Source organism: Sphingopyxis sp. OPL5 (assembly GCF_003797775.2).
Taxonomy (GTDB): Bacteria; Pseudomonadota; Alphaproteobacteria; order Sphingomonadales; family Sphingomonadaceae; genus Sphingopyxis.
This window is the reverse complement of record NZ_CP060725.1, coordinates 115,344-228,374: the sequence shown is the minus strand read 5'-3', so window position 1 is coordinate 228,374 and position 113,031 is coordinate 115,344. Positions and strand designations below refer to the sequence as shown.

At 64.9% G+C, this 113,031-nt stretch carries 107 protein-coding genes, 2 tRNA genes, 1 other RNA gene and 1 pseudogene (2 of these 111 running past the window's edge); 72 read left to right on the top strand and 39 right to left on the bottom strand.

Going from position 1 to position 113,031, the window contains the following annotated elements:
- The 4 genes from EEB18_RS01040 to EEB18_RS01025 form a co-directional block, all read left to right on the top strand.
- Positions 1-450, top strand: partial view of an alpha/beta fold hydrolase gene (locus EEB18_RS01040; RefSeq protein ID WP_187141511.1) — the 3' portion only. Its footprint begins 441 nt before the window's first position; 450 of the gene's 891 nt are visible here — the last part of the coding sequence; its start codon lies beyond the left edge, outside the window; it ends in the stop codon at positions 448-450.
- Between the two features lie 32 nt (positions 451-482).
- Positions 483-1,595 carry a glycosyltransferase gene (locus EEB18_RS01035; RefSeq protein WP_262408056.1) on the top strand — a complete coding sequence of 371 codons (1,113 nt, stop codon included), beginning with the start codon at positions 483-485 and terminating at the stop codon, positions 1,593-1,595.
- A gap of 99 nt (positions 1,596-1,694) precedes the next feature.
- Positions 1,695-3,098: an NAD(P)H-dependent flavin oxidoreductase gene (locus EEB18_RS01030; protein WP_187141488.1), complete on the top strand. Its 1,404-nt coding sequence runs from the start codon at positions 1,695-1,697 to the stop codon at positions 3,096-3,098.
- Between the two features lie 44 nt (positions 3,099-3,142).
- Positions 3,143-3,445, top strand: a complete 303-nt coding sequence (locus EEB18_RS01025; protein ID WP_187141489.1) for a GIY-YIG nuclease family protein — start codon at positions 3,143-3,145, stop codon at positions 3,443-3,445.
- 116 nt (positions 3,446-3,561) lie between these two features.
- Here the strand turns inward: EEB18_RS01025 and EEB18_RS01020 are convergent, their stop codons facing one another.
- Positions 3,562-4,560 (bottom strand): 2-hydroxyacid dehydrogenase, encoded by a 999-nt coding sequence (locus EEB18_RS01020; RefSeq protein ID WP_056350582.1) that lies wholly within the window; start codon positions 4,558-4,560, stop codon positions 3,562-3,564.
- A 125-nt stretch (positions 4,561-4,685) separates the two neighbouring features.
- On the opposite strand from EEB18_RS01020, the gene EEB18_RS01015 reads away from it, so the two are divergent.
- Positions 4,686-5,144: an SH3 domain-containing protein gene (locus EEB18_RS01015; protein WP_056350584.1), complete on the top strand. Its 459-nt coding sequence runs from the start codon at positions 4,686-4,688 to the stop codon at positions 5,142-5,144.
- 92 nt (positions 5,145-5,236) lie between these two features.
- On the opposite strand, the gene EEB18_RS01010 is transcribed toward EEB18_RS01015, so the two are convergent.
- From EEB18_RS01010 to EEB18_RS01000, 3 genes are all read right to left on the bottom strand, one after another.
- Entirely contained in the window at positions 5,237-5,632 is a 396-nt protein-coding gene (locus tag EEB18_RS01010; protein WP_187141490.1) for a hypothetical protein, read from the bottom strand.
- Positions 5,633-5,769: 137 nt separating this feature from the next.
- A complete protein-coding gene (locus EEB18_RS01005; RefSeq protein ID WP_187141491.1) occupies positions 5,770-6,246 on the bottom strand; it encodes a hypothetical protein in 477 nt (158 codons plus the stop codon).
- A 191-nt stretch (positions 6,247-6,437) separates the two neighbouring features.
- Entirely contained in the window at positions 6,438-7,625 is a 1,188-nt protein-coding gene (locus EEB18_RS01000; protein WP_187141492.1) for an acetyl-CoA C-acyltransferase, read from the bottom strand.
- Positions 7,626-7,781: 156 nt separating this feature from the next.
- Between EEB18_RS01000 and EEB18_RS00995 the strand changes: the two genes are divergently transcribed.
- Complete coding sequence (locus EEB18_RS00995) at positions 7,782-9,236, top strand: coniferyl aldehyde dehydrogenase (protein ID WP_187141493.1); 1,455 nt, start codon at positions 7,782-7,784, stop codon at positions 9,234-9,236.
- Positions 9,237-9,368: 132 nt separating this feature from the next.
- On the opposite strand, the gene EEB18_RS00990 is transcribed toward EEB18_RS00995, so the two are convergent.
- Positions 9,369-10,466, bottom strand: coding sequence for an AI-2E family transporter (locus EEB18_RS00990; RefSeq protein WP_187141494.1), 1,098 nt, complete (start codon positions 10,464-10,466; stop codon positions 9,369-9,371).
- Positions 10,467-10,719: 253 nt separating this feature from the next.
- Here EEB18_RS00990 and EEB18_RS00985 point away from each other — a divergent pair, with 253 nt between their 5' ends.
- The 3 genes from EEB18_RS00985 (at position 10,720) to EEB18_RS00975 (ending at position 13,526) form a co-directional block, all read left to right on the top strand.
- Positions 10,720-12,006 (top strand): site-specific integrase, encoded by a 1,287-nt coding sequence (locus EEB18_RS00985; RefSeq protein WP_187141495.1) that lies wholly within the window; start codon positions 10,720-10,722, stop codon positions 12,004-12,006.
- Between the two features lie 61 nt (positions 12,007-12,067).
- Positions 12,068-12,152, top strand: a tRNA-Leu gene (locus EEB18_RS00980).
- Between the two features lie 270 nt (positions 12,153-12,422).
- Positions 12,423-13,526 (top strand): Fic family protein, encoded by a 1,104-nt coding sequence (locus EEB18_RS00975; RefSeq protein ID WP_187141496.1) that lies wholly within the window; start codon positions 12,423-12,425, stop codon positions 13,524-13,526.
- Positions 13,527-13,719: 193 nt separating this feature from the next.
- Here EEB18_RS00975 and EEB18_RS00970 read toward each other — a convergent pair whose 3' ends face one another.
- From EEB18_RS00970 to EEB18_RS00960, 3 genes are read right to left on the bottom strand one after another with little or no spacing between them, the layout of a single operon-like run.
- The gene (locus tag EEB18_RS00970; RefSeq protein WP_187141497.1) at positions 13,720-15,045 is read right to left on the bottom strand and encodes an McrC family protein; all 1,326 of its coding nucleotides are present in this window, start codon (positions 15,043-15,045) and stop codon (positions 13,720-13,722) included.
- Between the two features lie 55 nt (positions 15,046-15,100).
- On the bottom strand, positions 15,101-17,635 hold the full coding sequence (locus EEB18_RS00965) for an AAA family ATPase (protein WP_222943134.1): 2,535 nt from the start codon (positions 17,633-17,635) through the stop codon (positions 15,101-15,103).
- Between the two features lie 15 nt (positions 17,636-17,650).
- On the bottom strand, positions 17,651-21,076 hold the full coding sequence (locus tag EEB18_RS00960) for a type ISP restriction/modification enzyme (protein WP_222943133.1): 3,426 nt from the start codon (positions 21,074-21,076) through the stop codon (positions 17,651-17,653).
- Between the two features lie 634 nt (positions 21,077-21,710).
- On the opposite strand from EEB18_RS00960, the gene EEB18_RS00955 reads away from it, so the two are divergent.
- The 8 genes from EEB18_RS00955 to EEB18_RS00920 all read left to right on the top strand — a co-directional run bounded on the left by EEB18_RS00955 (position 21,711) and on the right by EEB18_RS00920 (position 27,737).
- Entirely contained in the window at positions 21,711-21,899 is a 189-nt protein-coding gene (locus tag EEB18_RS00955) for a hypothetical protein (protein WP_187141499.1), read from the top strand.
- A complete protein-coding gene (locus EEB18_RS00950) occupies positions 21,896-22,309 on the top strand; it encodes a DUF3768 domain-containing protein (RefSeq protein WP_262408055.1) in 414 nt (137 codons plus the stop codon). The genes EEB18_RS00955 and EEB18_RS00950 overlap by 4 nt, the downstream gene beginning before the upstream one ends.
- A 14-nt stretch (positions 22,310-22,323) precedes the next feature.
- Complete coding sequence (locus EEB18_RS00945; protein ID WP_137751595.1) at positions 22,324-22,515, top strand: hypothetical protein; 192 nt, start codon at positions 22,324-22,326, stop codon at positions 22,513-22,515.
- A gap of 36 nt (positions 22,516-22,551) precedes the next feature.
- Positions 22,552-24,414: a ParB/RepB/Spo0J family partition protein gene (locus EEB18_RS00940; protein ID WP_187141500.1), complete on the top strand. Its 1,863-nt coding sequence runs from the start codon at positions 22,552-22,554 to the stop codon at positions 24,412-24,414.
- A 204-nt stretch (positions 24,415-24,618) separates the two neighbouring features.
- A complete protein-coding gene (locus EEB18_RS00935) occupies positions 24,619-24,816 on the top strand; it encodes a DUF1289 domain-containing protein (protein WP_187141501.1) in 198 nt (65 codons plus the stop codon).
- Between the two features lie 514 nt (positions 24,817-25,330).
- Positions 25,331-25,666 (top strand): single-stranded DNA-binding protein, encoded by a 336-nt coding sequence (locus EEB18_RS00930; RefSeq protein WP_088442157.1) that lies wholly within the window; start codon positions 25,331-25,333, stop codon positions 25,664-25,666.
- 578 nt (positions 25,667-26,244) lie between these two features.
- Complete coding sequence (locus EEB18_RS00925) at positions 26,245-26,679, top strand: hypothetical protein (RefSeq protein ID WP_262408214.1); 435 nt, start codon at positions 26,245-26,247, stop codon at positions 26,677-26,679.
- A gap of 17 nt (positions 26,680-26,696) precedes the next feature.
- A complete protein-coding gene (locus tag EEB18_RS00920; protein WP_187141502.1) occupies positions 26,697-27,737 on the top strand; it encodes a relaxase/mobilization nuclease domain-containing protein in 1,041 nt (346 codons plus the stop codon).
- Between the two features lie 186 nt (positions 27,738-27,923).
- On the opposite strand, the gene EEB18_RS00915 is transcribed toward EEB18_RS00920, so the two are convergent.
- Positions 27,924-28,343 (bottom strand): hypothetical protein, encoded by a 420-nt coding sequence (locus EEB18_RS00915; protein ID WP_187141503.1) that lies wholly within the window; start codon positions 28,341-28,343, stop codon positions 27,924-27,926.
- 232 nt (positions 28,344-28,575) lie between these two features.
- On the opposite strand from EEB18_RS00915, the gene EEB18_RS00910 reads away from it, so the two are divergent.
- The 4 genes from EEB18_RS00910 (at position 28,576) to EEB18_RS00895 (ending at position 33,879) form a co-directional block, all read left to right on the top strand.
- Positions 28,576-28,806 carry a hypothetical protein gene (locus EEB18_RS00910; RefSeq protein ID WP_187141517.1) on the top strand — a complete coding sequence of 77 codons (231 nt, stop codon included), beginning with the start codon at positions 28,576-28,578 and terminating at the stop codon, positions 28,804-28,806.
- Between the two features lie 245 nt (positions 28,807-29,051).
- Positions 29,052-31,694, top strand: a complete 2,643-nt coding sequence (locus EEB18_RS00905) for an AAA family ATPase (RefSeq protein WP_262408054.1) — start codon at positions 29,052-29,054, stop codon at positions 31,692-31,694.
- On the top strand, positions 31,691-32,485 hold the full coding sequence (locus tag EEB18_RS00900; RefSeq protein WP_187141504.1) for a hypothetical protein: 795 nt from the start codon (positions 31,691-31,693) through the stop codon (positions 32,483-32,485). The genes EEB18_RS00905 and EEB18_RS00900 overlap by 4 nt, the downstream gene beginning before the upstream one ends.
- A gap of 56 nt (positions 32,486-32,541) precedes the next feature.
- The gene (locus tag EEB18_RS00895) at positions 32,542-33,879 is read left to right on the top strand and encodes a hypothetical protein (RefSeq protein WP_187141505.1); all 1,338 of its coding nucleotides are present in this window, start codon (positions 32,542-32,544) and stop codon (positions 33,877-33,879) included.
- Here the strand turns inward: EEB18_RS00895 and EEB18_RS00890 are convergent.
- From EEB18_RS00890 to EEB18_RS00880, 3 genes are all read right to left on the bottom strand, one after another.
- Positions 33,871-34,461, bottom strand: coding sequence for a GIY-YIG nuclease family protein (locus tag EEB18_RS00890; RefSeq protein WP_187141506.1), 591 nt, complete (start codon positions 34,459-34,461; stop codon positions 33,871-33,873). The two genes, EEB18_RS00895 and EEB18_RS00890, sit on opposite strands and share 9 nt — an antisense overlap.
- Positions 34,462-34,532: 71 nt before the next feature.
- A complete protein-coding gene (locus EEB18_RS00885; RefSeq protein WP_187141507.1) occupies positions 34,533-35,993 on the bottom strand; it encodes an argonaute/piwi family protein in 1,461 nt (486 codons plus the stop codon).
- The gene (locus tag EEB18_RS00880) at positions 35,990-37,324 is read right to left on the bottom strand and encodes a DUF4365 domain-containing protein (RefSeq protein ID WP_187141508.1); all 1,335 of its coding nucleotides are present in this window, start codon (positions 37,322-37,324) and stop codon (positions 35,990-35,992) included. The genes EEB18_RS00885 and EEB18_RS00880 overlap by 4 nt, the downstream gene beginning before the upstream one ends.
- Positions 37,325-38,182: 858 nt before the next feature.
- Between EEB18_RS00880 and EEB18_RS00875 the strand changes: the two genes are divergently transcribed.
- From EEB18_RS00875 to EEB18_RS00770, 22 genes are all read left to right on the top strand, one after another.
- Complete coding sequence (locus EEB18_RS00875) at positions 38,183-38,803, top strand: PilZ domain-containing protein (protein ID WP_187141509.1); 621 nt, start codon at positions 38,183-38,185, stop codon at positions 38,801-38,803.
- 256 nt (positions 38,804-39,059) lie between these two features.
- Complete coding sequence (locus tag EEB18_RS00870) at positions 39,060-40,883, top strand: DUF885 domain-containing protein (protein WP_187142445.1); 1,824 nt, start codon at positions 39,060-39,062, stop codon at positions 40,881-40,883.
- 267 nt (positions 40,884-41,150) lie between these two features.
- Entirely contained in the window at positions 41,151-41,531 is a 381-nt protein-coding gene (locus tag EEB18_RS00865; protein WP_187142446.1) for a hypothetical protein, read from the top strand.
- Positions 41,532-41,585: 54 nt separating this feature from the next.
- Positions 41,586-43,172 (top strand): phage tail sheath family protein, encoded by a 1,587-nt coding sequence (locus EEB18_RS00860; protein ID WP_187142447.1) that lies wholly within the window; start codon positions 41,586-41,588, stop codon positions 43,170-43,172.
- A 19-nt stretch (positions 43,173-43,191) separates the two neighbouring features.
- Positions 43,192-43,725, top strand: coding sequence for a phage tail protein (locus EEB18_RS00855; RefSeq protein WP_056350605.1), 534 nt, complete (start codon positions 43,192-43,194; stop codon positions 43,723-43,725).
- A gap of 3 nt (positions 43,726-43,728) precedes the next feature.
- Positions 43,729-44,412, top strand: coding sequence for a hypothetical protein (locus EEB18_RS00850; RefSeq protein WP_187142448.1), 684 nt, complete (start codon positions 43,729-43,731; stop codon positions 44,410-44,412).
- Complete coding sequence (locus EEB18_RS00845) at positions 44,409-44,657, top strand: hypothetical protein (protein WP_187669056.1); 249 nt, start codon at positions 44,409-44,411, stop codon at positions 44,655-44,657. Before EEB18_RS00850 ends, EEB18_RS00845 begins: the two co-directional genes overlap by 4 nt.
- Positions 44,633-45,325, top strand: a complete 693-nt coding sequence (locus EEB18_RS00840) for a hypothetical protein (RefSeq protein ID WP_187669055.1) — start codon at positions 44,633-44,635, stop codon at positions 45,323-45,325. The genes EEB18_RS00845 and EEB18_RS00840 overlap by 25 nt, the downstream gene beginning before the upstream one ends.
- The gene (locus EEB18_RS00835; RefSeq protein WP_187142189.1) at positions 45,322-46,599 is read left to right on the top strand and encodes a DUF4255 domain-containing protein; all 1,278 of its coding nucleotides are present in this window, start codon (positions 45,322-45,324) and stop codon (positions 46,597-46,599) included. Before EEB18_RS00840 ends, EEB18_RS00835 begins: the two co-directional genes overlap by 4 nt.
- On the top strand, positions 46,596-48,488 hold the full coding sequence (locus EEB18_RS00830) for an ATP-binding protein (RefSeq protein ID WP_187142188.1): 1,893 nt from the start codon (positions 46,596-46,598) through the stop codon (positions 48,486-48,488). Before EEB18_RS00835 ends, EEB18_RS00830 begins: the two co-directional genes overlap by 4 nt.
- A complete protein-coding gene (locus tag EEB18_RS00825; RefSeq protein WP_187142187.1) occupies positions 48,485-48,739 on the top strand; it encodes a hypothetical protein in 255 nt (84 codons plus the stop codon). The genes EEB18_RS00830 and EEB18_RS00825 overlap by 4 nt, the downstream gene beginning before the upstream one ends.
- The gene (locus EEB18_RS00820) at positions 48,736-52,260 is read left to right on the top strand and encodes a DUF4157 domain-containing protein (RefSeq protein ID WP_187142186.1); all 3,525 of its coding nucleotides are present in this window, start codon (positions 48,736-48,738) and stop codon (positions 52,258-52,260) included. Before EEB18_RS00825 ends, EEB18_RS00820 begins: the two co-directional genes overlap by 4 nt.
- Entirely contained in the window at positions 52,257-52,910 is a 654-nt protein-coding gene (locus EEB18_RS00815; protein WP_056350620.1) for a hypothetical protein, read from the top strand. The genes EEB18_RS00820 and EEB18_RS00815 overlap by 4 nt, the downstream gene beginning before the upstream one ends.
- A 13-nt stretch (positions 52,911-52,923) precedes the next feature.
- Positions 52,924-53,229, top strand: coding sequence for a hypothetical protein (locus tag EEB18_RS00810; protein WP_056350622.1), 306 nt, complete (start codon positions 52,924-52,926; stop codon positions 53,227-53,229).
- Complete coding sequence (locus EEB18_RS00805) at positions 53,226-54,383, top strand: hypothetical protein (RefSeq protein ID WP_056350624.1); 1,158 nt, start codon at positions 53,226-53,228, stop codon at positions 54,381-54,383. Before EEB18_RS00810 ends, EEB18_RS00805 begins: the two co-directional genes overlap by 4 nt.
- A complete protein-coding gene (locus tag EEB18_RS00800; RefSeq protein ID WP_187142185.1) occupies positions 54,380-54,898 on the top strand; it encodes a phage baseplate assembly protein V in 519 nt (172 codons plus the stop codon). Before EEB18_RS00805 ends, EEB18_RS00800 begins: the two co-directional genes overlap by 4 nt.
- Positions 54,895-55,233, top strand: coding sequence for a hypothetical protein (locus EEB18_RS00795; RefSeq protein WP_056350627.1), 339 nt, complete (start codon positions 54,895-54,897; stop codon positions 55,231-55,233). The genes EEB18_RS00800 and EEB18_RS00795 overlap by 4 nt, the downstream gene beginning before the upstream one ends.
- Complete coding sequence (locus EEB18_RS00790) at positions 55,230-55,589, top strand: GPW/gp25 family protein (protein ID WP_187142184.1); 360 nt, start codon at positions 55,230-55,232, stop codon at positions 55,587-55,589. Before EEB18_RS00795 ends, EEB18_RS00790 begins: the two co-directional genes overlap by 4 nt.
- Positions 55,586-58,108 (top strand): baseplate J/gp47 family protein, encoded by a 2,523-nt coding sequence (locus tag EEB18_RS00785; RefSeq protein WP_187142183.1) that lies wholly within the window; start codon positions 55,586-55,588, stop codon positions 58,106-58,108. Before EEB18_RS00790 ends, EEB18_RS00785 begins: the two co-directional genes overlap by 4 nt.
- Entirely contained in the window at positions 58,108-61,155 is a 3,048-nt protein-coding gene (locus tag EEB18_RS00780) for a putative baseplate assembly protein (protein ID WP_187142182.1), read from the top strand. Before EEB18_RS00785 ends, EEB18_RS00780 begins: the two co-directional genes overlap by 1 nt.
- Positions 61,148-63,421, top strand: a complete 2,274-nt coding sequence (locus EEB18_RS00775; RefSeq protein WP_187142181.1) for a hypothetical protein — start codon at positions 61,148-61,150, stop codon at positions 63,419-63,421. Before EEB18_RS00780 ends, EEB18_RS00775 begins: the two co-directional genes overlap by 8 nt.
- An 11-nt stretch (positions 63,422-63,432) precedes the next feature.
- The gene (locus tag EEB18_RS00770) at positions 63,433-67,134 is read left to right on the top strand and encodes a DUF6519 domain-containing protein (protein ID WP_187142180.1); all 3,702 of its coding nucleotides are present in this window, start codon (positions 63,433-63,435) and stop codon (positions 67,132-67,134) included.
- 179 nt (positions 67,135-67,313) lie between these two features.
- On the opposite strand, the gene EEB18_RS00765 is transcribed toward EEB18_RS00770, so the two are convergent.
- The 6 genes from EEB18_RS00765 to rpsD all read right to left on the bottom strand — a co-directional run bounded on the left by EEB18_RS00765 (position 67,314) and on the right by rpsD (position 74,352).
- Positions 67,314-67,979: an FABP family protein gene (locus tag EEB18_RS00765; RefSeq protein WP_262408053.1), complete on the bottom strand. Its 666-nt coding sequence runs from the start codon at positions 67,977-67,979 to the stop codon at positions 67,314-67,316.
- A gap of 28 nt (positions 67,980-68,007) precedes the next feature.
- The gene (gene aguB / locus EEB18_RS00760) at positions 68,008-68,859 is read right to left on the bottom strand and encodes an N-carbamoylputrescine amidase (protein WP_187142178.1); all 852 of its coding nucleotides are present in this window, start codon (positions 68,857-68,859) and stop codon (positions 68,008-68,010) included.
- A 58-nt stretch (positions 68,860-68,917) separates the two neighbouring features.
- On the bottom strand, positions 68,918-69,901 hold the full coding sequence (locus EEB18_RS00755; RefSeq protein ID WP_187142191.1) for an agmatine deiminase family protein: 984 nt from the start codon (positions 69,899-69,901) through the stop codon (positions 68,918-68,920).
- A gap of 136 nt (positions 69,902-70,037) precedes the next feature.
- The gene (locus EEB18_RS00750) at positions 70,038-71,726 is read right to left on the bottom strand and encodes a M28 family metallopeptidase (protein WP_187142177.1); all 1,689 of its coding nucleotides are present in this window, start codon (positions 71,724-71,726) and stop codon (positions 70,038-70,040) included.
- 368 nt (positions 71,727-72,094) lie between these two features.
- Positions 72,095-73,066 carry a DUF3800 domain-containing protein gene (locus EEB18_RS00745; protein WP_187142095.1) on the bottom strand — a complete coding sequence of 324 codons (972 nt, stop codon included), beginning with the start codon at positions 73,064-73,066 and terminating at the stop codon, positions 72,095-72,097.
- Positions 73,067-73,740: 674 nt separating this feature from the next.
- On the bottom strand, positions 73,741-74,352 hold the full coding sequence (rpsD, locus tag EEB18_RS00740) for a 30S ribosomal protein S4 (protein WP_056350649.1): 612 nt from the start codon (positions 74,350-74,352) through the stop codon (positions 73,741-73,743).
- Between the two features lie 212 nt (positions 74,353-74,564).
- Here rpsD and EEB18_RS00735 point away from each other — a divergent pair, with 212 nt between their 5' ends.
- The gene (locus EEB18_RS00735; protein ID WP_187142094.1) at positions 74,565-74,882 is read left to right on the top strand and encodes a chorismate mutase; all 318 of its coding nucleotides are present in this window, start codon (positions 74,565-74,567) and stop codon (positions 74,880-74,882) included.
- 10 nt (positions 74,883-74,892) lie between these two features.
- Here the strand turns inward: EEB18_RS00735 and EEB18_RS00730 are convergent, their stop codons facing one another.
- The 7 genes from EEB18_RS00730 to rpiB all read right to left on the bottom strand — a co-directional run bounded on the left by EEB18_RS00730 (position 74,893) and on the right by rpiB (position 78,820).
- Positions 74,893-75,135, bottom strand: coding sequence for a hypothetical protein (locus EEB18_RS00730; protein WP_187142093.1), 243 nt, complete (start codon positions 75,133-75,135; stop codon positions 74,893-74,895).
- A gap of 191 nt (positions 75,136-75,326) precedes the next feature.
- A complete protein-coding gene (locus EEB18_RS00725) occupies positions 75,327-75,590 on the bottom strand; it encodes a hypothetical protein (protein ID WP_187142092.1) in 264 nt (87 codons plus the stop codon).
- 33 nt (positions 75,591-75,623) lie between these two features.
- Entirely contained in the window at positions 75,624-76,271 is a 648-nt protein-coding gene (locus tag EEB18_RS00720) for a TrmH family RNA methyltransferase (RefSeq protein WP_235535800.1), read from the bottom strand.
- A gap of 89 nt (positions 76,272-76,360) precedes the next feature.
- The gene (gene nrdR, locus EEB18_RS00715; RefSeq protein WP_056350659.1) at positions 76,361-76,825 is read right to left on the bottom strand and encodes a transcriptional regulator NrdR; all 465 of its coding nucleotides are present in this window, start codon (positions 76,823-76,825) and stop codon (positions 76,361-76,363) included.
- A 3-nt stretch (positions 76,826-76,828) separates the two neighbouring features.
- Positions 76,829-77,047: a hypothetical protein gene (locus EEB18_RS00710; protein ID WP_056350661.1), complete on the bottom strand. Its 219-nt coding sequence runs from the start codon at positions 77,045-77,047 to the stop codon at positions 76,829-76,831.
- 4 nt (positions 77,048-77,051) lie between these two features.
- Positions 77,052-78,359 (bottom strand): serine hydroxymethyltransferase, encoded by a 1,308-nt coding sequence (glyA, locus tag EEB18_RS00705; RefSeq protein ID WP_187142090.1) that lies wholly within the window; start codon positions 78,357-78,359, stop codon positions 77,052-77,054.
- Complete coding sequence (rpiB, locus tag EEB18_RS00700; RefSeq protein WP_187142089.1) at positions 78,356-78,820, bottom strand: ribose 5-phosphate isomerase B; 465 nt, start codon at positions 78,818-78,820, stop codon at positions 78,356-78,358. The genes glyA and rpiB overlap by 4 nt, the downstream gene beginning before the upstream one ends.
- A 112-nt stretch (positions 78,821-78,932) precedes the next feature.
- Between rpiB and EEB18_RS00695 the strand changes: the two genes are divergently transcribed.
- On the top strand, positions 78,933-79,124 hold the full coding sequence (locus EEB18_RS00695; protein ID WP_187142088.1) for a hypothetical protein: 192 nt from the start codon (positions 78,933-78,935) through the stop codon (positions 79,122-79,124).
- Positions 79,121-79,822 (top strand): DUF3667 domain-containing protein, encoded by a 702-nt coding sequence (locus tag EEB18_RS00690; protein WP_187142087.1) that lies wholly within the window; start codon positions 79,121-79,123, stop codon positions 79,820-79,822. The genes EEB18_RS00695 and EEB18_RS00690 overlap by 4 nt, the downstream gene beginning before the upstream one ends.
- A gap of 4 nt (positions 79,823-79,826) precedes the next feature.
- On the opposite strand, the gene EEB18_RS00685 is transcribed toward EEB18_RS00690, so the two are convergent.
- On the bottom strand, positions 79,827-80,483 hold the full coding sequence (locus EEB18_RS00685) for an alpha/beta hydrolase (RefSeq protein WP_187142086.1): 657 nt from the start codon (positions 80,481-80,483) through the stop codon (positions 79,827-79,829).
- A gap of 251 nt (positions 80,484-80,734) precedes the next feature.
- Here EEB18_RS00685 and EEB18_RS00680 point away from each other — a divergent pair, with 251 nt between their 5' ends.
- The 11 genes from EEB18_RS00680 to EEB18_RS00630 all read left to right on the top strand — a co-directional run bounded on the left by EEB18_RS00680 (position 80,735) and on the right by EEB18_RS00630 (position 90,340).
- Positions 80,735-81,826 carry a cysteine desulfurase family protein gene (locus EEB18_RS00680; RefSeq protein WP_187142098.1) on the top strand — a complete coding sequence of 364 codons (1,092 nt, stop codon included), beginning with the start codon at positions 80,735-80,737 and terminating at the stop codon, positions 81,824-81,826.
- Complete coding sequence (locus tag EEB18_RS00675; RefSeq protein ID WP_187142085.1) at positions 81,823-82,161, top strand: 2Fe-2S iron-sulfur cluster-binding protein; 339 nt, start codon at positions 81,823-81,825, stop codon at positions 82,159-82,161. Before EEB18_RS00680 ends, EEB18_RS00675 begins: the two co-directional genes overlap by 4 nt.
- Before the next feature lie 153 nt (positions 82,162-82,314).
- An RNA gene (gene ffs, locus EEB18_RS00670) (signal recognition particle sRNA small type) lies at positions 82,315-82,412 on the top strand.
- A gap of 44 nt (positions 82,413-82,456) precedes the next feature.
- Positions 82,457-84,169 carry a DNA polymerase III subunit gamma/tau gene (locus EEB18_RS00665; RefSeq protein WP_187142084.1) on the top strand — a complete coding sequence of 571 codons (1,713 nt, stop codon included), beginning with the start codon at positions 82,457-82,459 and terminating at the stop codon, positions 84,167-84,169.
- Entirely contained in the window at positions 84,166-84,501 is a 336-nt protein-coding gene (locus EEB18_RS00660) for a YbaB/EbfC family nucleoid-associated protein (RefSeq protein ID WP_056350676.1), read from the top strand. The genes EEB18_RS00665 and EEB18_RS00660 overlap by 4 nt, the downstream gene beginning before the upstream one ends.
- 213 nt (positions 84,502-84,714) lie before the next feature.
- The gene (gene lon, locus EEB18_RS00655) at positions 84,715-87,111 is read left to right on the top strand and encodes an endopeptidase La (protein WP_056352192.1); all 2,397 of its coding nucleotides are present in this window, start codon (positions 84,715-84,717) and stop codon (positions 87,109-87,111) included.
- Positions 87,112-87,268: 157 nt separating this feature from the next.
- Complete coding sequence (locus EEB18_RS00650; protein WP_037510426.1) at positions 87,269-87,541, top strand: HU family DNA-binding protein; 273 nt, start codon at positions 87,269-87,271, stop codon at positions 87,539-87,541.
- Positions 87,542-87,716: 175 nt separating this feature from the next.
- A tRNA-Val gene (locus tag EEB18_RS00645) sits at positions 87,717-87,791 on the top strand.
- Between the two features lie 75 nt (positions 87,792-87,866).
- Positions 87,867-88,175 carry a hypothetical protein gene (locus tag EEB18_RS00640; RefSeq protein WP_056350678.1) on the top strand — a complete coding sequence of 103 codons (309 nt, stop codon included), beginning with the start codon at positions 87,867-87,869 and terminating at the stop codon, positions 88,173-88,175.
- A gap of 95 nt (positions 88,176-88,270) precedes the next feature.
- Positions 88,271-88,936, top strand: coding sequence for a response regulator transcription factor (locus tag EEB18_RS00635; protein WP_056350680.1), 666 nt, complete (start codon positions 88,271-88,273; stop codon positions 88,934-88,936).
- Positions 88,937-89,035: 99 nt separating this feature from the next.
- Positions 89,036-90,340 carry a sensor histidine kinase gene (locus EEB18_RS00630; protein ID WP_056352194.1) on the top strand — a complete coding sequence of 435 codons (1,305 nt, stop codon included), beginning with the start codon at positions 89,036-89,038 and terminating at the stop codon, positions 90,338-90,340.
- A gap of 346 nt (positions 90,341-90,686) precedes the next feature.
- Here EEB18_RS00630 and EEB18_RS00625 read toward each other — a convergent pair whose 3' ends face one another.
- The gene (locus EEB18_RS00625) at positions 90,687-91,376 is read right to left on the bottom strand and encodes a glutathione S-transferase N-terminal domain-containing protein (protein WP_187142083.1); all 690 of its coding nucleotides are present in this window, start codon (positions 91,374-91,376) and stop codon (positions 90,687-90,689) included.
- Complete coding sequence (locus EEB18_RS00620) at positions 91,373-91,660, bottom strand: chorismate mutase (RefSeq protein WP_187142082.1); 288 nt, start codon at positions 91,658-91,660, stop codon at positions 91,373-91,375. The genes EEB18_RS00625 and EEB18_RS00620 overlap by 4 nt, the downstream gene beginning before the upstream one ends.
- 104 nt (positions 91,661-91,764) lie before the next feature.
- Here EEB18_RS00620 and EEB18_RS00615 point away from each other — a divergent pair, with 104 nt between their 5' ends.
- From EEB18_RS00615 to EEB18_RS00600, 4 genes are all read left to right on the top strand, one after another.
- Positions 91,765-92,778, top strand: a complete 1,014-nt coding sequence (locus EEB18_RS00615; RefSeq protein ID WP_056350689.1) for a polyprenyl synthetase family protein — start codon at positions 91,765-91,767, stop codon at positions 92,776-92,778.
- Positions 92,779-92,787: 9 nt separating this feature from the next.
- Positions 92,788-93,174 carry a DUF1801 domain-containing protein gene (locus EEB18_RS00610; RefSeq protein WP_262408052.1) on the top strand — a complete coding sequence of 129 codons (387 nt, stop codon included), beginning with the start codon at positions 92,788-92,790 and terminating at the stop codon, positions 93,172-93,174.
- Positions 93,171-95,636 carry an ATP-dependent helicase HrpB gene (gene hrpB / locus EEB18_RS00605; protein WP_187142081.1) on the top strand — a complete coding sequence of 822 codons (2,466 nt, stop codon included), beginning with the start codon at positions 93,171-93,173 and terminating at the stop codon, positions 95,634-95,636. The genes EEB18_RS00610 and hrpB overlap by 4 nt, the downstream gene beginning before the upstream one ends.
- Positions 95,637-95,705: 69 nt before the next feature.
- Positions 95,706-95,984: an ETC complex I subunit gene (locus tag EEB18_RS00600; RefSeq protein ID WP_187142080.1), complete on the top strand. Its 279-nt coding sequence runs from the start codon at positions 95,706-95,708 to the stop codon at positions 95,982-95,984.
- Positions 95,985-96,118: 134 nt separating this feature from the next.
- On the opposite strand, the gene EEB18_RS00595 is transcribed toward EEB18_RS00600, so the two are convergent.
- The 5 genes from EEB18_RS00595 to EEB18_RS00575 all read right to left on the bottom strand — a co-directional run bounded on the left by EEB18_RS00595 (position 96,119) and on the right by EEB18_RS00575 (position 98,159).
- A complete protein-coding gene (locus EEB18_RS00595; protein WP_187142079.1) occupies positions 96,119-96,334 on the bottom strand; it encodes a DUF4170 domain-containing protein in 216 nt (71 codons plus the stop codon).
- A 93-nt stretch (positions 96,335-96,427) separates the two neighbouring features.
- Entirely contained in the window at positions 96,428-96,790 is a 363-nt protein-coding gene (locus tag EEB18_RS00590) for a hypothetical protein (protein WP_056350698.1), read from the bottom strand.
- Positions 96,774-97,115, bottom strand: coding sequence for a hypothetical protein (locus tag EEB18_RS00585; RefSeq protein ID WP_262408051.1), 342 nt, complete (start codon positions 97,113-97,115; stop codon positions 96,774-96,776). The genes EEB18_RS00590 and EEB18_RS00585 overlap by 17 nt, the downstream gene beginning before the upstream one ends.
- A gap of 44 nt (positions 97,116-97,159) precedes the next feature.
- The gene (locus EEB18_RS00580) at positions 97,160-97,552 is read right to left on the bottom strand and encodes a hypothetical protein (protein ID WP_156377795.1); all 393 of its coding nucleotides are present in this window, start codon (positions 97,550-97,552) and stop codon (positions 97,160-97,162) included.
- Positions 97,553-97,625: 73 nt separating this feature from the next.
- Positions 97,626-98,159 carry a hypothetical protein gene (locus tag EEB18_RS00575; RefSeq protein WP_187142077.1) on the bottom strand — a complete coding sequence of 178 codons (534 nt, stop codon included), beginning with the start codon at positions 98,157-98,159 and terminating at the stop codon, positions 97,626-97,628.
- A 216-nt stretch (positions 98,160-98,375) separates the two neighbouring features.
- Between EEB18_RS00575 and eno (EEB18_RS00570) the strand changes: the two genes are divergently transcribed.
- Both eno (EEB18_RS00570) and EEB18_RS00565 read left to right on the top strand, forming a co-directional pair.
- A complete protein-coding gene (gene eno, locus EEB18_RS00570) occupies positions 98,376-99,650 on the top strand; it encodes a phosphopyruvate hydratase (RefSeq protein WP_187142076.1) in 1,275 nt (424 codons plus the stop codon).
- 90 nt (positions 99,651-99,740) lie between these two features.
- A complete protein-coding gene (locus tag EEB18_RS00565; protein ID WP_187142075.1) occupies positions 99,741-101,240 on the top strand; it encodes an EF-hand domain-containing protein in 1,500 nt (499 codons plus the stop codon).
- 26 nt (positions 101,241-101,266) lie between these two features.
- On the opposite strand, the gene EEB18_RS22820 is transcribed toward EEB18_RS00565, so the two are convergent.
- On the bottom strand, positions 101,267-101,404 hold the full coding sequence (locus EEB18_RS22820) for a prolyl oligopeptidase family serine peptidase (protein WP_410468144.1): 138 nt from the start codon (positions 101,402-101,404) through the stop codon (positions 101,267-101,269).
- A gap of 27 nt (positions 101,405-101,431) precedes the next feature.
- On the opposite strand from EEB18_RS22820, the pseudogene eno (EEB18_RS00555) reads away from it, so the two are divergent.
- Positions 101,432-101,635 (top strand): annotated as a pseudogene (eno, locus tag EEB18_RS00555) (phosphopyruvate hydratase); the annotation flags it as partial.
- A gap of 77 nt (positions 101,636-101,712) precedes the next feature.
- Here the strand turns inward: eno (EEB18_RS00555) and EEB18_RS00550 are convergent.
- Positions 101,713-102,177: a hypothetical protein gene (locus tag EEB18_RS00550; protein WP_187142074.1), complete on the bottom strand. Its 465-nt coding sequence runs from the start codon at positions 102,175-102,177 to the stop codon at positions 101,713-101,715.
- Between the two features lie 88 nt (positions 102,178-102,265).
- Positions 102,266-104,197 (bottom strand): alpha/beta hydrolase family protein, encoded by a 1,932-nt coding sequence (locus EEB18_RS00545; RefSeq protein ID WP_187142073.1) that lies wholly within the window; start codon positions 104,195-104,197, stop codon positions 102,266-102,268.
- 126 nt (positions 104,198-104,323) lie between these two features.
- Between EEB18_RS00545 and EEB18_RS00540 the strand changes: the two genes are divergently transcribed.
- The 7 genes from EEB18_RS00540 to EEB18_RS00510 all read left to right on the top strand — a co-directional run bounded on the left by EEB18_RS00540 (position 104,324) and on the right by EEB18_RS00510 (position 109,829).
- Positions 104,324-104,620 (top strand): FtsB family cell division protein, encoded by a 297-nt coding sequence (locus EEB18_RS00540; protein ID WP_235535747.1) that lies wholly within the window; start codon positions 104,324-104,326, stop codon positions 104,618-104,620.
- 247 nt (positions 104,621-104,867) lie between these two features.
- The gene (gene pdhA, locus EEB18_RS00535; RefSeq protein WP_056350712.1) at positions 104,868-105,950 is read left to right on the top strand and encodes a pyruvate dehydrogenase (acetyl-transferring) E1 component subunit alpha; all 1,083 of its coding nucleotides are present in this window, start codon (positions 104,868-104,870) and stop codon (positions 105,948-105,950) included.
- Positions 105,950-106,558 (top strand): hypothetical protein, encoded by a 609-nt coding sequence (locus tag EEB18_RS00530; RefSeq protein ID WP_187142072.1) that lies wholly within the window; start codon positions 105,950-105,952, stop codon positions 106,556-106,558. The genes pdhA and EEB18_RS00530 overlap by 1 nt, the downstream gene beginning before the upstream one ends.
- Complete coding sequence (locus EEB18_RS00525; RefSeq protein ID WP_187142071.1) at positions 106,548-107,927, top strand: pyruvate dehydrogenase complex E1 component subunit beta; 1,380 nt, start codon at positions 106,548-106,550, stop codon at positions 107,925-107,927. Before EEB18_RS00530 ends, EEB18_RS00525 begins: the two co-directional genes overlap by 11 nt.
- A 134-nt stretch (positions 107,928-108,061) precedes the next feature.
- A complete protein-coding gene (locus EEB18_RS00520; RefSeq protein WP_187669054.1) occupies positions 108,062-108,697 on the top strand; it encodes a hypothetical protein in 636 nt (211 codons plus the stop codon).
- Positions 108,698-108,780: 83 nt separating this feature from the next.
- A complete protein-coding gene (gene cysE / locus EEB18_RS00515) occupies positions 108,781-109,485 on the top strand; it encodes a serine O-acetyltransferase (protein ID WP_056350717.1) in 705 nt (234 codons plus the stop codon).
- Complete coding sequence (locus tag EEB18_RS00510) at positions 109,485-109,829, top strand: DUF2794 domain-containing protein (RefSeq protein WP_187142334.1); 345 nt, start codon at positions 109,485-109,487, stop codon at positions 109,827-109,829. Before cysE ends, EEB18_RS00510 begins: the two co-directional genes overlap by 1 nt.
- On the opposite strand, the gene EEB18_RS00505 is transcribed toward EEB18_RS00510, so the two are convergent.
- The 3 genes from EEB18_RS00505 to EEB18_RS00495 form a co-directional block, all read right to left on the bottom strand.
- Positions 109,807-110,880, bottom strand: a complete 1,074-nt coding sequence (locus tag EEB18_RS00505; RefSeq protein ID WP_187142333.1) for a hypothetical protein — start codon at positions 110,878-110,880, stop codon at positions 109,807-109,809. The genes EEB18_RS00510 and EEB18_RS00505 overlap by 23 nt on opposite strands.
- Positions 110,881-110,957: 77 nt before the next feature.
- Complete coding sequence (locus tag EEB18_RS00500; RefSeq protein ID WP_187142332.1) at positions 110,958-111,614, bottom strand: DUF4328 domain-containing protein; 657 nt, start codon at positions 111,612-111,614, stop codon at positions 110,958-110,960.
- 58 nt (positions 111,615-111,672) lie between these two features.
- Positions 111,673-112,575, bottom strand: a complete 903-nt coding sequence (locus tag EEB18_RS00495) for an SDR family NAD(P)-dependent oxidoreductase (protein ID WP_056350726.1) — start codon at positions 112,573-112,575, stop codon at positions 111,673-111,675.
- Positions 112,576-112,774: 199 nt separating this feature from the next.
- Here EEB18_RS00495 and EEB18_RS00490 point away from each other — a divergent pair, with 199 nt between their 5' ends.
- Positions 112,775-113,031, top strand: the beginning of a protein-coding gene (locus tag EEB18_RS00490) for a porin (protein ID WP_187142331.1). The gene runs 964 nt beyond the window's last position; 257 of the gene's 1,221 nt are visible here — the first part of the coding sequence; its start codon is at positions 112,775-112,777; its stop codon lies beyond the right edge, outside the window.

Here is a 113,031-nt window from a genome sequence, read left to right as displayed (position 1 = left end):
CGCATTCGCGACTATATCGGGTCCGGCGGCAGCCAGCCGACGTGGATCCACGCGGCGCGGGCGGTGAGCGAACTCAACGGCGCGGTTTACCCCGGTTACGAAATCCACGACTGGTTGCGGCTGACCAAGCGCACCCACCGGCTGACCGCCGAGGGCCGGATCGTCACCGATTACGACAAGCAGATCGCGGCGCCGCTGCGCGTGCCGAACGGCGGCGATGCCGGGATCGACCTGTGGCCCGCCTATCGCGCGCTCGACGGGATTCCGCTGCTCGTGCTGCGCGGCGAACTGTCCGATATCCTCGCGCGCGGCGCGGCCGAGAAGATGGCGGCCGAACTGCCGCGGGCGCGGCTGGCCGAGGTGCCGGGGGTCGGCCATGCGCCGACGATGGACGAGGCCGAGGCGGTCGCCGCGATCGACGGCTGGCTGGCGGAATTGTCCGCGACGTGATCGGCGACGGGCGTCCAGTTCGCATCCTGCATTTGCATTCGAGCTTTTCGCTCGGCGGCAAGGAGGCGCGCGCGACGCGGTTGATGAATGTGATGGGCGACCGGGCGCGGCACAGCATATTGTCGGCGGTGCCCGACGCGCTCGGCGCGCGCGCGGCGATCGATCCGGACATCACCGTCGAATTTCCCGGCGACGCCGCACCGGCGCTGCACGGCAAACCCGGTCTGGCGCGCTATCGGGCGCTGGCACGCTATATGGCGGGGTTCGACCTGCTGCTCAGTTACAATTGGGGCGCGATGGACGGGGTGATGGCGCACCGATTGTTCGCATCGCGTCGCCGACTGCCGCCGTTGATCCATCACGAGGATGGCTTCAACGAGGATGAGACCGCCCGGCGCAACTGGAAGCGCAACGCCTTCCGCCGCCTCGCGCTGCCGACGGCGGAGGCGCTCGTCGTGCCGTCGCGGCTGCTCGAACGGATCGCTGCCGCCGAATGGGGCGCCGCGCGGTGCACCCAGTTGATCCGCAACGGCATCGACGTCGCCGCCTATGCCGGCGGGCCGGACGTTCCGATCCCCGGCTTCGAACGCCGCCCCGACGAGGTGGTGATCGGCACCGTCGCGGGGTTGCGCAAGGTCAAGGACCTGCCGCGCCTCGTTCGCGCGGTCGCGCCGCTGCCCGCGAACGTCCGCCTCGTCATCGTCGGCGAGGGGCCCGAGCGCAATGCGATCCGCGCCGAAGCCGCGGCGTGCGGCATGGCCGACCGGTTGGTCATGCCGGGGTTCATGGCGCAGCCGGCGCGTTGGATCGGCCATTTCGACCTGCTCGCGCTGTCGTCGCTCAGCGAACAGGCGCCGATCGCGGTGATCGAGGCGATGGCGGCGGGTCTGCCGGTCGCCAGTCTGGCTGTCGGCGACGTGGTCGAAATGGTTTCCGCCGAAAATTGTCGCTTCATCGCCGATGACGAAACGGGATTCCGCGCGGCGCTTGCCGATTTGGCTGACGACCCGGCGCTGCGCGCGATGGTTGGGGCCGCAAACCGCCGTGTCGCGGTCGAACGCTTCGATGAAACTATCATGGTCGCCGCCTATGAAAACCTCTATGGTCGTGCGCTGGAAGGCCGCCGCCTCTTCTCCGGGGATTAAGGGCAGCGTCCATTGACTTTCATCGCCGCCTTCCGCTTACGGAAGCGGCAAAGGAGGCCTGGTCGCGACGCGCAGCCGGGCGGAGAGAAAGAGGTTCTTGTGTTCAAAGGTTTGAAGCCCATCCTTTATGGTGGCCGCGAAGTCTGGCCGCTGGTCGAGGGCGGCAAGGGCGTGTCGGCGACCAACCATATGTCGAGCGGCGCCTGGGCCGCGGCGGGCGGCATCGGCACCGTGTCGGCGGTCAACGCCGACAGCTATGACGCCGAGGGCAAGATCGTCCCGCAAGTCTATAACGCCCTGACCCGCAGGGAGCGCCACGAAGAGCTGATCCAGTACGGCATCGAAGGCGCCGTCGCACAGGTCGAACGCGCTTATGAAGTGTCGGGCGGCAAGGGCGCGATCAACATCAACGTGCTCTGGGAAATGGGCGGCGCGCAGCAGATCCTCGAAGGCGTGCTGGCACGCACCAAGGGCATGATCGCCGGTGTCACCTGCGGCGCGGGCATGCCGTACAAGCTCAGCGAAATCGCCGAGCGCCACAATGTCATGTACCTCCCGATCATCAGTTCGGCGCGCGCCTTTCGCGCGCTGTGGAAGCGCGCCTATCACAAGGTCCCGCACCTGCTCGGCGCGGTGGTCTATGAAGATCCCTGGCTCGCCGGCGGCCACAACGGCCTGTCGAACGCCGAAGACCCGCTGGTGCCGCAGGATCCCTATCCGCGCGTCGCCGCGGTGCGCGAAACGATGCGCGCCGAGGGCATCGCCGACAGCGTGCCGATCGTGATGGCCGGCGGCGTCTGGTACCTGCGCGATTGGGAGGATTGGATCGACAATCCCGAGCTTGGCCAGATCGTCTTCCAATATGGCACCCGCCCGCTGCTGACCGAGGAAAGCCCGATCCCGCAGGCGTGGAAGGATCGCCTGCGCACGCTCGACGACGGCGACGTGCTGCTTCACCGCTTCTCGCCGACCGGCTTTTATTCCAGCGCGGTGCGCACGCCCTTTTTGCGCGACCTCGAGGCGCGTTCGGAACGCCAGATCCCTTACTCGAAGCAGGAAGCGGGCGACCATATCGTCCAGCTCGACGTCGGGGTGAAGGGCAAGAATTTCTGGGTCACCCCGCACGACCGCGCCCGCGCGCGCGACTGGGCCGCCGAAGGCTATACCGATGCGTTGAAAACCCCCGACAACACCGTGGTGTTCGTGACGCCCGAGGACAAGGCGACCATCCGCAAGGACCAGACCGACTGCATGGGATGCCTGTCGCATTGCGGCTTTTCGTCGTGGAAGGACCATGACGACTACACCACCGGCTACCTCGCCGACCCGCGCAGCTTTTGCATCCAGAAAACGCTGCAGGACATCGCGCATGGCGGCGATCCCGAACAGAATCTGATGTTCGCGGGCCACGCCGCGTTCAACTTCAAGACCGATCCCTTTTATTCGAACAACTTCACCCCGACGGTGAAGCAGCTCGTCGATCGGATTTTGACGGGGGACTAAGACACTTCGTCATTGCGAGCGGAGCGAAGCAATCCAGAGCGGCTATGCGCGAACGTCTGCCAGCGGTTTATATGATGGCAAACCGGCGCAACGGGACGGTTTATGTCGGCGTGACGTCCAATCTGGTGCGCCGCGTCTGGCAGCATCGCGAGGGGATCGCCGGCTTCTCGCAACGCCATGATTGCAAGCTGCTCGTCTGGTTCGAAATGCACGCGACGATGGTGAACGCCATCGCGCGCGAGAAGCAGATCAAGGGCGGCAGCCGGTTGAAGAAGCTGGCCTTGATCGAGGCGGACAATCCGCTTTGGCGCGATCTGTGGTCCACTATTCTCGACGGCAGCGAATGACACTCTGGATTGCTTCGTCGCTGCGCTCCTCGCAATGACGAGGCTTTATAACACTCCGTCATTGCGAGCGAAGCGAAGCAATCCAGAGCGTTAGCGAACCGAGCTTGGCGATCCCGCTAAGCCCACCCCTCCAGCACCTGATCGGGCGGGCGATGCCCGTCGCTCCACGCGCGGATATTCGCGATGACCTTTTCGCCCGACGCCTCGCGTCCCTCGATCGTCGCCGAGCCGAGGTGCGGCAGCAGCACGACATTGTCGAGCGTGAGCAGCGCCGGGTCGACCGCGGGTTCGTGCGTATAGACGTCGAGTCCCGCACCTGCGATGCGCCCGGTCTTCAGCGCCGCGACCAGCGCGCTCTCGTCGACGATCTCGCCGCGCGCGGTGTTGATCAGATAGGCGGTCGGTTTCATCGATGCGATGCGCGCGGCGTTGACCAGTTCGTGCGTCTCGGTCGTGTGCGGGCAATGGACCGTCACCACGTCGCTGATCCGCAGCAGCGTGTCGACGCTGGCATGGTAGCTCGCGCCCAATTCCTCTTCGATCGCTTCGGGCAGGCGGCGGCGGTTGTGATAATGGATCGACAGGCCGAAGGCGCGGGCGCGGCGCGCGACGGCGAGGCCGATCCGCCCCATGCCGATGATTCCGAGCAATTTGCCGCCGACGCGGTGGCCGAGCATGCCGCTCGGCGCCCAGCCCTGCCACAGTCCCGATCGCATCAGCTTTTCGCCCTCGGCCAGCCGGCGCGGGACGCTGAGGATCAGCGCCATCGTCATGTCGGCGGTGTCCTCGGTGAACACCCCCGGCGTGTTCGACACCATGATGCCCTTGGCGCGCGCCGCCGACAGGTCGATATGGTCGACCCCGGCGCCGAAATTGGCGATCAGTTTCAGCCGTTCGCCCGCCGCCGCGATCACCTCGGCATCGATTTCGTCGGTCACCGTCGGCACCAGCACGTCGCAATCGGCGACCGCAGCCTTCAATTCGTCCTTGGTAAAGGCCTGATCCCGCGCCGACAGCGCAACGTCGAACAGTTCGGCCATGCGCGCCTCGACATGCGGCATCAACTGGCGGGTGACGATGACGCGCGGGCGCCGGGGACGGGAAGAATCGGGCATGGCGCCGATAGAGCGCGCGGCGCGGGAACGGTCAAGGCCCGCGCGCGTCTTGCCCCTGTGGGAAAGGCGCGTGCGGGCGGACGCCAGCGGTTGAAAAAACGCGCCGATTGCAACAAGGGTTGAAGATGACCAGCCAAAAAGTCCTGATGCTTGCACTCTGTTTTGCCGTGATCGCCCCGGCCGCGGCACAATCGGACCCCGAACTTCCCTATTGGGCCTCGATCAGCGTCGATGAAGCGCGGATGCGCAAGGGGCCATCGCCCGACGTCCCCGTCATCTGGGAATATCGGCGCAAGGATTTGCCGGTCCGGGTCGTCGCCCGGTTCGAAACCTGGCGCAAGATCGAGGATCCCGACGGGACGCAGGGCTGGATGGCGGCGCGGCTGCTCAGCCGCACGCGTACCGCAATCGTCACCGGCGAGGTCCGCCCGATGCGCGAAGCGGCGAGCGTGTCGGCGGCGATCGTCTATCGCGCCGAACCGGGCGTCGTCGGCCGGATCACCGACTGCGCCAATGGCTGGTGCCAGTTCGACGTCAAGGGCCGCCGCGGCTGGATCGAAACCGATCATATCTGGGGCGATTGACGGCGGGTCGAGGGGTATCCGGAACGTTCGCTCGACACGAACGGAGATGGGATGGTCTCATGACCATCCCAAAGTCCGATCCGATACGCCGCTCAGCTCTTCTTCGGCGTCACCGTCACGACCGTGCCATCGTCGGCGGTCGCGGTGAAGCTGCCGTCGGCGCCGGGCTTGGTCACCGCCCAGCACATGCCCGGCGCGTCGCCTTCGGGGTCGAAGCAATCCTTGCCGTCGTGCGTGGCATACAGGCCCTTGACCTGCTTGCCCTTGGCATCGGTGTCGACATAGGTGCCGTCGGCGTTGATCGTGGTCGTCGCCGTCGTGCCGTCGGCCATTTTGACGTCATAGGTTCCGGGCGCGGTTCCCGAGTCGGTCGCGGGCGCGGGCGCCGCGGTTTCGGTCGGCGCGGCCGGGGTTTCCTTTTTCTCTTCAGTCTTTTGCGAACAGGCCGACAGCGCGGCGAGCGCGGCGAGCAGGACAAGCTTCTTCATGACATATTCTCCCCGTGTTGCGGGGCGCAGGCTATGCCTTTCCGCCCAGTGCAACAACGGGAATCGCGAGCGGCGTCGCGCCCGTGAAAAAGGGCCGGACGGTTTCCCGTCCGGCCCTCTTCAGCGATCAAGGTCGCTTAGCGCCACTTGAAGTGGTTGCGATAGACCTTCACGACCCGGCCATTGCGCTCGTTGACGAGCAACAGGTCGTTGTAATGGCGGACATAGGTCAGGTTGCGACCGGCCCGCGGCACGCCCCAGCGGCTATCCCAGCTCGGACGATAGCTCGGCGCATAATAGTTCGAGCGCAGCGTCGAACCGACGCGAAACTGCTGATATTTGAACGGCGCGCGATAGTTGGAATAGCGGTTGTCCTGACGCCAGTCGCGCTTGCTGTTGCGCAGGTCCTGCTTGGCGCCGCGATAGTCCCGGCGTTCCTCGCGGACGTCGTGGCGATTGCCATGACGCTGGGCGTCGCGCAGTTCCTGGCGTTCTTCGCGAACGTCGCGGCGATCATTGCGGATTTCGCGGGTCTGCGCCTGTGCGGCGACCGGCATGGTGGCGGGAACCATCATCGCGGCGATCAGGCCGGCGGTGAGAAATTTGCTCTTCATTGTGCCATTCCTTTTTCCGTCAGGGGGAGGGGATCTGCCCGATGACTGATGCTGGAATAGGCGAGTCGATTTGAACGGACGCGGAATGCGGCGTTTATTTTCAGGACATTAGTGTCGCAGTTTGTCGCATCGGAACGATGAAAGGGCGCCGTCTTGCGACGACGCCCCGGAACTTTCGTCGAAAAGCCGGTTCAGACCAGTTCGATCGCCACCGCGGTCGCTTCGCCGCCGCCGATGCACAGGCTCGCGATGCCGCGCGTCTTGCCGTGGCGCTGCAGCGCCGCGATCAGCGTGGTGATGATGCGCGTGCCGCTGGCGCCGATCGGGTGGCCGAGCGCGGTCGCGCCGCCATGGACGTTGATCTTCTCATGCGGGATGCCCAGGTCGTGCATCGCGAACATCGCGACACAGGCAAAGGCTTCATTGACCTCGAACAGGTCGACGTCGCCGATGCTCCAGCCGGTCTTGGCCAGCAATTTGTTGATCGCACCGACCGGGGCGACGGTGAAATCCTTGGGCTCCTGCGCGTGCGCGGCGTGCGCCACCAGGCGCGCGACGGGCTTGGCGCCCTTGGCGTCGGCGACCGACTGGCGCGTCAGCACCACTGCGGCGGCGCCGTCCGAGATCGACGAACTGGTCGCGGCGGTGATTGTGCCGTCCTTGGCAAAGGCGGGTTTCAACGTCGGGATCTTGTCGGGCATCGCCTTGCCCGGCGCTTCATCGGTGTCGACGACCACGTCGCCCTTGCGGGTCGCGATCGTCACCGGCGCGATTTCGCTCGCGAAGGCGCCGTCGGCGATCGCGGCCTTGGCGCGGCTCAGCGATTCCAGCGTATACTCGTCCTGCGCCTGACGGCTGAGCTGATAGGCGTCGGCGGTGTCCTGCGCAAAGGTGCCCATCGCGCGGCCGGCCTCATAGGCGTCTTCCAGCCCGTCGAGGAACATATGGTCATAGGCGGTGTCATGCCCGATGCGCGCGCCCGAGCGATGCTTTTTGAGGAGGTACGGCGCGTTGGTCATCGATTCCATACCGCCCGCGACGACGAGGTCGATGCTGCCCGCGGCCAGCGCTTCGGCGCCCATGATCACCGTCTGCATGCCCGAGCCGCAGACCTTGTTGACGGTGGTCGCCTGCACCGACTTGGGCAGGCCGGCTTTGATCGCGGCCTGCCGCGCCGGCGCCTGACCGAGCCCGGCGGGCAGCACGCAGCCCATATAGATGCGCTCGATATCGTCGCCACTGACGCCGGCGCGCTCGACCGCCGCCTTGACCGCAGTCGCGCCAAGGTCGGTCGCGCTCGCGTCCGACAGCGCGCCCTGCATGCCGCCCATCGGGGTGCGGGCATAGGAGAGGAAAACGACGGGATCGGTGGCGGTCATGGCGAGAGACTCCGTAGGGGAAATTGATGTCGGCCGGTCGATTAGCGCCTTTGCTGCAATTGCGAAAGGGGCAGGTCCCACATAGGAGGCCGGTTTCAACTTGCAACCGGCCGCGCGTCATGGTGAACTCGCGCAAATCAATCAGGGAGACGGGTCATGGCCACCGCCATCAAGCAGGATATCGCCGGCGAAACGCAGCGGATGCACGACGTATTGGCCGCGCAAAAGGCGAGCTTCACCGCCGCTATGCCCGAAAGCCTCGCGGTGCGGACCGATCGCATCGACCGTGCGATCGCGTTGCTCGTCGACAATGCCGAGGAGTTCGCCAAGGCGGTAAGCGAGGATTTCGGTCACCGCAGCCGCGAACAGACGCTGATGACCGACATCATGCCCTCGGTCAGCGCGCTGAAACATGCGAAAAAGCATATGGCCGCCTGGTCGAAGGGCGAAAAGCGCAAGCCCACCTTTCCGCTCGGGCTGCTCGGCGCGAAGGCCGAGGTCGTCTATCAGCCCAAGGGCGTCGTCGGCATCGTCGCGCCGTGGAATTTTCCGGTCGGCATGGTGTTCGTGCCGATGGCGGGCGTGCTCGCGGCGGGCAATCGCGCGATGATCAAGCCGTCCGAATATACCGAAAATGTCTCGGCGCTCATCGCGCGGCTGGTCCCCGACTATTTCGACGAGAGCGAGATGGCGGTGTTCACCGGCGACGCCGACGTCGGGGTCGCTTTCTCGAAACTTGCCTTCGACCATATGATCTTCACCGGCGCGACCAGCGTCGGCAAGCATATCATGCGCGCCGCCGCCGATAACCTCGTCCCCGTGACGCTCGAACTCGGCGGCAAGTCGCCGACCTTCATCGGGCGCAGCGCCAACAAGGAGCAAGCGGGGCAGCGTGTCGCGCTCGGCAAGCTGATGAACGCGGGGCAGATCTGCCTCGCCCCCGACTATCTGCTCGTTGCCGAAGATCAGGAGGGCGAGGTGATCGACAGCATCACGAAGGGCGCCGCGGCACTCTATCCGACGATGCTCGCCAACGACGATTACACCTCGGTGGTGAATGTCCGCAACTATGACCGGCTGCAGGGTTACCTCGCCGACGCGCGCGAAAAGGGCGCCGAGGTGATCGAGGTCAATCCGGGCGGTGAGGATTTCGCCAGCGCCAACGGCCATAAGATGCCGCTCCACATCGTGCGCAACCCCACCGACGACATGAAGGTGATGCAGGAGGAAATCTTCGGCCCGATCCTGCCGGTGAAGACCTACAAGAGCATCGACGAGGCGATCGATTATGTGAACGCCAACGACCGCCCGCTCGGCCTCTATTATTTCGGGCAGGACAAGAGCGAGGAGGACCGCGTCCTCACCCGCACCATCTCGGGCGGCGTCACCGTCAACGACGTGTTGTTCCACAATGCGATGGAGGATCTGCCGTTCGGCGGCGTCGGTCCGTCGGGCATGGGCAATTATCACGGCCTCGACGGCTTCCGGACCTTCAGCCACGCTCGCGCGGTGTACCGCCAACCGAAGCTCGATGTCGCGGGGCTGGCGGGTTTTAAGCCGCCCTATGGCAAGGCGACTGCGAAGACTTTGGCGAAGGAATTGAAGAAATAGGGCGCACTATCATTCCTCGTCATTGCGAGGAGCGAAGCGACGCGGCAATCCCCAGCCATCAGAACTTGTCTAGTTTGGTATAGCTGGAGATTGCTTCGCTTCGCTCGCAATGACGGGTGAAGGAGAGGTCGCTCAATCCTGCCCGGCGATCTTGATATCCTTGCCCAGCAACGTCTTCACATAGACCCGCTGCACCATCACATAGACCACCACGGTCAGCGGCGCCGCGAGCAGCACGCCGAGGAAGCCGAACAATATGCCCGCCGCGACCACCGCGAACAGCAGCACCGCGGGCGGCACGTCGACCGCCTGTTTCTGGATCATCGGCTGCAGGAAATTGCCCTGCAGTTGCTGGATCACGAGGAACAGGACAAGCGTCCACAGCGCGGTCATCGGCGACACGGTGAACGCCAGCAGCACCGCGGGGATGCCCGCGATGATCGGCCCGACCATCGGGATGACGTCGAGCAGGCCGGCGATCAGCCCGAGCCCGCCCGCTGCCGGCACGCCGAGCAGCGCCAGCCCCGCCCATGTCAGCGCGGCGACGACCAGCGACGACACCGCCTGGCCGACCATCCAGCCTTTCAGTCCGCGCGCGGCGTCGCCGAGCGCGAGCGATGCGGTCTCCTCGGCGCTGGCGGGCATCAGCAGCAACAGCCCGCGGCGATAGGTCGCGGGATCGCCGGCAAGGAAGATCGCCGCGACGAGCACCAGCACGAAGTCGGCGATGCCGCTCCCCGCCGCCAGCGCATAGCCCCCGGCCTGCGAGGCGAGGCGCGAGATGTCGTCGCTGCCCACCGCGGCCAGCTCGCGCACCCGCTGCCCCAGCCCGTACCGGTCGAGAAACGCCTCGACGCCGCGCAGCGCCTGCGGAATCTGTTCGCGGATCGTATCGACCTCGCGGGCGAGCTGCGATCCGAACAGCATGAAGGCCCCGGCAAAGATCGCGACGATCCCCGCGACCGACAGCGCGAGCGCGAAGCCGCGCTTCATCCCGGTGCGGCGGACGATCCAACTGGCGATCGCATCGAAGATCGCGCCGAGCACGACCGCCGCAAAGACGAGCATGAAGAATCGCGTCAGGCTGATCATCAGCCACGCGACCGCGATCAGCGCGAGGACGATCAGCGCCGCGCCGGCGATCCGGCCGGGGCCGAAAGGCGCCGCCGCTTCGCTCTTGGCGCGGGGTTTGGCGGAGGACGCGCGGACGGGCGGGGGCTTGTCGGTCATCGCGGCACCTTATCGGCAGCATTCGAGCGCGCAACCGTCCGCTTGTCATCTTTCGCGCTGGACGCGGACGGTCCTTTTGTGGCAACGGCTCCGCGTCCACGGGCCCCTGTGGTGAAATTGGTAGACGCGCTCGACTCAAAATTGCGTTTAGCCTAAAAAAGTAAGCCAAAAACCACGCAAAACCAATAGTTTGAGCAAGGACGAGACCTCCAAAAAGACTTACACATGTCTTACACATTTTGGAGTTCTCGCAATGCCGACAGAAAGCCATCTGCTGATGGATGGGGCGCTGCACGTCTATCGGCGTGAGAACAGCCGCTACTGGCAATGCTCGACATATCTTGGCAGCCGCAACTACCGGCAGACGACCAAGGAGGTCAGCCTTGCTGCCGCCAAGGATTTCGCGCGCGACTGGTATATGGAGCGTTGCGTCGAGGATCGCCAACGCCGACGTGGTGGTGTTGCCTTGCTGGACGGCACCGTCCAGCCCCCGATCGCCGGAACCGGCGCGCCGACCGATGGTCGGCGTCGGCGAACGCCTACTGGCCCCAGCTTCAAGGATGCCGCAGATGCTTTCACCAGCGAGTTCGAGCTAATCACGCTGGGCGAACGCAACGCGGAATATGTGGCATCGAAGTCAGATCACATCCGCGTTCACCTGTTACCCTTCTTTGGCGATACCGCGCTTGAGGACATAACGGCCGGCAAAGTGCAGGAGTATCGGGCGCACCGTCAGACATCGAGGGTCGATCCCAAAACCGGCAAGCCGAAGAAGCCAGCACGCGCGACCTTGCACGGCGAGATCGTCACGCTTCGGCAGGTTTTGAAAACCGCCAACCGCAAGGGCTGGATTGCGGCAATCCCGGATATGTCAGCTCCCTACAAGACGTCCGGCAAGGTGGAGCACCGCGCGTGGTTTTCGCCCGAGGAATACAAGATGCTTTATGAGGCCACGCGCGAGCGGGCGAAGAATCCGCCCAAGCCACGCTGGCGTGAGGTCTGCGAGAACTTCCACGATTATGTTCTTTTCATGGGTAACACGGGGCTTCGGCCCGATGAGTCCGCACGACTTGAACTGCGCGACGTCAAGATTGTTGACGACGAATCGACCGGCGAACGCATCCTCGAGATCGAGGTGCGCGGCAAGCGCGGTGTTGGTTTTTGCAAGTCGATGCCAGGTGCGATCCTGCCCTTCGAGCGCGTCCGCAAGCGCAAGCAGCTCAAACCGACCGACCGTATATTCGGAAAGTCGCCACGCGAGTTGATGAACACGGTCCTCGACGAGCTGAATCTGAAGTTCGACCGCGATGGTCACATCCGCACCTGCTACAGCCTGCGGCACACCTATATCTGTCTGCGATTGCTCGAAGGCGCGGACATTTATCAGGTCGCCAAGAACTGCCGCACCAGTGTCGAGATGATCGAGAAGTTTTACGGGCGGCATTTGAAAAACAACATCGACGCATCCGCCGTCAATGTTCGCAAGACTAAACCGCCGAAAGTCGCTGCCCGAAAGAAGGCCTCGATGCCAGCAACCTAAGCCAAATAGCTGATGTTTGCCGTTGCGTGTTTTGATGGCGGCGCTATAGGCGTCTCGCAACGCGGGCGTGGTGGAATTGGTAGACGCGCGGGATTCAAAATCCCGTTCCGCAAGGAGTGTGGGTTCGATTCCCACCGCCCGCACCATCCAAGATTGCAGGCTCTGAAAAGTCCACCGCACGGGGGACAGGAGCCTGCATCAGCGGACGCCCCAGGGTCGCACGGCCCGCGCTCCGCTGCGCGAAATGACAATCGAACGCTATTGTCATGCTGGCACTTGGTAGCCCGTCCGGGATGCGGCCATCGCCACAGATTGATCCCGCGAAGTGACAACGTGCCTTTGGTGATTGATTGGGTATGGCTTTATCAATCATAATTGGGCTATGTTGTGATGGATAGAAAGGTGACCTATCGATCATGCGCTGGAATTGGCAACTTCCCGATTGGCCTGATTTCCGCTTCGATGCGGAACGCATCCGCGCGTCCGAGGAGCAGTTCCTGAAAGGCTCCGGCGTCGTCATTGGTGCGCTCCACCACTTGGACGCCGATGAGCGCGATGTCCTGACAATCGAAGTCATCTCCCAGGAGGTTGTCGATAGCTCGGCTATTGAGGGCGAGATCCTTGACCGCGCCAGCGTTCAGTCATCGCTCGCACGGCATTTGGGATTTGCTGCCGACCAGCGCCGTGCAAGCGCGGCGGAAACCGGTGCCGCCGAACTCATGGCCGATGTCTATCGCAGCCATGCTGCGCCGCTCGATGATCGGACACTGTTCGCATGGCACGCCATGCTAATGAACGGGCGTCGAGACATTGCCGATGTCGGGCGCTACCGGACGCACGAAGATGCCATGCAGATCGTTTCGGGCGCACTTCATGCGCCGCGTGTGCATTTCGAGGCTCCGCCCTCGGAGACCATCCCGATGGAAATGTCTCGATTCATAGCATGGTTCAACGACAGCGCACCGTGGTCACCAAACCCATTCCCCGCAATCACCCGTGCGGCCATTTCGCACCTGTGGTTCGAGAGCATCCATCCCTTTGAAGACGGCAATGGCCGGATCGGGCGCGCCATTGCCGAAAAGGCATTGGCCCAAAGCCTCGCCGCCCCGACACTGACGGCGCTCTCGGAAACGATCCATCGCCACCGTAAAGCCTATTACGCCGCGCTCCAGCTTGGCAGCCAGAGCAACGACATCAATGCTTGGCTGACGTGGTTTGCCGATATTGTCATCGAGGCACAGGGGCGGACGATCACCCGCATCCGCTTCCTGATCGATAAGACGAGGCTGCTTGATCGCTTGCGCAGCGAGATTAACGAACGGCAGGAAAAGGCGCTTCTTCGCATGTTCCGCGAAGGGCCGGATGGGTTCGCGGGCGGTTTGAGTGCCGGAAATTACCGGACAATCACTGGGGCCGGTCTTGCCACCGCGACACGCGATTTGAACGACCTGATCGAGAAAGGTGCGCTCATCCGCACCGGCGAGCGTCGCTATGCGCGCTATTTTCTGAAGAGCAGCTAGGATGCGAGGAATGGCGCCGAAGGCTCGGAACTCGGTCACATTCGCGTCGTCGTCCTCTAGTACTCAACATTCTCTGGGCGATACTTTGCCGGCCTATATACTACGATGTGCCGCAGTCGCCTTCGCGCCGGTCAATCCGCGTGCGGATCATCGATTAGTGCGAAGTGAAAGACCGCCAGCCCGGCTCCCACGATCACGCCGCGGCAAACAAACCCACCTTGGCGGGCGACAGCAAGCTCGCCAGTCGCTGCACGACCGCCGCCTCGCCCGGCAAAAGATCGACGCTCGCTATCCGCAGTCGTTCATCGCCCTCCATCATCCCGTAACCTGCTTCCAATGCCTCAACGCCAAGGCCTGCATGATGAGGATAGAGCAACATCACGTCTCGGCACTGGTATAGCCGGGCGTAAGCCATCATCTGATAGACATCCGACTGCGATACGCCGCGCTTTTTGTCTTCGGGATTTCGGCCAATCAGCTTCCATTTGGTGTCAATGACCATCACGGCTTGGCCATCGCGTTTGATGAGTATGTCGGGCGTTGTCTGGAAGCGTTCCCTTCCGCCGTCGCCCTCTTCCATCAAGCAATAGCGCAATCCCCCCTGCGAGTGGACCGTCAAATCGCTTCCCCGCACCGCCCGTCGGGCGAGAGCAGCGACATAGGCCTCGAACAGATCATTCATGGCGAACAGCAAAGTGATTCCTTGGCCCGCCTTCGCATCATGGTTGGTTCGTTGCCATTCGCGCTTCAGGAATAGCTTTGCCAGCCCGTACAGCGTCTCCCAGCGACGATTGGTCCGGTCTATGCGTACCTGCGCCCATGGCAGAGCACTGACTGGAACGTCGCTCACCTCGGCCAGTGGAAATCGCAACTCATCGAGACGGCGCTGCGTCTCCAGCACGCGGGCGTGGCGGCGCAACATCAGGACGCAGGCCTTCATGACGCGCAGCAACGGCGTGTCCGGCATCAATGTATCGAACCGGCAGGCTAGCCGGTCAGGCCGCACCGCATTGTGAGTGAACTGGCGGATGACATCGAGCCGCCCGCGCAACGCGGCAAGATTCTCCTCTTGCGTCAGATAGGCGCGGGGTAGACCGCGCCTAGCTTCGGCCAGTAGGCGGTCTGCGAACAGGCGGATCAAGATGTCGAGCAACGTCTCCTTCTGACGCGCCATCGCCAGCGCCTGTCCGTCACCGAGTTTAAGTCCAAGGGCGACATCAAGCATGGTGACGAGGCGCGCGCGGATCGTTTCATCGTTCTCATTCGCCGTAGCATCGATCTTGGGCAATATCTCGAGACTGGAGCCGGGCGCGGCAATCACGCCGACAACCTGCTGCGCCCACATGTCGCTGTAACGGTCTACAAGGATATTGGTCCCGGACCGGTTGGCCAGTGGGTGCGACCGAGCGGCCAGAAAGAGGGCGTTCGCCTGGCTGCGGGCAAAGGTTTTTTCAGGCCCCGGGCCGCTACCATTGTGCACGCCGACGCTGCCCCATTCATGGACGGTCAGATGCGTCATGGGTGAACCCGGTCTACAGGTAAATCAGGGGGCAGTTGACTCGCCAGGGACTCGATCACTCGCCGGTGTCCACCGAAACGCTAGCACTCTTGCCGATCAACAGAGCATACGCGTCGTCTGGAAAGCCGCTGCGGCCATCAGGCTGGTTTTCCAATCGCACGGACCAGCTCTTGCGATCTTCACCCTCGCCAAGTGGGCATTTAAGAGTAACGGAGCCGATGAACCCGTCGCCAAGGACCCCATGGATGCGGCTCCAGTCCTCGAAGAAATATTCCTGCAAAAGCGGAATAACCTTGTCGCGCATGGCGGCGTGAACCTGTTCAGCCGCATTGCAACCAATGAAAAACGCATGACCGATGCGGTGCTCGCGGTCGATCAGATACTCGATGCGCTGGTTGATGGTGGTGAGCACGGCCTTTAGGTCAATCCCATCGACCACGCCTAGCAAACCCGGCTCCGGTGCCATTTCCCGGAAATTGAACCGCCTCCGCAACGCTGTGTCCAGCAACGCGATAGATCGATCAGCAGTGTTCATCGTGCCGATGATGTGCAGGTTGGCCGGGACACCAAAATCCCGCTTTTTCGAATATGGAAGCGTCAACGTCAGCTCATTGGTCATACCGAGCCGCTTGTCAGGTTCGATGAGCGTGATGAGTTCGCCGAAAACCTTCGAAATATTGGCGCGGTTGATTTCATCTATAATGAGAACGAACTGGTCAGGAATGCCGTCACTCACTGCCTCTCCGCCGCTATTTTTATCAATGTCGCCAGCAATCAACCGGCCAAGGGCGGGCAGATTTACGCGCTTAGATTGCAACGAGTACAGCGTCCGCATGGTGAAATTGCCATCGACGATCGTGTCTAGCGGCAACGGTTCGTCTAAGGTCAACAGCCAGCGAACATCGCGGCGATGCGAGTAGTAACCCTCAGTCGAAGGTTCAAAACGATAGTCTCCAGTAACCTCGGCAATCGCGCGGAAGGCGGTGTTGCCATAGGGCACTATGACAATGTCACCGATCTGCATTTCGCAGCGGAACGGCCAAGTCTGCGTCCAATTGCTGGGCGTCGTATCATCGGGGTTTCGTGCAAGCCATTCGGCCTTAATCGCATCAAAGGTGGAGAACCGTTCATCGCTCCAATCGATAGCGCCACCCCAACCAAGAGTTATGTAACTGTTGGCCACGGCTGAGTCATAGACGTCATCCTCGGTGCCGATTGCACCTTGTCCCATCTTCCAAAAGCGGCGACCGGAGAAATCATAGCCACTTTCGGCAGCCGAAGGTGCTGTCCGGGTTCGGGCCTGGTCGGCCAGGGCGCAGATTTCGCGAAAGATTCCAGCGCGAGCTTCAAGCCGGAAACCTGCAGAACCGCCTTCGTTCTCGCCAGTTTCCGGGCGCAGACCTTCGACGAAGGTTTCATAGTCGTAGTTCTGGTGAAACGTCACAAAGGCGATTCGCTTTTCCGCGACCAGTTCATTGTATCTCGTCATCAAGGCCTCTCGGCCTTCCTTCGTTTCCGGATAGTCCGCAGTGCCATCGCAAAGCGCCACTGCCTCCAGCGTCGTGCGATAGGTTTTGCCGGTGCCCGGAGGACCATAAAGGATGAGATTGGTTGGAGAATTCATTGCGACAGCCTTTGAGTCCGAACTAGCCGTAAGGGCGAAGCGATAGGTCATATTACCGCCACGCCCGCTATCCGGTCCTGATATGATTTCCGGCTTGGACAGTCCGGTCATGTCCCGCAGCTTCTTGCCCTCAATCGCCTGACATACGTTCGGCAACTGGTTGGAAAGCCCGAGCTCTTTGTGAATATCGCCAGCCCGAATTGTAACGGTCGCATCGTTGCGCCGTTTTGCTGGTTCGATATGATTGGCGATCAGATATTTGCGGATGCGATCAGCCTGCACCTCATCGCCGCCTGGCCGTCGCCTACTTTCAATCTCATAACCCGATCGGACAAATTCCGAATGGATTGGACCGCCCTCCGCATCGCCGAAGGTGTCGCGCTGGCCCTTCACGGTGATGTCTGGGTTGCCGGAAATTGAGCTATAGGCAACAAGGAAGATTGCCTTTGCCGGATAGCGTGCCTCTTCACCGGGGCGGAAAACAACATAGTCGAAATTGGTCGCAAATCCGTATTTCTTCATGAAATCACTGGCGCTCAGGTCATACGCCTTCATCGCCGCCTCAACGGATTCTCGGGTCAGTTCCAGTGCGTCTTCGCCATCGGCTGGCTCATTGTTAGCACCGTAGTTAGGGTCGCGGCCTTCGAGAAAATAGCCATATTGTTTCAGGGCAGCGATCATGTTTGAGAGCTGCCCACTCGGCTCGTCTGCTTGTGGAACTACCGATCTTATGACTGAAAGATCGGCAGATTGATCGTTTTTCAGTTCGGACAATCGAGCGATCAGCGATTCCCAAAGGCCGTCTTCAAAAACCAATTCCAGCGTGGCTTGCTCGAAACCTAGCCCCTTCAAGCCACGCTCTGCACGCATGCTGCGGCGAACGCGATTGTCCTTGGCTTTCTTCGTCAGCGGGATTCCCTTCCAGAGCCGCTTGCCCAACCATTCTCGAAATTCAGGCTCGCGCATTCTTGTCCTTCTCCGTCACTCTTCGCAGACAATTTCGCCGGGCTTTCCGTCTATCCAAGGCACGGCGCAATCACGCGCCTTGGCGTGGGCGGCGTCGAGGGCTGGCCCCATGCACAGGATTTCGGTGATCCGTCGCGCGGTTTTGGCGAAGTGGAGGGCTTCTTCGCCAGTCAATGGGCGACCCAGCACGGCGGCCTCGCGGTAAGACAGCCATTTTTTGAGCACCTGATAGCCGCCAAGCGCATAGGCCCAGACTTTTGCCGGAACCCCCTCCCACTTCGCATCGGCGTTGATGTGCACATCCACCGCCTGTTCGCCTATCAGGGCGAGCAGCGCAGGGCGATCAAGCCCATGTCGCGCAGCGAGTACGTCCAGCGCGTCGCGCTCCGCATCGGTCCAAGCGCGGATCGTGGCATTACCGTCGCCGGGCATCACTATGCGGCTGCCATTCTTATTGATTTGCACACTGCCCCAGTCCATAGCCAGCTGGAAATCCTTGCCCTTGGGCAACGCGATGACAGCAAGGCCACCTTTCAATGAGCCGCTGCTGACCCCGGCAACATCGCATTCGGCATCGAGTAGCGCCGCGACCTTTTCACCAAGTTGCGCCGACGCCGTGAGCACATCCGGTTTTCCAGCCAGCGGCACGCGCGGCCAATCCATGCGAAGAGCACCAGCATTGGCCTTGCCGTAGCTTGGCGCGTGCAGGGTGGCGACAATGTGGTTGAACAATTCATCTGCCGAATGACCCTGTTCCTTGAGCCATGTCAGCATTGTAGGGACAAAATTGTAGCGCAGTTCGCCTGTCGAGGCATCAACAGTGCGCCGCGGGAAATTGGTCGATCCACGATCAATCAGATCGAGGCAAGCATAAGCCGAATTAACCTGAGAGGATTGCCAGTCGCCTCTAGGCTTCTGTTGCGCTGATAGTGCCGGTTCATCGTCTGCGACTTGAGAGAGATAATCTGCCCGCTCACGATCCAGCAGCTTTTCATCAGGGTCCCAATACAGCCATCGCACATCAAACGGACGATATGCATAACGAGTTACACGTCCCGCTCTAACCGGTGGCTCATTGTCTTTCGTGGCTCGCGCATCTTCGTTGGCATGGCGCGCGACCAATGCTGCCCGAACTTTTGGTCCATTGAATCCACCTTGCGATTTCGCAACAGTGGGATGGGCCTTCGCCAGATCGGCATCACTGACCTTCGGATCGAAGTAGCGCGCAAGGCGCTTTTCGAGTGCATCGCGATCAATATCCACGAGGAACTCATCGCGGCTCGTTTTGACTCCGGGAAATCCGACTGGCAGCAATTCTGGGAGAAGAGGCCACCTGAGATACCCTTTGTCAAAGACAACCGGCTCGAACGGTAAGCGAAGCTTCAGTTCTGGCCGGATTTGACTGTAGATGGTGGAAGCGTCAGTCTCCGCAGTTGCAGCCAGCGTTTCACGCTTTGCAGTCCCCCATAAGTGCCGGAAAGCGATTGTCTCGGAACGCTTGTGAACCTTTTTGCGTACCAAAGTTGCTATTGCAGTGCCGACCTGAATGCCAGCCGGATTGGCAGGTGTCGAAAAGATCGACGGATCGGGCAGCCCCTCGGGCGTGGTCTTACCGGTCTTGTATTTGTCGCCGTTTAGACAATCAATCGCGATGCTGTCGAACATCTCCAGATAGCGTTCGCGCATGCCGGGAAAGCTCAGGCTGTCCAACCAGCTGTAGTTGGAAATGAAGGAGATTACGCCTTCGCCGGTCTTTTCCGCAATCCGCCGTTCGGCCATTCGGAAGAAGCGAACATAGAGTTCGTTCAGGCCCTGCCCTTGCGGGCCTGCGACCTTTTTGACCTTGCGATATTCGCTAGTCAGTGCGCGTTCTTCGGCATTGTCCGCAATACCGGCATAGCCATCATAAGGTGGGTTGCCGAGGATCACTAAGATGGGCGTTGCCTGCTTGACCGCATCGGCAGAGGCGCGTTCCGCTTCAAGTTCCGGGAAGGGCAGCGGCTTGTTGGTGTGCGGTTCCCACCCGGTCAGCGCGTTGGTCAAATAAATGGCGGGCCGCGTGTTTTCCGCAAGTGGCGCATCCATGTTCGCCAATGCCATCCCCGCTTGCATATGCGCTACGACAAAAGGTGCTGGCATGATCTCAAACCCGAACACGCGGTTGCGCGCAGCGTCCCGTAGACGGTCTGCCAAGGCATCTCCCAGGCCGTGGCTTTCTAGATTGGCGCGGATGCGGCGAAGCACGGAATTGATGAAGCCGCCCGTACCGCAACACGGATCAAGCACATAGACCCGCTCGTCGGCCAGCCCATCAGTAATCTCGAGTTCGTCCTTCAATGCGCGATCCACCCGCGCAACCATGTAATCGACGATTTCCGCGGGCGTGTACCAAACGCCGAACTGTTTGCGCAGCTTGGGGTCGAAGGCTTCGAGGAAGGGTTCGTAGAAATACTGGACCGCCTCGCCTTGATCGAAGCGCTTCAGAAATTCCGCTGCGTCGATGCGGTTGAGGGTGTTGCCGGTCCAGTCGAGCACTTCGACCAGATCGAGTTGTTTGATGTGTTGCGGAGCAGTGAGTTGCTGGAACAGCGTTTGGATGAACGGGACGTGCAGGCTCCAGCCCGCCGACCGCCAGTCGAAACGGGGCGGGTTACGCGGCGTTGCGCGCGCCCAGATCACCCAGGCCGAAAACAGCCCGTAAAACAGCGTTTGGACAAGCGTGGAGCGGAAGAAATGATCGCCCTTTTCCTCGTCGAAGGTGATCCCAAGGGCATCTTCGAGCGCGGTGCGCACCGTCTTGAGCGCCGGAAGATCGCCGGCCGCATCGACCCGCGCGAGTGCGTCGCGGGCGTAGGAAGCAAGGAACCACGCGACATCCTTGGGCTGCACCAGTGCAACATTCTGCGTGAGCGCGCGCCGGAGATATTCAACGAAGGCAAGGCCGATGGTTTTGGCGGAATTTCCCGGCGTCTGGACGAGCGACCAGAAATCGGCGGTGGTGTCAGCAAGCACGAAGGCTTCGAGCCGCGTGGCAGTGCCGTTGACGTCCGGCCCGACGAGCTGAAAGGCCCGCATATTCGTGACAAGCACAAGACTGTAAGCATCGTAATACTTCGCCAATTGCGCAGGCGTTGACTTAAACATGCTGTCATCGGCAACCGGCTTGACCTCGACCACGCCGCGTTCGGGCATCTGCCCTTTGCGCGGTTCGCCCTTCTGAACTTGGTTCGCCGCGAACAAGCCGAAGTCGGGGCTGCCCGCACCTATGTTACCTAGCTGCGAAAGCGCCAGAACCTTGGGAGACAATGAGCTGCCGACCCGCTCGAACAGCGTATGAAGCGCGGGATAGTAGGCAGTTTCCGGCGTCCCTGCGCCCAAAGCACGAACCCGACGAACGGACTCAAAGAATTCCTCAGCGATTTGAACCGGATCGTAAACCACACGCCCCCCTTTTCGCTGTGTTATATGAGGGGCAAAGGTGGAACAAGATTTACCTTGAGCCGAACCGTTTTGCATTCGCTGCCCTTCGGGCAACCCGCTCTATACGCTGGCGCGAACCAAGCCTGTAGTCTTGGCCCTTCGGGTGACGATCGGGAGCGTGGGAAAATGAGCGGGATTTTATAAGTCGCACTCTTTCCCGCGCTGCGCGCTCCTTGAGGGTGCGGAGTCTTTGGGCTGACCCGCAGGCGCTCTTGCCTCTCTCCTTGTCGTGCGAGCGCCGTCCGCGCCTTCGCTTCGACTGGCGGCGCTGCGCCGATGGCGCAACGTCCTTGTCTTCGCTCTGCTTGCCGTCACATCGCCCGTCGGCGTCGCGCCGTGCAAGGGTGCCGTTGCCTGTGCCGCGCTGCGGCCGAGGGAGGCTGATCGCCTCCGTTCATTTATGGTGCGGGAACGCCAAGGGCTTTGCCCTCTCGTTCCCAAAGCAGAATAGCCGCCCCCGAGTGGCGGTCGCTGCGCGCCCGCTGGCCCGCGCCAGGGCGTCGATTCAGCTTTCCCTCCCCCTCCCATCCTCGCCGGAAGGCAGAGCCGCATGTCGCAGCCAGTGCGGCATTCTGCCGAGGAAGGAAGGTTTCAGATGACCGATTTGCTCTTGAACTATCGTGCTTGCGGCGCGGAGTGCCGCGACGATTATTTGCGCAGTATCGCCAACGAAAATGGCTTGCCGCTCGCTTGCGTCCAGAAGATCGCCGACCGGCTTGGCGAACGCGAGGACTTCGGGGCGTTGGTCCTGATTTGTGAAGAGCGTCGGGGGCGGGTTCAGTGAGCGCCGCCGCCCCAAGGCCGATCGCCATAGCGCGCGAGCAGACCGTTCGCATCGCCCGTTTGAACGACCTTGCGCGTAGCGCGATGGGGGTTGCTTGCACTGCCGTCGCGACGGTCGGGTTCCGGTCGCTGCCCGAGGCGGACCAGTCCCGCGTCCGCGAGTTGATCGAGACCTTCGACGCCTTCGACGAGGACAATGACCCGCACGGCGAGCGCGATTTCGGGACGATCTACCAGCTTGCCGATGGGCGCTGGACGACCGAGCGCCCGCGACTGCGCGACAATGAGCGCGAACGGGTGTTCTGGAAACTCGATTATTACGACTGTGCGATGCGGTTCGCCAGCGACGACGCGGCAAACCCAGCGATCACGCGGCGCGTCCTGACCATCATGCTGTCCGATGAATATTGAGCGGAGGCAGGGCCATGAAACGCAAAGACCTTGCCAGCGTCACACCGCCCGACCCCGATCAGATCATGATGGCGGGCATCGCGCCCGTCAGCATGGGCGAACGGCTTGGCTGGCTTGCCGCGCAACCGATGCAGCCCCGCCGTGAACAGCGCCCGCTCGACATCGGGTTTTGGAACCCGATGCGCGACCAGCTTGAGATGTTCTGACTTCCCCGTTTCTAACCAATTTCAGGAGTGTTTCCGATGACCCTACAGACCGTCAAACTTTCGCAGCTTCGTTTGTCGCCGCTCAACGTGCGTCGGGTGAAGCCCAAGGCCATCGACCAGCTTGCCGCCGATATGCTGGCGCATGGTCAGTTGCAGAACCTTGTCGTTTACGCCGAAGGCAATCGTTTCGAGGTTGCCGCCGGAGGCCGACGTTACCGCGCCTTCAAGCAGCTTGAGAAGGCCAAGGCGATTTCTGCCAGCCATCCGGTCAGTGTGGACGTGCGCGACAAGGCCGAGGCAGTCGAACTGTCGCTGGCGGAAAATGTGAGCCGCGAGGATATGCACGTTGCCGATGCGGTGATCGCTTATGGCGACCTCCGTGCCGAGGGCAAATCGCCCCAGGATATTGCCGCGCGGTTCGGCGTGGCCCTGTCCTACGTCAAGAAGGTGTTGCGGCTGTCGGCATTACACCCCGATGCGCTTGCCTATCTGGCACGCGATCAGATCGGCATGGAGGCTGCACAGGCACTGACCCTGACCGATAACCACGGCCGCCAGCTTGAGGCGTTGAAGCGGTTCGGCAACAGCGCCCACCAAATCCGGCGGGTGCTGACCGAGGAGAAGATCGGCACGGGCCATGCCCTGTTCCTGTTCATCGGGCATGATGCCTATGGCGCAGCGGGCGGGACGATCACCGCCGACCTGTTTGCCGCGAATGGCGATGGGTATGCCGACAACCCCGAACTGGTCGCTACGCTGGCGACTGCGAAGATGGCCGATGTAGAAGCGGGCTATCGTGGGGAAGGCTGGAGCGATGTTCGGGCATCGCTCGAACGACCGGACGACTATTACAACCTTGTCACTGTCCATGCCGACGGGAAGCGCGAGCCGACCGAAGCCGAACAGGCCGAGCGCGCCCGTATTCAGGTAGCAGCCGACGCGCGGCTTGCCGAACTCGGTAAGGGCAACCAGTGGGGCGACAGTGTGCTCAACGGTTTGGAACGCGAAGCCCGCATCCTCGAAAACCGCCTATGCGTGTTCACCGACGCGCAGAAGGCCGACAGCGCGATGGTGCTGTTCGTCGGCAATGGCGGCAAGGTCGAGGCCAAGGCTATCCGCACCAAGCGCATTGCCAAAGGAGGCAACGGCGATGCGCCAGCGATCAAACCCGATTATTCGGGGGCGATGATCGAGACACTATCGAAGATCAAGACGTTGGCCGTGCAGGAAGCGGTTGCCACCAACCCCGCGCTTGCACTCGACATCTTGCTCGATTGTCTTGTCGGGCAGGGCATCCACGGCGAACCGTCCTATTACTCCCCGCTGTCATTGCGGCTCGAAGGGTTCAACGCTGGCGTTCCCGACGACATGATGACCTTGACCGAGATTGCATCGGTCGATGAGATCGGCGGTAGCGACTTCGCCGCACTGCCGGAGGTCAATCGGTTCGCGGCCATTCAGGCGATGGACCCTGACGTCAAGGGGCGGTTGCTGGCGTTGCTTGTTGCGCGCCAGATCAACGGCGGCGAAACGTCCGGCTCGCGCCGTGACCGTCGCCATGAGCGGTTCGATCAGATCGCGTTCGCCAGCGGCGTCGATATGGTCGCCAAGTGGCAAGCGCCGGTCGCTTTTTACGACCGGCTCAAAAAGCCTGTGATCGCCAAGATCATGACCGAGGTGCTGGGCAAGCCCGCTGCCGACAATTGCGCCAAGATGAAGAAGGGCGACCTTGCCGCTGCCGCCGCCGAGCGAATGGCAGGGCGTGGATGGCTGCCGCCAGCGCTTGTGATCGTTGAGCCGCCCGTCGAGGTAGCGCAGGAGCGCCCCGTGTTCGACGATGAAGATGATGGCGATGAGGAAGGCGAAGCCCCCGAGTTCGAGGAAGAAGACGCGGCTTGACGATCGAGAGGGCGGACCAAGTGGCCCGCCCTCATTGTCTTGTTACCGAATTTGCCTGTGCAGGAGTTCGCGCGGCCCGTCCCTGCTCGACGGGCAAAGGCCGGATGTTCCGACCGGCCTCAAATCGGCACGGCAGCTTATAGCGGCCGTGCCGATTGCGCGCGAAGGATAGCGAGCGAGCCGCTTCGCGACTAGGGGAAGGGCATGATCGACCGTCCTCAATCGCCCTGTGTTGCGGTCTGCGCGCTCGATGCGCGCGCAGAGTTTTGCACCGGCTGCGGTCGCACCATAGCCGAGATCGGCGAATGGGGCGGCGCGACTGCCGAACGGCAGTGCGCGATACTGGCCTTGTTGCCGGAGCGGATGGCGCGGCAAGCCGCTGATCAGCCGGTAGTGCTATGAGCGTAATGTCACCGCCGTCGTCGTCTCGATTATGCCCCGCCGAAAGCAATCGCCGCTGTCGATGACACCGCTGCCGTGGTGGTGACGGATCGACGGGATGCGTTGAAGGTCGCGGCTTAGCGCGCAGCGCGTGCGCGCTGGAGGATGGCGAGACTGTTCGGATGAGCGCGGACTGGTGGTGCGTCGGTGGCGGGTGAGCTCGCACCGGCTGTGACATTGCAGACCTCGGTGTCGATACGGCCAGAACTGATCGAGCGAAGGATCGGCAGCTTCTCTTGTCCGGGGTTGGCAGGACGATTTCCTTTTTTGCCGGTTTCGTGGCTGCGCGCGTCGCCTAATACGATCAAGCAAAAAAGCGGACGCCCAGATGCCCGCCAAGACGGGCGAGGCGTCCTACGGTTTCCACCCCATTGCATGGGACGGAGCCTCCGTTTTTTGGCTGGATCGCGGCTCCTTCGCGGCCCCCTTGAAGACCGTCAGGAAATTACCCTGCAATCCAGACGGAGTAAGACCCATGCAGAACATCGCAGAATTTCGGATCATCGGCCGCATCGGCAAGGTCGAGGTCAAGGAGAAGGTCACTTATCTTTCGGTGGCCTCGAACTACAACCGCAAGGACGGCGACGACTGGAAAACCGACGTGCACTGGAACAGCGTTACGCTGTTTGACAAGCTCGCCAAGCGTCTGACCGCCAGCAAGGGCGACCTCGTTCACATCACCGGTCGCGTCCGCCAGAACCAATATGAGGCAGGCGGCAGCACCCACTACGGCGTCGATCTGATCGCCGACGGCATCGCCATCCTCGCCAAGAAGGACGGCGGCCCTGCCGATGACGAAAAGCCGGACTGACCACCCAGCGGGGCGGCGACAAGCCGCCCCGCTTCTTCACTGCGTCCGATGCTTCCGATAAGGCAGGCCGAGGCGGCGCGCGGCACCAACGGGGTTGGTGTCGCGCGCCGCCGTTTTTTTGCGCGTTGATGTCGGCAGGAATGGGGCGGTCGGTTGGTCGCTCTGTCGGAATAGTGTGGCCAATGCGGCTCGCCCCGGCAGTAGTATCCGGGGGAGGCCTATACGCTGTCGGCTTCTTCACACGGCCAGCGACGCGACCGGAGGAATGGGCGCAGGCTGATTACTATGGGCGCTATTGCTCGTGTCGAGCTGCCGAGGATCGGCGCGATGATTGGGCGATTCTGCCTTCGTTAGTTTAGGAATTTGTCGGTTATTGTCTTGATTGCAGGATATGCCTAGCGGCGCGTGTTGTCTTACATTGCCCTATGATTTCAGCTTTGCTTCACCGGGCATGATTGATGGCGACAAATTCTGGGTCAACCACTGCGATGCTAAGCGTCCGCGTCGATGCGCAGGCGCTTACGGCGTTCGATAGCTTCGCGGTCGGTCGTGGCGGTCGGAGCGCTCTGGTGCGTCAGATGATCGAACGGACGCTGCAAGAGAACAGCGACCGACCCCATATCGACCGCCTGGAGGGTGCCGCGCGCAACCGGATCTCGCTGCGGTTTACTGAGGTCGAAATTGCCGTGATCGCTCATCGCGCATCACAGCGTTCGACCGATCGCGCCGGCTGGATCAAGGCATTGGTGCGCCGCCACCTTGCCCTGAAATCACGGGTCGATGACGGCCTGCTTGCCGAACTCGCACCGATCAGAATGCAGTTGCTTCGCATCGGTCGCAATCTCAATCAGGCGATGAAGGCCGCCAATGCAGCCATGCTCGAAACCGGCGACAGGAAGATCGAACCCGAGCTGCGACGGATCGCCGATATGCGGATGGAGATTTCCGAGCAGGTCGCAGCCGTCGGCGATGCCATGCGCGGCGATGCGAGCTATTGGACGGTGGCCGACTGATGGCGATGGGATCAAGCTTGGAATCAGCCGTGTGGGAAGCGAGCCGTCCGCCATATCGTGTGCGCTATATCCACGATCCGGGCGCTCAGCCAAGCGTGCCGCTTTACGCCAGCTACGGTGTCGCCAATCCGAAGACGGCACGCGCCAAGCTGGCGCGGATCGTGCGCGGCGCGCCCGAGGTGGTGGTCAAGGTCACGGGCCGCCAGCGGGGCGGCAGCCATGTCAAAGCCCATCTCGACTATATCGGGCGGAAAGGGGCGGTCGATATCGAAACCCGCGATGGTGAGATCCTGACCAGCAAGGACGACATCGCCGAGCGTGCGGCCGAATGGAGCGATACGCTAGAATGGCGGTCGCGGCCAACGGTGTCGTCGGTGTCGCTGATCTTCTCGATGCCCGAAGGCACCGACCCCGACAAGGTGGTGGGAGCCGTTCGCGCGCTGGCCCATGCCGAACTCAGCGACAATTATGATTATGTCTTGGCGCTGCATACCGACACGCCGCGCCCCCATGTCCATCTGATGGTTCAGGCCGAAGGGTTGGACCGCAACCGGTTCAATCCCAGACCGGTTCAGCTTCACCGCTTTCGCGAGCGGTTCGCCCGCGAACTGCGTGAGCGCGGTGTCGCGGCGGAAGCCACGCCGCGGCGGGCGCGGGGCAGGGGAGTCGTCGGATCGAGCATTGCGCTGGTCAAACTTCGCGCCCGCCTGGCGAGCGGGGCCAGCGGCGTGATGACCAACGCTGACAGGCGAACTAACGAGCAGGCCATCGCCGTTGCGCGCGGTCAGGCCAATCTTCCATCCTTTATCGCCAAAGGCAAAACCCGCTGGCAGGCGATACGCCAAGCCTATCGCCAGGCGGCCGCCGCGCTGGATGCAAGTGGTCAACCGGATGATCGGGCGCTCGCAAGGGACGTTCGGATATTTCTCGACAAGCAACCCGACGTACACGCCACGCCCGAGATCTTTGCCGCGCGTCATGCTCAGGCCCTGTCGGCAGCACGCGCTAAACATGATCCGCCAGGTCCCAAGCCGCCACTGCATGATCGAGGGCGCTAAGCTACGGCTTTGTTCCGCCTTAATTGGGGGCGAGTGGGGCATTGGACCAAGCGGCACGATCGGGGGCGAAAAGACCCGGTAGGACGATACGAACTAGCTAGGTTCGGCATTGAGCGACGGCCCGACCCGTGGCCACCATCCTACAGGTCTCGGATCGTGCGCGCGAAGCGGGCGGCCATGTTGTCCTCAGCCAAGAGCCTTCCTCCGCCTAGGGCGAGAGTGTCCGGTTATGCCACGCACATGATCCAGCAGTTCTCTGAGTAAGAGTGGAATGTCCGGCAGCGATGCGGGGACCGGGGGGCGCGAACCGTGGATGTCCGGATTTCGCCAGACGTTATAGGGCGACAGCACCGTGGTCAGCCGCTCTAGTTCCGGGGATTGATAATTGAGGCCGGTCGCATTGGCATATGCCAGTGCCGTGCTGATGTGCAGGCCGATGTTCCGGGCGCACCATCGATCATCAAAGCCAACATCCAGCAGATGCGAGCTTAACGCCATCTGGGTCACGATGCCGGTCTGGTAGAGAAGGTCGCCAGTATCGGGGAAACGCAATTCTTCAATCGCGAGGGCGAAACTCTCGCCGTTCCGATAGCGAGCTTCGCTCAAGATCCGGCCCCCGCGTGATCTCACCAGGACGGGGAATGCGGGGCGCCGCTCCTCCAAGGCAGGCGACGCCGGAACGGGCGCCGCTTTGACTATCCTCATCGACTTCGATCGGGCGCTAGGAGCTTCGTGGGTCATGTCGCCTCCGTCGCTGGCGTGATTCGGCCTCAGCTCATCTTCCGCTGAATGCCTTGGTCTGTTTACGCTATCGTTTATAGCATAAACGGTAGCGTATATGCAAATACACGATGTCATTAACGCGATTCTCTTTGAGATTGAGCGCGACGCCGATAGCGACGACGGCATGGGACGCCCGCCGCTCGGAATGAAAGCCACGACCATTCGGCTATCGGTGGAAACGATCCGCCGAATCGAAGCGCAGGTCGGAAACCGCCAGCTTGCGAAGTTTATTCGCGAGGCGGTCGAGCTCGAGCTGCGACGGCGAGAAGAAGAGCTGAAGCTTTAAGCGCCACAGCGTTGATCGACTGCATTTCGCCTCGCTGTCGCATCGGTCGGCCGTGGCGATACCGTCTCTTATGCATATTCTCTCGGCCGCGCGGGGATCCCGGCGAAGCTACTTTCGCGTCGCGCCTCACCCCGCCTTCGCTATAGTGGGTCACAAAGATCGGGGTTTTCGTCCCGGCGGAAATGAGGGTGACGACAGACCGGATCAACCGAGCCAGTCATGATGCAAAAGACCCGGGGGGAATGATGGCGAGTGAACCGATTGACGATGTTGTTGCTTGGTCGAACACACAGGTGCCTTGGCGGCAGGATTGCCTCCGCCGCCTCGCTATCGCCAATGATCTAAGCGAGAGCGACGAGGCTGAACTGCTTGGCATGATCAAGCATGCGGCAGGATTCACACTGGCCGAAACGCCGCCCACCGCGGATCCATTCACCAAAGGACATTTCAGCGGCGGCAGTCATACTCCTATCGTCCTGAAAGGCATCGCCAACATTGCCGGCGTCAATCGCCTTGTCGCGAACGCATCACTCGACTTTTGCCCCAAGGCGCTGACCGTCGTCTATGGTCGCAATGGCAGCGGCAAGAGCGGCTTCGTTCGAATTCTGCGGACTGCATGTCGAACCCGCATCGAGAGCGCCGCGACGCTGAAGGTGCTAGCCGATGTGTATGGCGACGGCAAAGGCGCGCTGTCCGCCGACATAATGATCGACGCCGGCACCGGCGACGTTCCAATAGCCTGGTCGCCGGGAATGACAGCGGCGCCTCAGCTCGGCCAGGTGGCGGTGTTCGATACTGCGTCCGCGCAGCTCTACGTCGATGGCGGCAACAAGATCCGATACCTGCCCTTCGGCCTCGCACTTCCTCACCGGTTGAACGGGGTTTGCCTGTCCTTCAAGGCGATTCTGGAGGCGGAACAACAAACCGCTGTCGGCACGAAGATATCTTTGGCGACGGTCACATTCCTAACGGTACGTGAAACGGCCGCGCAGAAGTTCAATAGCACGATCACCAAGGCGACCACCGACGCGGCGATCGAAAAGGCATCGTCCTTCAGTGAAGCCGACGAAGCCCGGCTCAACGAGGTGACCTGCATTTTGTCGGCCGGATCGACCGCTGCCGCCGACATGGCCAACCTTGTGTCATGGGTCGACTCGCTCGCGGTCGAGTGCGCGACGGCCGAGACGGGGCTGAGCGACGAAGCCTTGGCGGCGGCCGCAGCACTCAAAAGCACCGCCGTAATTGCACGCGAAGCGGCAAGGCTCGCCGCCGGCGCGCTGTTCGACGACGAACCATTGCCCGGCGTGAGCAGCGAGAGCTGGCGCAAGCTGTGGCGCGCGGCGCGGGAGTATTCGGTCACCGAAGCTTATCCGGAGAAGGCGTTTCCCGTCCTGCCGGCCGATTCCGTTGTCGCGGACTGCGTCCTGTGCCAGCAACCCCTGCTGCCCGATGGCGCAGCAAGGATGCAGCGCTTCCAGGCCTATATGGACGACACCCTTGACACAGCAGCGACCACGGCCGAGCAGGCCGTCATCGACACTATCGCGGCACTCCCTGCGTTCAAGCAGCTTACCGCTGTAGACTTCGCAGAGCGCATCGAACAAATCCGCTCGCGCGACACCGGACTGGCAGATGCCCTCACGACTTTTCAGGCATCGGTGACCGCTCGTCATGCCGAAGCAGAGGGCCGGCTAGCGGGTGGTGCCGAAAACGACATGCCAGTCCTGGCGTCCTCCACCGAGGCGGTGAAGGCATTGGCTACCAAGCTTGCTGATGAAAAGGCGGAACTGATCAGGGCCAGCGACGCCGACCAGCGGCTCAAGTTCGAGTCCGAAAAGGGCGAACTGGAAGATCGCAAGATTTTGAACGCCAACGCCGTGAAACTGATCACGCGCCGCGACCTGATGGTGACCGACGCAGCCTACGCAAAGGCGCTGGCGCTGGTAGCAACGACCGGCATCACCAAGCGGGCAAACGAGTTGCTCGACACCCATCTGACCTCGGCTGTGGTGTCGCAGTTCGATGCCGAGCGCGAGCGCTTCGAGATCAAGCATCTGAAAATCGGCCTGGCGCGGAAAAGCGGGCAAACCAAAGCAGAGTTCGAGGTGAACCCGCAGACAACGCTGACCAAGATCACCTCGCAAATCCTGAGCGAAGGCGAGCAGCGGGCGCTCGCGCTGGCCGGCTTCCTGACCGAAGTCGCTTTGACCGATGGTTCGGGTCCCATTATCGTTGACGATCCGGTCTCTTCCCTCGATCGGGAGCGCAGCGCCAAGGTCGCGGACCGCATCGCAGAGGAAGCAGGGAAGCGACAGGTGGTCGTGTTCACGCACGATATGGTGTTTTTCAACGAGCTCTGCCGCGCGGCCGACGAAGCCGGGATAGAACCTGTGACCGTTGCCCTGTTCAGCGACCTCGAAGCTGCCGGTAAGGTCGATCCTGCGGGGATGGGCTGGAAGGGCCTCAACGTCGCCAAGCGCATCAGCAACATCAAGAACCGTTTCGCGCCGATGCCCAAACTCCATGCGGCGAGCCCGGCAAACTATGAGTACGAGATCAAGGGTCTCTATGGCCGCTTGCGCGACACGTACGAGCGTGTCGTCGAGGAGGTGATCTTCTGCGATATCGTACGTCGCGGCTCAGATGTCGTCCAGACCCAGATGCTCCGTTATGTCACTTTGCCCGATACTCTCGCAATCCGGTTCCATGAAGGCATGTCCCGCGCCAACACTCACAGCCACGACAATCCGGCATCAGATACAGTACCGGTACCCAAGCCGGAGGAGTTTCAGGCGCACCTTGCTGAGCTTGAGCAACTTGTCGCCGACTTCAAGGCGGCTAAGGATCTGGCGGAAGCCGCCCGTCCGCAGATGAAGCCAAAGAAGTGATTGGTCGCCGGACCAAACCAGCAGCGCCGTCATACGTTGCGATCGCCTGCTGGCTCGACCTTCTCGGTTATGGTGAGGCGATCGACAAAGCCGGATTCGATCCGGCACACCCGTTGGCGCAGCCGCCGTTGCGCCGTCTGCGCGCATTCCACAGGATCGTCTCAAAGCAAAGCAGTACCGGCTTCCCGACGCTCGTGATGAACGACGGCGCGGTCGCCTACAGTAACGTCGAACTGGTGCGCAGCGACAAGGTCTGGCGCTTCGTCGAGCGTTGCTGGGCATTATACGAGGAAGCGACCGCGACAGATCGAGCGAGTGGCGGTCCGGGTTTGCGCGGTGTCATCGCGGTCGGATTGCGGGCAAAGGGCAGCAACAGGGGAATCGTTGCGCAAGACAAGGAACTGACGGCGATCATTGAGAATCTCGCGGCAGGGCGGATCGACGAACAAAAGGCGCTGGCCGATGCCCGTAAGGTAAGGCGCGTCTTTGATATCATACCGCAGCTTCAAGCGAATTTTGCATTCACCCGTGCTTATGAGGCCGAGCAGGCGGGTAGCGCCGCCGGCTTTCCCGGCCCCAACCTGTTTCTCGATACCGCGGTTTTCGCAGCAGGTGTGCCCGAATGGATTTCAGCGGGAGACCCCATCGCCTGGGCTCCCAAGAAGGCTTCGCTTGCAACATCCTTCATCGCAGTGCGGGCAATCAATACTGTGAACGACGAGACCGCGCACGCTGCGCTGCGGACCGGCCAGCAGCTCCTTGATCTACTCAGCCATAATTCTCGGCAATGACGCGCTTCCCTGACGTTCGAGCCGCCAAGCGGCTCCCCTTACGAAGTGGATTTTAGTTGACCGAACTGCTTTTCAAGGACCGCGTCCGCGAGCGCGATCTCGACAATTTCCTCGTTGAGGAGCTTCACGCGTCGGCCTATTTTCGCGACTGGTTTGTCTCGTGCCTGGGGGACAAGTTCGAAGCGCCACTCGGCTGTGAGATTCACTTGCAGAAGTCGCCGCCCCGCCTTCAGGACGCCCGGCAGACGGACATCCAGATTGGCTGGTTCGACGATGCCGGAGCCATCCGCGCCTGTGTTCTGATCGAAAGTAAGGTGACCGCGGACTTTCAGCCGGGGCAGGTCGATGCGTATGTCGCCGAACTCACGGCGGCCAGGGCCAGTCTCGGGCCACGCCGTGCCGCAATCGTTCTCGTGGCACCGGCGGCGCGGATTGCGACGTTGCTGGACGCAGCCGTATTCGACGCGAGTATTTCGATCGAGGAGATGGCGGAGAAGCTGGACGGCCGACGAGGCGTCGACATTACCGCGGAACTGGACGCGCGGCTCGCGATGCGGGTGCAGTTGCTGGAAGCACTATGCGGAAAGCGCGCTTCGAGCGGCTGGGTCGCTATGACGTTGCCTGAAAAGCGCGACTTTGCGGAAGCCTACGCCGCCCTGGCGCTTGAACATCTGCCGACCCTGCGTGTCCGTCCCTCAACGGACGGTCCGAAGGCGATCACCCGAATATTTGAAGGCCTGACGCTTTCGGGTCTGCCGACCCCAGCCTTGCGCCATGAATTCGGCAATGGGGTACCCTGGAAGTGGGTCAACGCTCAGTTCGCGGGCTTCGCCTCGCAGGTTGACCGTCTCGTCGCTTCGGGTATCCTCGCTGGGACGACCTTTACCGCCGAGGCGGCGGGCAAATCGCTCGCGATCCGCGCGAGCACTCCAGGAATTGACCCGCAAGCGCCCTTCGAAGGTCAGCGCGACGCAGTCCTCGCAGGACTGCAGGCAATGGGATCTCTTGTTGAATGGCTTGCTACCCACGGAGACCGCCTCGCAGAAATCATCGTCCACAACCCCGCCACGCCAGCGGACAGTGCGGCTTCTGCCGTTTCCAAAAAGCGGGATCCAAAGGCTCTCGAACGCGAGTTTAGCGCTGCCCTGCGCGACATCTACGCGCAGTGCGACGCATTAGGATACCGTCCGACCGGCATGCTTCAGATGATGGAACGGCTTGGCGGCATCGATACGGCACGTCGGCTGCTGAGTTTGCCACCATCGGACGGTTTCGGACGGCTGGCACTCATGGGTCGTCTTGATCTCACGGTGGAAACGCTCATCCTTCAACCGCGCTGGAGCGACGTTTTTACCGACGATGAGCGCCGCGCGGCAAAGCGGCGGTTACGGTGACCGACGTCGCGGTTTGGACGCACGCGCGGCTTTCAAGCGCTCGTCTTGTTCCTTCCAAGCAAGATAGTCTTCTTCGTTGTCAATATCGGGACCCGAGAAGTCGGTAAGCTCGTCGCAGCTCAAACAGTGAAACATCTGCGATGCATCTTGAAAATGCATGCCGCAAAAGCATCCACAAAACGGGCAGCACTCTTCGAGCTCGAGGCTGGTCCAGTCCCAGACACCCATATATTCGGGTACACCGTCACGATCGTGACCGACTACCTCAAAGGCGTCCGCATTCTTTTCAACGAAGCCGTCAATGCCGGCTCGCTGCAGGTCCTCGAGAATGTCGGCGGGCTGTAGGTGGAACCACTCCCTGGCCGTGCTTCCGCCATGCCGGCTGATGTTGTGAGCTGCATATTTCGCATGGAGCCGCTTCTCCGTATCAGCCTCATTCTCCGCCTCGATCCATCCCACGACCTTGAGCGGGCGCGAGTTGCCGGTCTGCAGGGCACCCCGGCGGCCCCTGAGGTTGGTCGCGCGCCCGATCTTCATCCGCCAATCAGCGTCGTTCTCCTCTAGGATGAAGTAGACGGGCATCGTCGTTTTCTCGACCTTCAGGGCTTATACGCTGCTCTCAAGGCAGCTGACGAACAGGACGGCAATGAGCCTCAGATGTACTTGCGGTAGTCGGCGCTCTCGACCTGACCTTCCTTCATGTACTTCAGAACCTCGCCGACGGCGCGCGCCGCCCTTATCGGTATTGGAAGGCGCTGGTTCATCTGGGTCGAATTCCAGTTGATCTTGGTGAGGGAGAGGACCTCCTCCGCCAGCTGGGTCACGGTGCTGTCGCAGCTGCGGTGCGGAGCGAGGAGCAGTGGCCGTGGATCATATTGTCCCGGGTATGTGCCGTAGTACGGCATGCTCCCGTTGGTGTAGAGCAGGCCGTTGCCCCCAAGGTCGACGAAGGTGCCGCGCAGCACGGGATAGTTGCCGTCGCGCAGCAGTTTCACGGAGTAGGACTCCTGCACCCAGACGAGGTCGCGCATCTCGGTCCCGGCTTCATCCAGCGCCTCCAGTATACCGTCGGCCTCCTCGTCCTTGAAGCGCGACGTCTTCAGCACGATCACCCTCGCGGGCAGCGTCTTGTGGTGCGTCTTGTATGCGGCGAGCACGTTTCCGATGATCTCGCGTGCGTCCTCGCGGGTCATGTAGGGGTGACGACCACGGCTCTCGGTGTGCGCGCGCTTGCCTTTGAGGACGAAGCCTCGCCCGCGCTCGTCGAACATCTGGGCGGCGCTCGTGAACAGCTGCTGTCCTCCAGCCTCGCGATAGAAGCTGATGCCGACATAGCAGGCGGTGTACTCGCCTTCGCGCGGCATGCGACGCCACGGGATCCGGCCGCTGCCCTTGTAGTAAAGCGTGGTCATCAGGTTCCAGCTGCGGCCGGCGAGATCCTGGATCTTGCGGGCGCTGCTCTCCTTGATTTTCTGCGGTATCGACGCCTTCTCGTCGATGACGTCCTCCCAGACGATCTGGATTGGGAAGCTGAGCGGCATCGCTCGCGCCTTCAGCATGCCCCGGAAGTTAGGGGCGTCGGAACCGCTGCTGTCGTCCTTCTCGACGGACCCGCCGGCATCGACCTTGGCGTTCCAGACCCGCTCTAGCAGCCGGACGGGGAGCGCGATGATTGCGACGTCAGGCCGGTGCCCTCCGTCCTCCATGGCCTGGAGTTCCGAGACGATCTGGTCGACGGCCATCTCCACCGCCTTCTGGTGGTCCGGCTCCTTGGCGATCCTGTCGAGCTTCCCTTGTGAAAGCGTCGCGGTGGCGCCGTCCTCGACCTCGAACCTGCACCTGAATGGGCTCTGATTCCCCAGCCCGGGAAACGACGGGTGCATGTTCGGGTGCTTTTCCGACTTGCCCTCCACCCCGGCGGAGACGGTCTCCAAAAACCTGCGCGTATCCTCGACCGTCTTGGCGCTGCCGACCACGCCAATCCTGATCACGTCGCCGACGAAGGGCTGCAGGGGGCCAGCGTCGAAAAGACCGAGCCGGGGGTCGGGATGATGGTGTCGATCTCCGAACTCAAGCTCGGGCTCGTCGAAGATGCGGGTATCGAAGGTGCTCATGCGAACAGCCCCTCCTGGTTGTCAACCACGTCGGCCTTCTTCTTGCCGCCACCCCAGCCATCCTCGGGGACCTTGGTGGCGAGCTGAACGGTAGGCGGCGGCCCGAACATGAGCCGTGGCTCCATCGCCTCGGGCTCGGCGAAGAGGTTGGCGAGGTCGCTTTCGGCCTGGCGCTCCGCCTGGGTCAGGAACCTATGCCACATGATCACCTGGCCGCGCAGCGCCGCGCTCTTGTCCATGCGCTTCTTCCCGGCGAGCAGCGCCGACGGATGGGGATGCGCGGTGAAGCCGTTGGTGGTGAAATGGTAGGTGGGCGTGATGATCAGGTACCACTGGCCTGGGAGACGCTCGAAGCGCGGCGCGAAGGCATGGTGCCTTACGAAAGAGACGCGTCCCTCCTCCCGGTCGCTCATGGTGACGGCGACGACGTCCGCGCCGGTCCACTTCTTCGACGACAGGTACGCGAAGTTCCGCTGTGTCGCAGCCTCCTCGGCTCGGAAGTAGAGGTACTTCCCGCTCTTGCTGAAGTTAAGGTCCGTCCGCGTCTGATGCCTCAGTGTTTCGCGCAGAAGGTGGATGAACTTGTTCTGCTCGTCCACGTCGTCGTGGAAGGCCAGATCCTCGGTGTCGATCGCCACCACTTGGTCGAGATCGACGATGTCGCGGCATGAAGACGTGCGCGGATCATGGAAGGACCAGAAAATCCCGCCGCGGATGATCCAGTCGAACCGGGCGGGCTCATCACCGTCGAGGATAATCGCGATGGCTTTGCGGACATCGTAGGGGGTTGACGCGGTGAAGATCTCGGAGGGCAGGGTAATAGGGAGGATGTTGACGATCGCCTCCTCGCCTCCGCCGAGCGGCGGGACGTAGTAGCCGAACCCGGCCTTGGGCACTGTCAGCGCCGCAAGCCGGTTTACCGAACTCGTGTCGAGGACGTCGGCGGTTTTGTCGAACTGGATCCGACGCTCGGCTTCATCCGTGCCGCGTGGCACCTCCTGCCAGTAGAAGCTATTGTCGGAACGGCGGTATAGGACAACGATCACCGGCAGGTTGGATCCTTTCCAGTAGTCGAGGTCCTCGCGGCGAAGGAGGTATGCAAAGCCGTCATCGGTCTCCGACGAATACCGGCCGTTCTCAGTGGCCTTCACCTGCACCGCGATCATTCGTGCCAATGGCTGGCCATTATCCATGACTTCGGCGATGCCGTCGATGCCGGCCTCCAGCCTCGATCGCCCGTCGAATTGGAATCCCAGGTTGAGGAAGCGGCCCTTCACGGCATTCTCGCCGATCTCGCCGAGGATTTGATTGGCGGTGAGCTTTTTTGACATCACCTCACACTAGAACATTAGATGAACTGACCCAATCGGAATTTATTGTGTGGTATCCGTGCTCGTGCCGACTTGGAGACGCATCGAGGCCGTCGTTGATGCCGCTTATCTTTCCGGCATCTGATCAAGCATGGGGCGCTGCCCCAAGCGCCACCTAGTTGTTCTGGTATACTCGGTCTTGAGCGCATCGCCGCGGATCCTATGGGCGGATTAAGAGCGCAAAGCGGCTGCAGCCAATTAGGTTAATGAACGGCGCAAAATATGATCTGGCGCCTCAAAGCGGCCGTTCCGCTTTTTACCCAGATATGTTCATCGACGCCACCTCAACGAACGGCAGCATTCCGAATCGACCACCGATCCGGTGAACGGCCGAGATCAGGCGCATAGCAACCAATCTAAGGATCCAAACTTACACAAATCCTTACACAGTTTTCGGTTGCAGTCCAAAACAGGTAATGTTATCAACGATATAAGGAAGTCTCGCCGCACTCAAAATCGAGTTCCGCAAGGAGTGCTGGTTCGAGTCCGGCCAGGGGCACCATAATCGTTTCGTGCGAACCGTATCTTTGGTTCTGACGGTTCGGACTTCGCCCGATTGGGCCCCGATCCGCCGTTTCGGCGCCGATGCTTCAATATTGGCGATAATTAACGCGCGATCGTTGGAAATTATTCATAATCTAAGGGCATTCTATGGCCAGGCCCCGATGGGCGCGTTTCGTTGTCCTTAACGATGACCGGTGGACCAGCCGGGTTGAGGAGCGGCCGCGTTGGCGGGGAAGGGTGGGGTAATAAGCTAAGTGAATGAATTTTAGCAGCTTGAATGTCTCTTCTGGGCGCTGTTGGAATCAGGAGGAAGGCATGAACGAACCCCGCTTCTCTGCCCCCGGAGAAGATCAAGATGGCGACACCGACGCCGATCGCCGTGGCGGCGACCGGTTCCGGACCGTGTGGCGCATCGCGAAGGTCACCCGCGACGGCGACGCCGGGCTGTGGCGCGTGCGCAACATGTCCGACGGCGGCATGATGCTCGCGGTCGAGGTACCGGTGTCGGTCGGCGAGCGGCTCGAAATCGCGCTGTCCGAAACCATCGTCATCCAGGGCCGCGTCGCCTGGTGCGAAGAGGGGCGCTGCGGCGTCGCCTTCGACGCGGCGGTCGATGGTAACGAAGTGCTCCGGCAACTCGCCGCCGAACAGCAGTCGGGCGACTATCGCGCCCCGCGCCTGCCGGTGCACACCCGCGCGCAACTGATAACCGACGGCGCGGTCAGCGACATCGAACTCGCCGACCTGTCGCAAAGCGGCGCCGGTTTCCTGCACGATGTCCCTATGGAGGTCGGCAAGGCGCTCGAACTCGTGTTGCCCGGCGACATCCGCCGTCAGGCGATCGTCCGCTGGTCGCGCGGCGGCCGCGGCGGGCTGTGGCTCACTGAACCGCTGGGGCGGGCGGATTTGGAGAGTATCCGGCATTTCAAGGCGTGAGGGTGGGACGGCGATAGCGGGCGGGAGCGCGATATAAATCCTCCCTGTGGCGAAGCCATGGGGAGGGGGACCGCGCCCGGAGGGCGTGGTGGAGGGGCCGCAACGATCGCGTCATAGCCCCTCCGTCAGCGCTTCGCGCTGCCACCTCCCCATCGCTGCGCGACAGGGAGGAGCGGCATCGCCGTTTCCCACTTCGAACCCGCACTTTGCCTCTCCCTGCATCCCCCCTATAACCCTTTCAAACGAAAGGGTCCCCATGCAGCTTTCCCGACGCGAATTCTCGCTGGCCATCGGCGCCAGCATCCTCGCCGCCCCGACGGTGCGCGCGGCGACGCCCGCTGGCAGCGCCGACGCGGCGCTCACCGCCTTCCTCGATGCGGCGTTTGAGGCCGAAATCGCGCTCGATCCCGAGCAGCTGACCCAGCTTGGCCGCAAGGAACAGCAGGATCGCTTCACCGACCCCAGCGACGCGGCGGCGGCGGCGCGGCTCGCATGGCGACGCGGCAGCGTGGCTGCGATGAAGAAGCAGTTCGACCGCGCCACACTCGGCGAGGATGCGCGCGTGTCCTACGACATGTGGGCGCTCGAACTCGAACGCGCCGAGGCGTCGACCAAATGGCGCGACCATGGCTATATCTTCGACCGCAACGGTCCGCACACCGGCTTGCCCAATTTCCTGATCAACCAGCACCGGGTCGACACGCCTGCGGACATGGAGGCCTATGTGGCGCGCGTCACCGCGCTCGGCCCGACGCTCGACATCTATCTGGGCCGCGCGCAGGCGGCGGCGGCGAAGGGCATTCGCATGCCCGGCTTCGCCTATGACCAGTCGATCGAACTGATCGGGCGGCTCACCACCGGCGCGCCCTTCGGAAAGGGCGAAGACGCTGCGCTGTTTGCCGATGCCAAAGAAAAGGCGGCGGGCCTTGTCACCGCCGGGAAGATCGACACGGCCGCTGCCGACGCCTTCACCGCGCGCATCGCCCAGGCGATGACCGGCTCGCTAAAACCCGCCTATGATCGGATCGCCGGCTGGCTTGCCGAAGACCGCGTCAAGGCCGGCACCGAACCGCGCGGCGCCGGCGCGCTGCCCGACGGCGCGGCCTTTTATAACGCGATGCTGCGGCTCCAGACCACGACCGGCATGACCGCCGACGAAATTCACGACCTTGGCCTGTCCGAAGTCGCGCGCATCCGCGCCGAGATGGAGGCGCTGAAGGCGAAGATCGGCTACGAGGGCAAGCTCGAGGATTTCTTCGTCTTCCTGCGCAGCGACGATCGTTTCTACGTCGCCAACGACGATGCCGGCCGCGCCGCCTATCTCAAGCTGGCGGGCGACTATCTCGACGGCATGCGCGCGCGCCTGCCCGAACAGTTCGGGCGGCTGCCCAAGGCCGACCTGATCGTCAAGCGCGTCGAGGCGTTTCGCGAGGAACCGGGCGGGGCGGCGCATTATTCGCCCGCCGCGCTCGATGGCTCGCGCCCGGGCATCTATTATGTCCACCTCGCCGACACGCGCGCGACCCCGATCTACGAGATCGAGGGCACGACCTATCATGAAGGCCTGCCCGGCCATCATATGCAGATCGCGCTTGCGCAGGAAATGACCGGCACGCCGCAGTTCCGGAACAATTATTTCTACGGCGCCTATGGCGAGGGGTGGGCCCTTTACGTCGAGCGGCTGGCGAAGGAGATGGGGTTCTACACCGATCCCTACAGCGACTTCGGGCGGCTGGGGCGCGAGATCTGGCGCGCGATCCGCCTGGTGGTCGACACCGGCATCCATGCCAAGGGGTGGAGCGAGGAACAGGCGTTCGCCTATTACAGCGCCAATTCGCCGCAGCCTACGGCCAAGATCCGCTCCGAAATCCGCCGCTATTTCGTGATGCCGGGGCAGGCGACCTCGTACAAGGTCGGCATGCAGCGCATCCTCGCGCTGCGCGAAAAGGCGCGCGCCGCGCTCGGCGACCGCTATGACCAGAAGCTGTTCCACGAGATCGTGCTGGGCCGCGGATCGGTGCCGTTGCCGGTCCTCGAGGCGCAGGTCGACCGCTGGATCGCGAGTCCCGCCAAAGCATAGAGCATCTTCGGTTAACTATATGCGGTCAGCTTTGTTTAAGATCCGGGGCACAGTGTCCCCGGGTCGACATATGATTGCCTGACTGCCCAAAATACTGATGACGCGCCTTATTTGCCGAACCGTCGCTCCACGCGAACGGTTCATCGCTCTTGGCGTATTCGTCCAATAGAGTCCGGGCCGACCCATGGTAGCCTGAGGCTCAATCAAAAAAGCTTTGGTCGCACAAACTTCGTCGCTTGCGTTTCGGCAAAGGGAGGTTGTGCAGTTATGTCCCAGAAATTCTCATGGTCGTTCAGCGGGGGCGCGCCCTCCGGTGCCGGCGTCAACAACAGCGGCAGCGCCGAGATCGACGCGATCACCAGCGCCGCGGTGACCCTCGTCAAGGCGATGCCCGCCGACCGCGATCTCGCGCTGCAGATCGACGATGTCGAAAAACTCGCCTTCTTCATCATGACCTCGTCGCTCAACGACGGCTCGGTCGATGTGAAGGCCGACGGCGCGACGCGTACCAAACTCACCGGCCCGCTGATCCTTTATGGCGAGGCGATCGCGCTGTTCGCGGGCGATCTCCAGACGCTCAGCCTCCGCAACAGTTCGGCGACCGACGCCGCCGAGATCACCATCCTGATGGGCTTCAAGCTCGACTGACTAGTTCGGTCCCGTGAGGGGCCGTCATCCGACTGGCGAAAAGGGAGTGCTGCCATGCCCGTGTCCGTGACCTATCCTGGTGTCTATATCCAGGAACTGCCATCGGGAGTGCGCACCGTCAGCGGCGTCGCGACCTCGATCGCGGCCTTTGTCGGGCGCGCGCTGCGCGGTCCGGTGAACCAGCCGCTGACTTGTTTCAACTATGGCGACTTCACGCGCCGCTTCGGCGGCCTGTGGGCGAGCGGCCCGATGTCCTATGCGGTCGACGATTTCTACGGAAACGGCGGCGGACAGGCCGAGATCGTGCGCCTGTTCAAGCCCAACGCCCCTGATGACGACGGCATCGCATTGCTCGAAATCGGCGCGCTGGCGCTGCGCGCCGCAAGCCCGGGAAGCTGGGGCAATGCGCTGGCGGGCACCGCGACCCACCCCGACATCGCCGACCCGGTCGGTGCGGCGGCCGCCGCCGTCAAATATGGCCTCGACGTCGCCGACCTGTTCGACATCCGCATCGAGGACAAGACGACCGGCGCGGTGGAAATCTTCCGCAACCTCACCGTCAAGGCCAGCGGCGGCGCACGCCGTTTCGACCGCGTGCTCGCCGCCGAATCGAGCCTCGTCCAGTGCCAGCTCAACATCGACGGTACCCCGAAGCTCGGCAACCGGCCGTCGAACAATGCGACCGGCGCCGGCGCCGACGGCAACGACGGCGCGGCGTTGCTCGACACCGACTATATCGGTGACGCCGCGACCAAGACCGGCATCTATGCGCTGAAAAAAGCCGACATCTTCAACCTGCTCTGCATCCCGCCCGACGAGCGCGACGGCACCTTGCCGCGCACGGTGAACGAGAAAGCGGCGCAATTTTGCAAGGACGAGCGCGCGGTCCTCATCGTCGATCCCCCCGCCGACTGGGACGACAAGCCCGACGAGGCGGCGGGGCTGGTCAAGACGAAGCAACTCGACGGCGCGACCTCGGTGCTCTCGCTCTCCTTCGCCGACAATGCCGCGCTCTATTTTCCGCGCATCCTGCGCCGCGATCCCAAGCGTGGCGGCCAGATCGACAGCTTCGTCCCGTGCGGCGCGGTGGCGGGAATCATCGCCCGCACGGATACCAACCGCGGCGTCTGGAAATCGCCCGCCGGCATGTCGGCGACGCTGGCGGGGGTCGAGGGGCTGTCGGTCAAGCTGACCGACGAAGAGAACGGCCTGCTCAACCCGATCGGGGTCAATTGCCTGCGCAGCTTTCCCGGCACCGGGCTGACGGTGTGGGGCGCGCGCACGCTACGCGGGTCCGACCAGCTCTCCGACGACTATAAATATCTCGCGGTCCGGCGCCTCGCGCTGTTCATCGAGGAAAGCCTGTATCGCGGCACCCAATGGGTGGTGTTCGAGGGCAATGACGAACCTTTGTGGGCGCAGATCCGCCTGTCGGTCGGCACCTTCATGCAGCGATTGTTCAAGCAGGGCGCCTTTCAGGGGACCAGTCCGCGCGACGCCTATTTCGTCAAATGCGACGGCAGCACGACGACGCAGGACGATCGCAACCAGGGCATCGTCAACATCGTCGTCGGCTTCGCGCCGCTGCTGCCGGCCGAATTCGTCGTCATTTCCATCCAGCAGATCCGCAACGCGGCCTGACCCATAGGGGAGAGCGATCATGGCACCACCTTTCAGCGTCAACGCCGAGCGGCGCGACCCGTACAAGACGTACAAGTTCCGCCTCCGCCTGCCCGACGGCGCCTATCTCGCGGGGCTCAGCAAGATGAGCGCGCTCAAGCGCAGCACCGAAGTCGTCAAGTTCCGCGAAGGCGGCGACCCGTCGACCTCGCGCAAGTCGCCGGGCCAGACCGAATATGAAGCGGTGACGCTCGAACGCGGGGTCACCCACGACACGACGTTCGAGCAATGGGCGAACAAGGTGTGGAACTTCGGCTCGGGGCTCGGCGCCGAGGTCTCGCTCAAGGATTTCCGCAAGGACCTCGTCCTCGAAATCTACAACGAGGCGGGGCAACTCGCGCTCGCCTACCGGCTGTTCCGCTGCTGGCCCTCGGAATTCGTCGCCTTTCCCGACCTCGACGCCTCGGCGAGCGCGGTCGCGATCCAGACGCTCAAGCTGGAGAATGAGGGCTGGGAACGCGACTATGACGTCGCCGAGCCTGCCGAGCCGAGCTTCACCGAACCGACGTTGTAACCGATGCGCCGGTTCACCGCCCTGGAGCTGATCGAGATCAGCGAAAGCGGCGCGTCGCTGGGACCCGCCGGCCGCGGGCTGTTGTTGCTCGCCGCCGGAGGCTGGCCCCGCGATGCGGCCGAAGCGCTGCCCGTCGGTGCCCGCGACCGCGCCTTGTTCGCGGTGCGCGCGGCGCAGTTCGGGCCGCGCATGGAGGTCGCGCAGGCCTGCACCCATTGCGCTGAGACGATGGAGTTCGCGCTCACCGCCGCCGATCTCGGGCGTGACGCCGCGGCTGACGCGGGCGCCCTTGTCGCGACGGTCGATGGTGTCGCGGTCCGCGCGATCAACGCCGGCGACCTCGCGGCGTGCGAGCAGGCCGGCGAAGCGGAATCAGCGCGGCAAATCCTGCGCAGCCGCGTCGCACCCGATGGCGACAAGATCGACGACGACCGCCTCGACGCCATTCTTGCCAATCTCGACCCCGATACCGAACTCGACATCGCGGCGGCCTGCCCGGCGTGCGGCGGCGAACAGGCGCTGGCCTTCGATATCGCCGCCTTTTTCTGGGACGAACTGTTGCTGCGCGTGCCGCGGCTGCTCGACGATGTCGCCGACCTCGCGCACGCCTTCCACTGGTCCGAACGCGACATTCTGGCGCTGACCGCGTCGCGGCGCAGCTTTTACCTGTCGCGGGTGCGCGCATGACCGGCCTGCTCGCCCGCATGGCGGCGCGCGCCACTGGCGAAATGCCCGTCGCGGCGCCGCGCATCCCGACGCGTTTCGAACCGCTGCCCGAGGATAGGGGCCTGCCGCAACCCGCGTCCGCGCCGGATGAGGCGCCCGGGCCGCCGACGCTGCCATCCCCCGCCGCCATCCGGCCGATCCCCCGTGGCCGCGCCCGCGCCGGCGTCTGTCCCCCGCAGCGATGGCTGCCGAATCCGTGCCGCTGACGCCCGCTGCGATGCCCGCCGCCGCGTCGCCAGCCACCATTCCGGCGGCGCCGATCGCCACGCCGGCCCCTGCGGCAGCGTTGCAGCGCCGCGCCGCGCCCGCGCCCCATGCATCCGGCCCGCCGCCCGCGCCCGCCGATGCACCGCGCCCGGTCGCGGGTGAGGCCCTCCCGGCGGTCGAAACCGCGCCGTTGCCCGATGAGCACGCGCGTCCGCGTGCTGCGGTGCGGATAGGGAGCACCACGATGACGCCTTCCGCAAGCCCGGAAATGCAGCCATCTCCGGTCGACGCGGCCTCCTCTGCCGATCCGATTTACGCCGAAAACCGTCTGGCCCCGCCCGCCGCTGCCTTGTCGGACGCGGTGCCGCCGCCGCCCGTCGCCCCGGCGGAGCAAACCGCGACCTCGCTCCATGACGCGCCCGGGCCCGCCAACCGCATCGTGCCGATCGAGGCGACGTCCCCCACCGATCGCGCCCCGGCGTTGCCCACACATCCCGCCGTTCCGCGCGCCGCTTCGCCGGCGCCCGTCGCCGCCCCGCCGGTGGTCGAAATCCATATCGGCAGCGTCGAGGTTCGCGCCGCGCCGCTTGCCGCCGCGCCCGCCGCGCCATCGGCACCGACATCGACCTCGCTCGACGCCTTCCTTGCGCAGGGGAGGGGACGATGAGCAATTTTCGCGCCCTCGCCGTGGTCACCGCGACGCTCGAACATGTGCTGCAGGATGCGGCAAACCAGGCGGTCGGGCAGGCCGATGTGCGCGTCGGCGCCCCGACCGCGAAGCTCGCCGAGGACGGCAGCCCGCTGATCAACCTCTTCCTCTTCCGCGTCCTGCCCAACACCCAGCATCGCAACGACCATTTCCCGTCGCGCGACGGCGGCGGCAATCAGCGCACCCGCGCGCGCATCCATCTCGACCTTCATTATGTGCTCAGCTTCTATGGCGATGCCGCCAAGTTCGAACCCGAGCGGCTGTACGGCGCCGCCGCGCTCGCGCTGGACCATGCGCCCGGCCTGTCGGTCGCCGCGATGGAGGCGGCGAGCGCCGATGCCGCGAACCAGACGATATTGGCCGCCGCCGATCTCGCCGCCGAGGGGCGGGCGATCGGTCTCGAACCCGAACAACCCTCGCTCGAGGACTGGTCGAAGCTGTGGTCGGTCTTCTTTCAGGTGCCCTATGCGCTGTCGGCGACCTATGTCGTGCGCAACGTCGCGATCGAGACGCAGGACGATCCCGGCCCGCCGACCCCGGTCGCGACCCCCGAAATCTTCGCGGCGCCGATGGGGCCGCTGCAAATCCGCAGCATCGGACCATCAGAGGGCCAGACCGGCCCCGCGCCATGGGGCGGCACGCTGCACCTCACCGGCACCGGCATCGCCCGCTTCGGCAACAGCCTGCGCATCGACGGCCAGCCGTTGACGCTCGATGAGGATGCGATCTCGGGCGACGCGCTCGCGCTGCCGCTCGACGCCGCATTGTTCGGCGGCGTGGTGCCCAGGGCGGGCGCGCATCAGCTTGAGGTGGTCGCCGCGCCGGTCGATCCCGCGATGCCCGAGCGGCTGCGGCGCGGCTCGAACGTCGTCGCCTTCGCGATCCTGCCGGTTATGACCCAAGTCGCCGCGGCGACCGGGCCGGGCAGCGCCGCCGGACTGCGCTCGGGGACCGTTACCGTCGACATCGATCCGCCGCTGCGCGCCGGCCAGTCGGCGACCCTGCTGCTCAACGCCTTCGGCCCCGGCCAGCTCGGCAACGCCGCGATCGAGGTGGTCGCACCCGCGGCCTTCCCGGTGAGCCAGCTAGACTTCGCCTTCACCGACCTCGTCGCCGGGGATTATCTCGCCCGCGTCGATGTCGACGGTTTCGCCTCGCAGCCCGAGGTCGGTATCGATCCCCAGCAACCCAACTTCGGCCGGATCATCGGCCCGCTGGTCGACCTGTCGTGACGGCAACGGCGAAATTGCGGCCGCTCGCCGATGCCTTTGCCGCTGTGGCGGGCTGGCTCGACGGCGGCAAGGCGGCGCCGCCGCGCACCCGCGCCGATGTGATCGCCGAACGCTTCGGACTCGACGCCTTCGGGCGCAACCTGTTGCTGCTCGGGGCCTGGGCCGCGCTCGATCCGGTCGCGGGCGACAGGATCGCGGCGCTGCACGGCGACCCGGGCCGCACCGTGCCGTCGCTCGGGCTGGCGCTGGTCAAACTGCCCGGCGCGAACTGGTCGGCGCTCGGCGCCGACGCGCCGCTGCGCGGTTTCGGCCTGATTCGCATCGACAGCCGCGAAGGACTTGGCGCGACACCCTTTTCGCTCGCCGAGGCGCTGCTGCTCGCGCTCGTCGACGCGCCGTCGCTGACCGAGGAACTGGCGCTGCAGGCGCGCCGCGTCGATCCGCCCGCAACCCTGTCGCCATCGCGCCAGCGCCTCGCCGATGCCGTCGCGCTGCGCATCGTCGGCGAACCCGACATGACGCTGCAACTCTGCGGCGCCGACCCGCTCGGCAAGGAACAGGCCGCCGCCGCGGCGCTCAAGGCGGCGAAGCGGCCGCTCTACGCCATCGGCGCCGCGGTCCTGCCCGGCGCGCCCGCCGATATCGCGCGGCTCGCGCAATTGTGGCGCCGCGACCTGATGCTGACCGGCGGCGCGCTGTTCGTCGATGCCGACCGGCTGAGCGATCCCGCGCCGCTCGCGCTCTTCGCCTCGCTGCTCCGGCAGCCGCTGATTGTCGGGGCGCCCGATGCGCTGGCCTTGGGTCAGGCGCCGACGGTGCGGCTCGACATGCCGCGGCTGACCGCGCAGGAACAGGTGCCGCTGTGGCGCGATCGACTTGGTCCCTATGCGAAGAAGCTCAACGGGACCATCGAGCGGCTCGCCGGCCATTTCCCGGTGTCGCCCGAACTCGCCGAGAGCGTCGCCGCCGAACTCGCGGTGCTCGCGCCCAACCCGGCGGCGAAGCCAAAGAAGGGGGCGCCCAAGATCGAGGATATCGCCTGGGATGCCGCGCGGCGGTTCGCGCGCCCGCGTATGGAGGACCTCGCGCGCCGCATCGACAGCGAGGCGAAGTGGAACGACCTCGTCCTGCCACCGGCGCAAAAGGACGTACTGAAGGCGATCATCGCGCAGGTCCGCAACCGCCCGACCGTTTACGAAAGCTGGGGTTTCGCCAAACGCAGCGCCGGGCGCGGGCTGGGGATCAGCGTGCTCTTCTCCGGGCCGTCGGGCGCCGGCAAGACGCTCGCGGGCGAAATCCTCGGCGCCGAACTCGGGCTCGACGTCTATCGTATCGACCTGTCGTCGATGATGTCGAAATGGATCGGCGAGACCGAGAAGAACCTCCGCCGCCTGTTCGACGCCGCCGAGGAGGGGGCGGCGATCCTCCAGTTCGACGAGGCCGACGCATTGTTCGGCAAGCGCGGTGAGATCAACGAAAGCCGCGACCGTCACGCCAATATCGAGGTCAGCTACCTGCTCCAGCGGATCGAGGAATATCGCGGGCTGTCGATCCTGACGACGAACTTTCGTTCGAACATCGACAGCGCCTTCCTGCGCCGGCTGCGTTTCATCATCGATTTCGATTTTCCGGGGCAGACCGAGCGCGCCGAAATCTGGCAGCGCATCTTTCCCCAATCGACCCCGCGCGCCGCGCTCGATTTCGACCGCCTGTCACAGCTCAACCTGTCGGGCGGCTCGATCCGCAACGTCGCGATGGGCGCCGCCTTCGCCGCCGCCGATCGCGGCCACGACGTCGGCATGGCGCATATCCTGTCCGCCGCGCGGCTCGAATATGAAAAGAGCGGGCGCTCGCTGACCAGCGCCGAGCTCAAGGGATGGCTGTTGTGACCGCGCCCGCGCGCATCCGCCTGACGATCGACCGGCTGACGCTGGTCGGCGTCGCGCCCGGCGATGCGGCGGCGGTGCGCCGCGCGCTCGTCGCCGCGGTCGAGGCGCGGCTCGCCGGCGCCGATCTGGCGACGCTGACCGGCGACCGTTCGCGCCTGTCGCTGACGATCGCGCCGGTTCACGGTCCCGCCGCGCTCGGCCATGCGGCGGGACGCGCGATCGGCGGCCAATTGGCGGGGGCAGGGCGATGAGCACCGCCCACGCCGTCGCCGCGAAGACCCATGCTGCGCCGAAGACGGCCCCCCCGGTGATGCGCGCCGCGGCGCCCCAAGCCCGCTACGCACCGCCGCCGATCGCCTCGCTTGCTGCCATTCCCGCCGTCCAGCGCGAATGCGACAGCTGCGAGGCCGAGGACAAGGAACCCGGCCTTCAGCGCCGCACCAACGCAGCGGCGGCCGCGGCCTCGGTCCAGCGCAAATGCGCCGCCTGCGACAGCGAAGAGCAGGAAAGCGGCGTCCAGCCGCGGCTCGAAGTCGGGCCCGTCGGCGACCGCTACGAACAGGAAGCCGACGGCATCGCCGCGCAGGTGATGGCGATGCGCGATCCCGACACCGCGCCGGTGGATGCCTCGACGACCGGCGGCGCGGTGCAGCGGGCGTGCGGCGCCTGTTCCTCCTCGTCCGAAGAACCCCGCGCCCGCCGCTTCGCCGATCCGGAGGAGGAAAAGGCGGACAAGGTCCGGGCCCGCCGCGACGGCGGCGACGAAACCATCGCGGCGTCGGATACCCAATTGACCAGCGGCGGCAGCGAACTGCCCGCCGCGACGCGGAGCTTTTTCGAAAGCCGCATGGGCCGCGATCTCGGCGACGTGCGCGTCCACAGCGGCGGCGACGCGTCGGCGAAAAACGCCAGCATCTCGGCGCGCGCCTTCACCTACAAGAACCATGTGTGGCTCGGCGCCGGCGAAAGCGCCGCGCCCAGCTTCACGATGGCGCATGAACTCGCGCATGTGATGCAACAGACCGCGCCGGGGCCGGTCGGACCGGGCGTGGCCCGCCGTCCCGCCAGCGCGGCGCACCCGCGCGTCCGCCGCGCCAGCGTGCCCTTCTGGCTCCCCGCCGAATTCACGCTGCCGGGCGCGGCAGAGCCGGTGTCGGCGCTGATGACCAACACCGGCAAGCATAATGCCGCGGTCACCGCGCTCGCCAAGGCCAACAGCGGCTCGAATATCCTGACCGAGGTCATGATGCCCAACGCCAAGGCCGATGGCGCGGGTTGCGGACTCTGCGGCTTTGCCGACCTGTATCGCTCCGATCAGGGCACCGTCCCCGGCGTCGAACTCGATTGCGGCAAGACCGAACCGCCGACCGCACCGAAAGCGGCGGCGGGCCTGAAAGTCTTCGATGCCACCACAACGTCGAGCTGCGCCTTCGCCGCGAAGGGAGCGGCGGTCGCGGGGGCCTCGACGGGCAGCGGGCGGGCGCCGACGCTGGCCGCCGGCGCGCCGGTCGGCAGCATCTCGGGCATCCAGCTTGCCGACATGAAGCCCGGTCACAATGAATCGGCGCGCGCCAAGGGCGTCGAGCAGATCAACAGCTATTTCGACGGCATGACGCTGGTGCGCGACAAGGCGCGCGCGGGCGGCGGCGCCAGCATCTATCAGTTCGGCAATCCGAAATTGATGCCGCAGACGCTGATGCCGAACATCCCGGGCAAATGGGATCCCAACCAGACGGGCGGCGACTGGCCGGTCAACAATATCCGGCTGCACATGGGGCCGCTCAACGATTTTTCGCCGCCGGGAATCAAGGGCCGCTGGTCGATCGCCAAGGACCCGATCAACAGCGGCATCTGGACCTATTTCCTCGCCCCCGAACCCGCCAGCCTCGCCGCCGCGATGAAGACGCCCGAGGCGAAGAAACATGGCGTGAAATCGGCCAAGGCCAAGATCGACAAGATCATCGGCTGCCTGACCGCCCCGCCGTCGAGCCGCAAGGCGGCGTGCAAGCGGCCGCTGCCGAAGGCCCATCGCCGCCCGCTCGCCCGCTCGGCCGCGCCCGTTCGCGTCCAGCGCAAGACCCCGGTCCCCAAGACCGACCATTTCAACCTCGAAAACTGGAACAATCTGCGCCGCGGCACGGCGGGGAGCGGCAAGGGCGTCAGCCTCAAGACGCAACTCGACAAGGATTTCAAAAAGGACGTCCGCGAAAAGATCCGCTTCCAGGGGCGCGCCATCGAATCGATCGACTGGATGAAAAAGTCGCTCGGCGTCGAACGCCCCAAACCCAAGGATTCGGACGCCATGGTCGCGGGCCGCGACCTGCTCGAAAAGATGATGTTCTGGGCCGGCGAAACCCCGGTGGGCGACGTCGCGCGGATCTTCGGCATCCTGCGCAAGACCCTCGGCGGCGTGTTCATCAAGGCGGCGCAGGCCTATGAAAAGGTCAAGGCGAAGTTCCACGCGACCTTCAAGGGCGCGCCGTTCAAGACGTCGAACAGCTCGCCCGCCGCGCAGGCCGCGATGCGGGTCGCCAAGGCGGTCTTCATGACGATCGGCAAGATCGTGATCGCCAAGACCACCTCCGCCGTCGTCAAATGCATCGAAAGCGGTTTCGTCAATTTCATCAAGTCCAAGGTCGAGGGCGGGCTCGAGGATCTTCTGGCTCAGGCCGCCGAAGCAGAAAAATTCATCACCCAGATCAAGGACGATATCTTCGCGACGATCGAGACCGAGTTCGGCGCGATCATCAAGCCGTTCAAGGACGAACTCGACGAGATCGTCAGCGGTGCCAAGATGATCGCCAGCATCACCGGCGCGGTGGTCGAGGCGATCAAGGTCGTCCGCCTCGGATTCTGCCTCGCCGGGCTGGGGGCCGCAGGGGTCGGCGCGATAGTGACCTGCATCCTGTCGCTGGCCGACTATGTCGCGTCGAAATTCGGCTATTCGCCGCTCGACTGGCTCGTTCAGCGGATGATGAAGAGCTGCCCCGCACGCCAGGTCATGGCCAAGGCGATCCTCGCGGTCGACACGGTGCGCAAGCTGCCGACCGTGCTGGCGCAGAAGATCCTGACAAAACTCAAGGAGATCTTGCCGGCGCCGATCCAGCCGATGCTGTGCGACATCGACAAGATGGTGGCCGAGGACGTCGAACTGAAGGACTATCAGTGCAAGACGGGCGCCGGCGACGAGTCCGACGGCGAAGGCGAAGGCGAAGGCGGCGGCAGCGGCGACGGCGGCGGACCGGCGGCGCAGGAGGGCGATGCCGCCGATGGCGGCGGCAGCAAGGGCGAAGAGCAGGGCGGCGAGACGCCGGCCAAGGACAGCGGGCAAAGCGGATCGACCGGCACCCCGGGCATCGCGGGCGGCGGCGGCGAAGCCGAGAGCAAGGGCGGCGCGTCGCCACCCGCGGGCACCAGTTCGGTCAAGGGCGGCACCGTCGTCACTGGCGATCCCAAGGTCGGCTCGGGCTTCATCGAATCGGGGATCAACTGGCAGCGCGCCTACAACAATGAAAATGTGAAGGTCCGCATCACGATCAACCTCGGCGATCGCATCATCCGCGACCAGCCCTGTACGATCCGTGTCGTCAACCTCGGCCCCGCCGAAGGCGGCGGCAAGCTTGCCTATTTCTACTTCCCCGACGATGCCGAACTGAAAAAGACCGAAGGCACGTTCGTCATCACCTTGCCGGGCCAGGATCCCTATAACTGGAGCCCCAATCGCGGGCCCAAGCACAGCGCGGCTTTCCCGATCCGGGGGAGCGGGAAATGACCAACTTCCCCGGCTCCCCCAAAACGATCAAAGGCGCCATCGTCGGGCTCGACCTGTTCAACCCGCTCGCCTCGGTCGCGATCTTCCAATATAATCCCGAACAGATTTCACGCAGCCTGACGCCGCAATATTCGGAGGCCGGGGGCGGGCGTGCCGAGGCGCTGCGGCTCGCCGGGCCGCCGACCGAAACGATCAGCGCCAACCTCAGCCTCGACCTGATCGACCAGATGGAACGCGGCGACGCCGGGCCGCTCGGCGCCGGCATCACCGGCTATCTCGCGGCGATGGAAATGCTGGTCTATCCCAAATCGCTGCTCGTCGCGGCGAACCAGATATTGCTGCAGGTCGGCACGATGGAGGTGATCCCGCCGGTCGCCCCGCTCACCCTGTTCATCTACGGCTGGAAACGCGTCGTGCCGGTGAAGATCGAAAGCCTGTCGATCACCGAGACGATGCACGATCCCGACCTCAATCCGATCCGCGCCGACGTCGCCGTGTCGATGAAGGTGCTCACCTACAATGATCTCGCGGTCACCCACCCCGGCTTCTGGGCGTTCATGGCGCACCAGGTGGTCAAGGAGGTGCTCGCGACCGTCGCCAGCGTCGACAATGTCGGCGCGATGCTCGGCGGCGATGTGAAACTGTTCTGAAAGGCCACACCGCATGTTCACGCTCACCAGCCGTTATGCCCATCAGCCGGTGCTCGCCGCCGACCGCGGCGACGGGGTGACGGTGCGTTACGTGCTGCCGCGCATCCTGCCCGACCCCGCTGACACGCTGATCGCGACGCGCCACCGCGCCGTCGACGGGGACCGCATCGACCTGCTCGCCTGGCGCAACCTCGCCAGCCCGACCGCCTGGTGGATGATCGCCGATGCCAACCGGGTGACCCATCCCGCGGCGCTGCCCGGTCAGCCGGGCGACATCACGCTGATCCCCGTGCCGGGGACGGGAAGGGTAGCCGGATGAGCCTGCTCGGCAACATCCTCGGTATCCGCCTCAACCTGTTGATCGGGCCCAGCCCGGTCGCGCTGCCGGCGCCCGCCGACGTGATGAATGCGATCGCCGACCTCGAGGTCAAGCTGACCGACACCACCGAATCGGGCTTCAAGCTGTCGATCAACACCGGGCGCACCGGTCCGACCGATTTCCTCGAATCGCCGCTGATCATGCACCCGCAACTCCAGCGCGGCTGCCGCGCGATCGTCACCATGATCTTCGACGTCATTCCCTATGTGATCTTCGACGGGCTGGTGACCAAGCGCGAATATACGCCGGGCAACAGTTCGCGGTCGGGGGTGCTGACGCTGTTCGGCCGCGATCTCAGCATGGAACTCGACAAGGAGGTCAAGCAGACCGAGCATCCGGCGATGGACGAAACGATGATCGCGACGCTGATCGCCGTGTCCTATCCGCAGTTCGGCATGCTGCCGATGGTGCTGCCGCCCAAATTCATCGACCCGCCGATCCCGATCGACCGGGTGCCGCAACAAAGCTGTTCGGACTGGGCCTATCTGCACCAGATGGCGCGCCGCCATGGCTATGAAACCTATATCGACCCCGGCCCGGTGCCGGGGATCAACACCCTCTATTGGGGGCCGCCGGTCAAGCCGGGGGTGCCGCAACGCACGCTGACGGTCGACATGGGGCCGGGGTCCGACGCCTATGACGTCACGACGTCGGAGGACGACACCGTGCTGACCTCGGTCGAGACCAAGGTGCTCGACCGGATCACCGGGGTCGAAATGCCGGTGATCGCGCTCGTCGGCAGCAATCCGCCGCTCGGCGCAATCCCCGAAACCGTCGCGCGGTTCGGTTCGACGCGCAGCGAGCCGATCACCACCACCGGGCTCAACATCGGCCAGGCGATGGGGCAAGCGCAGGCCAAGATCGACGAAGGCGCGAAAAAGGCCTTCACCGTGTCGGGCACCCTCGATTCGACGCGCTACAACGCCGCGCTCAAGGCACGCGACCTGGTGTTCCTGCGCGGCGCCGGGCTCAGCTATGGCGGGCTCTACAAGGTGTCGGAGGTCCGCCACCTGATCAGGCCGGGCAGCTATGAGCAGCAGTTCATGCTGACCCGTGGCGACCGCCTGCCGATGGCGCCGATGGTGCTGCCATGAACCCCGCCGACGCCTGCCCGACCTTTTACGGCAAATATCGCGGCACGGTCGAAAACCCCGCCGACCTGCAGGGCATCGGCCGTATCCAGGTCAGCGTGCCGGGGGTGCTCGGCGACGGCACGCTCGCCTGGGCGATGCCGTGCCTGCCCGGTGCCGGCCCCGGCGTCGGCCTCTACGCGATCCCGCCCAAGGGCGCGAAAGTGTGGGTCGAGTTCGAGGGCGGCAATCCCGACTATCCGATCTGGTCGGGCGGCTTCTGGGACCTTGGCGACACCCCCGCGCCGCCGGGACCGGTCGGTTTCCTGACCAAGGCGTGGAAGGGGGAGAATTTCAGCCTCGAAATCTTCGACATCCCCGGCGCCCCGACGCTGGCGCTCGAACTCACCACCGCGATGGGGCCCGCCAAGATCGAGGCCGATCCCACCGGCCTCACCATCACCCACGGCGCCAGCACGGTGAAGCTCGCGATCGACGGCGTGTCGATCAACGGCGCCAATTTGAAGATATTGCCATGACGATCCCGCTCGTCACCATGGCCTCGGTCGCCCAATGCCCGCACGCCATCCCCGGCACCTTGTTGTCGTCGGCGTCGAAGGTGCTGGTCGTTGGCGCGCCGCCGCTGGTGATGGGCGACAAGGGCATGGTCGCGGGCTGCCCGTTTCAGCTTCCCGCGGGTCCGACGCCGTCACCCTGCGTCACGCTGCAACTGCTCGGCGCGTCGAGCAAGGTGATGGTCGAGGGCAAGCCCGCGCTCAAGATGAACCCCGGCGACCTCGGCATCGCCGCGACCCAGGCGCCGCAGGGTCCGGTCGTGTGGGCGAGCGTCCAGACGAAGGTGCTCGCGCTATGACCCACTTCGGCTTTCCCTATCGCATCGACGCCAATGGCGGCACCGCGGGCGCGGCGCATGAGGCGCATATCCGCGAGATGATCGAGCTGTTGCTGTTCACGCGGCGCGGCGAACGCGTCAACCGCCCCGATTTCGGTGCCGGGGTCAACGACCTTATCTTCTCCGAAAACGCGCCCGAACTCGCGGCGGCGGCGCAGCATATGGTGATGGCGGCGCTGCAACAATGGCTGTCGGGCGCGATCGAGGTACGCGGGGTCGAAACCGCCGCCGAGGACAGCCGCCTCGCGATCACCGTCCGCTACCGTCCGCTCGACGAGGCGCGCGAGCGCGTCGTCACCGTGGAGCAGGTGTTTTGACCGCCGCCTTCCAATATTGCGGCACCGAGCGCCGCCGCCAGCGCGTCGCCGAGGCGAATGTCGACACCGGCGGCGGGGTGCTGCTGAACGGAATCGACTATCTCGAGGTCGTCGACCGCGACGCGCCGACTCCTGAGCTGCGCCAGCGGCTGCTGACGCTCGTCTTCCTGCGCGACGACGGCGTTCTCGCGGCGGGGGTGCCGTTGCTCGACGCCGACAATTTTCGCATCGACGGCGGCACCCGCGTCACCGGCATCCGCGTCACCGATGTCGCGGCGGGGCCGGTGGCGCACAGCCTGACGCTGACGCTCGACGCCGCGGGCGATTATTCGCCCTATCGGCTGTCGGTGCGGCTCGGGGCGGTCAATGACACGGTGCCGCCCTTCCTCGACCCGATGCTCGCCGCGCTCGATTTCAGCTTCAAGGCCGAATGCCCCTCGGCCTTCGACTGCGCCGCGCCCGATGGGCCCGGCGCGCCGCGCGCCTTCGGCCCGCCGATCGACTATCTCGCCAAGGATTATGACAGTTTCCGCCAGCTGATGCTCGACCGCATGGCGGTCAGCCTGCCGGGCTGGACCGAACGCAGCCCCGCCGACCTCGGCGTGACGCTGGTCGAGGCGCTGGCCTATGCCGCCGACCAGACGAGCTGGTTCCAGGACGCGGTGGGGACCGAGGCGTTTTTTGGTCGCGCCCGGCTGCGCCAGTCGATCCTCCGCCACGCCCGGCTGCTCGGCTACAGCGCGTCCGAAGGCTGCAATGCGCGGGTGCCGGTGATGGTCACCGCGCGGTCGAATGTCACGCGCGCCGCGGGGCAGCCGCCGATCCTGCCCGTCGGCACCCGCCTGCTGACCAGCCCGACCGATCTTCCCGCGACCTTCGCGCCGGTCCAGCCGCGCGATCCCGAGATTTTCGAGGAACTGGTCGGCGGCGGCGCGCTGGTCTTCGAAACGCTGCAGGACCTGCGCTCGCTGCGTGTCGCGCGCAACGCGATGCGGCTCCACGACTGGGGCGATGCCGCCTGCTGCCTGCCCGCCGGGTCGACCACCGCCTTCCTCGTCGGCACCCGCGCAGCGCTCGGCCTCGCGCGCGGCGACCTGATCCTGTTCAAGGAACGCATCCCGTTCGGCGGCGGCGAGGCCGACCCGCCCGATCCGGCGCACCGCCAGCTCGTGCGGCTGTCCGCCGACCCGGTCGATGTCGTCGATCCGGTGATGGCCAAGGCGCTGGTCCGCATCGACTGGTTCGCCGACGACGCGCTGACCTTCCCGCTCAACCTCACCCCCAATGGCGCGCTGGCGCACGGCAACATCATCCTCGCCGACGAGGGCCGCACGATCGACTATGGGCTGACCCCGGCCCAGGCGCGCGAGGACGGTATCGCGGTCGGTGGCCCCGACCGCTCGGGGCTCGCGCCCGACGACGGCCCGGGCGCGCTGCTCCGCTACCGTCTCGCCGCCGACGCGATCGTCCATGGCGTCGGCTACGATGGCGAGGCCGCGCGGGGCCAGTCCGCGCGCGTGGCGCTTGCGCCCGCCGGCCAGCCGCTCGCCGCGGTCGAACTTGCCGGCGACGGCGAAAGCTGGCGCGCGGTGTCCGACCTGCTCGCCTCCGATCCCTTCGCCCCCGAATTCGTCATCGAGGCCACCGACGCCGCCCATTATGCGCGCTTCGGCGACGGCTCGGCGGGGCGGCGCCCGACCGACGGCGCGGCGATGACCGCGCGCATCCGCCACGGCGGCGGCCGCCGCGGCAACATCGGGATCAACGCGATCGCGCATGTCGTGACCGACGACGGCGGCGCAATCGCGGGCGTTCGCAATCCCTTGGCGGGTATCGGCGGCCGCGACCGCGAACCCGCCGCCGCGATCCGCATCGCCGCTCCGCAGCACTTTCGCAAACAACGCCGCGCCGTCACCCCCGCCGACTATGTCGCCGCCGCCGAGACGCACGCGCAAGTGCAGCGTGCCTATGGCGAACGGCGCTGGACCGGCAGCTGGAACACCATCTTCCTCGCGATCGACCGCCGCGGCGGCGGCGCGGTCGACGAGGCGTTCGAAGGCGCGCTGCGCGATCATCTCGCCAGCTATCGCCTCGCGGGTCACGACCTCGAAATCGTGCCGCCGCGCTTCGTGCCGCTCGACATCAGGCTTTTCGTCTGCGTCTGCTCGGATCATTATGCCGGCGATGTGGAGCGCGACCTGCTCGACATCTTCTCCGCGCGGCTGATGCGCGATGGCCGGCCCGGCTTCTTCCATCCCGACAATTTCAGCTTCGGCGACAATATCCTGCTCTCACCGATCATTGCGCGCGCGATGCAGGTGACCGGGGTGCAATGGATCGGCACGCGCGACGGGGCAGGGGCGGTCAAGGGCCGCTTCGGGCGGCTCGACCAGCCCGCGATCGATTTTGCCGACGACGCCGAAATTCCGATCGCACCCAACGAGGTCGCGCGGCTCGACAATGACCCGACCTTCCCCGATTTCGGGCGCATCGCCTTTCTGATGGCGGGAGGACGCTGATGGCGCACAAGCCCCCCGCCAATATCTGCGGCGCGACCGATCGCGACGAAAAGCGCCCCGACAACCGCCCGGGGCTGGCCTCGATCGCCTATCGCATCGGCACCTATCCCGAATTCATCGACCGTATGTTGTGGCAATTGCCGCGCCAGACCGTGATCGACCCCGACAGCAAGGCCGCGCTCCAGCCGCTGGCGGATTTGCGCACGCGCGCGACCGACGATCCGACGATCGCGTTGTTCGACGGTTTCGCGGCGACGCTTGACGTGCTCAGTTTCTACAGCGAGCGCGTCGCCAACGAAGCCTATGTCGGCACCGCGACGCAGCGCCGCTCGCTCGTCGAAATGGCGCGGATGATCGGCTACGAGCCTGCTCCCGGGGTCGCGGCGTCGGTCGCCTTGTCCTTCACCGTCGAGGCCTCGGACGACCCCTATCGCGCCGTCGAGATCCCGATCGGGGTGCAGGCGATGTCGGTTCCGACGCGCAAGGGCGAATTGCCGCAGGTGTTCGAAACCGTCGCCCCGATCACCGCACGCGCCGAATGGAATGCGATGCCGGCGCGCACGCTGTACCAGCAGCCGCTGGCGCTGTTCCACGATAGCGGCAATCCCGCTCATGCCGACAACGGCAGTATCTTCCTCTTCGACCTCGACAATAGTTTCAAGCTGCCGGTGCCGGGCGAGCCGCTGGAACCCGGGCAGGTGGCGCCGCGCCTGTTCAGCGACGTCGCGGCGCTGGCGCCCTATCATCCGATCGACGGCGACACCGACCTTGCCGGCGAACTCGCCGAACGGATCGCCGCCCATGCGCTGAATCCCGAGGTCGAACCGGTGCTGCGCGCGCTGCCGGTCGACGAGATATATTTGCGCGGCACCGGGCTGGGTCTGCGGCCTGGTCAGCGGATCGTCGTCGTCGGGGTCATCGTCGCCGCCGACGACACCCGGCAGGTCGCGGCTTCGACGCTGCGCGTGGTCAGCGCGGCCGACGATCGCGACTTTGGCGTCACCCGGCTCATCGCGACGCGCGGCGGCGAAACGCCCGACGCGGTGAAACGATCGCCCGCGCGCCGCTCGCCGCGCTTCAAACGGCTGGCGATGCCGACCGTGCGGCTCGCGTTCACCAGCGACACGGTGAAGACTGTCGTGCGTCAGGCGGTGTGGACCGGTCCCGCGCTCACCGCGCTGGTCAAGAGCCAGTCCTGGTCGCGCGTCAAGCTGATGCATCTCGTTCGCCGCCAGAAACAGGTCGACGCGCCGCAAACCTCCGAAGCGCGGCCGGGCCTCTATGTGCTGCGCGACGATTGCAGTTTCTTCGGCTCAGCCGCGCCCAAATATGCCTCGCTCCCCGCCGGTCATGGCCATGGCGCCAGCTGGGATTCGGGCGACGTGGCGATCTGGACCGACAGCCAAGGCAACCTGCTGACCGGCGCCCATGTCTTCCTCGAACGCGAGGTGAAGGAGATCGTGCCCGACGGCTGGGCGGCGATCGAGACGCCCGAGGGCGAGGCGATGGTGTTCCGCGTCGCGGCGGTGGCGACGCAATCGCGCGCCGACTTCGCGCTCACCGGCAAGAGCAGCGGGGTCAGCTTCCGCCAGCCCGACGGCAGCGCGCTTACGATCCCCGCGCCGGGCGACGCGTCGCCGCTCAACGACTTCCTGTTCCGCACCGCGCATCTCTTCGGCGCCAGCGCGCCGCTCGCCCTCGCCGGTACCCCGATCCGCGACGACGTTGCCGCGGGCGCCGACGCGATCGACCTTGACGCTCTTTATCTGGACCTCGTCGATGGCCAGACGATCTCGATCGCCGGCGATCGCAGCGACGCCGACGGCCTCGCGGAAAGCGAGACGCTGACGGTCAGCGACGTCGTCCATATCGGCGGCTTCACCCGCCTGCTGCTCAAGAGCGGACCCGAATACAGCTATCGCCGCCCGACCGTTACCGTGAACGCCAACATGGCCGCCGCGACCCACGGCGAGACCTATGAAGAGCAGTTGGGTTCGGGCGATGCCGCGCAGATCTTCCAGCGCTTCAAGCTGACCAAGGCGCCGCTGACCTATGTCAGCGCCGAGACGCCGACCGGCCGCGCCTCGTCGCTCGCCATCCGCGTCGACGGGCTGCTGTGGCACGAGGTCGCGACGCTCTACGACGCCGGCCCCGACGACCGCGTCTATGCGGTACGCGGCGAGGATGACGGCAATACATGGGTCCAATTCGGCGACGGCCTGCGCGGCAGCCGGCTGCCGACCGGACAACTCAACATCATCGCCAGCTATCGCGCCGGCATCGGCCTCGCGGGCGAGGTCGCCGACGAGGCGATCATCCAGTTGAAGACCCGCCCGCTCGGTATCCGCTCGGTGGTCAATCCGAGCCGCGCGAGCGGCAGCGCCGCGCCCGAAAGCCTCGCCGACATTCGCCAGGGGGCTCCGCGCGATGTCAAGACGCTGGGGCGCATCGTCTCGTTGATCGACTATCGCGATTTCGCCGCGAACTTCGCCGGGGTCGGCAAGGCTTTGGCCGCGCAGCTCTGGTCGGGCAGCCGCCAGCTCGTCCTCGTCAGCATCACCGGCACCAGCGACGTCATTCTCGACGACGATGCGCCGGTCATCGCCAACCTCCAGGCCGCCGCCGACGCCGCGCGCGACCGGTCGCACCGGCTCGTCGTCATGCCCGCCGCGCGGCGCTTCTTCCAGCTGGCGGCGCGATTGTTCCACCACGCCGACCATCGCGCCGAGGATGTCGAACTCGCGGCTAGGGCGCTGCTGCTCGACACCTTCGGCTTCGCGCGCCGCAATATCGGACAGGTCGTCAGCGCCGCCGAAGTCATCGCGGCGTTGCAGGCGGTGCCCGGCGTCGTCGGGGTCGATCTCGACCAGCTCGCGCTGATCTCCGACGGCGGTGCGCCGGTTGGCGCGGCGAACCTCGCGACCGTGCTCCCGGCACAGGGCGCGCGGCCCTTGTCCGCGACCGAAAACGCCGATTTCGCCGCCGCCGAACTCGTCACCCTGCTCGAAGCCGGCATTACGCTGACCGTGGAGGCCGCCCGTGCATAATCGTCCGCCCGTGCCGCTGATCGAACTGCTGCCGCAGCATCTGCGCAACCGCGACGCGGGCGAGGGCCGGGCGCTCGAAGCGCTGATGGGGCTGCTCGCCGGCGAGCTCGCGGTGGTCGAGCGCGACCTCGACCAGCTCTACGACAATTGGTTCATCGAAAGCTGCGAGCCGTGGGTCATCCCCTATCTCGGCGCGCTGATCGGCGCGCGGCCGATGCGCAGCTTCGGCGCCGGCGAGGTGGGGCTGCGCAGCTATATCGCCAACACGCTCGGCTATCGCCAGGCGAAGGGCACCGCCGCCGCGATCGAACAGATCGCGCGCGATGTCACCGGCTGGCCGGTCGTCGCGGTCGAATTTTTCCAGAAGCTGATCTGGAGCCAGCACGTCAACCATGTCCGCCCCGGTGCGCTCGGCACCGCGTCGATCCGCGATGCCGAGGCCGCGCGGCTGAGCGAGGGGGCGTTCGGCACCGCATGTCACAGCGCCGCCGCCGGACCCGCCGACAGCCTGTCGGGGCGCCACGCGATCCCGCACGTCGGGCTGTTCATCTGGCGGCTCGACGCCTTTCCGCTCGGCTTCCTCTCGAACGCGGCGGCGGGCTATGTCGGCGGGCTGGTGCCGTGCGCTTCCGCCATCGGTCCGGGCTTCCGCCATTTCGACCCGCTCGGCGCCGACCGCGGCTTGTTCAACCGGCCCAAGGCCGACCGCTCGATCGCCGGGCGCGTCGATATGCGCATGGTTCCCGCACCGCTCGACCGGCGGCTGCTCCACCGCGACCTCAACCGGCTCCGCGACGGTGGACGGAGTGGCTGGTTCGACGAGGCGCCGGTGCTGCGCATCCGGCTCGGCGGCGCCGAGGTGCCGCCCGAGCGGCTGCACAGCTGCAACCTCGAAACGCGCGACGATGGCGGCGGCAACCCGACCTGGCGGCGGCCCGAACAGGCCGGGCACGTCCTGTTCGACCCCGAACTCGGCCGCCTCGCGCTCCACGCCAGCGACGAGGGCAAGGCGGTCGAGACGAGCTGCGCCTTCGCCGCGCCCTTCGCCATCGGCGGCGGCCCTTACGACCGCAGCGCGAGCTTTGCCGCCTGGCGCGAGGAGCTTTTCGTCGAGGGCGGGCCGCCGCCATGGGTGATCGGCGTGTCGGCGCGCGCCGAGGACCAGACCGACAATCTGCTGCAGGGCGGGGTGGTCGTCGCGTCGCTCGCCGAAGCGATCACTCGCTGGAATGCGGCGTCGGGCGCGGGCACGCGCGGGCTGATCCTGATGCTCGACAATGCGAGTTATGCCGAGGACCTCAGCGATGCCGCGCATATCCTGAAGATTCCGGCGGGCGCACGGCTGGCGATCGCGGCGATGGCCTGGCCGACGGTCGAACGGGCGGGCGGGGTGATCGAACGCGACCTCACGGCGCTCGCGCCGATGTATCGCCGCCCGCATATCCGCGGTGACCTGCGCGTGCGCGGCATCGCGCCGGGGGCGGGGCAGGAGGCCGGACGGCTCATTCTCGACGGTCTGCTGGTCGAGGGCGAGGTGGCGATCATGGCGGGCGTGCTCGGCTCGCTCGATCTGCGCCACTGCACCATCGGCGCCTCGGCGGCGGGGCTGGCCAAGGGGCTGCGCGTCCTTTCGCAAAATGGCGAGCTGGCGATCGCTGTCGACCATAGCATCACCGGCCCGCTCGCGCTCGGCCCGGCGGGCGGCGGGCTTCGCGTGGCAGACTCTATCGTCGGCGAGGATCGCGACCTGCAGGCCGATCCCGACCTGCTCGCTCTTGTGATCGATGCGCCTGCCGCGGACGTCGACATCGCGCGCAGCACGATCTTCGGGCGGACCATAGTCCGCTCGATCGAGGCCGAGAACAGCCTGTTCCTCGGCACCGCGCGCGCCGCGCAGCGCCAGCGCGGCTGCGTGCGCTTCTGCTACGCGCCGCTCACCTCGCGCGTCCCGCGCCGCTACCGGTGCCAGCCCGACATGGTCATCGCCGACGCCGAGCAGGGCGCCCCGGCGCCCTTGCCCGAAACCGAGAAGCGGCGCCTCGCGCGCAGCGTGACGCCGATCTTCGCGGCCAGCGCTTTTCCCGCCAGCGCTTTCGGACAGCTCGCGCTCGCCTGTCCCGATGCGGTCGTGGCCGGCGCCTTCGGCGGCGCCGAAATGGGCGCCGGTTTCAGCGCCGGCGTGCCGTTCCGGCGCGCCAATCTTGACGACATGCTCGACGAATATCTGCCGTTCGGACTGGTGGCGGCACCCCTGTTCCAGACCTGAGGACAAAGACGATGACTGGCGATTTCACCCGCGACACCTTCCGCCCCGCCAAGGGGTACAGCAGCGTGCGGATGCAGCAGGGGCGGCTGTTCACCGACGCCGACTGGAACGAAGGGGGCGACATCCACCGAGGCGCGCTGCGCACCACCGCGCGCTCGGTGATCGGCGCCAGCGGTTTCCCGGAGGACGCGCCCGGCTTCGCCATCCTCGCCGGGGCGGGCGCGCAAACCCTGCTGATCGGTGGCGGGCAGGCCTATGTCGACGGCATCGGCCTGTCGTACGCCGCGCCGGTCCGGCTGGCGCTGACGCGGCAGTCGGGGGCGGGCGCGGCGACGCGCTGGCGGGTCGATGGCGGCGCTCGGGTGGCGGTCGGCGACTATCTGGTGCTCGCGGGCAGCACGCTCGCGCAGGCGGTGCGCGTCGCGACCCTGCTCGACGATGTCGACGGTCTCCAGACCTTCAACGCCGCGGCGGCGCTGTCGGCGGCGAACGGCATCGCCGCCGACCTGTATCGCAGCGCCGAAAGCCAGCCCTTCTGGCCCGCCAATGCGCTGCCTCAGGCCCAGGGCGACTATCTCGCCTATCTCGACGTCTGGGAACGGCCGGTCACCGCCGCCGACGATCCGCTGATCCGCGAGAGCGCCTTCGGCGGCCCCGACACCGCGATCCGCGACCAGATCGTCTGGCAGGTCAAATTCGCGAGCTTCGCCGATCTGATCGCGGCGAATGCGGCGACCGCGCCGATCAGTTGCACCAGCTTCGCCCCCGGCTGGTCGCCCTTCGGCCCCGCGGCGGCGGGGCGGATGGCGGCGCGCGCCCGCGCCGCGGCGGCGGTCGCCGATCCGTGCGCGCTCCCCGCGACCGGCGGCTATCGCAGCCTCGAAAACCATCTTTACCGCATCGAGGTTCACAATGGCGGCGCGGCCGGCGGGCGCTGGAAATGGTCGCGCGACAATGGCATTCACGAGGCGCGCTATGCCGAGATCGACAATGGTGCGCTGATCCTCGACAGCCTCGGCCCCGACGAGCCGAGCGCCCTGAAGCGCGACGATTGGGTCGAGATCGTCGACGAGGCCCGGCTGCTCAGCGGCCAGCCGGGCTTCTTCGCACGCCTTTCGGATATCAACGGCACCCGTGCCAGCCTGGGCGAAATACGCCACCCCGACACGCTCGTCGCGCTCACCGACGGATCGGGCGCCCCCGACCTTGGCGGACTGCCCGCGCGCGGCATCGTTCGGCGCTGGGAGGGCGGCCTGCCGATCAACATCGTGCCCGGCGGCTGGGTCGCGGTCGAGCAGGGGGTCGAAGTCTTCTTCGCCGCCGGACGGCTCGCGACCGGCGACCATTGGCAGGTCCCGGCGCGTTCGCTCGCCGCGACGATCGAATGGCCGACCGACGAGGCGACGGGGGCGGAGGCACTGCTGCCGCCGAAGGGGATCGTCCACCATTATGCCGCGCTCGCGCTGGTCAACCGCGCGGCGAACGGCACATGGTCGGTCGGCAGCGACTGCCGCAACATCTTCCCGCCGCTCACCGCGCTGCGCAGCTTCCTCTACCTCGGCGGCGACGGGCAGGAGGCGATGCCGAACCCGCTCGCGCCGGCGACGCGCCTGCCGCTCGCCGCACCGCTCCGCGTCGGGGTGATCCGGGGCAAGACGCCGTTGCCGGGGCTCGACGTCGAGTTCGAGATCACCGACGGCGATGGCCGCCTCGGCCCCGAGGCCGACAATCTGAAGGTCCGCAAGGCGACCACCGGTCCCGACGGCGTCGCGACGATCGACTGGTTGCTCGACGCCGTAATGCCGAACCAGCGCGTCGTCGCGCGCCTGCTCGACGCCGCGGGCAATCCGACCCACCTGCCGATCCACTTCGACGCCAATCTCAGCACCGCCGCGGCGACCTCGTTCGATCCGGTGAATACCCCGGCGCTCGCGGGCGAGAATACGGTGCAGAAGGCGATCGAAAAGCTCGCGACGCTGACGCAGGTCGGCTGCTCGACCTATGTCATCACCGAAGGCAGCGACTGGGTCGCGATACTGAACTCGATCAAGGATGAAGAGGACGCCGCCATCTGCTTCCAGCGCGGCACCTATGAAACCGACGTGCGGGTCGAACTGACGGGGAAGGGGCATCTCACCATCCATGGCGCCGGTGCGGGGACGCGGATCGTCGCGCGGCGCGTCGAATGCGCGCTCCATTTCGAAGGGTGCAAGAGCGTGACGCTGCGCGACCTCGACGTCGCGGCGCCCGACGGATCGGGCGCGATCGGCAAGATCCAGTTCCGCCAGGGTGTGGTGACGATCCTCGATACACCGACGGTCGAGGTTTCGGGGCTGTCGCTGCGCTGCGGCGGCGGGGCGGAGACCGAGCGCACGGGCCTCGCAATCCGCGGATCGGACGAAAAGCCGCTCGATTCGGTGCATGTGACCAACAACCGGCTCGCGATCGGACTGGCGCAGGACGGCATTCTCGTCACCAATGCGGTCAGCACCGTCATCGCCGACAACGAACTGGCGGTGGTCGCCGGCAAGGCGGGGCTGACACCGGGCCAGCAGCTCGAAAATGCGCGTTGGCGCAAGCATGTGATCAACCTGCTCGTCGCCGATGCCGCCGAGGTCGAGGCCGAGGGCCGCGGGGACAAGCGCTTTTTCCGCGTCGGGACGCTCGTCGCCGAATTCGAATCGCCGATGCCGCAGGCCGAATGGGAAGCACTCTATACCGCCGAGCCGCCGCGCTCCGATGAAAGCCGGACGATCGCCGGGGTCCAGTCCTATATCAAGCGGCTCAGCGATGTCGTCATCGCCGACGCCGACCGGGCACCGACCTTTCGGCGCGCGATCCGCACGCTCGGGACACGCATCGGCGACACGCGCATGGCGGCCCTCGACAACGAGGTGAAGCGCTCGCTGGTGCTAATCGGCGAGCCAGCGGCGCGTACCGAACGCGCGCGCGGCGAGGCGGCGAGCGGCGGCAAGGTGACCGTGCAGGTCGGGTCGGTCGCGGTCAGCTTCGATTCGCCGATCAGCCAGGGCGACTGGAACAAGGCGCTGGATTTGCGGCCCCCGCCCGAAAATGTCGATACTGGCAGGGCGTTGATCCGATATCTTCAGCGTCTCGCTTCGCTGATGGCGTCCAATGACCGCTTCCGCGAAACGCTGCCGACCGCGGTCGCCTGGTTCGGCCGCTTCACCAGCGATATGCCCAGCTATGCGCGGCAGGCGATCACCTGCGGCGGCACGACGCTCACCACCGTGACGATTCGCGGCAACAAGGTTTTCGGTTTCCTGCGGGGTGTCCATGTCGGGGTCAGCCGGAACGATCCGAAGATGATCCGAGCCGGCACGGTCTCGATCGCCGACAATCACCTGTCGCTGCGCAAGCCCGGCGACGACGTCTATGTGTCGATGGGACTGTTCGTCGGCAATGTCGATACGCTGCGGATCCAGCGCAACACGCTCGATTGGGCGGGGCGCGGCGCCAGGACGCCAATCCAGCACGGCATCCGGGTGTGGGGCGACATCGGCGCCTATCTCAAGATCGCCGACAATCGCATTTCGGTCGGCCGGATCGGCATCGCGGTGCAGCCGATTCTCGAATTCGAAAGTACCAGCCATTTCCTGTGGGTCGCGTCGGACAATCTGGTCGAGAATGTGTCCTCGAACAATGTGATCCGGGCACCGGAGTTTCTGTTGCGCCGCGACAATCGACCCTGAAATTCTCGCCGGATTTCACGAATTTTCTTGAAATTTCGGCGAGAATCGGCCATGTTCCACTTGGCCTTGATTGATAAATCGGCAGTGTGATTTGGTGCCGTTAAGGGTTCGAGTCCCTTTTGGGGTCATGGGGCGAGTCCACAGGGGCTCGCCCTTACTCGTTGGGCCTCTTTCGCTCGCTATTCTGTCTTCTCGACCGACGGCGCCAGCCCGCGCGCGATCTTCGCCCAGGGATTGAGGTCGGGTTCGCCGACCTTGGTCAGCCGGTTGCGGTCGCGATGCAGGAAGGGCTCGTCGCGACCCTTTACCAGCAGGGTCGTGTCGATGACATAGCTCCATGTCCCATCTTTATGGAACTCCACGGAAATCTCATAGGATTCGGTGGTGAAGGCCAGGTCGAGGAAAGTCGTCGAGCAAATGCCATATTCGGTTTGCCCGCGGGTCGCCTTGAGGACCAGCTTCGTCGCATCGGGCGCCGCATGCCCCGCCGCGATCGCGATCTGCCCGCGCGGGATCGCCAGCGTCTGCAGGATCAGCCCGGTCGCCGGTTCGTACAGCCAATAACCGACCTGGTCGTGAAAGCTGATATCCTCCTCGCGCGTGTTGACGTGGAGGTGATAGCGCAGGCCATAGAAAAGCTGCGGGCCGTTCGCTTGCGGGTCGATCGGCTGCATCTCGATCCGCTCATAATAGTCCCGTGTTTCAGGGCCATCGGCCTTGGGATTGATATCGACCCCGCGCTGGCCCTCCCAGATCCCGGCGAGCCGGCGCAGCGGGCCGAGATTGGCGAGGGTCTCGGGATCGACATCCGCGGGTTCGGTAAAAATATCGTCCGGTAATTCCACTGCTTGGCCCCCAAAACTAATATAGAAACTAGATATCCTCGACCAGCCGACCATAGAGATGTGGGCGACGATCGCGAAAGAACCCCATCCCCGCCCGATGCTTCGCCGCGCGGTCGAGGTCGATCGTCTCGACCAGCACGCCGGTTTCGGCGGCGCCAAATTCCTGCGTCAGATCGCCCCATTCGTCGCTGATGAAGCTGTGTCCATAGAAGTTCGCGTCGCCCTCGGTCCCGATACGGTTCGCGGCGATGACTGGCATGCAGTTCGACACCGCATGGCCCTGCATCGCGCGGCGCCACATGCGGCTGGTGTCGAGGTCGGCGTCATACGGCTCGCTGCCGATCGCGGTCGGATAGAAGAGCAGTTCCGCGCCCATCAGCGCCATCGCGCGCGCGCATTCGGGATACCATTGGTCCCAGCACACCCCGACGCCGATCCGCGCGCCAAAGACGTCCCACACCTTGAACCCCGTGTTGCCGGGGCGGAAATAATATTTCTCTTCATAGCCGGGACCGTCGGGGATGTGGCTCTTGCGATAGGTGCCCATGATCGCCCCATCGGGACCGATCATCGCGAGCGTGTTGTAGTAATGATGGCCGTCGCGCTCGAAAAAGCTCGTCGGGATCGCGACCTTCAGCTTTGCCGCCAGCGCCTGCATCGCAAGCACGCTCGGGTGCTCGGCGGTCGGCCGCGCGGTTGCGAACAGCGCTTCGTCCTCGATCTGGCAGAAATAGGGGCCCTCGAACAATTCGGGGGGCAGGATGACCTGCGCGCCCTTGGCCGCGGCTTCCTCGACCAGCGCGGTGACCGCATCGATATTGGGCTGCACGGGGCCGGGCAAGGCAAGCTGGAGCGCGGCGACGGTGAGGGAGCGGGTCATTCGGGGTTCCGTGATGGAGCTTAAATCGAGCCGAATATAAGCGGCTTCGCGCGCGATGCTAGGCCGGAAGCTGCTGGCTGGAGCAGTGGAAGCTGCCGCCGCCGGCGATGATACCGAGTGCCGGCACCCCGACCGCGCGGCGATCGGGGAAGAGCGCAGCCAGTGCCTCGACCGCTGCCGCATCGTTCGCGACGCCATAGGTCGGCACCACCACTGTGCTGTTGCCGATGTAGAAATTCATATAGCTCGCCGCCGCGATCTCGCCGTCCAATTCGACCCGGCCCGGCGAGGGGAGGTCGACGATCTCGATCCCGCCGAACGCCGCGGCGCGGGCGCGCGCGTCGGCGTAGATATGCGCGTTGGGATCGTCATCGCCCTCGGCGACTGGGATCGCCAGCCGCCCTTCGCCGACGAAGCGCGCGAGATTGTCGACATGCCCGTCGGTATGATCGCCGACCAGCCCGTTGCCGAGCCACAGCAGCCGCTCGATGCCGAGCGACTGGTGCAGGCGCACCGATATGTCTTCGCGGGTCAGCGACGGGTTGCGGTTGCGGTTGAGCAGGCATTCCTCGGTGGTCACACAAAGTCCGCTACCGTCGACGTCGATGCCGCCGCCTTCGAGCACCCAGTCGAGGTGCTGCGTCGGCAGGTCCGCGTGCGCGGCCAGGATCGCCCCGATCTCACGGTCGCCGGGCATCACGAACTTGTTGCCCCACCAGTTGAAGTCGAAATTGCGCGCCTCGCGCTGGGTGCCGGTGCCGACGATGATTGGGCCGGTGTCGCGCAGCCAGATATCGCCGAAGGGGGCGACGAACAACTGCACGCCTTCATCGACGAGCGCCTCGGCGATATCGGCATTGTCATGGTCGCGGACGAGAAGATGCACTTTTTCGCCGCGCCCGCCGTCATGGACGGCGTTGGCGAAAGCGGCGACATCGCGCCGCGCCGCGTCGATCTGCCCTGCCCATTCCTCGGCCATATGGGGAAAGCCGATCCAGACGGCGTCGTGGGGCGCCCATTCGGCGGGCATGCGCAATGTCATCGCGTGAAGGTCCTCTGCCTCGATGCCGATGGCATCGACCGTGTCATCCAGAACGCAGCAATCCAGAACGGCCTCTGCCATTCTGGATTGCCGGAACTTGAAGCCCCCCGCAACCGCGGAGGAGCGGTTGTCGTCGTTACTTGCCGGCGCGCGACTTGTCGCGGGCGGCGCGGAATTCGTCGCCCTCGACCCAATTCGGCCAGGCGTCGGTCATCGCGAGCATCCGCCCTGCGGCATAATAGAGGCGCAGGTCCGACATCATGCCGTCCCAGTTGGTGATCGCCTCATATTCGTCGCCCGGCGCGTGATAGCGGTTCTTTTCATAGTCTTCGGAGGCCTTCTTGCCCGCCTCGACCCCGCCGACGACCAGGTCGTCGCCGCTGCCGAAGTTGAACATCGGGACGCCGAGCTTGGCGAAGCTGAAATGGTCCGACCGGTAATAGAAACCCTTTTCGGGGGTCGGTTCGGCCTTGATCACGCGATTGCTCATCTTGGCGAGCTTTTCGACATAGGCGTCGAGTTCGGACTTGCCGCCACCGACGACGACGATGTCCTTCGTCGGGCCGACCGCGTTGAGCGCGTCCATATTCACCCCGCCGACGGTCTGGGCGAGCGGGAAGATCGGGTTTTCGGCGTAGAATTTCGAGCCGAGCAGGCCCGATTCCTCGGCCGTGACGGCGAGGAACACGATGCTCCGGTCGGGCGCGCCGGCGGTCTTGAACGCCTGCGCCAGCGTCACCAGGCCGGCGATGCCGCTCGCATTGTCGACGGCGCCGTTGCAGATGTCGTCGCCCGCGACCGGGGTACAGCGACCCAGATGGTCCCAATGGCCAGTGTAGAGCACATATTCGTCAGGTCGCTTGGCGCCCGGCAGCACGCCGATGACGTTGCGCGACATCTTCTTGGCGATCTGGTTGTCGAACGAGAAGTTCGCCTTCACGCCGGTCAGCGCGACGGACTTGAAGCCCTTGACCTTCGCCGCGTCGCGCAGCTTGTCGAAATCCTGGCCGGCGCTCGCAAAGAGTTCCTTGGCCTTGGCAAGCTGGATCCAGCCGTTGGCGACGGTCTGGCTGGCACCGCCGTCCTTGCTCTCGGCGAGATATTGGGTGCCGGTGTTGCTCGATTCGACAACGTTCCAGCCATAGGCGGCGGGTTCGGTATCGTGGACGATCAGCACCGCCGCGGCGCCCTGCCGCGCGGCTTCCTCATATTTATACGACCAGCGGCCATAATAGGTCATCGCGCGGCCGTTGAATTCGCCCTTGGCTTCCTTGGTCTGCCAGTCGGGATCGTTGACGAGGACGACGACGGTCTTCCCCTTCACATCGAGCCCGGCATAGTCGTTCCAACCCTTTTCGGGGGCGTTGATGCCGTAACCGACGAAGACGACATCGCTGTCCTTGATCGCGGTCTTGGGCGTCACGCGATAGCTGAACGCGACATAGTCTTTTGCATATTGCGCGGTCACCGGGGTCTTGCCGCCGGTGAAGGTGAGCGGCGTCGCGTTCTGCGCGGTGATCTCGACCAGCGGCACGTCCTGCGTCCATTGGCCGTTGTTGCCGGGCTTCAGGCCCGCTTCCTCATATTTCTTGATGATATAGGCGACGGTCTTTTCCTCGCCCGGCGTCCCCGGCGCGCGACCTTCATAGGCGTCGGACGACAATTCCTTGGTCACGTCCTGAAGCGTCTTCAGCGACAGTTCGGGGATCTGGACGTCGGGGATGGCGGTGGCGGCGGTATCGGTCGCCGTCTTGTCGCCGCCGCCGCACGCGGCAAGCGACAGAAGGGCCGCGAAGGCCGCGGCGGATCGGGGGGAACGCAGCATGGAATGTCCTTGAATGGTTTCGTTTGCGACGACCGGGCTTGTGCCAGCCGGGGCAGGGGGATGCAAGGGCGGGGGGGAATGCCCTATGTTACGCGGGTTTTGGGGCCTTGCCCGCGTTTTTGGATGCTGAATCAAATCAGCGGCCTTAAGAGGACTGCTTGGTAGGCGGTGCTCTATCGGCTTCTGACGCACTTGAAGAGGCAAAAAAGAATTCAGTTCAAGAGGCGATATGACGGAGAAAATAGACGAGTCGATCACTATCTTGGCTCCGCGCTTCCGTCCGGAACCGGGCACCGCCTATGCTGGTGTGGCATGCAAAAGCTGTGGATCGCCGATCATGATCGCCGACCTCAGCAGCGAGCCGTCCATCATTCCGCCGTCGTCTGTTCGATACACGAACTATCAGATCGTCTGTGCAGATGGGGAATGCCGACAAGTTCACAATTACGAACTAGCTGATATCGTGATGTTCCGCTGGCCGGGAGTGGCATCAACTCGACGGGTAGCCTCTTTGAAGGCTCCGTCATCTTGATGTAATTTTCGCACGTTGTCATTATGGCGACCGTCTGCCTCACATACTCTTCGACATGCGGCGCAAATCGGTTTGCGCCGAAAAACTTCTTGTGAATGGACTCGCGGAGCACGGTCAGCGCGGCGGCGTCGTATAACTGATCGCTGCGGCTCATTTCAGCCAGCAAAGCCCCAACCTCGCCGACTTTTGCCAAATCCTTATGCCCATCGGCATAAGCTCGCCGGATATGCCAAGCGAGCATATCTGCCGCTTGTAATCCCGGGGCCTGTTCGTCCGCGAGAAACGCTGGTTTCCTCTCAAAACGTGCGGCAAAATGCGCGTCGAGCGTCGGATGGTAGACGTCCCAATGCGCATTGAGCAGTGGCTCCTTGTCTATCTGCCTGTCAAAATAAAAGTCGATCGGGCCATCGTAATCGAGTGCGGTGGCCAATTTATCGGCTCGAGCAAGGATGCCGTCAAAAGAGAAAATATAAGGATCGTCGACGTCCCCGGAGATGCGTCCCTTGATGATTTCATTGAAGGCGTCGTGCAGTGTGACGACCGAAAGCCGACCCGTACAATGCGCCCGGATGATCCGCGCCAGACGCTCGCACTTGGCCTGCCGCTCCACCTGACCGATGCCGCGAAAATCGCCGTTACCGCGATACGCGTCCTTCATCTTGAAAACCGAGATGGCGGGAGGGGAATTAAGCTCGGCCATCCACGCCGCATCGAATGCGCGCCACGCAGCAGCGCTAGCGATGAGTCCGGCCATCACATAGACGGGTGGGTCGTTACGGCCGCTCTCATCGGCAAAAACGATCGCCAAACTGCCCTCCGCACGGGAACTTTCGATATGCCGCCTTGTGGCGAGCGAGGGCGCGAACCGCAAGCGGAGAACGGTGCCGCAGCCGTCGATCGGTCTCGGACGAAATAATGCTTTCCTAATATATCTCTCCATGCTTCAAACTGGCGGATGAAGCTCCTCCATTTCTCCGGTCCATCTTTTCCGTTCGCTCGGGTAACCGGCTCGCGCGAAGCGGCGCGTCGTCCGACAGCGCCGCCGCGTGATTGGGGTCCGACTTCCGCCCGAAAAGCGATATTCGCGAATGAAGTTGCGCAGTTTTGCGCCGGTTTCTCGCCGAGGCCATTGCGCGCGTTCGGCAAGGTCGTCGGCCGGGCGCGAGACGTTGGCCGACCTGCCCGCTTGTGCTGCCGGAAATGCGATTTCAGTGTGAAGTTAGGCCGTTTTCCACCATTTTTGGGGATCGCCTTCCCCGCGCGCTTTCGCCTTGAACCGAACGCTTGGGATCGCGTGCCTTTGCGCCGGGGGTATCGGCCGCGTCGGCGGGCTGGATACGGCCGGTATCGCTTCCAGTGTGAAGTTCGGCAATTTTCTGCGGCTTTCCGCGAGCAGCCCTCGCGCCGACACGCCGATGCGGCCAAGAAAAAGGGCGGCCCGTTGCCGGACCGCCCCTTTGTTTCCTGCGATGAACCGCCGGATCAGCGCGAATAGAATTCGACGACCAGATTCGGTTCCATCTTCACCGGATAAGGCACTTCGTCGAGCGTGGGCACGCGGACGTAGGTCGCCTTGGTGCCGTCGATGGCGAGATATTCGGGCAGGTCGCGCTCGGGCAGGCTCTGCGCTTCGGCGACCAGCGCCATTTCCTGCGCCTTCTTGCCGAGGGTGATTTCGTCACCCGGCTTCACGAGGCGGCTCGCGATGTTGCACTTCACGCCGTTCACATAGACGTGGCCGTGGCTGACGAGCTGGCGCGCCGAGAAGATCGTCGGGGTGAACTTCGAGCGATAGACGACCGCGTCGAGGCGGCGCTCGAGCAGGCCGATCAGGTTCTGGCCGGTATCACCCTTCATGCGCGACGCTTCGAAATAGTTCTTCTTGAACTGCTTTTCGGTGATGTCACCGTAATAGCCCTTGAGCTTCTGCTTCGCGCGGAGCTGGATGCCGAAATCGGACACCTTGCCCTTGCGGCGCTGACCGTGCTGGCCGGGGCCATATTCGCGGCGGTTGACCGGGCTCTTCGGACGACCCCAGATGTTTTCGCCCATCCGGCGGTCGAGTTTATACTTGGCGCTCTGGCGCTTCGACATATGTCGTCTCCAATATGCTGTGTGCCGAAGGATTTCGGCGGTTCCCGGGTCGCACCATATGGGCAGATGCCATATGCGACCGCCGCTTCACCGGGGTGCGGGGTCCATTGCGAAGGCGCGCGGTTAGACGGGGCAGTAGGGAAAGTCAAGCGTTGGGGCAGCCTCGGACGCCCGGGTCGACAGCGCGAAAAAAGCCGCTAAAGCCTCCGCGCATGACCGCTGCCAAATCTCCCGAACATTGCGAAACGATGATCGACGTCCGTGCCGGGGTCGATGAGGTCGACCGGGCGCTGGTGACGCTGCTCGTTCGCCGCTTCGGCTATATGGACGCGGCGGCGCGCATCAAGCCCGACCGCAATGTCGTTCGCGACGAGGCGCGCAAGGCGCAGGTGCTCGACAATGTCGCGCGCGAAGCCGAAGCCGCCGGGCTGGAACCCGACCGCCTGCGCGCGGTATGGGACGAACTGGTCGAGCAGTCTATCGCGTATGAAATGGTCCGTTGGGACCGGATTCGTACCGATCCGGCCTGACCCGCCGCGATCAGTTGGTGCTGTTGCCCGCGGGCTTTTCCGGAACCGTGTTGGCGGCGTCGATCGCGGCCTTCGGCGCCTGCACGGTGCGGCAGACCTTCTTGGGTACGCTGCTGCCGGTCGATTCGATCCGTTCGCAGACCTTCTTGGGTTTGGCCGGCTTGGCGGCCTGTCCGCCTGCGGGGCGTTCGGCGGCATCCGGGCCGGTCGTCCCGGCGGCGGCCAAAGCGAGAGAGAGAAACAACGTCATCATGGATAGTCAACTCCTGGTGAATATGGCCGACCGACCTCTCCATATGCCGGCCAATTCCCCGAGCCGATTTCTATGGTCGATACATGCTTGAGCGAAGGGCCGGCTGTCCAGCCAAAGTTGAGCGCACCACCGAGCGACAGCCCCCGCGACGCGCGGGTGGTTTCGTCGTTACCTGCGGTCGTGCGTGGTGTTCAGTTGACGGCGCCGTTGCCGGTATTGGTCTTATAGCCCTGGTCGACCAGGTCGAGCGACTGGGCGCCATCGCGCGCTATATTGTCCCACTGTTCCTGGGTCTTGCAGACGCGGCGGCCGATCGAGCTGCCGGTCATCTTGGTGGCCTTGCAGATCTTTTTCGGCTTTTCGGGCTTCGCGGGCTGGGCGGTCGTCGCTCCGTCGGCGGGCGGGGTTTCGGCGGCCGCGGCGGCGAGGGCAAGCGACAGGATGAGGGTCATCATGGGAAAGTAACTCCTGAAACGATTTGGCGCTCCTTAACGGTTTTTCGGCGTTCGGCCAAGAGCCGTTATGATGCCGTGCATCATCCTGATATCATTGTACGACCAGCCCGTCTTGGTGAGCGTGGTGCGTAATGTTCGGAGCGTCGCCGCGCGACGGTTTTCGGGAAAGAAATAGCCTGCTGCGTCGAGATCGCGCACGAAATGCTGGATCAGTTCTTCATATTCGGCATGCTCGGCGGTCGGCGCGAGTTCCGCGACGGGCGGCTGCGCCAGATCCTGACCCTTCGACCATTCATAGGCGAGCAGGATCACCGCCTGTGCCAGGTTGAGCGATCCGAATTCGGGATTGATCGGCACGGTGACGATGCTGTGCGCCAGCGCGACATCGTCGGTCTCCAGCCCCGACCGCTCGGCGCCGAAAACGAAGGCCGAGCGTCCGGCCGTCGCATGAACCTGCCGCGCCGCGGCTTCGGGGGTCAGCACGGGTTTGATCACGCCGCGCTTGCGGACGGTGGTCGCATAGATGTGCGTGCAGTCGGCGGTCGCCTCGGCGAGGCTGGCGAACACCTGCGCCTCGGCGAGCACGATGTCGGCGCCCGACGCGGCGGGGCCGGCGTCGGGGTTGGGCCAGCCGTCGCGCGGGGTCACCAGCCGCAACTCGGTCAGCCCGAAGTTGAGCATCGCGCGCGCCGCCTTGCCGATATTCTCGCCAAGCTGCGGGCGGACGAGGACGATGACGGGAGGCGGGGCGTCGGGGGCGGTTTGCTTGTTCACCCCTTGTGCGCCGCCTCGTTGATCGTCGAGGCGAATTCTTCGAAATCCTTCGCCTCGGTGAATTCGCGATAGACGCTGGCGAAGCGGATATAGGCGACGCTGTCGAAGCCCTTGAGCGCTTCCATCACCATGCCGCCGATCTGCGATGCCTTGACCTCGTTGTCGCCAGAAGTTTCGAGCTGGCGCTGGATGCCCGACACCAGCCGCTCGATGCGCGCGGCGTCGATTGGGCGCTTGCGGCAGGCGATCTGGACGCTGCGCATCAATTTCTCGCGGTCGAACGGCTCGCGGCCGCCGTCGGCCTTGAGCACCGCGACTTCGCGCAGCTGGATACGCTCGAAGGTGGTGAAGCGCGCGCCGCAATCCTCGCATTGCCGCCGCCGCCGGATCGCCGCGCCATCCTCGGTCGGACGGCTGTCCTTCACCTGGCTGTCTTCATGGCCGCAATAAGGACAACGCATCGGTCAGCGTTTCACCCGGCTGTAAAGCGCGATCGCGGCGCCCGCGAACAGGCCGACCGGCCAGCTGATGACGGGCAGCACGATCCCCGCGACGGCGCCGATCGCGCCGCCGGTCAGCACGGGCTTCGTCGAAGGATGCTGCATCCCCTGCTTGCCCATCGCCTTGACCTCTTCGATCGCGACTTCGACCAGCGTCGGTTCTTCGGGATTGGGACGGGCCATGGGTTCAGCCTTCGTAGATCGGGAAGCGTTCGCACAAAGCGCGGACGCGCTTGCGGACATCGGCCTCGACATCGGCGTCGCCATGCTCGCCCTTGTCGCGCAGCGCTTCGAGCACGTCGGCGACCATGTCGCCAATGTCCTCGAACTCGGCGATGCCGAAACCGCGCGTCGTGCCCGCGGGGGAGCCGACGCGGATGCCGCTGGTCTTGACCGGGGGCAGCGGGTCGAAGGGCACGCCATTCTTGTTACAGGTGATCGCCGAGCGCTCGAGCGCCTCGTCGGCGTCGCGGCCGGTGATGCCGAGCGGGCGCAGGTCGATCAACGCCAGATGCGTGTCGGTGCCGCCCGCCACGACATCGGCGCCGCGCGCCTTCAGCCGGTTCGCGAGCGCCTGTGCGTTGGCGATCGTCGCCTTCGCATAATCCTTGAACTCGGGGCGCAGCGCCTCGCCGAACGCCACCGCCTTGGCGGCGATGACGTGCATCAGCGGGCCGCCCTGCAGCCCCGGGAAGACCGCCGAATTGATGCGCTTGGCGATCGCTTCGTCGTTGGTCAGGATCATCCCGCCGCGCGGGCCGCGCAGCGTCTTGTGCGTCGTCGTCGTGACGACATGCGCATGCTCCATCGGAGAGGGGTGGGCGCCGCCGGCGACGAGGCCCGCGAAATGCGCCATGTCGACCATCAGCAGCGCGCCGACGTCATCGGCGATGGCGCGGAAGCGCGCGAAGTCGAGCGTGCGCGGATAGGCCGAGCCGCCCGCGATGATGAGGGCGGGGCGATGTTCCTTCGCCAGCGCCTCGACCTGGTCGAAGTCGACGAGATGGTCGTCGGGGCGCACGCCGTACTGCACCGCGTTGAACCATTTGCCCGACATGGCGGGCGGCGCGCCGTGGGTCAGGTGGCCGCCGGCGTCGAGGCTCATGCCGAGGATCGTCGCGCCGGGCTTGGTCAGCGCCAGCATCACCGCGCCATTCGCCTGCGCGCCCGAGTGCGGCTGGACGTTGGCGAAATTGCAGTCGAACAATTTCTTGGCGCGGTCGATCGCCAGCGTCTCGACCTCGTCCGACGGCGCGCAGCCCTGATAATAGCGGCGGCCCGGATAGCCCTCGGCATATTTGTTGGTGAACACCGACCCCTGCGCTTCGAGTACCGCCTTGGAGACGATGTTTTCCGAGGCGATCAGCTCGATCTGATAGCGTTCGCGCTCCATCTCATGTTTCATCGCCGCTGCGACCGCAGGGTCGACCGTGTCGACGCCGTCGGTGAAATATCCGGCCGATTTGATGGGCTTGGCGAGCGTGTCTGTGGTCATCGGCTGGTCTCCAGTTGGGCCAAATTGAAGGGAGGCTTGGAAAGCTTGTCGACGCGGCGCGCGTGGCGGTCGCCGGCGAAATCGGTAGTCAGGAACGCGTCGAGACACGCCTTCGCCATGTCGATACCGGTCAGCCGTGCACCCATCGCGATGACGTTCGCGTCATTGTGCTGGCGCGACAGGCTGGCCGACAGCGGTTCGCTGACCAGCGCGCAGCGGCACGCCGGGTTGCGGTTGACCGAGATCGAGATGCCGATGCCCGAACCGCAGAGCGCGACGCCCTTTTCGACGCGACCGCTCGCGACCGCTTCCGCGAGAGCGTAGCCATAATCGGGATAATCGACGCTGTCGGGGCCGTTGGTGCCCAGGTCCTCGACCTCGTGGCCCTGCTCGCGCAGCCAGTCCGCAAGCTGGGCTTTCAGCTCATAAGCGGCGTGATCGGAGGCAATGGCGATGCGCATGATGCGGCTCCCGCAAGGCTGGAGGGAATCGATGAGCGGCCTTTAGGCGAAGGCGCTGCATATGGCCATAAGCGAGGTGGCAAATTTGTGACGCAGCCGATAAAGCCTCGCCATGTCCGACACGATCATGTCCGTGCTGATGCTCACCGGGGCCGTTTTGACGGGGGGCGCCATCTATATTTTCCGCAAGGGCGATCGGCGCCGTGCGCTGCTGATGCTCGTCGCGGCGCTCGTGATGTTCGCCAATGTCGCGGTCTGGCTGGTGCCGGTCAAGGACACCCCCGCGAGCACCGCCACCGAATGAGCGACGACTGCGTCCACCGCGGCGATGGGCGCTTTTGTCCCGACTGCGGCAAGGATTTGCGCCCCGAACCGATCAACCGCCACACGGTCGTGAACGAGCTCGTCGAAAATTGGTGGGAAAAGGGCGTTTTGCACACGCTGATCGGGCTGTTTCGCCGGCCGGGCGTGTTGATCCGCCGTTATATCGAGAGCGACCGCGATATCCTCGTCAAGGCGGTGCCCTATATCGCGGTGGCGCTCACCCTGAACATCGCCCTGCGCGCGCGTTTCCTGCCGGGGAGCACCAAGACCGATCTCTCGGTGATCGAGATGCTGCAGAACGAACCGCTGATCATGCCGCTGTTATCGGCCTTGATTTCCGCGCTCGTGCTCCATTTCATCTTTTATCGCGGCGCGTCCGCCGGACTGTTCGGCACGATGGTGATGCGGCTCTACGTCTTGGCGCAGGCAACCCTGCTGGTCGTGGCCGCCGACCTGACGATGCAATTGTTCCTCGCCGACCGCAGCATCGGGCGCAATCTGGTGCGTCTCACATTCGGCCTCGGTTTCACGATCTTTGCCGTGCGCCAATTTTACGCCGGCGAAGGACGCGGCGGGTGGATTCGCGCGATCGCCGCCGTCATCTGCGGCGAACTCGCGCTGATCCTGCTCGTCTATATGCCCGCCGCGATGATCGAGCAGGCAGGCCTGCTCGATTGACGCCTCAGCGGATTGGCGAATCGGGGGCGAGCCGCATATCCAGATAGTTGTCGAGCGACTTCATCAACTGGTCGAGCTCATGCTCGAAAAAATGGTTGGCGCGCGGAATCTCGTCGTGATGGATGGTGATGCCCTTTTGCGTGCGCAGCTTGTCGACCAGCTTCTGCACCGCTGACGGCGGCACGATCTCGTCCTGGCCGCCCGCGACGATGATGCCCGAGGAGGGGCAGGGGGCGAGGAAGCTGAAGTCGTACATGTTCGCCGGCGGCGCGACCGACAGGAAACCGCGGATTTCGGGGCGGCGCATCAGCAATTGCATGCCGATCCACGCGCCGAAGCTGAAGCCGGCGATCCAGGTCGTCTGCGCCTCGGGATGGATCGACTGGACCCAGTCGAGCGCCGACGCCGCATCGCTCAACTCGCCGATGCCATTGTCGAACGTCCCCTGGCTGCGGCCGACGCCGCGGAAGTTGAAGCGCAGCACCGCGAAACCGCGTGCGACGAAGCTCTTGTACATTGCTTGGGTGATGCGGTCGTTCATCGTGCCGCCGCCCTGCGGATGCGGATGCAGGATCAGCGCGACCGGCGCGCGGGCACGCGGCGGGGGCGAGAAACGGCCTTCGATACGGCCTTCGGGGCCGGGGAAAATCACGTCGGGCATGGGCGCACCTCTTATGTTTTGGGCTCGGAGCCGAATCGCCGGAGCGGCGGGGTGGCGGAGCGAAGGCGCGGCCTATATAGAAATTGGGTGGCAAGTTGCAACTTTTGCGAATTACTCGCAATAAGTGGTGATTTGGCGCCTCCCATTTTTCCGTTTGTGTCGAGCGAAGTCGAGACACGCGAAGGCGTGCGCGACCTCAAGGTGTCTCGACTTCGCTCGACACAAACGGGATTAGAGGGCAGATGCGCCCGATGATCTACCTCGACTATCAAGCGACCACCCCGCTCGCTCCCGAGGCGCGCGAGGCGATGCTGCATTGGCTGGCGGGCCCCGGTGACGGCGATGGTTTCGCCAATCCGTCGAGCACGCACAAGGGCGGTCGCGCCGCCGCCGCCGCAGTCGAGGTCGCGCGCGATCAGGTCGCGGCGCTGCTCCCCAAGGGCGGGCGCGTCTTCTTCACCTCGGGCGCGACCGAGGCGCTCAACTGGGCGCTGCTGCGCGGCGCGGAGGTTATGCCCGGCGGCGTGGCGGGGCTGAGCATCGAACATGCCGCGTCGCTGCAATGCCTCGAACGGTTGAACGCCGCGATCCTGCCGGTCGATGGCGAGGGTGTCGCGCTGGCGCCCGACGCCGCGTTGATTCCCGAAAACGGCATCGTCGCGGCGATGCTGGTGAACAACGAAGTCGGCACCATCCAGCCGGTCGGTGATTTCGCTGCCGCCGCCCATGCGAAGAACAGCCTGCTGCTCTGCGACGCGGTGCAGGGACTTGGCCGCGTCGCCATCCCTGAGGGGCCCGACCTGATCGCGATTTCGGCGCACAAGATCCATGGCCCCAAGGGCATCGGTGCGCTGTGGGTCAAGGACGGAGTCGACCTGCCGCCGCTGATGTTCGGCGGCGCGCAGGAACAGGGCATGCGCTCGGGCACCGTCTCGCCCGCGCTCTGCGCCGGTTTTGGCGCCGCGGCGGCGCTTGCGGCCGAGCGGTTCGATGCAGACGCAGCGCATATCGAACACCTCTGGTCGATCGCGCGCGACATGCTCCCCGAATGGGCGATCAACGGGTCGGTGGCGCATCGCTACCACGGTAATCTCAATGTCCGCCGCGAGGGCGTCAACGGTCTTCGCCTGATGTCCGACGCGCGCAACATCGCCTTTTCGCTCGGCAGCGCGTGCGGCAGCGGGTCGGGCAAGGTCAGCCATGTGCTGCGCGCGATGGGCGTGAGCGAAGCCGCCGCGCGCGCTTCGATCCGTCTCGGCTGGGGCCGCTACACGACCGAGGCTGAGTTGCGCGACGGACTCGACGCGATCAAACAGGCCGCACGACTGCAGGGGGGCAATTGATGCGCGTCACCTTCATCCACGCCGACGGCAAGGGACGGACCGAGGTCGAGGCCGCGCCGGGTTCGATCCTGCTCGACGTCGCGCAAGCGCATCTGATGCCGCTCGAAGGGACTTGCGAGGGTCAGATGGCCTGCTCGACCTGCCATGTCATCGTCGCCAAAGAAGATTTCGACCGTTTGCCCGAAGCGACGGAGATGGAAGAGGATATGCTCGACCTCGCCGCCGGCGCGCGGCGCACCAGCCGCCTTGCGTGCCAGATTGTGCTGACCGAAGCGATGGACGGGCTGACCGTCCATATTCCGTCCGAAAGCCGCAACATGCAGGGGCCGCGCTAACCGCAAATCGACCGTCATCCCGGCGAAGGCCGGGATCTCGACCTCTCTTCCCGACGCAACGCTGAGATCCCAGCCTTCGCCGGGATGACGATGTGAGAAAGGGGTGAAGGGTCGACGCAACTTGCATTTCTCCGCTGTCCCCGCCATATGCGCGCCGGGAGTCGGGCGGACGTGGTCTTCGCCAACCCGGTCAGGTCCGGAAGGAAGCAGCCGCAACGAATTCGCCGCGGGTCGTTCCGGCTCCCACCCATTTCCCCCTTCGACAAGCGCGCCGACCGTCCCTAATACGGATCGCATGAGCGATTCCGCCGACGACGAACCACCGATGCTGGGCATGGATTTGCCGACCACCGCGGCGCCCGCTTCGAGCGGCCCCTACCGCGTCCTCGCGCGCAAATATCGCCCGCAAACCTTTGCCGAACTGATCGGTCAGGACGCGATGGTGCGCACGCTCGGCAATGCGATCGCGCGCGACCGGCTGGCGCACGCCTTCCTGATGACCGGGGTGCGCGGGGTCGGCAAGACCTCGACCGCGCGGCTGATCGCCAAGGCGCTGAACTGCATCGGCCCGGACGGGCAGGGCGGGCCGACGATCGACCCCTGCGGCATCTGCGAACCATGCCGCGCGATCACCGAGGGGCGCCATATCGACGTGATCGAGATGGACGCCGCGTCGAACACCGGCGTCGACGACGTGCGCGAGATCATCGAGGCGGTGCGCTACGCCGCGGTGTCGGCGCGCTACAAGATCTACATCATCGACGAAGTGCACATGCTGTCGCGCAACGCGTTCAACGCGCTGCTGAAAACGCTCGAAGAACCGCCGCCACACGTCAAATTCCTGTTCGCGACGACCGAAGTCAACAAGGTGCCGGTGACGGTGCTGTCGCGCTGCCAGCGCTTCGACCTCCGCCGCATCACCCCCGACATGCTGTTCAGCCATTTCAGCTCGATCCTCCAGAAAGAAGGCGTCGAGGCCGAAGCGCCCGCGATCTGGCTGATCGCCAACGCCGCTGAAGGCTCGGTGCGCGACGGTCTGTCGATCCTCGACCAGGCGATCGCGCACGCCGATCTGGATGGGGGCGGGATGATCGGCGCGGCGCAGGTGCGGGTCATGCTCGGCCTGTCGGACCGCTCGTCGATCGCGAATTTGATGGCGACGATCCTCGAGGGCGATGCCGGCGGGGCGATCGACCTGGCGCGCGGCCAATATGCGCTGGGCATCGAACCCGTCGCGATGGTGCGCGGGCTGATGGACCTGACCCACGCGATCACGCTGGCCAAGGTGTCGCGCCATGACGATCCCGCGCTCGCCGAGGCTGACCGCGAACGGATCGGCGACTGGGCGCAGAAACTTGGCTTCGCGCCGCTCAACCGGCTGTGGCAATTGCTGCTCAAGGGCCATGACGAGGTGCTGCGCGCCAACAATCCGCTCGAGCATCTGGAAATGCTGCTGCTGCGGGTGATCTATGCTGCCGCGATGCCCGATCCGGGCGAGCTCGCGAAGCTGCTCGAAACCGGCCATTTCCCCGCGACGCCGCTGCCCGCGCTCGCCGCGCCGGCGCAGGATGCGACCGCGCAGGCGCCCGAACCGGTCGCCGCTGAAACCGTGCCGCCCGCCGAGACACCCGCTTCGGCGCTCACCGTGGCGCAAATCCACCAATTGCTCGAAAGCACCGGCAATCATCGCCTCGCGGTCGACGTGCACGATCATCTGCGGATCATCACCCTCGAACCCGGCGCGATCGTCTTTGTCCCCGTCGCAGCGCTCGACGGCGGCTTCGCGCGCGACCTTGGCGACGCCTTGCTTTCGGCCACCGGCAGCCGCTGGCAGGTGCGGACCGGCGAGGGCGAGGGGCGGCCGAGCCTGGGGCAGGTGCGCGCCGCGACGCTCGCCGACAACGACCAGCGCATCCGCGAACTGCCCGTCGTCAAGGCCGCATTGGCGGCTTTTCCCGACGCGAGGCTTGTCGAGGGCGACGAGACGCGGCATAGGTCCGCTCCATGAAATCGATGGAAGAAATGCTCAAGGCGGCGCAGCAAGCCGCCGAAACCGTACAGGCGCAGATGGCGGAGGCGCAGGCGAAGCTCGACAGCGTCGAGGTCGAAGGCATCTCGGGTGGCGGACTCGTCCGCATCACCGCGAGCGCCAAGGGCCGTATCAAGGCGATCTCGATCGACGACAGCCTGATGGTTCCTTCGGACAAACAGATGCTCGAAGACCTGCTCGCCGCCGCGTTCAACGACGCGCGCGAAAAGGCCGATCAGGCGAGCAATGCCGAAATGGGCAAGATGACGAGCGGCCTGCAACTGCCGCCGGGCTTCAAACTGCCGTTTTGATCTCTCGTCGCCCCCGCGAAGGCGGGGGCCGCTATCGTTTTGCGCAGCGAGGCTGGCCGGGCTGCCAACGGCCCCCGCCTTCGCGGGGGCGACGGCAAAACCTCCCGTTCAGCGCAGCGACATTGAATGCGCGGCAAGTTACGCCATATTAGCGGTTGAAGACCCTATAAGAAGGACGGCGTGCCGGTCGCGGGCGCTTGTCCAGGAGCCATGATGAGCCAGACTTTCCCCCTGTTGCCGCTGCGCGACATTGTTGTTTTCCCGCATATGATCGTGCCACTGTTCGTCGGCCGCGATCGCTCGGTCGCCGCGCTCGAAGTCGCGATGGAAGCCGATAAGGAAATTTTCCTCGTCGCCCAGCTCGATCCGGGCGAGGATGATCCGCAGCGCGACGACCTCTATGACGTCGGCGTCATCGCCACCGTGCTCCAGCTGCTGAAGCTGCCCGACGGCACCGTCCGCGTGCTCGTCGAGGGCAAGGAGCGCGCCAAGCTCGTCGCGCTCGAGAATGACGACAAGGCGGTGGTCGCGCGCGTGACGCCGATCGCCGATGCCGAGGACGACAGCGTCGATACGGCGGCGCTGATGCGCTCGGTCGTCGACCAGTTCGAAAATTACGCCAAGCTCAACAAGAAGATGCCCGCCGAAACCGCGGTCCAGCTGTCGCAGATCGAGGACGCCTCGCGCCTTGCCGACTCGGTCGCGGGCAATCTCAACATCAAGGTTTCCGACAAGCAGGCGCTGCTCGTCGAGGGCCAGCCCGCCAAGCGCCTCGAAATGGTCTTCGCCTTCATGGAGGGCGAACTCGGCGTGCTGCAGGTCGAAAAGAAGATCCGCGGCCGCGTCAAGCGCCAGATGGAAAAGAGCCAGCGCGAATATTATCTCAACGAGCAGTTGAAGGCGATCCAGCGCGAACTCGGCAACGACAATGGCGAGGGCGGGGACGACCTCGCCGAACTGGCGGCCAAGATCGAGGGCATGAAAATGTCCAAGGAAGCCAAGGCCAAGGCGCAGGCCGAAATGAAGAAGCTGCGCGGCATGGCGCCGATGTCGGCCGAGGCGACCGTCGTGCGCAACTACCTCGATACGCTGATCGGTCTGCCCTGGGGCAAGAAGTCGAAGCTGAAAAAGGATATCGCGGCTGCGCAGGCGGTGCTCGACAACGACCATTATGCGCTCGAAAAGGTCAAGGACCGGATCGTCGAATATCTGGCGGTCCAGGCGCGCACCAACAAGCTGAAGGGGCCGATCCTCTGCCTCGTCGGCCCGCCGGGCGTCGGCAAGACCAGCCTCGGTAAGAGCATCGCGAAAGCGACCGGGCGTGAATTCATCCGCCAGTCGCTCGGCGGCGTGCGCGACGAGGCCGAAATCCGCGGCCACCGCCGCACCTATATCGGCTCGCTGCCGGGCAAGATCGTGACGAACCTCAAAAAGGCCGGCACGATGAACCCGCTGTTCCTGCTCGACGAGATCGACAAGCTGGGCCAGGATTTCCGCGGCGATCCGGCTTCGGCGCTGCTCGAAGTGCTCGACCCCGAACAGAATGGCAAGTTCCAGGACCATTATCTGGAGATCGACGTCGACCTGAGCGACATCATGTTCGTGACGACGGCGAACTCGCTCAACCTGCCGCAGGCGCTGCTCGACCGCATGGAGATCATCCGGCTCGAAGGCTATACCGAGGACGAGAAGGTTGAGATCGCCAAGCTCCACCTGATCGCCAAGCAGATCGAGGCGCATGGCCTGAAGGCCGGCGAGTTCGAGCTGACCGACGAAGGCCTGCGCGACCTCATTCGCTATTACACCCGCGAAGCGGGCGTCCGCACCCTCGAACGCGAGATCGCCAAGCTCGCGCGCAAGGCGCTGCGCCGCATCCTCGAAGGCAAGATGGAGAGCGTCGTCGTGACGCCCGACAATCTCGCCGATTATTCGGGCGTGCGGAAATACAAGCATGGCATGGGCGACCTCGAGGACCAGATCGGCGCCGTCACCGGCCTCGCCTGGACCGAGGTCGGCGGCGAATTGCTGACGATCGAGGCGGTCACCGTGACCGGCAAGGGGCAGGTCCGCACCACCGGCAAGCTCGGCGAAGTTATGACCGAATCGGTGCAGGCGGCGCTGTCGTTCGTGAAGGCGCGCGCGCCGAGCTATGGCATCAAGCCGAGCCTGTTCGCGCGCAAGGACATCCACATCCATCTGCCCGAAGGCGCGGTGCCGAAGGATGGTCCGTCGGCGGGCGTCGGCATGGTCACCGCGATGGTCTCGACGCTGACCGGCATCGCGGTGCGCCGCGACGTCGCGATGACCGGCGAAGTCACGCTGCGCGGCCGCGTGCTGGCGATCGGCGGGCTCAAGGAAAAGCTGCTCGCGGCGCTTCGCGGCGGCATCACGACGGTGCTGATTCCCGAGGAAAATGAGAAGGATCTGGTCGAGATTCCCGCCAACATTACCGGCGGACTCAACATCATACCCGTCAGTCATGTCGACCAGGTGCTTGCCGAAGCGTTGGTCAGCCCGGTCGAACCGATCGAATGGACCGAGGCCGACGAACTGGCGACATCGCCCCCCGTCGCCACGGCAACCGACCCGGAGACAGCGATTCGCCATTGACCGCGGTTGAGCGCGACCGCTTTTCGTCGCAAAAACGTCATTTTGACGCGTTTTTGCCCCTTTTTTGCTTTGACAACGGGGGGGCAAAGCGCGTTAGTGACGCGCCATGGCACCGCCATGAATCATTCAACCAACAAATCACAGGGGTTCCTTAGGCATGAACAAACAAGACCTGATCGCCGCCGTCGCTGACTCGAGCGGCCTGACCAAGGGTGACGCGAGCAAGGCGGTCGAAGCTGTTTTCGACGCGATCACGGGTTCGCTGAAGAAGGGTGGCGAAGTCCGCCTCGTCGGTTTCGGCACGTTCGCCGTCAGCAAGCGCAAGGCCTCGACCGGCCGCAACCCGCGCACCGGCGAAACGATGACCATCGCGGCATCGAACCAGCCGAAGTTCAAGGCCGGCAAGGCCCTCAAGGATGCCGTCAACTGATCGGCAGCACCTTTTGCTGAAAACATTTCGGGTCGCGGCGAAAGCTGCGGCCCGTTTTGCATCGGCTCCGTTCTGCATCGGGCAGGCCAATGCTGTCGAAAGCCCGTTGCATTCACCGCCGCAGCGGCTATGGACGTCCGGCTTTCGGACGCGGCATCGCCGCTTCGGTCCGGAAGGGCGCGTAGCTCAGTGGTAGAGCACACCCTTCACACGGGTGGGGTCGCAAGTTCAATCCTTGCCGCGCCCACCATGACCCCGGAGGCGGACTCCTTGCTGACCGGGTCATTCATCGCCTATTCAATGCGTTCGCATTAGGAATCCGGCCATGTTCCGCACTCTCACATTTTCGCTGGCCTCGGCCGTCCTGCTTGCTTCCGCGGCGCCCGCCGTCGCGCGCGGCGATCGCGACCAGGATCAACTGCGCGACGCTGCGGCGCAGGGACAGGTGGTGCCGCTGGGCAAGCTGATCGCCGACGTCCGTTCGCGGCCGCCCTATCGCGACATGACCTATCTCGGCGGCCCGCAGTTCGACCAGCAGCGCATGATATATGCGCTCAAATTCATGGACGGCAGCCAGGTGGTCGTCGTCTATGTCGATGCCCGCACCGGCCGGATCGTCGGCCGCAAGCCCTGAAATCTTCCCGAACGACATTTGCGATGACCGCCGCGAGTGGTACACAGCAGCAAAGCGGCCGGGGATAACCGGCTCGCGCTAGGAAAGGCGTTTGAATGCGGATTTTGATTGTCGAAGACGAACCCACGCTCGGCCCGCAGTTGAAGGCGACGCTGGAGGGTGCGGGCTATGCCGTCGACCTCGCCACCGACGGCGAGGACGGCCATTTCCTCGGCTCGACCGAAAGCTATGACGCCGCGATCCTCGACCTTGGCTTGCCCGAAATCGACGGGCTCACCGTGCTCGACCGCTGGCGCAAGGAAAAGCGCAATTTTCCCGTGCTCGTGCTGACCGCGCGCGACAGCTGGTCGGACAAGGTCGCGGGCCTCGACGCCGGCGCCGACGATTATCTCGCCAAGCCGTTCCAGACCGAGGAACTGATCGCCCGCCTGCGCGCGTTGATCCGCCGCGCGGCCGGCAACGCGTCGAGCGAGCTGATCGCGGGCAAGGTGCGGCTCGATACGCGTTCGGGCCGCGTGACGCTCGACGGCGAGCCGGTCAAGCTGACCGCGCAGGAGTATAAGCTGCTGTCGTACCTGCTCCATCACAAGGGCAAGGTCGTGTCGCGCACCGAGTTGATCGAACATATCTATGATCAGGATTTCGATCGCGATTCGAACACGATCGAAGTGTTCGTGACGCGCATCCGCAAAAAGCTCGGCGCCGACATCATCACGACGATCCGCGGCCTGGGTTACCAGCTCGACGATCCGCAGGGCTAAGCCGTGGCCGAGGCCGATGTTCCGGCCATCGTAGCCGACACCGACGCCGCGAAGCCGCAGGCGCTGACGAGCCGGATCACCGGCTCGCTCGCGCGGCGCATGATCGCGATCGCCGCGATCTGGATTTCGGTGCTGTTGATCGGCGGCGGGTTCGCGCTCGACCGGGTGCTGACCGGTGCGATCACGCGCAACTTCGATTCGAACCTCGAATATGTGCTGCTCAGCATGATCCGCTCGTCGGAAATCGGCCCCGACGGTGAGGTCCGGATGATTGAGCCGCTCGGCGACCCGCGCTTCCTCGAACCCTATAGCGGCCTCTATTGGCAGATCAGCGGCGGGCGGCAGGAACCCTATCCCTCGCGCTCGCTGTGGGAACGACGGCTCGATACGTCGGACAAGCACGACGACCAGCAATTGCATGTCTATGACAGCAACCAGTTTCCCGACGAGGAATTGCGCGTCGCCGAGCGCGACGTCATGCTGCCCGGCAGCAAAACCAAATGGCGGTTCCAGATCGCCCAGTCGCGCGAAGTGCTGCAGGTGCAAACGCGGGCGGTGCGGGCGACGCTGATCCCGAGCCTCGGCCTGCTGGGGCTCGGGCTCATCATCCTCGCGGCGCTCCAGACCTTCTATGGCCTCTGGCCCCTGCGGCACATCCGCCGGGCGATCGCCGCGATGCGCGGCGGCCAGCAACGCCGCGTCGTGGCGCCGCTGCCGCTCGAGGTGCAACCGATCGTCGATGAATTGAACGCGCTGCTCGCGCATAACGAGAAACAGGCCGAAGAGGCGAGGCTCCACGCCGGCAACCTCGCCCATGCGCTGAAGACTCCGCTGACCGTGCTCGTCAACAGCGCGACCGGCAACAAATCGGATCTTGCCGATACGGTCCGGCGCGAGGCGGCGACGATGCAGCGCCAGGTCGAACACCACCTCGCGCGCGCACGCGCGGTCGGGCGGCGCGGTGCGGCGCAGGCGCGCGCCAACGTCCGTGACAGCGTCGACAGCGTGTCGCGCGCCGTGGCCTTGCTCTATCCCGATGCACGGCTCGACGCATCGGGCGACAAGGAACTGATCGCGCGGGTCGAGCGGCAGGATCTCGACGAACTGATCGGAAACCTGCTCGAAAATGCCGCAAAATACGGCGGCGGCAGCGTGTTCGTCACCGTCCAGCGCGAGGGTGGCATGGTGGAAATTCTTATCGAGGATGACGGTGCGGGCATCTCGCCCGCCGACCGCGACCGGGTCATCGACCGCGGCGTGCGGCTCGACAGTGGCAAGCCGGGAACGGGCCTCGGCCTCGCGATCGTGCGCGACGTGGCGGAGATTTACGGCGGCAGCATCGCGCTCGAAGAGAGCGAGGATTTAGGGGGGCTGCTGGTACGGCTCAGGCTGCCGGCGGGGTAGGCAAGGGGCCGTTTTGGGGTGGCAAGCGGACGCTTATGTCATCGTCATCCCGGGCTTGACCCGGGACCCGCCTTCCTTCTTTCGCTGCCGGTTCAAAGACAAGGCAGGCCCCGGGTCAAGCTCGGGGTGACGTCAATGGAACGACAGCATTTGGTCGTTTCCTGCCCTTCGCGAAATAGGACCCGCAGCGGAAATTGCCGCTTTCCTAAATTATTTCACTGTGTCAGCCTTCGACCCGCTCTTTGACTTGTCGATCACAGCGCCCCGCTTCGCGATGCGCCTGGATCCAAGCCTTAAAGCGACAAAGGAGACAGTTTCCCCCTCAACGTCCGTCGCTTTTGTCGCTTTAAGCCGCCGTAACCTCCAACCCGCGCTGCACGCCCGGCCGTGCCAGTCCCGCATCGAGCCAGCGCTGGACATGCTCGAATCGCGCGAAGCCGACGATTTCGGCGGCGTCATAGAAGCCGATCAGATTACGTACCCAGCCGAGCAGCGACATGTCAGCGATGCTGTAGCCTTCATCGATAATCCACTCGCGATCCGCGAGCCGGTCGTTGAGCACCCCGAGCAGCCGCGCCGATTCCGCCGCGTAGCGGTCGCGCGGGCGTTTGTCCTCAAAGTCCTTGCCGGCGAATTTGTGGAAGAAGCCGAGCTGGCCGAAGATCGGTCCGGCGCCGCCCATCTGCCACATCAGCCATTGGATCGTTTCATAGCGCGTCGCCGGGTCGGGCGAGAGGAACTGGCCCGACTTGTCTGCCAGATAGATCAGGATCGCGCCCGATTCGAACAGCGCCAGCGGCTCGCCGCCGGGGCCGTCGGGATCGTAGATCGCGGGAATCTTGCCATTGGGATTGAGCGCGAGGAACGCCGGGTCGTGGCTTTCGTTCGCCATGATGTCGATGCGGTGCGGCTCATAGGGAAGGCCGCTTTCCTCGAGCATGATCCCGACCTTTACGCCATTCGGCGTCGGAGCTGAGAAAAGCTGGAGCCGGTCGGGATGCTGCGCGGGCCATTTGGCGAAGATCGGGTGGGTCATGCGTCCTGCTCGCGCTTCGCCTGCTGGTGATGGCGGATCACCTCCTCGATGATGAAGCGCAGGAATTTTTCGGTGAAATCGGGATCGAGATCGGCATCGCGCGCCAGTTCGCGCAGCCGGCCGATCTGGCGTTCCTCGCGCGCCGGGTCGGCGGGGGGCAGGCCGCCCTTCGCCTTGAGTTCGCCGACCGCCTTGGTCACCTTGAACCGCTCGGCAAGCATATAGACGAGCGCCGCGTCGATATTGTCGATGCTCTGGCGATAGCGGCTGAGTTGGTCGTCCATGCGCGGCTCCTCTGATGCCCGGCACGCTTGGCACCGCGCAGGGGCGCAAGGCAAGCCGAAAGTCGTTGCAAATTCACCCCCGCACGGCCAAGGCTCGCCGCGTCATGAGTGCTGAAATCCACCGTCTTCACGGCGAAAAGCCCCCCTCGCTCGACCCGATGATGGCGCTCGTCGCCGCCGACATGAACGAGGTCAATGCGGTCATTCTCGACCGCATGCAGTCCGAAGTGCCGCTGATCCCCGAACTCGCCGGCCATCTGATCGCCGGCGGCGGCAAACGGATGCGCCCGATGCTGACGCTCGCGTGCGGCAAGTTGCTCGACTATCCGGGCCGCCGCCACTGCAAGCTCGCCGCGGCGGTCGAATTCATCCACACCGCGACCCTGCTCCACGACGATGTCGTCGACGGATCGGACCTGCGCCGCGGCCGCAAGACCGCGAACCTCATCTGGGGCAACAGCGCGTCCGTCCTCGTCGGCGACTTCCTGTTCAGCCGCGCCTTCGAGGTGATGGTCGAAGACGGCTCGCTCAAGGTCCTCAAGATATTGTCGCGCGCTTCCGCGGTGATCGCGGAGGGCGAGGTCAACCAGCTCTCGGCGCAGCGCCGCATCGAAACGAGCGAGGACCAATATCTCGCGATCATCAACGCCAAGACCGCCGAGTTGTTCGCGGCGGCGTGCAAGATCGCCGCGGTCGTCGCCGAACGCGACGATACGACCGAGGCGGCGCTCGACAGCTATGGCCGCAACCTCGGCGTCGCCTTCCAGCTCGTCGATGACGCGATCGACTATGTCTCCGACGCCGAGACGATGGGCAAGGGCGTCGGCGACGACTTTCGCGATGGCAAGGTGACATTGCCGGTGATCCTTGCCTATGCGCGTGGCAATGCCGAAGAGCGCGACTTCTGGAAACAGGCGATCGTCGGCCACCGCAGCTCGGACGAGGACCTCGCTTATGCGACCTCGCTGCTCCACAAGCACGACACGATCGCCGACACGCTGGCGCGCGCGCGCCATTATGGCCAGCGCGCGGTCGACGCGATCGGCGGCTTCCGCGCGAGCCAGGCCAAGGCGGCGCTGACCGAGGCGGTCGCCTTTGCGGTCGCCCGCGCTTATTGAGGAGCGGTCATGGCGATGATGGGTCCCGCGGCCGAAAGCCCCGACGCCTATATCGCCGCCTTGTCGGGCTGGCAGCGCGAGCTTTGCACGATGCTCCGCGCCGCCGTGATGCGGGCTGCCGCTTTCGAAGAGACGATCAAATGGACCAATCTCGTCTTCCTGGCGAATGGTTCCTGCATCCTGATCCGTGCCGAGGAGAAACGCGTGCTGCTCGGCTTCTGGCGCGGCAAGAGGCTGTGCGAGATCGAGCCGCGCATCAAGGCGAGCGGCAAATATGAGCTTGGCAATCTCATCATGACCGAAGAGACGGTCATCGATGTCGCGGTCGTCGAACGGCTCGCGGCGGAGGCCTATCGGCTTAACTTCGATCTCGGCAATCCGTCGACAAGGACATGAGCCTGACCCTGCCGATCGACGCGGTGCTGCCCGACATCATGGCGGCGCTGACGCTGAAGCCCAATGCCGTCGTCGTCGCCCCACCCGGCGCGGGCAAGACGACGCGCGTCGCGCCCGAAATCCTCAAACAGCCCTGGTGCAAGGGCGCCGTGTGGTTGCTCTCGCCCCGCCGCCTCGCCGCGCGCGCCGCCGCCGAGCGCATCGCCGAGGAAACGGGGACGAAGGTGGGCGGTCTCGTCGGCTATGCGACGCGCCTCGACAGCAAGCAGTCGAAGGACACGCGGCTGCTGGTGATGACGCCGGGGCTGTTCCGTAACCGCATCCTTGCCGACCCCGAGCTGACCGGGGTCACCGCGGTGCTGTTCGACGAGGTCCATGAACGCAGCCTCGACGGCGATTTCGCGCTCGCGCTGGCGATCGATGCGCAGCAGGGATTGCGCGACGATTTGCGGCTCGTCGCGATGTCGGCGACGCTCGACGGTGCGCGTTTCGGCGCGCTGCTCGGCAATGCGCCGGTCGTGAAGAGCGAGGGCAAGATCTGGCCGCTCGATCTGCGCCACATCGGCCGCCGCGCCGAGGATCGACTGGAGGTCAGCGTCCTCGCGGCCGTGCGCAAGGCGCTTGCCGACGAGCCCGAGGGCGACATGCTGACCTTCCTGCCCGGTGCCGGCGACATCGAGCGTGCGGCGACCGCGGTCGAGGAGGCGCGGCTACCGCTCGTGGTCCACCGGCTGCATGGCCAGATCGACCCGGCGCTGCAACGCGCCGCGCTGGTTCGCGACGCGAACGGCAAGCGCAAGCTGATCCTCGCAACAAGCATCGCCGAGACGAGCCTGACGATCGAGGGGGTGCGCATCGTCATCGACGCCGGCCTGTCGCGCCGCCCGCGCTTCGACAAGGCGGCGGGCATCGCGCGGCTCGTCACCGAACGCGCCAGCCAGGCCTCGGCGACCCAGCGCGCGGGCCGCGCGGCGCGGCAGGGGCCGGGGGTCGCTTATCGTCTGTGGGAAGCCGCGGCGACCGCGGGTATGCCGCCGTTCGACCCGCCAGAGATCCACGAGAACGACCTGATGCCCGTCGTGCTCGATTGCGCCAGCTGGGGCATCGTCGATCCGCGTCAGCTCGGTTGGCTCGACCCGCCGTCGCCAGCCGCCATTGCCGAAGCGAAGGCGCGGTTGCAGGCGATCGGCGCGCTCGCCGCCGACGGGCGGATTACCCCGCACGGCCATGCGCTCGCGGCGATCCCGCTGCCGGTGCCGCTCGCGCATATGATGCTCTACGCGGTAGCGGCGGGCGAGGCCGAACTCGCCGCGCGGCTCGCGGTACTGCTCACCGAACCGGGGCTCGGCGGGCGCGGCGTGGATGTCGAGGCGCGGCTCCAGCGCTGGAAGGGCGCAAAAGGCGACCGCGCCGAAGGGGCCTGGCGGCTGGGGCGCCGGCTCGCCGCGCTGGCGGAAAAACGCGTCGAGGACAGCGCGCCGCTGACCTCGCGCTCGGTCGGCGGCTGGATCGCGACCGCCTGGCCCGACCGCGTGGCGCGCCAGCGCGCCGGCCAGCGCGGCGAATATCTCAGCGTCGGTGGCCGCGCCTACAAGCTTGATCCGATCGATCCGCTCGCGGGTAGCGAATGGCTGGCGATCGCCGATGCGCAGGGCCATGCGGCGGGCGTGCGCATCCTCGCCGCCGCACCGATCGCGCAGATCGAGGTCGAGGCGATCTTCGCCGATCGCATCGTCGCCCATTCGGCGAGCAGCTATGACGCATCCAACGACCGCGTCGATCATCGCCGCGAACGCCGGCTCGGCGCCATCGCGCTGGCCAGCGGCAAGACCGGGCGCGACGAGAGCGCCGGGGACGACGCGGCGCTGCGTCTGGCGGCGGTGCGTGACAAGGGGCTCGGGCTGATCGGCTGGGGCCCTGCATCGCAGGCGCTGCGGCTGCGCGCCTCCTTCGCGGGCATCGACGCGCTGTCGACCGCCGCCCTCGCCGACAGCCTCGACATCTGGCTCGCGCCGCTGCTGCCCGGATGCCGGGGCCTGCGCGATATCGGCGACCGAAGGCTGACCGACGCGCTGATGGCGTTGCTCGACTGGCCGGCGCGGCAATTGCTCGAAAAGCGCGCGCCCGACGACTATGTGACCCCAGCGGGCAGCCACCACAAGATCGACTATGGCGCCGACGGCGGGCCGCAGGTGTCGGTGCGGGTGCAGGAGATGTTCGGGCTGGCGCGCCACCCGACGGTCGGCGAACCGCCGGTGCCGCTCGTGCTCGCGCTGACCTCGCCTGCGCACCGCCCGATCCAGACCACCCGCGACATCGCGAGCTTCTGGAGCGGCAGCTGGCACGAGGTGGCGCGTGAGATGCGCGGCCGCTATCCCAAGCACAGCTGGCCCGACGCCCCGGCGACCGCGCGGCCGACCTTGCTGACCAAGGCGGCACAGGCACGGCGCGACGGGGCGTGACGTTGGGCCTTTTCGTCGGCGCACCGAGCCGCTAAGGCGGCGTCATCGCCACCAACGCAGGACGACCCGATGAAAGCGCGCATTTTCCAGAAGCCCAAGAACGCCATGCAGTCGGGCCGCGCGGGCACGCAGCGCTGGGTGCTGGAATTCGCCCCCGCCGAGGCGCGCAAGGCCGATCCGCTGATGGGCTGGGCCGGCAGCGGCGACACCCAACGCCAGCTCAAGCTGGGCTTTGCGAGCTGCGACGAGGCGGTGGCCTATGCGACGCGCGAAGGCATCGACGCGGAGGTGATCGCGACCCCCGTTCGCACGCTCAAGATCCAGGCTTACGCCGACAATTTCCGCTGAGGGCGACTGAACACCTAACCCCGTTCGTGCTGAGCTTGTCGAAGCACCGTCCTTCCCTTTGCGACGTTGCAAAGAAAGAACGGCCCTTCGACAAGCTCAGGGCGAACGGGGTTCTTGATCGCGGTGGTTCGCGACTACTCCGCGTCCGGCTGCAGCAGCTTGTGCAGGTGGACGACGACATATTTCATTTCGGCATCGTCGACGGTGCGCTGGGCGGCGCTGCGCCAGGCCTTTTCGGCGGCCTTATAGTCGGGATAAAGGCCGACAACGTCGAGATTGTGGAGGTCGACGAAGTCGAGGCCCTGCGGGTCGCTGACGCGGCCGCCGAAGACCAGGTGCAATTTGCTCATCTTGGTTTCCTAGCGCTGGTAGACTGGGGAGGGGATGCGGGCGCCCCTATTCCGCTACGCGCCAATAGGCAAGCAAGCTGTCCGCTTCCTGTCTTATGCGTCCTTGTCGCCGCCGCCGCTCTTGGGCAGCAGCGCGCCGAGCAGCGCGCCGATCGCCACCGCGCCCGCGACGAGCGCGATCGGCTGCTTTTCGGCAACATCCTTGAGCTTCGAATTGGCGCGCTTCGCCTGCGCCTTGCCCTTGGCGAGCGCTTCGCCGGCGGCTTCGCGCGCGACGCCGGCCTGTTCGGCGCCCTTCGCGGCCAGCTCGTTCGTCGCGGCGCGGGCGCGGCCATAACCGTCCTGGATGCGCGCCTTCGCCGCCTCGGCGGTCAGCTTGGCGCTTTCGGCGGTCTTCTGCGCAACTTCACTCACTTTGGCGGTGGTTTCGCGGGCGGTTTCACTGAGCGGCTTCATTCTGGTCCTCCGTAATTTCACGATCTTCACCCACATCGCCTTGATCGGGGCGTAGCTTGTCGAGGCCCGCTTCGGCGAGATCGCGCAGGCGGCGGCCGAGGCGGGGGGCATGCTCCCGGATCGGGTCGCGGAGCAGCCAGGCGATCCCCGCCGCCGCCGCAAGAGCGATCGGCAAGCGATTGTTCCTGAACTGTTTTTGTACCGCATGCGCGGTGTCGTCGACCTTCGCGCCGAGGCGGTATTTGCCGCGGTTGTAGAGCGACTTCGGCTTGAAGGCCTCGCCCGCCGCGCCGAGCTTGCGCTGCAATTCGGCGCGCTGGATCATCGATCGGCGCGCGGCGTTGATCAGGCGGGTTCGCGATGGGCGCATCAATCATCTCCCCGCGCAAGAAAATCGTCGCGGAACGCGGCTTTGACATCGCCATAGCTGAGTTTCGCCCGCCAGCCCGCAAAGGCGGCGACGAGGAGCAGCGCCGAGACGACGATCAGCGTCGCGAGCAACGGCCCGACCTGGACGGCCAGCACGAGGATGGCGCCGAACGCCAGCGCGAGCATCGCGACGACGAGCGCGCTTCCCGCGACAAAACCCCAGGCCGACGTCCAGCCGACGCCATGATAGGCGAGCGCGCCGCGCGCCTTGAGCAGCGCGACCTCGGCCTCCGCCGCCGCCTGCAGATTGTCGACGACGTCGCCGACGATCTTTTCGAGCGGCACCGGCGGTGGGGCGACCGGGCGCCCGTCGGGCGCATAGCCGTGGCTCACGCGGTTGAACGGGCCCTCTTCGGACGGGGCAGGGGTGTCAGGCTTTGGCGGTGACATTGCGAATGGCTGGGTTTCAGTCGCTGCTCGAACCCTTGAGCAGGCGTGCCAGCACAAAGCCGAGCACCGCTGCCGCACCGACCGACACCGCCGGGTTCTTCTTGACCAGATCCTTGGTCGCGGCGGCGAGTTCGTCGAGGTCCTTCTTGTCGAGCGAGGTGGCCAGGCCAGCGACGGTCGAGGCGGCCGAGCGGGCGTAGTCGCCATATTGCTTGCCGAATTTGCTGTCGACGGTGCCGGCGCTGTCCTCGAGCATCTTGGCGAGGCTGCCGACGGCTTCGGCGGCCTTGTCCTTGCCCTTGGTCGCCGCTTCGCGTGCCTTGGTCGAGGCCTGGCCGGCGAGGTTGCTGGCGTCGGCCTTCAGCGAGGCGGCTTTTTTCGAGGCTTCGCTCTTGATCGTCGCGCCGGTGGCGGCGAGCTGGTCGCGGATCGGATGCTCGGCACTCTTGGCCGCCGCGGGCTTGCGCGCGGGCGCGGCCTTGGTCGCGGCGGGCTTGGCGGGCGCCTTGGCAGCGGGCTTCTTGGCGGCGGGAGTAGCGGCTTTGGCCATCGGTTCGTCCTCTTCTCTTATACGAAGCGCGGCTTTGCCCGCCGCGCCTGTCCCTGTCTCTGCGATAATATAGCAACAGGCGATGAATGGTTCCATAGCGCGGCAAAATTCCCCCAAAAATAGCGACGCGCACGGTTGCACTAAGGGCAGGGCGCCGATAACAGGCGGGCGCCTTTCCAACCGGCCCATTCAGTGCCGCCAGCAGGACGATCCTCCATGACCGCCATCATCGACATCCACGGCCGCGAAATCCTCGACAGCCGCGGCAACCCCACCGTGGAAGTCGATGTGCTGCTGGAGGATGGCAGCTTCGGCCGCGCCGCGGTGCCCTCAGGTGCCTCGACCGGCGCGCATGAAGCGGTCGAACTGCGCGACGGCGACAAGAGCCGCTATCTCGGCAAGGGCGTGACCAAGGCGGTCGCCGCGGTGAACGGCGACATCGCCGACGCGCTCATCGGCCTCGATGCCGAGGACCAGCGCGAACTCGACCAGATGATGATCGACCTCGACGGCACGCCGAACAAGAGCCGCCTCGGCGCCAATGCGATCCTCGGGGTCAGCCTCGCCGCCGCCAGGGCCGCCGCCGACGCGCGCGGCCTGCCGCTCTACCGCTATGTCGGCGGCGTCTCGGCGCGCACGCTCCCGGTGCCGATGATGAACATCATCAACGGCGGCGAACATGCCGACAATCCGATCGACGTGCAGGAATTCATGATCATGCCTGTCGGCGCCGGCAGCATCGCCGAAGCCGTGCGCTGGGGCAGCGAGATTTTCCACACGCTGAAGAAGGGCCTGTCGGCGAAGGGCCTTGCGACCGCAGTCGGCGACGAGGGCGGCTTCGCCCCGAACCTCGCCTCGACCCGCGCGGCGCTCGACTTCATCGCCGCGTCGGTCGACCAAGCGGGCTTCAAGCTCGGCACCGACGTCGTGCTCGCGCTTGATTGCGCCGCGACCGAATTCTTCAAGAACGGCAAATATGAGATCAGCGGCGAAGGCCTGTCGCTCAGCCCCGAGCAGATGGCCGAATATCTCGCCGCGCTGGTCAAGGATTACCCGATCAAGTCGATCGAGGACGGGATGAGCGAAGATGATTTTGTGGGCTGGAAGGCGCTGACCGACCTGATCGGTGACAAGTGCCAGCTGGTCGGCGACGACCTGTTCGTCACCAACCCGGTTCGGCTGGGGCAGGGCATCAAGGATGGCCTCGCCAACTCTTTGCTCGTCAAGGTCAACCAGATCGGCACGCTGTCGGAGACCCTCGAAGCGGTCGATATGGCGCACCGCGCGCGCTACACTGCGGTGATGTCGCACCGTTCGGGCGAGACCGAGGATTCGACGATCGCCGACCTCGCGGTCGCGACCAACTGCGGCCAGATCAAGACCGGCAGCCTCGCGCGCTCGGACCGGCTCGCGAAATACAACCAGCTGATCCGCATCGAGGAAGAACTGGGCGACATGGCGCGTTATCCGGGGGCGTCGATTTTCGGGTGATGTCCGCCGGGCAGTGACAGATATGCGTTAACCTCGGCGCGCTAAACGCCGGCGGATTGGTCATGGACCAGATCGTTGGGGGAGCCGCGCGTGAACAACAAGAAGGCCACGGCAATTGGCGCTGCTGGACTGGCGATTGCCGTCGGCGGGATGGTTGTGGCGCAGGTTTCGCAGCAACGATCGGCCAACGGCATACCGGCGGCGCTGGTAAATGGCCTGAACCCGGGCATGCATATCGAGCAATATCTGGCGCAAATCGTCGGTCGGCTTCGTGCGGTCGATCGCAACGGCGATGGACTGGACAGGGCGGATATCGAATTCCAGGACTTGCAGCGCACCACGCAGGAGCGCGCGCAGAACATTCATCAAGTGCTGGTTTACGACTATGACGGCGACTTTCGCGTCACACGTGAGGAACTGGAGCGCGGTGCGCGGGGCGAGAATGACCGCCGAAGCGAGCAGGCCGATTCGACGCTGAAAAATTTCGATGGCGATGGCGACGGTGTCGTCACCTTGCAGGAAGCGGCAAGCCGCGAGCGCAATCGTCAGCGTGAAACGTCGCTCGACGGACTTTTGGAACTGGACCCCAACGGCGATGGCAAGCTGACCGCCGCCGAGTTGATGGCGCGCGCCGAGCAGGCGTTCAAACAAGTTGACCGAGACGGTGACGGCACATTGTCCAAGGAGGAATATGCGGTGATCGCCGGTCGGGTCGAGGACATCCGGTTGAGCCGCAATGCCGAGACTTGCGACCTTCCTCCCGCGTCCAAGGATGCAAAGCTGGTCGTATTCGGCGCATATGATGCCGAGGCGATCTCGAGCGCTGTTGTCGGCGGCCAGGACAATGAAACGAACCTGATCGACGTGACGATCGAACCGGGATCAGGTCAACTTTACGTGGTTCTGACATCGTATGAATCGATGATCTGGCGTTTGCGCGGAGCAACGGCGCGGGTCGATCGGGTCGTGGTGTCGTCGCTGAAGTCGGCGCCTGGCGGGGCGTCGGCATCAGGCGTGGTGGGCCTCCCCGCCGGCAAGGTTCACATCGCCCGGGCTGGTTGCCCGAATTATTTCGACAAGGCTGACGATTCCGGTGCGAAGCGCTCGCTGGCATCGATCCGGGCCTCGCTGCAGCGCAATCCGGATGCGGTCTTCGCCACCTATTCGCCGCGAAGCATTTCGCTGCCCTCCGGCGCTCTCACGTCGGCCCGCGACACGCGCCCGGTGTTGCCCAAAGGCTTCGATGCCGGGATGTGGAACGAAGCCGCGCGCTACTGGCCTGCCGGACTCGCAGCGGTCGATCCGAAGCAGGTCGTGTCGAAGTGGAAGGTCGAGAAATATCTTGTGCTCCCAAGCCAGATGGGTCTTTCACAACTCATGGGTTCGGGCGCGGTAAAAAGGGAAGAAGGCGACACATTTCGCGTCCTTCGACCGATCGCTCATATGCCTCCGAGCATGGGCGGCGCGCACTCGGTTACGCTGATTTTTCCGAAGGGTGTGCCGGTGGCACCAGGCGACGTTGGACACAGCTGCATCGTCGATGAGAATAAGCGCGAGTCCAAAGGCGCCAGGTGCCGGTCACCGCGCTAGGCGGTCATCGGCACAGGGTCGGACCCTCACTTCCCCTTCAGATATTTATCGAACCACCCGATCGTGCGGCGCAGCGAGTCCAGCTGGTTTTCGCGCTTCTGGAAACCATGGCCTTCGCCGGGGTAGAAGATCGTCTCGACGATATTGCCCTTGGCATTGAGCAGGTCGCGGAACTGCTGCGTCTGGCCGTATGCTACACCGCCGTCATGTCGGACCGCTCGGGCGAGACCGAGGATTCGACGATCGCCGACCTCGCGGTCGCGACCAACTGCGGCCAGATCAAGACCGGCAGCCTCGCGCGTTCGGACCGGCTCGCGAAATACAACCAGCTGATCCGCATCGAGGAAGAACTGAGCGATATGGCGCGTTACCCGGGGGCGTCGATTTTCGGGTGAGCGGCTCCATAGGGTTTTCGGTGTCCCGGATTTGATCCGGGAGCCATTGCCGCGCCCGACTGCGTCAACTTCTTCTCCTAGGATTGTCCGTCGCGGGGTTCGCTGAGCCCAAACTTGGTCACTCTGAATATCTTGTCGCTGATTGCGTAACCACCAACATGCACTTGGCGAGCTTGGCTGACCCGCAGTTCATAAACAATGTCTCGAAGCTGAGAAGATTCTAGGTTGAGGTCGACATCGACATACTCGTCGTAGAATTGTCCACCACCTATTATGCCTTGGTCCATCTGCAATCGGGACAGATCGCTGGACAGTTTGATGTGGAACCGCAGCTTCGTTCCCACCACCTCATTACCGCCACGCCAGTAATCGTCCGCGATCCCTGATATGGTGGCTTCATGACCACCCTCAATTTGCCCTGACTCGTAGTAGCTGGCGCCTAAGCTGTATCCTTGATCCTGCCACTCCTTGATACGCAGCATGGTGAGTGAGATTTCAGGTTTTCCGCTCGTATTGAAGATCGGCGGCTTGTTCTTGAACATTCTGTCCCCCTATCAGTGGGCACTACATCAATGGGCGTCATGAGGTTGGCTAGGCCCTTGGGCGTTGACCGTTGGTCACGAAGTCCCCTCACTCCCCCTTCAAATATTTATCGAACCACCCGATCGTCCGGCGCAGCGAGTCCAGCTGGTTTTCGCGCTTCTGGAAACCATGGCCTTCGCCGGGGTAGAAGATCGTCTCGACGATATTGCCCTTGGCCTTGAGCAGGTCGTGGACCTCCTGCGCCTGACCGCGCGGCACGCGGATGTCATTCTCGCCCTGGATCGTCAGCAGCGGTGCCTTCGCTGCCTTCATATAGGTCAGCGGCGAGGCGGCGTCATAGACCGCGCCGTCCTTTTCCGGCGTGCCGAGCAGGCTGCGCTGATAGGCTTTCAAAAACTCGTCCTGGTCGCGGTACATGGTGCGCCAGTTGATGATGCCGAACCATTGCACCGCCGCGGCGAACTCGTCGGGGGTGCGGCCGATCGCCATCAGCGTCATGAAACCGCCGTAGGAGCCGCCGAAGATGCCGACCTTCCTGTCGTTGACATAGCCCGACTGGACGAGGAAGTGCTTCGCCGCGACGGTGTCTTTGAGGTCGCCGCCGCCGAGGTCCTGAAAATTGGCCTCCTGGAATTTTTTGCCATAACCGGTCGAGCCGCGGAAATTGGGCTGGATCACGACATAGCCGCGCGTCGCGAAGGCGGTGGCGTAGCGCGAGAAGCCGTCCTGCGACTGGCCGGTCGGGCCGCCGTGCGGCATCACGATCGCGGGGTTGCTGCCATCGCGTTTCAGGTTGAACGGCATCGTCATGACCGCGCTGATCAGTGTGCCGTCGAAGCTTTTGTAGGTCACGATCTGCGATTTGGGCAGCGTCGCGGGGGCGAGGCTGGCCATCGCCAGCGGCACCACGGGCACCGCCTTGTTCGCGCCGAGGTCATAGGCATAGAGCATCGTCGGCGAATCCGCGCCGCTGCGCGTCACGAACATCTTCGACCCGTCGGGCGAGATCGCGGTGAGGCCGGGGATCGACGCGCGGCCGGGGTCGAGCGCCAGTTCGGTCTTGGCCATGGTCGAAAGGTCGACACGCGACAATGTCGAACGCCCGTCGTTGTTGGTACGCACGAACATCGCCTTGCCGTCGGGGGTGACGATGTCGCTCGTTTCCTCCCACGGGGTCTTGGGCAGGCCCTGCCATTTTTTGGTCGCGACGGTGTAGGCCGTGGCATGCGGCTGGCCGGTGCCTTCGTCGGTGGTCACCGCCAGCACCGCGCCGTCGGGGGTCGCGCCGCTCGCGGCATAGATGGTCTTGGGCTTGCCGAGCAGCAGCGTCGCGGCACCGCTCGCAACGTCGACGCGCCAGATCTCGCTCGCCGACCCGTCGACGAGGCTGCGGTTGGCGATGATCGCCTTGCCGCCATCGACCCATGCCGCGGGCGCCCAGCTGAACTGCGGGTCCTTTTCGGCGGTCAGGTTGCGGATCTTGCCGCCCGCATCCATCACCGCGAGATTGCTCTGCCCCTCGCTCTTGAGCTTGGTCGACAGCGCGACGAGGCCGCCGGTCGGGCCGGTGAGCAGCCCGCTTTCGCTGCGGTCGGGCGTGTTGGTCAGATTCTCGACCGCGCCGCCGACGGTGGGCACGCGATAGATGTCGTAATATTCGTTCCCGCCGGCATCCTGCGTGAAATAGAGCCACTGGCCGTCGCGCGTCGTCGCCAGCCCCGATTGCGCGTCGTCGGACTGGGTGAGCTGCACCGGCCAGCTGCCGTTGGCATCCATGCGCCAGATGTTGACGCGGCCGGTCAGGTCGGTGGCGATGAAGATATTTTTGCCGTCGGCGCTCCACACCGCATCGTACAGCGCGCGGGTGACGCCGATATCGTCGAGCGGCACCGGCTTCGCGTCGGGATTGGCGGGCGAGGCGATCGTCCGCGGATCGGTGACCGGACGGTCGGGGGTCGCAACCTGGGCGAAGACGGGCGCGGCGGTGGCGAGCAGCAGGACGGTGAGAATCGAGCGCATCGGTGAACTCCCTGTTATATGATGCGCAGACTATCGTGTGGAAAAGCAAAGTATAGCCGCTTGACCCGGCGAATCACTTGTGATTCAAGGGCCGGGATGACGCAGCGCCACAAAGTACGGAAATCGGTGAACCGGGCCATAGGTCCCACCGTCGCCGTGATCGCGGTGCTGGCGATGATCGGCTATGCGATCTTCGGTCCGACCGGGCTCTATGCCTGGGGCGATTACGGCCAGTCGGTCGAGAAGCAGCGCGTCGTCCTCGCCGAGCTGACCAAGAAGCAGAATGAGCTGAAGAACCGGGTCAATCTGCTCGACCGCCGCCGCGTCGATCCCGACCTGGCCGAGGAATATGTACGCGAGAAACTGGGCGCCTATCACCCCGACGAGGTGATCATTCCGATGGACCCCGCCGAAAAGCCCTGATTGCTGCCGTCATTGCGAGGAGCCGAAGGCGACGCGGCAATCTCCAGCCGCCGGCATTGCGCAAGGCTGCGAGCTGTAGATTGCTTCGCTCCGCTCGCAATGACGGGTGTTGGGTCGGCTCGATTGCTGCACCCTTGTTGCATAGCTATCCTTGGACCCCTTGGGGGCCAAGCGGGCGTTGCCAAGTGCGGCGCGGCTCTCCTATAGGGAAGCCCTGCCGTAACGGCTAACCGCAAAGGAACCCGCCTTGGCCAAAGCACCCGTGCGCAAGACTGCTGCGCCGAAAAAGCCCGCCCCAAATGCTGCCGCAACCCCCGCGCCCGCGACCAATCGCGACCGCCCGCAAGACCCCGCGCCCTATGACGCGACGCCGGCGGAGCTGGAGACATTCTACCGCGAAATGCTGCTGATCCGGCGTTTCGAGGAAAAGGCGGGACAGCTTTACGGGCTCGGGCTGATCGGCGGTTTCTGCCACCTTTATATCGGCCAGGAAGCCGTGGCGGTCGGTCTGCAGAGCGCGCTCGACGGCGACAAGGACAGCGTCATCACCGGCTATCGCGACCATGGCCATATGCTCGCTTACGGGATCGATCCCAAGGTCATCATGGCCGAACTCACCGGCCGCGCCGCGGGGATCTCGCGCGGCAAGGGCGGCTCGATGCACATGTTCAGCGTCGAGCATAAATTCTATGGCGGCCACGGCATCGTCGGCGCGCAGGTGTCGCTCGGCACCGGGCTGGCCTTCGCGCACAAATATCGCGGCGACGGCGGGGTCGCGATGGCCTATTTCGGCGACGGCGCGTCGAACCAGGGGCAGGTCTATGAAAGCTTCAACATGGCCGAGCTGTGGAAGCTGCCGATCATCTTCGTGATCGAGAACAACCAGTACGCGATGGGCACTTCGGTCAACCGCTCGTCGGCCGAGGATCAGCTCTATCGCCGCGGCGAAAGTTTCCGCATCCCCGGGATGCAGGTCGACGGCATGGACGTGCTCGCGGTGCGCGGCGCCGCCGAGGCGGCGCTCGAATGGGTGCGCAGCGGCAAGGGTCCGGTGCTGATGGAACTCAAGACCTATCGCTATCGCGGCCACTCGATGTCCGATCCCGCCAAATATCGCAGCCGCGAGGAAGTGCAGGCGGTGCGCGACAAGAGCGATGCGATCGAGCATCTGAAAAAGCTGATGCTCGACGCCGGGATCAGCGAGGACAAGATCAAGGATATCGACAAGGAAATCCGGCAGGTCGTCGCGGACTCGGCGGACTTCGCCGAGAGCGCGCCCGAACCCGAGTTGCATGAACTGTATACCGACGTGCTGGTGGAGCAATATTGATGCACCGTTTCGTCATTGCGGCGGTGGTTGGTTTGGCGGGCGCTGTTCCCGCCATGGCCGAGCTGCCGGCGTCGTACGACGCGGAGAAGGTTGCAGCTTGCGTGCCGCAAACAGTAGACGAAGCCGTCGCATGCCTGAAGTCCACGCTGTCTCCGGCGGATTTCACGATGCTGGCCGACCGAGAGGCCTCGAGGCGATTCCGCGGACATCTCGATGAAATGCTGCGGGTGCAGTGGAAATTGCGCGATCCCGAAACGCCGCTCGTCCAGTATATGAACCGGCATGGCATCTACGGTTCGGCAGTTGGTGCCCCGGCGATCATCATCGGCGCCTTGCAGGCTGACGCCCATGGTGCACGCCTAAACTACAAGGCGGTGGCGGCCGCCATTCAGGCCGCTCCCGTCCTGCCCGACCCGGGGCCACCGCCTCAGGGAACCTTTGACGGACCGGTTGGCTCGGAGACGCTGCCGATGTCCGAGTGTAGCGAAATGAAATTGCCGCCGGGTGCGGTATTGTCGAAATGCCTCCGCTTGGCCGACGGGACCATGACGGCGCTGGTAGCGATGAAAGAAGATCAAGCGATGACCGAGGTTTCCAATGGCAATTGAACTGAAAATGCCGGCGCTGTCGCCGACGATGGAAGAGGGCACGCTCGCCAAGTGGCTCGTCAAGGAAGGCGACACGGTGAAGTCGGGCGACATCCTCGCGGAGATCGAGACCGACAAGGCGACGATGGAATATGAAGCGATCGACGAGGGCGTGATCGCGTCGATCCTGGTCGCCGAGGGCACCGACAATGTGAAGGTCGGCACCGTGATCGCGACGATTTCGGGCGAGGGGGAGGAAGCGGCGGCGCCTGCCGCGGCTGCCGCTCCGGCGCCTGCTCCGGTCGAGGAAGCCAAGGCCGCTGCGCCGGCCCCGGCACCCGCACCCGCGGCGGAAAAGCCCGCCGCGGTCGAGCGCGCCTCCGACCCCGCGATCCCCGAGGGGACCGCGATGGTCAAGACCACCGTCCGCGAAGCGTTGCGCGACGCGATGGCCGAGGAAATGCGCAAGGACGACCGCGTCTTCGTGATGGGCGAAGAAGTCGCCGAATATCAGGGCGCGTACAAGGTGACGCAGGGGCTGCTCGAGGAATTCGGCGCGCAGCGCGTCGTCGACACCCCGATCACCGAATATGGCTTTGCCGGCCTCGGTTCGGGCGCCGCGATGGGCGGGCTCAAGCCGGTCATCGAGTTCATGACCTTCAACTTCGCGATGCAGGCGATCGACCACATCATCAACTCGGCGGCCAAGACCAACTATATGTCGGGCGGCCAGATGCGCTGTCCGATCGTGTTCCGCGGGCCGAACGGGGCCGCGAGCCGCGTCGCCGCGCAGCATAGCCAGAATTTCGCGCCCTGGTACGCCAGCGTCCCCGGCCTGATCGTGATCTCGCCCTATGACTCGGCCGATGCCAAGGGACTGATGAAGGCGGCGATCCGCAGCGAGGACCCGGTGGTCTTCCTCGAGAATGAGCTGCTCTACGGCCGCAGCTTCGACGTGCCGGCGGTCGACGATTTCGTCCTGCCGATCGGCAAGGCGCGGATCATGCGTGCGGGGACCGACGTCACCATCGTCAGCTACTCGATCGGCGTCGGGCTCGCGCTCGAAGCCGCCGACGCGCTCGCCGCCGAGGGCATCGACGCCGAGGTCATCGATCTGCGCACGCTGCGCCCGCTCGACACCGTCACCGTGCTCGCCAGCCTCAAGAAGACGAACCGGCTGGTCGTCGTCGAGGAAGGCTGGCCGACCTGCTCGATCGCCAGCGAACTCGCAATGGTCGCGATGGAACATGGCTTCGACGACCTCGACGCCCCGGTAGCGCGCGTGTGCAACGAGGATGTTCCGCTGCCCTATGCCGCGAACCTCGAAAAGCTCGCGCTCGTCGATACGCCGCGCGTGATCGCGGCGGTGAAGGCGGTTTGTAACCGTTGACCGCCTGAGCCCTCGTCATTGCGAGGATCCCGGACTTGATCCGGGGGAACGAAACAATCCAGAGCAGGCGTAAACCACCCTGGATTGTTTCGCTTCGCTCGCAATGACGATGCGGTGGTGGTAGCGCGCGTCGCATGACCGAAGACGCCGCTCCCGAATTTCTGCTCTACCCCGACATCCGCGATCCGCGCGTGATGGTCGCGGTGCCGCGCGCCCGGCGTGCGGCGATGACGGTGCTGTGGGGATTGGCCGAACGGCTCACCAATTTGCTGATCGAAACGCGCGAGCCGCTGATCGGACAGATCAAGCTCGCCTGGTGGCGCGACATGATGGTCCTGCTCGCCGCCGATCCGGTGGCGCTGCCGAAGGGCGAACCTTTGCTCGCCGAACTGCAGGCGACCTGGGCGGGGCAGGGCGGGCTCGATACGCTCGCCGACGCGGCCGAGGCGATGTTGCTTGCCGAGGATGAAGCATCGCGCGGCGCGGCGGCGATGGCGTTCGGCACGGCGCTGTTCACCTTGTCGGGCGGTGGCACCGGTACGCGCTGGGGCTTGCTGTGGGGGGCGGTGGTGCAGTCGGAGGAAGAGGATGCGCATTATCTCTTCGCCGCGGCGCGCGCGGCACCCGTTCCGACGGGCGCCGCTTTCGTGGGCCGGCGCGCCCTGCTGATGCTCGACCGCTGGGCCGCCGCCATCGCCGCCGCGGACGGCGAACGGCGCTGGCGGAGCGAGGGACTGTTGCTGTTTCGCGTCGGGCTGATCGGCCGCTGACGAATAAAATGCGCCGGGGCTGGAAATGGCGCCGCCAAACATCTATCTTGTCCGGTACATAATAGGGTCGCAGGGGACGATTGATGTTCAACGGGCTGGTCGCCTATCTCGATTCGATCAAGGCGCGCGACCCCGCGCCGCGCTCGCGTTGGGAAATCCTGCTCTATCCGGGACTGCTCGCGGTCGGCATGCACCGTATCGCGCACTGGCTGTTCGAGGCTGACCTGTTTTTCCTCGCGCGCTTCGTCAATCATTTCGCCCGCTTCCTGACCGCGATCGATATCCATCCGGGCGCGAAGATCGGGCAGCATCTGTTCATCGACCATGGTTTCGGCGTCGTGATCGGCGAGACCGCCGAGATCGGCGACAATGTCTCGATCTATCAGGGCGTGACGCTCGGCGGCACCGATCCCGCCAACGGCATCGGCGGCAAGCGTCATCCGACGCTGGCGAACGACGTCATCGTCGGCTCGGGCGCGCAGATATTGGGACCCGTCATGGTCAACCCGCGCGCGCGCATCGGCGCCAATGCGGTGGTGACCAAGGATGTCCCCGAAGGCGCGGTGATGGTCGGCATCCCGGCACGCTCGACTTTGGTCGATGCCACCGAATATGCCCGCGAGTTCGTCCCCTATGGGACGTGCAACGAGACCTTCGATCCCGCGACGCAAAAGGTCGAACTGCTCCAGTGCCAGCTCGAACAGCTGCAGAAACAGCTCGCCGCGCTGGTCGCCGAACGGGACGTCGCCGCCGAGCCGGCTCCGCGCAAGGGACGTAGCCGCGCCTGATGGGGATCGTCACCCCCTGGCCCTACACCAGTTCCTTGCCGCAGCAGACGGCGTTCGACCGCCGCGAACTGACCCGCATCCTCGATCTTTACGGCCGCATGGTCGCGGCGGGGAAGTGGCGCGACTATGCGATGGATTTCCAGCGCGACGTCGCGGTGTTTTCCTGCTTTCGCCGCGCATCGGAACGCCCCGAATATCGCATAGAAAAACGCCCCGCCTTGCGGAGCCGGCAAGGCATGTGGGCCTTGGTCTCCGAAGCCGGGGCGATTTTGAGGCGCGGGGACGAGCTTGCCAATGTGCTCGCCCCCGTCGAACGCAAGCTTATGAAGCTGGTATCGGACTGACCGGCCGGACCGTCGCGGGCAACTGGTCGGCGAGGCCCGTGGGCAGGAACCCGACCACCACGCTCCGCGCATTCTGCCAGAAGGCCGAGAGCAGCAGCAGCGCCGATCCGATGACGAAGGCGGTGAGCGCGACATTGAGTTCGACCGCGCCAAAGGTCTGGAGCAACTGGGTCAGCGCGAACAGCACATAAGCAAGCGCCGAGACGAGCAGCGCGCGGCGGTCGATCGCGAGCGCGATCAGGCCGAAGGCGATATAGATGGCGATCACCATCACCGCCGCGGCGCTGCCGATGTCGTTGCCCTGTGTCACGCCGAGCAGGTGGAAGATCGGGTGCGCGATCATCGGGGCGGCGAGCAGGTGGAGCCAGAAGGCGACGTCGCTGCGCCGCGTCTGGCGCACCCGGTCGCTGCGGTCCCACCACATGGCGAGCGCGAAGATGCCGAGCCCGGCGACGAGCACCAGCGTCATGAACAGGTTCACCGGCGGTTCGCTGCCGCCGACGATCGCGAGGACCAGCGCCACCGCGGTGCCGGCGAGCGCGGCGCTGCCCGCCGCGACGGTGATCGGCACCATGAAGCGTTTCCAGTGGAACCAGGTCGCGCCCGCGGTGACGAGCGCCATGCCTGCGGCGACGATCGCCATGGTCGCTTCAGCGGGATGGTTGCCGAAAATCGCTTCGCCATGCTTGACGAGGAAACCCACCATCGAGCCGAAGACGCCCGCCGCAAAGGCGAGGACGAGGACGATGCTGGGAAGCGCCATGCGGCGCTGGCGGGTGAAATATTCGGCGAGGCCCCAGGCGGTCGCGGCGACGCCGATGCCGGCGAGCGCCGGATGGATCGACTGGCCGATCCAGCCCACCGCGACGAGCAGGATCACCGCGGCGATGCTGACGAAGATGTCGTTGAAGCCGGTGATGAGGCGGAATGATTCCTCATCCGCTCCGGGAGCGGCGCGCACCGACGCAATATGGTTGCGGAAGGCCGCTACGGCCTCCGGCGTCATCACCTTTGCGTCGACCGCTGCTTGCAGGTCGCTTTCGCTATACATTGGGGTCGTCCTTCTGTCCGATCCCCTTGCCCCGCTGCGCTTATGGCATAGCTGTGTTAGTGATGCAATACGATAAATCAGGTAAAGATGCCCGCCGCGGTCAGGCGGTCGCGCTGCGCCTCGGTAAGGCGCGCGACGAGACGCAGCGCGAGCGGGTAAAGGGCCAGGTTGGTCGCCGAATTGACGATCGCGAGGATGATCGCCTCGTGCTTTTCGTCGGGGGTGACGGGGGAGGCGGCCGCCATGCCGAGCACCATCCCGACCGCGAGCGAAAGTGACCACAGGCCCCACCAGGCGATGAGCAGCGACTGGCCGTCGCGGATGCCGTCACGGTCGCCGCCGTGGCTGAATGCCCAGATCTGGCGCATCGCCTGAAAGGGTTTGAAGAGATTGGCGATTGGCACGAAATGCCAGCCCACCGACCAGGCCGGGGTGAAGCCGAAGCCAGGGACTCGCGCCGCCTTGACGTTGGCGGCCGCGCGATAGGTCCACATGCAGAAGACGACGAAGGTGGTGAAGGCCAGCAGCCCGTCGCTGACCGACACGCCGAGATACAATGCGTTGAGCCCGACCACGGGCGCATCCTCGTCGAGCGAGACCCGCCCGTTCAGTTCGGCGATCTGGCCGACGCAGGCCAGGGCGAGAACGATCCAGCCGAAAGCGAGCAGGTTCCGCAGGAAGCGGCCGCGGCGCTGGAGGAGGGCGATGCCGTCGCCCAAGGTCATGTCCGTCATAGGCCCCTCGCGATCGGCGGCCCCGATGGGGCGCCGACGCGAAGAACGCCTATCAGGGTCAGCCCAGCGCTTGCAACGCCCGCATCACCGCCATCGACTGTTCGCTGCCCGACTGGGGCACGGTTTCGCCGTTGCGGTCGATGATCTTGTCCCACGCCGCGGCGACGCCCTCGGGGGTGCGTTCACCCTCGGGCAGCGCGATGCCGGGGGTCATGGTGACATAGGCGGCGTGGAACGCGCCGGCACCGGCGCCGATGATCATGTTCGTCGGGGCGTCCTCGCTGACCAGATAGAGTGCGGCGGGGACGACATTTTCGGGGGTGAATTTTTCGAACAATTCGGCGGGGAAGATGTCCTCGGTCATGCGCGTGCCGGCGACCGGGGCGATCGTGTTGCAGCGGATGTTGTACTTCGCGCCTTCGAGGTGGAGCGTCTTGGTCAGACCGGCGAGGCCGAGCTTCGCCGCGCCATAATTGGCCTGGCCGAAGTTGCCGTAAAGGCCGGTCGACGAGGCGGTCATCAGCAGGCGGCCATAAGCCTGTTCGCGCATCGTGTCCCACACCGCCTTGGTGACGTTGGCGCTGCCGCTGACATGCACCTTCAGCACCAGGTCGAAATCGGCGGGTTCCATCTTGGCGAAGCTCTTGTCGCGCAGGATGCCGGCGTTGTTGATGACGATATGGACGCCGCCCCAGGCTTCCTTGGCCTTGGCGACCATTTCGACCATCTGGTCATATTCGGTGACGCTGCCGCCGTTCGACATCGCGGTGCCGCCGAGCGCCTTGATTTCCTCGACCACCTGCAACGCGGCGTCCGAATGGCCGGTGCCGTCGCGCGCGCCGCCGAGGTCGTTGACGACGACCTTCGCCCCGCGGCGCGCCAGTTCGAGCGCATAGGCGCGGCCGAGCCCGCCGCCGGCGCCGGTGACAATGGCAACGCGTCCGTCAAATTTGATCGTCATGATGGTCTCCCGAAGGGGCGATCCCGATGGGTTGCCCGAAAAAACTGGCCCGTCCTTAGCCGTTCGCCGCTTTCAGGCAAGGGGTGATCGGAAAAGCGTCCGTTGCAACGAAAATGTCACGCAAATGACGTGCAACTGTCATAGAGCCGTCATAACAGCGCCACGAGTTTGTCACCCTTTCGCAACGGAGCAAATCCCCATGCGCCACGTCCTGCTCGCCACCGCGGGCTTCCTTTTGCCTCTTGGCGCGCCCGCCCTCGCTGCCGAACCGGTCCAGGGACCACCGAGTCCGGCGCCTGCCGCGAGCGACCCCGAGCCCGCCAAGGCGCCCGCGAAAAAGTCGGAATGGGAATTCAAGCCGCGCTGGCGCCTGCAATATGACTTCGCCAATGTCAGCGGCCCGGCGGGGCTGGCGGGTACAGGAAATTCGGAAGAAATCCGCCGCGCCCAGCTTGG

What these genes read in the sequence shown, in the direction of transcription:
- EEB18_RS01025 (WP_187141489.1), top strand. Translation starts at nt 3,143, where the DNA reads ATGCGCGAACGTCTGCCAGCGGTTTATATGATGGCAAACCGGCGCAAC.
- EEB18_RS01020 (WP_056350582.1), bottom strand. Translation starts at nt 4,560, where the DNA reads ATGCCCGATTCTTCCCGTCCCCGGCGCCCGCGCGTCATCGTCACCCGC.
- EEB18_RS01015 (WP_056350584.1), top strand. Translation starts at nt 4,686, where the DNA reads ATGACCAGCCAAAAAGTCCTGATGCTTGCACTCTGTTTTGCCGTGATC.
- EEB18_RS01010 (WP_187141490.1), bottom strand. Translation starts at nt 5,632, where the DNA reads ATGAAGAAGCTTGTCCTGCTCGCCGCGCTCGCCGCGCTGTCGGCCTGT.
- EEB18_RS01005 (WP_187141491.1), bottom strand. Translation starts at nt 6,246, where the DNA reads ATGAAGAGCAAATTTCTCACCGCCGGCCTGATCGCCGCGATGATGGTT.
- EEB18_RS01000 (WP_187141492.1), bottom strand. Translation starts at nt 7,625, where the DNA reads ATGACCGCCACCGATCCCGTCGTTTTCCTCTCCTATGCCCGCACCCCG.
- EEB18_RS00995 (WP_187141493.1), top strand. Translation starts at nt 7,782, where the DNA reads ATGGCCACCGCCATCAAGCAGGATATCGCCGGCGAAACGCAGCGGATG.
- EEB18_RS00990 (WP_187141494.1), bottom strand. Translation starts at nt 10,466, where the DNA reads ATGACCGACAAGCCCCCGCCCGTCCGCGCGTCCTCCGCCAAACCCCGC.
- EEB18_RS00985 (WP_187141495.1), top strand. Translation starts at nt 10,720, where the DNA reads ATGCCGACAGAAAGCCATCTGCTGATGGATGGGGCGCTGCACGTCTAT.
- EEB18_RS00975 (WP_187141496.1), top strand. Translation starts at nt 12,423, where the DNA reads ATGCGCTGGAATTGGCAACTTCCCGATTGGCCTGATTTCCGCTTCGAT.
- EEB18_RS00970 (WP_187141497.1), bottom strand. Translation starts at nt 15,045, where the DNA reads ATGACGCATCTGACCGTCCATGAATGGGGCAGCGTCGGCGTGCACAAT.
- EEB18_RS00965 (WP_222943134.1), bottom strand. Translation starts at nt 17,635, where the DNA reads ATGCGCGAGCCTGAATTTCGAGAATGGTTGGGCAAGCGGCTCTGGAAG.
- EEB18_RS00955 (WP_187141499.1), top strand. Translation starts at nt 21,711, where the DNA reads ATGACCGATTTGCTCTTGAACTATCGTGCTTGCGGCGCGGAGTGCCGC.
- EEB18_RS00945 (WP_137751595.1), top strand. Translation starts at nt 22,324, where the DNA reads ATGAAACGCAAAGACCTTGCCAGCGTCACACCGCCCGACCCCGATCAG.
- EEB18_RS00940 (WP_187141500.1), top strand. Translation starts at nt 22,552, where the DNA reads ATGACCCTACAGACCGTCAAACTTTCGCAGCTTCGTTTGTCGCCGCTC.
- EEB18_RS00935 (WP_187141501.1), top strand. Translation starts at nt 24,619, where the DNA reads ATGATCGACCGTCCTCAATCGCCCTGTGTTGCGGTCTGCGCGCTCGAT.
- EEB18_RS00930 (WP_088442157.1), top strand. Translation starts at nt 25,331, where the DNA reads ATGCAGAACATCGCAGAATTTCGGATCATCGGCCGCATCGGCAAGGTC.
- EEB18_RS00925 (WP_262408214.1), top strand. Translation starts at nt 26,245, where the DNA reads ATGATCGAACGGACGCTGCAAGAGAACAGCGACCGACCCCATATCGAC.
- EEB18_RS00910 (WP_187141517.1), top strand. Translation starts at nt 28,576, where the DNA reads ATGCAAATACACGATGTCATTAACGCGATTCTCTTTGAGATTGAGCGC.
- EEB18_RS00905 (WP_262408054.1), top strand. Translation starts at nt 29,052, where the DNA reads ATGGCGAGTGAACCGATTGACGATGTTGTTGCTTGGTCGAACACACAG.
- EEB18_RS00890 (WP_187141506.1), bottom strand. Translation starts at nt 34,461, where the DNA reads ATGCCCGTCTACTTCATCCTAGAGGAGAACGACGCTGATTGGCGGATG.
- EEB18_RS00885 (WP_187141507.1), bottom strand. Translation starts at nt 35,993, where the DNA reads ATGAGCACCTTCGATACCCGCATCTTCGACGAGCCCGAGCTTGAGTTC.
- EEB18_RS00880 (WP_187141508.1), bottom strand. Translation starts at nt 37,324, where the DNA reads ATGTCAAAAAAGCTCACCGCCAATCAAATCCTCGGCGAGATCGGCGAG.
- EEB18_RS00875 (WP_187141509.1), top strand. Translation starts at nt 38,183, where the DNA reads ATGAACGAACCCCGCTTCTCTGCCCCCGGAGAAGATCAAGATGGCGAC.
- EEB18_RS00870 (WP_187142445.1), top strand. Translation starts at nt 39,060, where the DNA reads ATGCAGCTTTCCCGACGCGAATTCTCGCTGGCCATCGGCGCCAGCATC.
- EEB18_RS00865 (WP_187142446.1), top strand. Translation starts at nt 41,151, where the DNA reads ATGTCCCAGAAATTCTCATGGTCGTTCAGCGGGGGCGCGCCCTCCGGT.
- EEB18_RS00860 (WP_187142447.1), top strand. Translation starts at nt 41,586, where the DNA reads ATGCCCGTGTCCGTGACCTATCCTGGTGTCTATATCCAGGAACTGCCA.
- EEB18_RS00855 (WP_056350605.1), top strand. Translation starts at nt 43,192, where the DNA reads ATGGCACCACCTTTCAGCGTCAACGCCGAGCGGCGCGACCCGTACAAG.
- EEB18_RS00850 (WP_187142448.1), top strand. Translation starts at nt 43,729, where the DNA reads ATGCGCCGGTTCACCGCCCTGGAGCTGATCGAGATCAGCGAAAGCGGC.
- EEB18_RS00845 (WP_187669056.1), top strand. Translation starts at nt 44,409, where the DNA reads ATGACCGGCCTGCTCGCCCGCATGGCGGCGCGCGCCACTGGCGAAATG.
- EEB18_RS00840 (WP_187669055.1), top strand. Translation starts at nt 44,633, where the DNA reads ATGGCTGCCGAATCCGTGCCGCTGACGCCCGCTGCGATGCCCGCCGCC.
- EEB18_RS00835 (WP_187142189.1), top strand. Translation starts at nt 45,322, where the DNA reads ATGAGCAATTTTCGCGCCCTCGCCGTGGTCACCGCGACGCTCGAACAT.
- EEB18_RS00820 (WP_187142186.1), top strand. Translation starts at nt 48,736, where the DNA reads ATGAGCACCGCCCACGCCGTCGCCGCGAAGACCCATGCTGCGCCGAAG.
- EEB18_RS00815 (WP_056350620.1), top strand. Translation starts at nt 52,257, where the DNA reads ATGACCAACTTCCCCGGCTCCCCCAAAACGATCAAAGGCGCCATCGTC.
- EEB18_RS00810 (WP_056350622.1), top strand. Translation starts at nt 52,924, where the DNA reads ATGTTCACGCTCACCAGCCGTTATGCCCATCAGCCGGTGCTCGCCGCC.
- EEB18_RS00805 (WP_056350624.1), top strand. Translation starts at nt 53,226, where the DNA reads ATGAGCCTGCTCGGCAACATCCTCGGTATCCGCCTCAACCTGTTGATC.
- EEB18_RS00800 (WP_187142185.1), top strand. Translation starts at nt 54,380, where the DNA reads ATGAACCCCGCCGACGCCTGCCCGACCTTTTACGGCAAATATCGCGGC.
- EEB18_RS00795 (WP_056350627.1), top strand. Translation starts at nt 54,895, where the DNA reads ATGACGATCCCGCTCGTCACCATGGCCTCGGTCGCCCAATGCCCGCAC.
- EEB18_RS00790 (WP_187142184.1), top strand. Translation starts at nt 55,230, where the DNA reads ATGACCCACTTCGGCTTTCCCTATCGCATCGACGCCAATGGCGGCACC.
- EEB18_RS00780 (WP_187142182.1), top strand. Translation starts at nt 58,108, where the DNA reads ATGGCGCACAAGCCCCCCGCCAATATCTGCGGCGCGACCGATCGCGAC.
- EEB18_RS00770 (WP_187142180.1), top strand. Translation starts at nt 63,433, where the DNA reads ATGACTGGCGATTTCACCCGCGACACCTTCCGCCCCGCCAAGGGGTAC.
- aguB (WP_187142178.1), bottom strand. Translation starts at nt 68,859, where the DNA reads ATGACCCGCTCCCTCACCGTCGCCGCGCTCCAGCTTGCCTTGCCCGGC.
- EEB18_RS00755 (WP_187142191.1), bottom strand. Translation starts at nt 69,901, where the DNA reads ATGACATTGCGCATGCCCGCCGAATGGGCGCCCCACGACGCCGTCTGG.
- EEB18_RS00750 (WP_187142177.1), bottom strand. Translation starts at nt 71,726, where the DNA reads ATGCTGCGTTCCCCCCGATCCGCCGCGGCCTTCGCGGCCCTTCTGTCG.
- rpsD (WP_056350649.1), bottom strand. Translation starts at nt 74,352, where the DNA reads ATGTCGAAGCGCCAGAGCGCCAAGTATAAACTCGACCGCCGGATGGGC.
- EEB18_RS00735 (WP_187142094.1), top strand. Translation starts at nt 74,565, where the DNA reads ATGACCGCTGCCAAATCTCCCGAACATTGCGAAACGATGATCGACGTC.
- EEB18_RS00730 (WP_187142093.1), bottom strand. Translation starts at nt 75,135, where the DNA reads ATGATGACGTTGTTTCTCTCTCTCGCTTTGGCCGCCGCCGGGACGACC.
- EEB18_RS00725 (WP_187142092.1), bottom strand. Translation starts at nt 75,590, where the DNA reads ATGATGACCCTCATCCTGTCGCTTGCCCTCGCCGCCGCGGCCGCCGAA.
- EEB18_RS00720 (WP_235535800.1), bottom strand. Translation starts at nt 76,271, where the DNA reads ATGCTCAACTTCGGGCTGACCGAGTTGCGGCTGGTGACCCCGCGCGAC.
- nrdR (WP_056350659.1), bottom strand. Translation starts at nt 76,825, where the DNA reads ATGCGTTGTCCTTATTGCGGCCATGAAGACAGCCAGGTGAAGGACAGC.
- EEB18_RS00710 (WP_056350661.1), bottom strand. Translation starts at nt 77,047, where the DNA reads ATGGCCCGTCCCAATCCCGAAGAACCGACGCTGGTCGAAGTCGCGATC.
- glyA (WP_187142090.1), bottom strand. Translation starts at nt 78,359, where the DNA reads ATGACCACAGACACGCTCGCCAAGCCCATCAAATCGGCCGGATATTTC.
- rpiB (WP_187142089.1), bottom strand. Translation starts at nt 78,820, where the DNA reads ATGCGCATCGCCATTGCCTCCGATCACGCCGCTTATGAGCTGAAAGCC.
- EEB18_RS00695 (WP_187142088.1), top strand. Translation starts at nt 78,933, where the DNA reads ATGTCCGACACGATCATGTCCGTGCTGATGCTCACCGGGGCCGTTTTG.
- EEB18_RS00690 (WP_187142087.1), top strand. Translation starts at nt 79,121, where the DNA reads ATGAGCGACGACTGCGTCCACCGCGGCGATGGGCGCTTTTGTCCCGAC.
- EEB18_RS00685 (WP_187142086.1), bottom strand. Translation starts at nt 80,483, where the DNA reads ATGCCCGACGTGATTTTCCCCGGCCCCGAAGGCCGTATCGAAGGCCGT.
- EEB18_RS00680 (WP_187142098.1), top strand. Translation starts at nt 80,735, where the DNA reads ATGATCTACCTCGACTATCAAGCGACCACCCCGCTCGCTCCCGAGGCG.
- EEB18_RS00665 (WP_187142084.1), top strand. Translation starts at nt 82,457, where the DNA reads ATGAGCGATTCCGCCGACGACGAACCACCGATGCTGGGCATGGATTTG.
- EEB18_RS00660 (WP_056350676.1), top strand. Translation starts at nt 84,166, where the DNA reads ATGAAATCGATGGAAGAAATGCTCAAGGCGGCGCAGCAAGCCGCCGAA.
- lon (WP_056352192.1), top strand. Translation starts at nt 84,715, where the DNA reads ATGAGCCAGACTTTCCCCCTGTTGCCGCTGCGCGACATTGTTGTTTTC.
- EEB18_RS00650 (WP_037510426.1), top strand. Translation starts at nt 87,269, where the DNA reads ATGAACAAACAAGACCTGATCGCCGCCGTCGCTGACTCGAGCGGCCTG.
- EEB18_RS00640 (WP_056350678.1), top strand. Translation starts at nt 87,867, where the DNA reads ATGTTCCGCACTCTCACATTTTCGCTGGCCTCGGCCGTCCTGCTTGCT.
- EEB18_RS00635 (WP_056350680.1), top strand. Translation starts at nt 88,271, where the DNA reads ATGCGGATTTTGATTGTCGAAGACGAACCCACGCTCGGCCCGCAGTTG.
- EEB18_RS00630 (WP_056352194.1), top strand. Translation starts at nt 89,036, where the DNA reads ATGATCGCGATCGCCGCGATCTGGATTTCGGTGCTGTTGATCGGCGGC.
- EEB18_RS00625 (WP_187142083.1), bottom strand. Translation starts at nt 91,376, where the DNA reads ATGACCCACCCGATCTTCGCCAAATGGCCCGCGCAGCATCCCGACCGG.
- EEB18_RS00620 (WP_187142082.1), bottom strand. Translation starts at nt 91,660, where the DNA reads ATGGACGACCAACTCAGCCGCTATCGCCAGAGCATCGACAATATCGAC.
- EEB18_RS00615 (WP_056350689.1), top strand. Translation starts at nt 91,765, where the DNA reads ATGAGTGCTGAAATCCACCGTCTTCACGGCGAAAAGCCCCCCTCGCTC.
- EEB18_RS00610 (WP_262408052.1), top strand. Translation starts at nt 92,788, where the DNA reads ATGGCGATGATGGGTCCCGCGGCCGAAAGCCCCGACGCCTATATCGCC.
- hrpB (WP_187142081.1), top strand. Translation starts at nt 93,171, where the DNA reads ATGAGCCTGACCCTGCCGATCGACGCGGTGCTGCCCGACATCATGGCG.
- EEB18_RS00600 (WP_187142080.1), top strand. Translation starts at nt 95,706, where the DNA reads ATGAAAGCGCGCATTTTCCAGAAGCCCAAGAACGCCATGCAGTCGGGC.
- EEB18_RS00595 (WP_187142079.1), bottom strand. Translation starts at nt 96,334, where the DNA reads ATGAGCAAATTGCACCTGGTCTTCGGCGGCCGCGTCAGCGACCCGCAG.
- EEB18_RS00590 (WP_056350698.1), bottom strand. Translation starts at nt 96,790, where the DNA reads ATGAAGCCGCTCAGTGAAACCGCCCGCGAAACCACCGCCAAAGTGAGT.
- EEB18_RS00585 (WP_262408051.1), bottom strand. Translation starts at nt 97,115, where the DNA reads ATGATCCAGCGCGCCGAATTGCAGCGCAAGCTCGGCGCGGCGGGCGAG.
- EEB18_RS00575 (WP_187142077.1), bottom strand. Translation starts at nt 98,159, where the DNA reads ATGGCCAAAGCCGCTACTCCCGCCGCCAAGAAGCCCGCTGCCAAGGCG.
- eno (WP_187142076.1), top strand. Translation starts at nt 98,376, where the DNA reads ATGACCGCCATCATCGACATCCACGGCCGCGAAATCCTCGACAGCCGC.
- EEB18_RS00550 (WP_187142074.1), bottom strand. Translation starts at nt 102,177, where the DNA reads ATGTTCAAGAACAAGCCGCCGATCTTCAATACGAGCGGAAAACCTGAA.
- EEB18_RS00545 (WP_187142073.1), bottom strand. Translation starts at nt 104,197, where the DNA reads ATGCGCTCGATTCTCACCGTCCTGCTGCTCGCCACCGCCGCGCCCGTC.
- EEB18_RS00530 (WP_187142072.1), top strand. Translation starts at nt 105,950, where the DNA reads ATGCACCGTTTCGTCATTGCGGCGGTGGTTGGTTTGGCGGGCGCTGTT.
- EEB18_RS00525 (WP_187142071.1), top strand. Translation starts at nt 106,548, where the DNA reads ATGGCAATTGAACTGAAAATGCCGGCGCTGTCGCCGACGATGGAAGAG.
- EEB18_RS00520 (WP_187669054.1), top strand. Translation starts at nt 108,062, where the DNA reads ATGACCGAAGACGCCGCTCCCGAATTTCTGCTCTACCCCGACATCCGC.
- cysE (WP_056350717.1), top strand. Translation starts at nt 108,781, where the DNA reads ATGTTCAACGGGCTGGTCGCCTATCTCGATTCGATCAAGGCGCGCGAC.
- EEB18_RS00510 (WP_187142334.1), top strand. Translation starts at nt 109,485, where the DNA reads ATGGGGATCGTCACCCCCTGGCCCTACACCAGTTCCTTGCCGCAGCAG.
- EEB18_RS00505 (WP_187142333.1), bottom strand. Translation starts at nt 110,880, where the DNA reads ATGTATAGCGAAAGCGACCTGCAAGCAGCGGTCGACGCAAAGGTGATG.
- EEB18_RS00500 (WP_187142332.1), bottom strand. Translation starts at nt 111,614, where the DNA reads ATGACGGACATGACCTTGGGCGACGGCATCGCCCTCCTCCAGCGCCGC.
- EEB18_RS00495 (WP_056350726.1), bottom strand. Translation starts at nt 112,575, where the DNA reads ATGACGATCAAATTTGACGGACGCGTTGCCATTGTCACCGGCGCCGGC.